Genomic DNA, 111,461 nt, shown 5'->3' on the forward strand with positions numbered 1-111,461 from the left:
GAGTAGGGGAGTAGGGGAGTAGGGGAGTAGGGGAGTAGGGACGGATGACCGAAAAAACAGGGTCCTACAAGGACTTGCTTGTTTGGGAGCAGGCGATGGATCTTGCGGTGGCGGTCTACGGTGCTACTAAATCCTGGCCCAAAGAAGAACTTTATGGGCTGACCAGCCAAGTGCGGCGCTCTGCAACGTCGGTGCCGGCAAACATAGCCGAGGGGTATGGCAGGGAAATTCGAGGCTCCTATCTGCAATTTCTCCGTATTGCCCAAGGATCATTGAAGGAGCTGGAAACTCAGCTTCTGATTGCTGAACGTATTGGCATCGCGCCGAAAGCGACGTCCGGCCCATTGTTGGCGAGTACCGAAAGTGTGGGAAAGCTTCTTCGGCTTCTCATCCGTAAACTTGCAGCCGAATAGCCTCCCCTATTCCCCTATTCCCCTATTCCCCTATTACCCTACAACCCAACCGCTTGGCGCTGCCGCGAACCCATCATAAGGGGGAAAACTGTTACCTATGTATCCGGTTCAAACTGTTACCCATCTATCGGCTGGACACCGGCAGGGCGATGAGGGGCGGCGCAGAACGACCAAGATTTGGGCCTACCATCCGAGCCAAGCTCTGAAACAAAACGCAGCGAAAATGAAACAATCCCGCCACGGGTACGGCATCGTGCCGACACAATCGCAAGAGATAAACGCGGGAAATGAGGGGTTCGCGGCCATGACCAGCACAGCAAGATTCCACGCCATCGACAGCGATGCCGAATTGCCCGCACGCCTGCGCCCGGCCGACATCAACGCCCCGAAAATGATCAGCCAGGCTGCCGGCCCGTTCGAAGTGCCCGGCGAGACCGGCAAGGGACCATCCATGCGCGACGCGTTGATGACCGGCCTGCTGGTGATCTATCCGACCGTGGCCACGGTGGTGGCGATCGTCGCCGGCCTGGTGCTGGCCAGCGCCAACGGCACCTGAGCCTATTTCGGCCGCCTGAAAGCCTTCCGCTGCTTCTCGACCTCTTTGCGGCAGACGCAGCCCTCGAGGTGGTCGTTGACCAGGCCCATGGCCTGCATGAAGGCGTAGACCGTGGTCGGGCCGACAAAGCTCCAGCCGCGTTTCTTCAGCTCCTTCGAAATCCGCACCGAGACGGCCGTTGTCGGGTTGGCGCGCAGATGGGCGAGGTCGACGATTTGCGGCCGCTCGTCCTTACCGGGTTCGAACTTCCAGAACCAGGCGGCCAGCGAGCCGAATTCGTCGGCCATTTCGCGGGCGCGCTTGGCGTTGTTGATGGTCGAGACAATCTTGCCGCGATGGCGGATGATGCCGGCATTGCCGAGCAGGCGTTCGACATCCTTGTCGGTGAAGGCGGCGACCTTGTCGAACTCGAAATTGGCGAAGGCTTCGCGAAAATTCTCCCGCTTGCGCAGGATGGTCAGCCACGACAGGCCCGACTGAAAGCCTTCGAGGCAGATCTTTTCGAACAGCCTGCGGTCGTCGGCCACAGGCCGGCCCCATTCATGATCGTGGTAGTGCAGATAGTCGGGCAGATTGCCGTGCCAGAAGCAGCGCGCGACACCGTCGGGACCGGCGAGCAGGCCGGTGTTTTCCTTGTCCATAAGCCAAAATCCGTTCGTTAACGCGCTTTTGCGCGGCATTTACTGCGGCTTTACCAGATTCCTGAACCCGGCGGTAACCACACCAAAAGGTTTACTGACAAAGCCGCATTTTATGCATTCCGATTCATTTTTCGGTTGCTGCTTGCGCGCCAATGATCGCCGAACCGGGAGGACGTTTCCACCCGTTTTGTATCAGACGATCAAGGTGCGTTACGATGAAGACAGTTCTGTTTCCCGTGCTCGGCGCCGTGGCTGTGTTTGCCGCCGGCGTCACACCGTCAATCGCCGGCGACCGCTATGCCGACAGGCCGCCGGTGATGGTTAGCCCCGACCTTTCCGCACCCTGGGTGCTGCAGCTTGGCCAGGCGCCCGGCGTCGTGCGCCAGAACCGCCAGGTGGTGCAGCAGCAGCAACAGAGACGCCTCCTGCGCCCGGCGCAGCCCGACCGGGTGCAGACTGCGGCGGTGCAGCCGCCGGCCAAGCGCATGGTCGCGCGTCCTCAGATCAACCCGATCTACCTGCCGCGGGAAGTCGACTATGACGGAGGCCAGAAGCCGGGCACGATCGTCATCGACACCACCCAGAACTTCCTCTACCTCGTCGAGAAGAACGGCAAGGCAAGGCGCTATGGCGTCGGCACCGGCAAGCCGGGCTTCGAATGGTCGGGTACGCACAAGATCACCAACAAGCGCGAGTGGCCGGACTGGCGCCCGCCGGCGCAGATGATCAAGCGCGAAGCCGCCAAGGGCCGCTATTTGCCGACCTATCTTGCCGGCGGCGCGGAGAACCCGCTTGGCGCCCGCGCGCTCTACCTCGGCACGACCGAATACCGCATCCACGGCACCAACCAGCCGTGGACGATTGGCGGCGCGGTGTCGTCGGGCTGCATCCGCATGCGCAACGAGGACGTCGTCGACCTTTATGAGCGGGTCAATGTCGGAACCACGGTCGAGGTGATATATTAACCTTTGCGAATCACCTGGCCGGCAAAGCAGTCCGCTTTTCGGGCCGGTTTAGGGATAACGGGGGACGGGCCGTATGGGGATGCGGCCGGTCAGGAAGGGCAGCACGGGAAACCGCGCTGCCCTTTCCGTTTTTGAGCAGAAATCGAGGGCAAAGGTCACCCACGCGTCGCGCAACGGGCATAGCGTTTCGCTTTCATGCTGCCCTTTACCGCATTCTTTTGCTATCTCGGTGGCTAGTTCCACAAAAGAGTTCACCCATGCCCCTGTCCGAAGACAGCCGTTATCTCAAGGGCGGCCCGGTCGCCCAGCGCATCATCGCCGCCGTTGCCGAGGACGCAGCGATCGCCAAAGCTGAGGGCTTTCCGCCCAAGCTGATCTCGATCACCGTCGGAGACACCGATGCGGTGGATGTTTATGTGCGCAACCAGCGCGCCAAGGCTGAGCTCGCCGGCATCGATTTCGAGGAGCGGCGCTTTCCCGCCACCATCACGGCAGGCGAGTTGGAAGCGGCCATTCACGGCCTGAATGCCGATCCGCGCGTCACCGGCATCATCATCCAGCGGCCGGTCCCGGTGCATATCCCGATCAGGACATTGCAGGCGGCGGTGCATCCGCTGAAGGATGTCGAAGGCATGCATCCGGCCTCGATCGGCAACATCGTCTACAACCAGCTCGATCTCGCGCCTTGCACGGCGGCGGCCTCGGTCGAACTGCTCAAGGAAACCGGCCTCGACCTCAAGGGACTGGAAGTCGTCATCGTCGGCCATTCGGAAATCGTCGGCAAGCCGATCGCCTTCCTGCTGATGAGCGAAGGCGCGACGGTGACGGTCTGCCACCACATGACGCGGTCGGTCGCCGCCCATGCAAGGCGCGCCGATGCGCTGTTCGTCGCCGTCGGCAAGCCGCGGCTGATCAAGGCCGACATGGTCAAGCCGGGTGCTGCCGTCATCGACATCGGCATCAATTCCGAAATCGGCCCCGACGGCTCCAGCCGCATCGTCGGCGACGTCGACACCGAAAGCGTCCGGGAGGTCGCCTCCTGGATTACCCCGGTGCCGGGCGGCGTCGGCCCGATCACGGTCGCCATCCTGCTGCGCAACACGATGGTCGCGCTCAGCCGCCAGCGCGCGCTTTATGAGGCGACCTACGGCACGGCTGACAGGCTCGCGGCGGAGTAAGGACAGGGCGACGCCAAAGGCCCCCTCACCCAGCCTCCGCTTCGCTCGGCTGACCTCTCCCCGAGGGGAGAGGAGGCTGTCACCGCCGGCGCAAATCTCTTCTCCTCAACGGGGAGAAGGTGGCCGCGAAGCGGCCGGATGAGGGGGATTTGCCGTAACTCAGACAGCGCGCCACGCTACTCAGCCGCAACCAGCCCTTCCTCCGGGGCACCTTCCGGCCTTGGTCCGCCATAAGCCCAGTCGAGCAGCTTGATCGTGTGCACCACCGGCAGCTTGGCGGCGGAAGCGATCTGGGTGATGCAGCCGATGTTGCCGGTGGCGACGATCGAAGCCCCCGTCGCCTCGATGTTTTTCACCTTGCGATCGCGCAGCTTGGCCGAGATCTCGGGCTGCAGGATGTTGTAGGTGCCGGCGGAGCCGCAGCAGAGATGTCCTTCACGCGGCTCGCGCACGATGAAGCCGGCCTTGGCCAGCAGTTCCTTCGGCTGGCGGGTGATCTTCTGGCCGTGCTGCATCGAACAGGCCGAGTGATAGGCGACAACCGTGCCCGGCTTGCGCACCGGTTCAGGCAGATCGAAGGTCGAGAGATATTCGGTGATGTCCTTGGCCAGCGCCGAAACGCGCGCGGCCTTGTCGGCATAGGCCGGATCCAGCCGCAGCATGAAACCGTAGTCCTTGATCGTCGTGCCGCAGCCGGATGCAGTGATGACGATGGCATCGAGCCCGCCTTGTTCGATGGCGCGCGTCCAGGCATCGACATTCTGCCTCGCCGAGGCAAGCGCGGCCTGCTCGCGCCCCATATGATGCACCAGCGCGCCGCAGCAGCCCTCGCCCGGCGGCACCACGACCTCGACGCCGAGCCGCGTCAGCAGCGAAATCGTGGCGTCGTTGATGGCGGGATCGAGCACCGATTGCGCGCAGCCAGTGAGGATAGCGACGCGGCCTCTTTTGCTCCCCTGCCCGGCATGGATGCCTGGCGAGCCCATCGGCGAAGCTGCCGGGATCGAGGCCGGCGCGAGCTTGAGCATCGCACTGAGCGGCTTCAGCGCCGGAACCTTGTCGAACAAGCCTATAAACGGCTTGCCCAGCTTCGCCAGCTTGAGCGCGGCGCGAAACCGCTGGGGATAAGGCAGCACGAAGGCCAGCATGGCGCGGGTCAGTCGATCGAGCAGCGGCCTCTTGTAGGTTTCCTGGATATGGGCGCGGGCATGGTCGACCAGATGCATGTAGTTGACGCCCGACGGGCAGGTGGTCATGCAGGCGAGGCACGACAGGCACCGATCGATATGGGTGACGATCTCCTTGTCGGCGGGACGGCCATTTTCCAGCATGTCCTTGATCAGGTAGATGCGCCCGCGCGGTGAATCGAGCTCGTTGCCAAGCGTCACATAGGTCGGGCAGGTGGCGGTGCAGAAGCCGCAATGCACGCATTTGCGCAGGATCTTTTCCGATTCCGCGACATGCGGATCGGCAAGCTGGGCAAGCGAAAAATTGGTCTGCATCGCTAATGTCCTAGGCCATTCGGCCGGGATTGAGGATGTGCTTCGGGTCGAATTCTTGCTTCAGCCGCTGGCTGAGTGCGGCAAGTGCGGGCGGCTGCGGCTCGAACACCGGCAGAGCGGCGCGATGCGAAGGTGCGGCACGCACCAGCGTCGCATGGCCGCCGCCATGTTTTCTCAACAGTCCGCGCAGCAGGGCGGCTTCCGGATCGCCCTGTTCCATGCGCAGCCACACCAGCCCGCCCTGCCAGTCATAGTAGGCGCTGACGGCGGCCTGCATGCGCAGCGTCAGGACCATCTGGTGGCACTGTCCCGGCGTCATCGAGACACGCCAGACCGGTTTCTCGCTGTTGTCGGCGAAGGGCCTGCAATCGCGTACATCGCGCCAGATCAGCCGTGAAGCGTCACCGGCAATCTCCTGCAGCGGCCCAGCCTTGCCGAGCAGCGTTTTCAGCGCGGCGATGCGGTAGGCGACGGACGGGCCGAAGCCTTCGACACGCAGCAGCGTCGCGGCCTCACTGCCGAGACTGCCGCCGGCGACACGCGCGGCGATCCGCTCGGGCAGATGGGCGGCACTCGACACTTCAGCACTCGAGCCAAGCGCCAGGGCCATGGCGCTTGCTGCCGCATCGTCGAGCAGGCCACGAATGGCGAGCGTGACTTCAGCCTCGGCTGCCGGCAGCACCTTGAAGGTGACGTCGGTGAATACGGCCAGCGTGCCCCAGCTGTTGGCCATCAGCTTCGACATGTCATAGCCGGTGACATTCTTGACCACGCGACCGCCCGACTTGAAGGCCTCGCCGCGACCGGACACCACATTGATGCCCAGGATATGATCGCGCGCAGCCCCTGCCTTGAGCCGGCGCGGCCCGGAGAGGTTCGCGGCGAGCACACCGCCGATGGTGCCTCTGCCAGGCTCGCCGCCAAGCAGCGGACCGTAATCCATCGGCTCGAAGCCAAGCTGCTGGCCGTTTTCCGCCAGCAGCTTTTCGATCTCGGCCAGCGGTGTGCCTGCCTTGGCCGACAGCACCAGTTCAGCCGGTTCATAGAGCGTGACGCCAGAGAGTTTCGACAGGTCGAGCGTGTGTTCGGTTTGCAGCGGCCGGCCGATGCCGCGCTTGGAGCCGTGGCCGAGGATTTCCAGCGGCGAGCCTTCCGCCGCTGCCCAGGCGACGGTGGAGAGAACTTCGGATGGGGTGGTCGGGGTGAAGGTGGTCATGTCTGTCTCTGGTTCCTCGCCCCCGCGAAGCGGGGGAGAGGTGGCTCGGGCGAAGCCCGAGACGGAGAGGGGGCCATCATAGGGCGCTGCCTCCGATCTTCTTGGCGGCGAAAACGAACCTCAGATCCGAGGCGACCACGTCTTCGGCTAATCGCCCATCCAATGCCGCAAGGATAGTCTCGCAAATACTTGTCCGGTTCTTCAGCACATCGACATTCCAGAAACGCAATACCGAGAACCCCTCACCGCGCATGAACTCATCCCGTCGTCTGTCGTAGGAATTCTCGGCATGCTGACTTCCGTCCAACTCGACAACCAACTTTTCTCCGCGACAGGCGAAGTCAGCGAAGTATGGCCCAATCGGCATCTGCCGAACGAATTTGTAGCCGCCTAGCCGTTTGGCCTTCAATTCGTTCCAGAGGGTTGCTTCCGACTGGTTGTCGCCATGGCGAAGCGCACGAGCACGGGCGATCTTTTCAGGCGAACGTCGGCTCGGCGTATCGGGCGTCCCTCTCTCCGTCTCGGGCTTCGCCCGAGCCACCTCTCCCCCGCTTCGCGGGGGCGCGGAACCCCCATTCTGAGACACCATCACCTCAAAACCTCGGAATGTCCGGAAACGGCAGCTTGCCGCCGGAAATGTGCATGCGGCCGAGCTCGGCGCATCGCCGCAGCTGCGGGAACACTTTTCCCGGGTTGAGCAGATGGTTGGGATCGAAGGCGCATTTGACGCGCATCTGCTGGTCGAGATCGATCTGCGTGAACATTTCCGGCATCAGGTCGCGTTTTTCCACGCCCACACCGTGTTCGCCGGTCAACACGCCGCCGACCTTGACGCAGAGCCGCAATATGTCGGCGCCGAAGCTTTCGGCCTTGTCGAGTTCGCCCGGTACGTTGGCATCGTAGAGGATCAGCGGATGCAGATTGCCGTCGCCGGCGTGAAAGACATTGGCGACGCCGAGACCGTATTTTTCCGACAGCTCGCGCATGCCCGCGAGCACGCGCGGCAGTTCCTTGCGCGGAATGGTGCCGTCCATGCAGTAGTAGTCGGGCGAGATACGGCCGACGGCCGGAAACGCCGCCTTGCGGCCGGCCCAGAAGCTCAGCCGTTCCTGTTCGGACTGCGAAATGCGGCAGGTGGTCGAGCCGTTCTTGTAGGCGATGGCCTCGACAAGGCCGATCAGATGATCGACCTCGACGCCCGGCCCGTCGAGCTCGACGATCAGCAGCGCTTCGACATCCAGGGGATAGCCGGCGTGGACGAAATCTTCCGCCGCGTGGATCGCCGGCCGGTCCATCATTTCCATGCCGCCCGGGATGATGCCGGCGCCGATGATGTCGGCAACGCACTGGCCGCCCTGCTCGCTGGTCGGGAAGCCGATCAGCAGTGCACGTGCCGTCTCCGGTTTCTTGAGGATGCGCACGGTGACCTCGGTGACGACGCCGAGCAGCCCTTCGGAGCCGGTCATGACGCCGAGCAGGTCGTAGCCTTCCGCATCGAGGTGACTGCCGCCCAGCCGCACCACCTCGCCATTCATCAGCACCATCTCGATGCCGAGCACATTGTTGGCGGTGAGGCCGTATTTCAGGCAGTGCACGCCGCCGGAATTCTCCGCGACATTGCCGCCGATCGAGCAGGCGATCTGGGAGGATGGATCGGGGGCGTAGTAAAAGCCCTCCTGCTCAACGGCGGTGGTGATGCCGAGATTGGTGACGCCCGGCTGGGCAACGACGACGCGATTGGGGAAATCGATCCCAAGGATACGGTTGAAGCGGCTCATGACCAAAAGCACCGCGTCCTCGAGCGGCAGCGCGCCGCCCGACAGCGAGGTGCCGGAGCCGCGCGGCACGACGCGGATGTTGCGATCGTTGCAGTATTTCAGCACGCGCGACACCTGCGCCACGGTTTGCGGCAGAACAACAACCAGCGGCAGCTGCCGATAGGCGGTCAGGCCGTCGCTCTCGAAGGCGCGCATGGAATTGGCGGCGTCGACGACGCCCTCACCCGGCACGATGATGCGCATGTCGGCGACGATCTCGTCGCGCCGGCGCATCGTGGCGTCGTCTGGTTTCGGCATGGCCAGGCCGGACATCAGCAGCCTCATTTCGCTTGACTGGTCAAAATCTTTTACCAGTGAAGCGCGTTGGGTGCAAATCCTGTGATAGCGGCGAATCCACTTCAAAGCAGAGACAGGCTTACGCAGCGGCAATCTGCCGCTGCTATTCGCCGGGCGGCTTGCCGGGTTCGGAGTGCATCTTGCGCACGCGGCGTACGCCCCACCAGACCAGCAGGATGGCGACAGGCACCGAAGCAGCGGTAATGATCTCCGGCGCGAAGGCATGGCCGAAGATCGAGGCACCCTTGGCGACATAGCCGACAAGGCCGACCACATAATAGGAAACTGCGGCGACCGAGAGCCCCTCGACGGTCTGCTGCAGGCGCAGTTGCAGGCGGGCGCGATTGTTCATCGAGGCAAGCAGATCGCGGTTCTGCTTCTCGACCTCGACATCGACCCAGGTGCGCAGCAACGTCGTGGCGCGGGTCAGTTTTCGCGATAGATTTTCCTGCCGCTCCTCGACCGAGCGGCAGGTGCGCATTGCGGGCGCCACCCGGCGCTGCAGGAACCCGCGCCATGTATCATAGCCGGGCACAGCCTCTTCCTCGAGCGCCTCCAGCCGTTCGCCGACGATGCCGTCATAGGCGCGGCTGGCGCCGAAACGGTAAAGGCTCGACGCCGCGTCCGCCTCCAGCTCCGCCGCAAGTTCGGTCAGATCGGCCAGCAAGGTCTGGCTGTCGCGTGTCCCGGCGACCTTCATCTCCAGCGTGGTCTGCGCCAGCCGGTCCTCGATGCGGCGGGCGCGGCCGGACAAGGTCAGCGCCAGCGGCAGGCCGAGCATGGCCAGCGTCCGATAGGTCTCGATGTCGATAAGCCGCTGCGACAACGCGCCGGTACGCGCCGGGGTCAAGCCGCGATCGAGCAGCAGCATGCGCGTCAGACCATCGCCGTCCTGGCGAAAATCGGTGATGATGGCCGCGTTTCCGCGCTCGACCAGCGAGTAGCACAAGCTGGTCGGATCGAAACCGGCTATCAGCTGCTCGCTCGCTTGCGTCCATTTGCGGATTTCGAGCCTGATGCCGGAGATGCAGGTTCCCGGCGGCGAAAACCCGTTGCCGAAGGGGGAGTCCTCCTGCGTCCTGCCGCTTTCGGAAAGCGGCCCTTCCCACAAATAGGTCGAGAACTCGGTGTGACGCTCCCAGCGCAGCGAGCCCTTGCCCCATTTCATGGCATGATGGCGGGCCTGGCGGTCGGGCGCGGCGATGCCGAGGCGCCGCGACAATTCGGAAAGCACCGCGTGGTCGACGCCCGAGCCACCCTCCGTCATGAAGGCGAGTTGCATCAGGACGCGTGGCTTTTCGATCAGCGGGTGCGGCCGGGCATGAACCTCGCCGAGTGCGCCGGGCCGGCCCTCATGCGCGGGAAAGCCCATGACGCTGCCCTTGGCGCGCGGCTGGAATTCGAGATCGGACGGGTCGTCTGACACGGCTTGTTCCCTGAGTTTCCTTGAACCTCTTGCACCCGCGTCCCTCTAGTGCCAATGGCCTGATGACGCAAACGGCAAAGGTAGCCGAAGATGATGGCATCGGGCGGAAAATCGGCCCGCTTTCGTCAATTGGATAAATAATTTGACCAGTTGGCGAGGCAGGCTCTATTCTGCGACACCGGTTCACCTTCCAGGCATTCTGTTGAGCGACATTTTTTCCAGGATCGAGCATTCGCGCACCGCCGACGAGGTGGTGCAGCAAATCGAGAGCCTCATCCTCGAAGGCGTGCTGCGCACCGGCGACCGGCTGCCGGGCGAGCGCGAGCTTGCACGCCAGTTCGACGTATCCCGGCCGATCCTGCGTGATGCGCTGAAGTCACTGGAAGGACGCGGCCTTTTGACGACAAGGCCCGGCGGCGGCACGCATGTCGCCGATGTCATCGGCCAGCTCTTCACCAAACCGGTGACGGACCTGATCTCGATGCACCGCAAGGCAGTGACCGATTATCTGGAATATCGCCGCGAGATCGAAGGGGTCGCGGCTGAATACGCGGCACGGCGCGCCACTGCGGACGACATGGCGCTGCTCGACAAGATCATGGCACGTATGGACGATGCGCACCGGACCGGCGACTTCGACGACGAGGCCGAGATCGATGTCGAGTTCCACCACGCGATCTGCGAATGCGCGCACAACATCATCCTTTTGCACACGTTGCGTTCCTGTTACCGGCTGTTGTCGGAGGGCGTGTTCCAGAACCGGCTGCTGGTGTTCAGCGTGCCCGGCGCGCGCGACGCCCTGCTGGCGCAGCACCGCGCGATCCATGCGGCGGTGAAGGCCGGCGATCCGGATGCTGCCCGGCAAGCGGCGATGGACCACATCACCTATGTCGAACGGTCGATGGCGGAAGCCGAGCGCAGCGGCGACTGGCAGCGCGTTTCGCGACTGAGGCTGAAGCAGCGGGTCGAAGCCACCGATACCGAACCTGCACGCAAACGCTCCTAGCTATCGAAACGGGAAGCCCATGAGCCAGATCCTGACCATCGCCGACCTCAAGGACCTCGCCCGCCGGCGCGTGCCGAAGATGTTCTTCGACTATGCCGATTCCGGTTCGTGGACCGAAAGCACGTATCGGGCCAACGAAGAGGACTTTCAGAAGATCAAGTTCCGCCAGCGCGTGCTCGTCGACATGGACAACCGTTCGCTGGCATCGACGATGATCGGCGAAAAAGTGTCGATGCCGGTGGCATTGGCGCCAACCGGCATGACCGGCATGCAGCACGCCAATGGCGAGATGGTGGCGGCTCAGGCGGCGGAGGAATTCGGCGTGCCGTTCACCTTGTCGACGATGAGCATCTGCTCCATCGAGGATGTCGCCTCGGTAACCACGAAGCCGTTCTGGTTTCAGCTCTATGTGCTGCGTGACAAGGAGTTCGTGCTCAACCTGATCGATAGGGCAAAGGCGGCGAAATGCTCGGCGCTCGTGCTGACGCTCGACCTGCAGATTCTCGGTCAGCGCCACAAGGACATCCGCAACGGGCTTTCGGCGCCACCCAAGCTGACGCTGACGAACATCGTCGACATGGCCATCCGCCCGCGCTGGTGCGCCGCCATGGCCGGCACGAAGCGGCGGACCTTCCGCAACATTGTCGGCCACGCCAAGGGCGTCGGCAACATGGCCTCGCTGGCATCGTGGACGACGGAGCAGTTCGACCCGCATCTGTCGTGGAAGGACGTCGCCTGGATCAAGGAGCGCTGGGGCGGCAAGCTGATCCTCAAGGGCATTCTCGACAAGGAGGACGCGCTGATGGCGGCCAAGACCGGCGCCGACGCGATCATCGTTTCCAACCATGGCGGGCGCCAGCTCGATGGTGCGTCGTCGTCGATCGGCGTTCTGGAAGAGATTGCCGACGCGGTCGGTGACACGATCGAAGTGCATATGGATGGCGGCATCCGCTCCGGCCAGGATGTCCTGAAGGCGCTTTGCCTAGGTGCCAAGGGAACCTATATCGGCCGGCCATTTCTTTACGGCCTGGGTGCGCTTGGCAAGGAAGGGGTTACCAAGGCGTTGGAAATCATCCGCAAGGAGATGGACATCACGCTGGCCCTGTGCGGAAAGCGTCTTGTCACCGACATGGGCAAGGACCAGCTCCGGCGCTAAGCCCGTGACCGCACGACCACGGAGACACCGAAAAATTGGCAGAACCCGGCATCCATTTTCTCGACGCGCATGGGCCGGAAGGTGTGCGTCTTTACGCGATCGGCGATGTCCACGGCCGGCTCGACCTGCTGGCCGCCATGCATCGGCGCATCAGGACCGAGATCGAGCAGGAGGCGCCTGCCGACTGGCGCGTCATCCATCTTGGCGACTATGTCGACCGCGGGCCGGACTCGAAGGGCGTCATCGATTTCCTGATCGAAGCGGAAGAGCGCGACCCTCGTCACCTGATGCTGGCCGGCAACCACGACATCGGTTTTCTCGACTTTCTCAAGACCCCTGACCCGGAAGGGCTTTTCATCCGGTTCGGCGGCATCCAGACGGCACAGTCTTACGGCGTGGCGATCAGTGAAGGCACAAGCGTGTGGTTCGGCAAGGCCGAATCGGCCGTGCGCAAAGGACATCAGGCCCTGGTCGAGGCCGTGCCGCAAAGCCACATCGACTTCCTGCGATCGCTGCCGTTCTCCGCGACTTTCGGGGACTTCTTCTTCTGTCATGCCGGCATCAGGCCGGGCAATCCTCTGGAGAAGCAAAGCCCGCAGGACCTGATCTGGATCCGCGACGTCTTCCACAACCACCCCGACCTCTATCCGAAGATCGTGGTGCACGGCCACACGCCGGTGCCGGAGGCGGAAGTGATGGCCAACCGCGTCAATGTCGACACGCTTGCCTGGCAATCAGGCATGCTGAGCGCGCTCGTCGTCGACGGCGCGGACAAACGCATCCTGACAATGACGATCAAGGAAGCTTGAGCGTCGCGCGTCGGAGGACGCGAAAGGCGCTTTCCGCCTTTAGCGCAGCGAGGCGGTGACGCCGTAACCGTCGACGGCGTTGTGGTTGTTGGCTGCGTCGGCGGCATAGATGCCGAGACCGCACAGCACGATGGCGGACAACATGGCAAAGGACAGAAGCGCTGCTTTCACGGAGGTCATCTCTTGTTGAGCTTTCTGCATCTGTGCACCAGGCGGTTACCAATGCGTTGAAACGGAGAATTCGCTTCAAAGTTTCGACGATTTTGCGCTTCTAGGCATGTTCTGTATCAACGGTGTGTCGCGCGGGTCACACAAAGGTTCATAGCCGTTGCACAGAAGATGCAGAGCGCGCGCCTTCTAGGATGGCGGGCGGACACAAGCCAAGAATGAAACGGTTTTCCCCAGGCGGTTTCACCGCTGCGTGCCAATTATGTCACGCTGGAGGGTACGGAGAGGCCAACACTCAGATGGTCGCTACCCAGGCACGGGCAATGGCGAGGCCAGCGGCATCCGCATCGGGCCCGTTGCGGGCCATTTCGCCATCGAGCTTGCCGGCCCAGTCGGGATGGCGAGCGGCGATGGTCGGGGCAAAGGACGTGCTCCAGTCCTCGACCATCGGCCGGTCGGCCTCGAAATGGAACTGGAAACCGTAGACGGCGCGTCCGACGCGAAATGCCTGGTTCTCGGCGACATCGTTGCCGGCAAGCCGCACGGCGGCCTCGGGCAGCACGAAGGTGTCGTCATGCCACTGGAAGATCGGGAATTTCTCCGGCAGCGCGCCCAGCACCGGATCGCCCTTGGCGTCCGCCGTCAGCGATACGCCGTGCCAGCCGAACTCATTGGCGCCGCCGATGCGGTTTTCGCCGCCGAAGGCACGGGCGACGAGTTGGCTGCCCAGGCAGATGCCGAGCACGGCGCGATCCTTGTCGGCAAAGTCGCGGGTCAGTTCGAGCAGTGCCGGGAAATAGGGGTACTCATCGTCGGCCAGCGCGTTCTGGCCGCCGCCGAGCACGATCATGGCATCATGCCCGGCCGCGTCATCCGGCAGGGGATCGCCCCTGTAAGGGAGACGCAGGTCGAGATCGGCACCCGCTTCCGCAAGTGCTGCGCCGACCTGGCCGAGGCCGGTATTATCGTAGTTCTGCACCACCAGCACCCGCATCACAAAACCCTGCTGACATGAAAAAGATGCGACGAGCGATATCATGCCGCTCGCATTGCAGCCAAGATGCGTGTCCGGAGAGAAAACTATGCCACTGCATAACCGGGTCGATCCGTTCGGTACCATCCACGCCGTGCCCGATCGCGGCCTGTTCACCGGCAATCGCGGCATCATCCACGATCCCGAGACCAAGACGCTGCTGAAAAAGCGCTGGGCGCTTCCGGCCTGGATCATCTGCGTCCGCCAATTCCGCGATGTGCGGCGCGAACCGATGGGCCGCAACCGGAAGGGCGGCAAAGCGGGCTGGACCGAGCTGTTCTTCCTCGACGAGGTGACGGCACTGGCTGGCGGGCATCGCCCCTGCTTCTTTTGCCAGCGCGAACGGGCCAGGGATTTCGTCGGCCGCTTCGGCGAAGCTTTCGGCATTGCCGAACCGCGCGCGCCGATGGTCGACAAGCGGCTGCACAAGGAGCGGCTGGCCTCGGGCGGCAGGCCGCCAGGGATTGCTGTTGAAGACCTTGCCGGCCTGCCGGACGGCGCCATGTTTGCGGATGGTCGCACTGTTTATGCCCTGCGTAGGGGCAAGACGCTGCGCTGGTCGTTTGCGGGATATGGCCCACCCGCAGATTACGGCCTGCTCAAAGGCAGGACGCTGTCGCTGCTGACGCCGGCCACGACGCTCGCCGTGCTGCGGCATGGCTTTCGGCCGGTGTGGCATCCTACCGCCTAGGCTTGACGCCGGCGGCCGGCTCGCTCATTCCTCGGCGATGCGCGCCAATTACAAGATGCAACGTCTGTTCGTGCCCGACGATCTCGCGCCGGATGTCGAGTTCGACGCTGGCCAACAGCAGAGCCACTATCTCCTGCATGTGCTGCGGCTTGGCGAAGGCGCCGAAATCCTGGTGTTCAATGGCCGCGACGGGGAGTGGTCAGCGGCCATATCAGCGAAGACGAAAAGGGCGGTGCGGCTGAAGGTGTCAGCGCTGCAGCGGCCGCAGCCGCCGCTGCCTGATCTCGTCTACTGCTTTGCGCCACTGAAGCAGGGCCGGCTCGACTATCTCGTGCAGAAGGCGGTCGAGATGGGCGCCGGCATCCTGCAGCCGGTCATCACCCAGCACACGCAAGTGGCCAAGCCGTCGATCGATCGCCTGCGCGCCAATGTCGTCGAAGCCGCCGAACAATGCGGCATCCTGGCGGTACCTCAGGTGCGCGAAGCCGAAAAATTCGACCGCCTGCTGACCGGTTGGGACACAGAGCGACGGCTGATCTTCTGCGATGAGGATGCTTCGACCAACAATCCGCTGGCCGCGCTGCAGGCGGTCAAGGAAAAGAAGCTTGGGCTGCTGGTCGGGCCGGAGGGCGGTTTTTCCGACGACGAGCGCAAGATGCTGCGCGCCCTGCCCTTCGTCACCGCCATTCCGCTCGGCCCGCGTATCCTGCGCGCCGACACCGCGGCGGTGGCCGCGCTCGCGGTGATGCAGGCAACTGTCGGAGACTGGTGAGACGTCATCCCTTGCAAGGGATGCAGAGTTCCAGCAACGTTCAATTCCTGTTGACCTGTGGCTCAGGATTTTTCGCTTGATCGTCTGCTGACATTTCGTCCATTTACCGCCGGCGGTCATCCGGCCGCCTCTGAGGGTACCATCATGGCGCGCGATACGACCGATTTCCGCCCGATCGAAGGTGTCGACGAACTCGTCGAGCATCTGGCCGAAGGCAACAAGCCGCGCGACAAATGGCGCATCGGCACCGAGCACGAGAAATTCCCCTTCTATGTCGACGGCAATGCACCGGTCCCCTATGGCGGCGAGCGCGGCATCCGCGCCATTCTCGAAGGCATGCAGTCAAAGCTCGGCTGGGATCCGATCGTCGATGACGGCCGCATCATCGGCCTGGTCGAGCCGACCGGTCAGGGTGCGATTTCGCTGGAACCCGGCGGCCAGTTCGAGCTTTCCGGCGCACCGCTGGAGACGATCCACCAGACCTGCCGGGAGGGCAACGCCCATCTGGCGCAGGTGCGCGAGATCGCCGAGCCGATGGGCATCCGCTTCCTCGGCCTCGGCGGCAGCCCGAAATGGTCGCTGGCCGAGACGCCGAAAATGCCGAAATCGCGCTATGAGATCATGACGCGCTACATGCCCAAGGTCGGCACCAAGGGCCTCGACATGATGTACCGCACGTGCACGATCCAGGTGAATCTCGACTTCGAGAGCGAGGCCGACATGCGCCGCAAGATGCAGGTGTCGTTGAAGCTGCAGCCGCTGTCGACGGCATTGTTCGCCAATTCGCCTTTCACCGAAAGCCACCCGAACGGCTTGCAGAGCTGGCGCGGCGATATCTGGCGCGACACCGACAACCAGCGCTCGGGCCTGCTCGAATTCTGCTTCTCGCCCGATTTCGGTTTCGCCGACTATGTCGAATGGGCGCTCGACGTGCCGATGTATTTCGTCATCCGCGACGGCCACTATCACGACATGACGCACATCACCTTCCGTCAGTTCATGGCCGGTGCCGCGCGCAATCAGGTGCCGGACGGGCTGCCGACAATGGGCGACTGGGCGAACCATCTGTCGACGCTGTTCCCGGACGTGCGGCTGAAGCGCTTCCTTGAGATGCGCGGCGCCGATGGCGGGCCATGGCGGCGCATCTGCGCGCTGCCTGCGTTCTGGGTCGGGCTGCTCTATGATGAAGCCGCACTCGATGCCGCCGAGGCGTTGACGTCGAGCTGGACGTATGAAGAAACGCTGGCGATGCGCAACGCCGTGCCGGAACAAGGCATTTCCGCACCGTTCCGCAACACCACGCTGCGCGAGATCGCGCGAGACGTGATGGTCATTTCCCGCATGGGCCTGAAGAACCGTGGCAAGAAGAACCGCGACGGCTACGACGAGACCTCGTTCCTCAACACGCTCGACGAAGTGGTGGCGCGCGGCACCACCAGCGCCGAGGAGATGCTGTCGGCCTATCACACGCGCTGGGGCGGTTCGATCGAGCCGGTGTTCATGGAATACGCCTATTAACCCTCGGATTTGACGCAGCCGATTGACCGGCAAAAGTCGCTTCAATCGGAAGTGGAAACAAACTAGGCTTCTTCGGCGAGGATTTCCGGAGGAGAGACCAATGCCTTCCTTGTTCGACATGCTGACACAGGCCCAGAACGGCAACGGCATGCAGGCGCTTGCCCAGCAATACGGGCTTTCGATGCAGCAGACGCAAGCCGCGGTTGCCGCATTGCTGCCGGCCTTTTCGCAGGGGCTGCAGCGCAACACAGCCGACCCTTACGGGCTCGGCGCCTTCATGACGGCGATGGCCAGCGGCCAGCACGCCAAGTATTTCGAGGACGCAACCCGGGCCTTCTCACCGCAAGGCGTCGATGAGGGCAACGGCATTCTCGGGCACCTGTTCGGCTCGAAAGACCTGTCGCGCGCCGTGGCCAGCCAGGCGGCGCAAGCCAGCGGCGTCAATCAGCAGATCCTGCAGCAGATGCTGCCGGCGATCGCCTCGATGGTCATGGGCGGGCTGTTCAAGCAGACGACAAATCAGATGCAGGCCGCCAGCGGTTTTGGCGGCGGCGGCAACAATCCGCTGGGCGAGATCATCGAGCAGATGATGCGGCAAGGCGGCGGCATGCAGGCCCCGGCGCCGCAGCCGCGCCAGGCGCCGGCACCCCAGAACCCGATGGACAACCCGCTCGGCAAGGTATTGCAGGACATGTTCGGCGGCGGTGCGCCTCAGCCACAGCCGCAAAGCCAGCCGCAGCCGCAGCCCAATCCCTACGGCGAAAATCCACTTGGCAAGGTGCTGCAGGACATGTTCGGCGGTGGCGCGCCTCAGCCGCAGCCGCAAGGGCGGGCGCAGCCGCAGCAGACACAAAGCCCCTACGGAGACAATCCGCTGGGGAAAATCTTCGAGGAGATGCTGCGGCAAGGTGGCGGTGGCTTAGGCGGCATCCCTGGCGGACAGCCGGCGCCGCAACAGCCTCAAGCGCCCCCACAGCAGCGTCAGGCACCGCAGCCACAGGCCGATCCGAGCGGCAGGCCGAAAAATCCGTTCGACGACCTGTTCGGCAAGATGTTCGAGACCGGCGCCCAGCAGCGTGACGACTACCAGAAGGGAGTCGAGACGATCTTCGACCAGTTCAAGCGGGATATGGACCGACGGTAGGCGACATCCGTGGGTAAGAGACTGGAGCAATGCGCCGCAATCCGCGCGGCGACTGGTCGATAGCCGATGTGAAGGCGGTTTGTGACGAAGCTGGTGTCCAATGCGTGCCGCCAAGGTCAGGCGGTTCACACTACAAGGTCTATCATTCGGCAATGACCGATATTTTGACTGTGCCTTTCAAACGGCCGATCAAACCCGTATATATCCGAAAGCTCGTGGCATTTATCGACGAGGCAAAGAGACATGATGGACAGACTTGAATATCCGGTCGTCATTGCGCCACTTTCTGCAGAGGATGGAGGCGGTTTTTCGGCTTTGGTGCCTGATCTGCCAGGTTGCGTGAGTGATGGCGACACTCCTGAAGAGGCCATCGCTAATGTCCAAGACGCCATAGCATCTTGGATAGAGGCCGCGCATGAGCTCGGCAGATCGATACCAAGGCCATCGCGAAAGCTGGCATTCGCCTGACAGCCAAAGGAAAAGCCCGGTCCTGGGAGGACCGGGCAGAGTGCAGGCGGGCCGGGGGGATCCGGCAGGGAGTGGGAGCCTGCATACTCGTCAGTCGCGTCGAACCCCGAAAAGGTTCGCGGCAACCTAAACAACAAGCATCAGATCAGGCCACCTTGCGAGCGATGTCCTCGATCGTTTCGATGCGATCGCTGGCGATTTCGCGCAGCATCGCCGTCGGGTCGCGGCCAAACGGCACGTCGATGGCGACGTGCAGGTCGCCGCGCGTCAGGCCGATATCGGCGAGTTCGGCGTCCGACATCTCGCCAAGACGGTAGAAGGCGCGGCGGTTTTTCCAGGCGCGGTAGACGTTGGAGACGGTGTTGGCCACGCGCGTCGCAACGGCCGGACGCGAGGTGATGCGCGAGGTCTCGGTGGCGAAATCGAACGTGGTCATGTCGGTCTCCTTCAGACTCGAACGGGCAAAACCAGGCGATCGGCGCTGGCGACAGCGGCCGTTCCGGCTTCGATTCACATGCCTTCATGTGGACAATGCCAATTTGCCATCGGCCGATTGATTAATCCAACGAATGTTTCTAATCTTTACCATCAACACCAGTGATGGATCATGTCGATGAAATCGCCGCTCGATCTCGATCAGTTGCAGACCTTCATCTCGATCGCCGATACCGGCAGCTTCACCAGGGCGGCCGAAGAGGTGCACCGGACCCAGTCGGCGGTTTCGATGCAGATGCGTCGGCTGGAGGAGCGGCTCGGCAAGCCGCTGTTCGAAAAAGACGGGCGCACCAACAGATTGACCGAGGAAGGCGACAAGCTGCTTTCCTATGCGCGGCGGCTGCTCTATCTCAACCGTGAGACGCTGGCTGCCTTCGACGACCGGCGGCTCGAAGGCACGATCCGCATCGGCACGCCCGACGACTATGCCGACCGTTTCCTGCCCGAGATCATGGCGCGGTTCACGCGCTCCAATCCGCGCGTCGAACTGACCGTCATCTGCGAGCCGACGCCGGGGCTGGTCGAGCATATCAAGCGCGGCAATCTCGACCTCGCGCTGGTGACGCACAACGACGTACGCGGCCAGTCGGAGGTGGTGCGGCGCGAACCGCTGCTGTGGGTCACCTCGGCCAACCATGCGACGCATGAGCAGGAAACGCTGCCTATGGCCTTCGGCCGGCCGAACTGCATCTGGCGGCGCGCCGCCGTCGATGTGCTCGACCAGCAGAACCGCGACTATCGTATCCTGTTCACCAGTTTCTCGGCCACCGTCATCACCGCCGCGGTGCTTTCCGGGCTGGCGATCTCGGTGCTGCCGGAATGCGCGCTGCGGCCCGGCATGCGGGTGCTGGGCGAAGCCGACGGCTTCGGCGCCCTGCCCGATTGCCGCATCGGCATCATGCGCGGCCAGACGTCGCGGCCGGAGATCGTCGATGCGCTCGCCCGCCATATTTCGGAAAGCCTGGACAACATCTCCGTGCCGGTCGGTGAAGATCCCGGGACATTCGATTTCGCGGCACTCGCCTTCACCAAGCTGCGGCGAACCAAGCCGAACCAGATTCTGCCCGGCTGGTAGGCGGGGTCAGGTATGCGGTTTATGAACGGCTGGCCCGACGCAACCGCCTTGACGCGGGCGCCCAACCGTTCCCCAATCGACCGATGAGCGAAGCAGCATCCGAATCACGCACCAACGCCGCCGAATATACGGTGAGCGAGATTTCCGGCGCGCTGAAGCGCACGGTCGAGGACGTTTTCGGCAATGTGCGGGTGCGTGGCGAAATATCAGGCTACCGAGGACCGCATTCGTCCGGTCATGCTTATTTCGCGCTGAAGGACGACCGTGCCCGCCTCGACGCCGTGGTCTGGAAAGGCACGATGAGCCGGCTGAAATTCCGTCCCGAAGAGGGGATGGAGGTGATCGCCACCGGCAAGCTCACCACCTATCCCGGCAAGTCCAACTACCAGATCGTCATCGACAATCTGGAGCCTGCCGGCGCCGGCGCCCTGATGGCGCTGCTGGAGGAGCGCAAGCGGCGGCTACAGGCCGACGGGCTGTTCGATGCCGGCCGCAAGCGGTTGCTGCCCTTCATGCCGCTCGTCATCGGCGTCGTCACCTCGCCGACGGGGTCCGTCATCCGAGACATCATCCACCGCATCAAGGACCGCTTTCCGCTGCACATCCTGGTCTGGCCGGTGCGTGTTCAGGGCGAGACGTCAGGCGCGGAAGTCGCCGCCGCGGTCAACGGCTTCAACGCGCTGGCATGGGATGGCGCCGTCCAGCGTCCCGATCTGTTGATCGTGGCGCGTGGCGGCGGCAGCCTCGAAGACCTCTGGGGGTTCAACGACGAGGCGCTCGCCCGCGCGGTTGCCGCCTCCGGCATTCCGGTGATCTCGGCTGTCGGCCACGAGACCGACTGGACGCTGATCGACCTCGTCGCGGATGTGCGGGCCCCGACGCCGACGGGTGCGGCCGAAATCGCCGTGCCGGTGAAGGCCGATCTCGAAGCAACGCTTGCCAGTCTCGGTGCGCGGCTGAAAGCGGCGGTCCTGCGCAATTTCGAACGCAAGCGGCAGGCCGCCCGTGCCGCCGCCCGGGCTCTGCCCTCGCCCGATCAATTGCTGGCGCTGCCGCGGCGACGCCTCGATGAGGCGACATCCAGGCTTGGCCGGGGCCTGTTGGTCTCCACCGAACGCAAGCGTGCAAGGTTTTTTGCCGTAAAGCTGACACCGGCAATGCTGTCACAGCGCATTGCCGAGGCGCGGCGAACCAACGAGCGCAATCTTATGCGAGCACAAGGCGCGCTACGCGCGTTGGCAAGAGCCCGGCGTGCGGAGCTTAACCGAGCGGCGGATCAATTGCCAAAATGTGCCAGGGCATCGCTGCAGCGGCACAAGCAGCAACTGGCTCTGCTGCAAGGCTGCATCACGATCGAGCCGACGGCACGGCGGCAACGCGTACAGAGGGATTTGCTGACAGCTTTGACAAGACGCGGCACGCAAGCAGTGGTGCTCAGGCTGGAGCGCCTGCGCGGCCGTGTCGTCCAGGCCGACAGGTTGATGGCGTCGCTGTCGCACAAGGCCGTCCTGGCGCGCGGCTTTGCGCTGGTGAGGGATGCGGATGGCGTGGTGATCAAGCAGGCTGCCGAGGTGGCGTCGGGAATGGCGCTTTCGCTCGAGTTCGCCGACGGCATCGCCGATGCGGTGGCGATCACCGGCACGGCAAAACCGAAAGCCGTGGCCAAGCCGGCGGCCAAGGCCAAAGAGCCCGGCAATCAGGGATCCCTGTTCTGAGACCATGACCGACAATCCGCATCATCTGACAACGCCCTCAGGCAAACCGCGCGCGCGAAATTTCGGCATCGGCTTCGATGGGCGGCCCGGACCGTTTAACGCGATCACCGATGTGCACGGCGTGACGGTCGGCTACGCGACGCTGATTTCGGGCGATGGCGCGCTCGTCGTCGGCCAGGGGCCGGTGCGCACCGGCGTGACCGCGATCCTGCCCAGGCCGCTCGCCGACCTCGCCACGCCGGTCTTCGCCGGCATTTTCAGCCAGAACGGAAACGGCGAACTGACCGGCTCGCACATCGTCGAGGAAACCGGCGCTTTCAACTTCCCGATCACCATCACCAACACCCATTCCTGCGGTGTCTCACGCGACGGCACGCTGCGCTGGATGCAAAGCGTGCTGCCGGCAGCGCTCGACAGCGGCTGGGGGCTGCCGGTGGCGGCGGAGACCTATGACGGCTTCCTCAACGACATCAACGGCCACCATTTGACGTCAGAGCATGTTGCGCAGGCTCTCGACGGTGCCGGCGGCGGGCCTATCGAGGAAGGCAGCGTCGGCGGCGGCACCGGCATGATCACCTTCGGCTTCAAGGCCGGCTCCGGCACGGCGTCGCGCATCGTCGAATGGCAAGGCCGTGCCTACACCGTCGGCGCCTTCGTGCAGTCTAATTTTGGAAAACGGCGCAATATCACCATTCGCGGCCTGTGCGCCGGGCCGGAGCTTCTCGAACCGGCGGTCCGCGAAGGCACACCGCGTGCTGAAAAGGGCTCGATCATTGCCGTCGTCGCCACCGACGCACCGTTCCTGCCGCATCAGATGAAGCGGCTGGCCCGCCGGGTACCGCTCGGCGTCGCCATGACCGGCGGCTTCGGCTATCACAGTTCAGGCGACATTTTTATCGCCTTCTCGACCGCCAATGCGAGCGCGGCGCTGGCGCCCTCCGGCCGCACCGCCAGCGCCGATTTTATTCCGGACACCGATATCGATCCGTTTTTCGAAGCGGTGATCCAGACCGTGGAGGAAGCAATCCTCAACGCGCTGGTTGCCAATGACGATATGACCGGACGCGACGGAAATTTCGTGCCGGCGCTGCCGAAGGCGTGGCTCAAGGAGAAGTTTGGCTGAAGACAAAAACGCGGGCCAGAAGCCCGCGCTGAAACAACGTCGCCGCTATGCGATCATTCCGCGGCTTTGATCATTCCGCGGCTTTTCCGGGGGCCTGCTGGCTTTCCTCGGCCTCGGCCGCTTCCTCAAGCCGGGATGCGATAAGTTCCTGGATATCGCCGACTTCTTCCTGGATGTCCTCCAGCGGGATGCCGACCTCGGCCGCCTCGGCGGCGCACTCCTTGGCCAGGGTTTCGGCCTGCTTGTCGATCCTTGCCTGGGAGGACTGGCAATGGACCTTTTCGCCGATCCATCCCCGCAAGAATTCGATGGCGTGTTCACTCATACTGCTGTTCCCTGGCGGCAAAGCCGGTTGGTAATCATAAACGTCGACATCCCGCAAAGGATGCATGTCCCCATTCCAGCCGAGTCGCGGTCGTCCGGCAAGCCAATGCTGTCCAAGGTCCACAGAGCCATAGGAAATCGAGGGGTCAAGAGCATTTTCTGATTCTGGAGGGGTCGGTACCGTTGGCTGGGTCACGCCCAGCGCTGCGCCACTGTTTCTATTTGCTTTTTTCCGGTTTCCGAGCCGATTTCCGTCACAATAGATGGCGCAACACACTACACATTCACAGTTGCTTCGAGGTGCTGCCCTCGGGCACGCAGGTCGAAGCCGCCGCTATATAGTGACATCCTCCTGCAATGTCGACTCCGCTCGCCATGCTGCTTCTTTCCGCCGCGCCGAAGGCTCCGCAACGGATCAAGAGCAAGTGACGATGGACGCGAACCGGGTGGAGCAAGCCTCGGCGGAATCGCTCAGACGTGCACAGCCACCACCGCCGCGCAGTCGCCGGCCTTGACCAGCCCGGGGAAATGCCGCGCCGCCAGCATGCCCGACATTTTTGCCCGGATTTCCTGCGGGGCGATGCCGGTGCGGCCGGTGGAATGGATGCGCGCCAGCACCGCGCCCTTTTCGACGGGTTCACCGAGATCGACCATGGTTTCGATCATGCCGTCATCTTCGGCGAAGGAGAAACAATCGCCCGACGGCATGTCGAGCCACTGGGTCGAGGTCTTCTCGACCGCACCATCTACAATGCCCGTATGGCGCAACACATTGAGGATGCCGTGCCGCGCGATCCGCACGGTTTGCGCGCGCGACGTGCCGCCGCCGCCAAGCTCGGTGCTGACGAAGACCTTGCCCATCTCCTCGGCTGCCGTGTCATACATGCCGACGGCGTCGATTTCGATCATGCGCATCGAAAACGGGGCGGCAAAGGCCGCGACCGCGTCGAAGGCTTTCTGTTCCAGCGCCTTGTCGGGCAAAGTATGCGCGGCGCAGAACGGCACGAAGTCCAGCGTCTTGCCGCCGGAATGGAAGTCGAACACGATGTCGGCGCGGGGGAGCAGCTCACGCTGGAAATAATCAGCGATCTTCTCGGTCACCGTTCCGTCCGGCCGGCCGGGAAAGCTGCGGTTCATGTTGCCCTTGTCGATCGGCGAGGTGCGCGTGCCAGCGCGAAAGGCCGGATAGTTCATGGCCGGCACGATGATCACCGTGCCGCTGACTTGCTTGGGATCTAGGGTCCTGGCGAGATCGTAGAGGGCCAGCGGCCCCTCATACTCGTCGCCATGGTTGCCCCCGGTCAGCAGCGCTGCCGGCCCGTTGCCGCTGCGGATGACGCAGATCGGGATCATCACCGAGCCCCACGCCGAATCGTCGCGGCTGTAGGGCAAGCGCAGGAAACCGTGCTGGATGCCGTCGCAGTCGAAATCGACGGTCGGCGCGACCGGTGATGGACGTAGATTCAACATCGGCATCAATCCTTCACCACCAGCTTGCGCGGCACATTGGCCAGGCACTCCACACCGGTTTCGGTGATCAGGATGGACTCGGTGATCTCCAGTCCCATCGTTTCCAGCCACAGGCCGGTCATGAAATGGAAGGTCATGCCGGGCTTGAGCTCGGTGCGGTCGCCGGGACGCAGGCTCATCGTGCGCTCGCCCCAGTCCGGCGGATAGGACAGCCCGATCGAATAGCCGGTGCGGTTGTCCTTGACGATGCCGTATCGCTTGAGGACACCGAAGAAGGCGTTGGCGATGTCCTCGCAGGCGTTGCCGGGTTTCGCGGCAGCCAGCCCGGCTTCCATACCTTCCAGCGTCGCCTTCTCGGCATCGAGGAATTCCTGCGTCGGCTTGCCTAGGAAGACGGTGCGCGACAGCGGGCAGTGATAGCGGTTGTAGCAGCCAGCAATCTCGAAGAAGGTGCCCTCGCCCCGCTTCATCGCTCTGTCATCCCAGGTCAGATGCGGCGCCGAGGCATCGGCACCCGACGGCAGCAGCGGCACGATCGCCGGATAGTCGCCGCCAATACCGTCGACGCCGCGCGTGCCGGCGTCATAGATTTCGGCGACGAGATCGCATTTGCGCATGCCGACCTCGATCTTGTCGAAGATGCGCTGATGCATGGCCTCGACGATGCGGGCCGCCTTGCGCATATAATCGATCTCGGTCGGGCTCTTCACCGCACGCTGCCAGTTGACCAGCGCGGTGGCATCGACAAAGCGGGCATTGGGCAAATGCTTCTGCAGCGACGCAAAGGCGGCCGCCGAGAACCAGTAATTGTCCATTTCGACGCCGACTGTCAGCTTGCCCCAGCCGCGCTCCGCAAGCACGCTGGCCAAAAAATCCATCGGGTGGCGCTCGGTCGACTGCACATAGTGATCGGCATAGCCGACGATATTGTCGTGCGCGAGATAGGCGGTGCGCTTGGCGCCGTTGGCGTCCTGGCCGCGGCCGTACCAGACCGGCTCGCCCGAAGGCGGCACGATAACCGCCTGATGCACATAGAACGACCAGCCGTCATAGCCGGTCAACCAGGCCATGTTGGAAGGATCGCTGACAACAAGAAGATCGACGCCCTTGGCCTCCATGGCCTTGCGTGTCTTGGCGAGGCGATCCGCATATTCGCCGCGCGAGAATCTCAGGTTCGGTTGCATTGTTCTTGGTCCTCGTTTGTTGGGCCCTGCGGCCGGTATCAGCTTTGAATCCAACTCGTCGTTCTTGTTTGAGCGTGATCTCTGGACAAACGGAAAACCGTTTGTCCGAGAAAACCGGTTCCCACTTTTCCGGATGCTCCTGCGGCCAGCATCAGCTTTCGAAGATGGCCCCGGAACCGGCCACCCGCGCACGGTCTCGAGCGAGCGTGGCGATCGCCGTGTCCTGGACGCCAGTGCCGGTGAGATCGGCGATGGTGATGTCGCTGGCCGAGCGCCGTCCGTGTTTCGCGCCGGCGATGATCTGGCCGAGTTCGGTCACCTCTCCCTCGGCGGCCATCACGCCCGCCGCGATTGCATGATGCAGCTCACCCAGCCGCTTTGTCTGGCGGCCACTGTCAGCGGCATAGAGATCGGCCATGCGCAGGATTGCCGGCGCGATCTCGTTCTTGTGCTCGGCGTCCGATCCCATCGCGGTGATGTGCTGCCCTGCGGAAACGAAGCCGGCCTTGATCAGCGGCTCGGTCGAAGGCGTCGTGGTGACGATGATGTCGGCGCCGGCGACCGCGTTTGCCGCGTCGGGCTCGGCATGCACGAGAATGCCGAGCTTTTCGCGCAGGGCTCCGGCGGTTGCCTCGGCCTTTGCCGCATCGCGTGCCCAGATGCGCGCCTCGGCAATCGGCCGCACCAGCATGAGTGCTTCCAATTGCAGCCCGGCCTGGACGCCAGCACCGAAGATCGCGGCAACGGACGAGTCCTGCCGCGACAGATGTTTGGCGGCGACGGCGCCGGCAGCAGCGGTTCGGATATCCGTGAGATAGCCGTTGTCGAGCAGCAGCGCTTCGACCAGGCCGGTCTTGGCTGACAGCAGCACCATCATGCCGTTGACGCTGGGCAGGCCGAGCTTCGGATTGTCGAAGAAGCCGGGGCTGATCTTGATGGCGAAACCGTCAATGCCGGGCACATAGGCGGTCTTAACGTCGACCTCGCCGCGATGCTCGGGAATGTCTAGCCGCAGGATCGGCGGCATCGCCACCGGCAGAGTGGCAAGCGCACGGAAGGCGTTTTCGACGCAGGCGACGGCATCGAGATCGAGTGTCACGATCGCCCGCAACTCTTTCTCTGTAAGGATGGTCATCCGGCTCATGCGGCACGCTCCTTGAGCGATGGCGCTACGCCGCAAACGATTGTGCGGTGCGCGTCCATATCGATGTTGCGACCGGACAGCAGAACAACCATCGGCCCGTCCGACCTGACCTTGCCGGCCAGCAGTGCGGCGATGCCGACAGCACCCGCGCCCTCGACGATTTCGCGCTCCTGCGCATAGGCGTGACGGATTCCGGCGGCGATCTCGTCTTCGCTGAGCAGGATGACATCATCGAGCAGGTCGCGGCACATGGCGAAGGTCAGCCGATTGTCGAGGCCGATGCCGCCACCGAGCGAATCCGCCAGCGTCGGCAATTCTTCCACCAGCACCGGCTGGCCCGCATCGAGGCTGGCCTTCATCGCCGCGCCACGCGCCATCGAGACACCGATGATTTTTGTGCCGGGGCTGACGCCTTTGATGGCCGTAGCAACCCCTGAGGCGAGCCCACCGCCGGAGAGCTGGACCAGAACGAGGGCGGCATCCGGGACCTGCTCGATCATCTCAAGCCCGACCGTGCCTTGCCCGGCGATAATGTCGGGATGGTCGAAGGGCGGCAGCATCACCAGCCCCTCTTGCGCCACCAGCCGATCGACCTCCTGCTGGGCATCGTCCTGGCTGTCGCCGATAATGCGGACCTCCGCGCCAAGCCGGCGGATCTCGTCGAGCTTGTTGCCGGGCACCAGGCGCGACATGCAGATTACGGCGCGCATGCCCTCAAGCTTCGCCGCATGCGCCAGCGCGCGGCCATGATTGCCGGTCGAGGCCGCGACCACGCCCCGCGCCTTCTGTTCGGCGTTCAACGAGGCGACGGCGTTCGAGGCGCCACGCAGCTTGAAGCTGCCGGTGGTCTGCCGGTGTTCGAGCTTGAGGTGAACGGGGACGCCGAACTGTTCCGAGAGGCTGTGGGACAAGACGGTTGGCGTGCGCTCGACTTTGCCGGCGATACGGTCACGGGCGATACGGATGTCCGCTAGGGCGACGGCGCGCGTCATGGGGCGACCCCCTCTGGCCTGCCGGCCATCTCCCCCTCGAGGGGGGAGATTGGCAGCTTCGACGCTGCCGTTCTTCCTGTCACGTCGGTGATTGGCGAAAGCCGGGCAGCAGCTAATCTCCCCCCTCGAGGGGGAGATGGCCGGCAGGCCAGAGGGGGTCGCTCGTGAATGTGGGACATCGTCTTACTGAACCAACGGCAACGTCATCAGCCGCCCGAACTCAGGATGCGGCGCCTCATCCCCGCACAATCTCAGACAATTCCAGGCGGTCGCCTGGTTGCTGGTCACCACGGGACGTCCAATAGAATTTTCCATGCCGGTGACCGCGAGGGCGCTACGCAGCGCCGTGCAGGACACGAACAGCGCATCGGCGCTGGCGTCGGTCGCTTCCCGCGCAAGATCGACAAGCGTTGCTGGTGCGATGCGCGCCATCTCGCGGTCATCCTCGAAACCGAGGCAGGTGAAGCTGACGATCTCGAAGCCGCGCGCCGCGAAATAGGCGGCCATCGGCCTGGATGTTTCGACCGTGTAGGGAGTGAGGATGCTGAGCTTGTTTGCGCCCAGCGCACGCAGCCCGCGCACGCCCGCCATCGGCGGTGTGACCACCGGCACGCCGGGCTTTGCGACCTGGATCGCCGCCTCGATCTCGGCATCGCCGATTACCACCGAGGCCGAAGTGCAGGAATAGCAGATGGCATCGAGCTTCTCGTCCGGCAGGATCAGGGCCGCGCCCGCCGTCAGCGCCGGCTGCATCTTGCGCAGGTTTTCAGGCGTCGTCGGGTTGGCATAGGGAATGCGCGCGACATAGACGCCGACCCGCTCGCTCGCCACCATGCGGCGGAAATCCGGTTCGCTGGTGTGGTCAGTGGCCAGGATGATCAGGCCGATGCGCATGTCGAGCGGGCGTGCATCCAGCGCCGGCCGTTTCGGGTAGATCTTGATCTCGGGCAAGGGTTTCATCGGCTATCTCTCGATCTTGCCGTAGCGGCGTTCCAGCCAGCGCAGCAGCACGACCGAAAACAGACTGATGACCAGGAAGAAAGCACCGACCAAGGTGATCGGCTCGATATAGCGATAGTAGGTGTTGGCGACGCTTTTGGCCTGGTTCATCAGTTCCAGCACGGTGATTGCCGACAGCAGCGGCGTTTCCTTGAACATGGCGATGAAATAATTGGCGAGCGCCGGAATCATCGGCGGGATGGCCTGCGGAATGATGATGTGGGTCCAGGTCTGACTGGCGCTCAAATTGCATGCCTTGGCGGCCTCCCATTGGCCGCGCGGCACATTGTCGATGCCGGCACGATAAACCTCGGCCGTGTAGGTGCCGTAATGCAGCCCGAGCCCGATGACACCGGCGACCAGCGGCGGCAACAGGATGCCGATGTCGGGCAGCACGTAGAAAATGAAATAGAGCTGCACCAGCAGCGGCGTGCCACGGATGAATTCAGCCGCCCAGCCGACCGTGCGCGACAGCGCTTTGTTGGGCGAGCGGCGCGCCAGCGCAATGCCCAGCCCGACGACCGCCGCCAGCACCGAGCCGAGCAGCGTCGCCAGGATGGTGATCTTCACCCCCTGGATCAGCGTCGGCATGATTTCCCAGACGAAATTCCAATCCCATTCCATCAGCAGGCCCAATTTATCAGAAGGAAATTGGCCATCAGGCACGCACCCCATCGAGGCCGCGCGCCATGCGTCGTTCCAGCGAGCGCACGCCCCACGAGATGAGCAGGGCGAGGATGAAATAGATGATCAGGATGGTGGTGAATGGCACCAGGGTGTTGCCGGTCTGGGCGCGCACCACCTGCGCCTGGAAGGTCAGGTCGGTGAGCGAGATCAGCGACACCACGGCGGTCGCCTTGAGCAATTCGATGGCGTTGTTGCCGAAAGTCGGCAGCATCACCAGCAGCGCCTGCGGCAGGATGATGTGGCGCATGCCTTGCCACCGCCCGAGATTGAGCGCGGTGCAGGCCTCATACTGTTCGCGGCCGATCGACTGGATGGCACCGCGCACGACTTCGGCGGCGTAGGCGCCGACATTGAGGCCGAGCGCCAGCACGCCGGCCTGCAACGGGGTCAACGAAATGCCGATGAAGGGCAGCACGAAATAGGCCCAGAACAACTGCACGAAGATCGAGGTGCCGCGGAAGAATTCGATGTAGGCGGTGGCCAGCGCGCGCAGCACGAAGAAACGCGACAGCCGCCCCATTCCGGCAAGAAAGGCCATGAACAGCGCAAGCACCGACCCCATCAGCGTCAGCTCGATGGTGACAATCGCTCCCTGCAATATCAGGCCGAAATAGCCGGACCACTGGGTCATTTACGTTCCAACGTTGGGTTTAGCTCCTTCTCCCCATTTACGGGGAGAAGATGCCGGCAGGCAGATGAGGGGCGGCACTAGAGTCTCAGAACTTGGCGCCGCCCCTCATCCGTCACTTCGTGACACCTTCTCCCCGTTGAACGGGGAGAAGGAAAAATCACTTCGCCGCGCAGAGCTTGTCGCGGCTGGTCGACATCGCCGCCGCCGCCGAGAAGCCGTAGGGTTCGATAATCTTGGCGAACTCGCCCGATTTCTTCATCTTGGCCAGTTCGACGTCGAAGGCGTCGCGCAGTGCCTCATCGCCCTTCTTGAAGGCGGCGCCGTCGCAATAGACCGGTGCGCCCTGCACCGGAGCGATGACTTCGAGGTTCGGATCGTTGGCCTTCTTGACCAGATCATTGATCGACAGGACGGGCAGCGAATAAGCGTCGATGCGGCCATCCTGGAGCATCTTCACGCCACTCTGGCCATCCGGCACGACGATGACGCGATCGCGCGGCACGCCGGCATTGAGCGCGAGCTTCTCTTCGGTGCCGCCGCCCGGCGCGCCGATGGTCGCAGTCGTATCCTTGGCGACATCCTCATAGCTCTTGAAGCCCTTCGGATTGCCCTTCTTCACCAACATCGCCTCTGCATCGCAAAGCACCGGCTCGGAATAGACGACGGCGGCGCAGCGTTCCGGCTTCATGAACAGGCCGGCGGTGACGACATCGAAGCGACCGGCCTGCAGGCCGGGGATCATGGCGCCATATTCGGAGATCGAAGCGGCGACGTCGGCGACGCCGAGCCGCTTGAATATCTCGCGGGCCACATCAGGCGCGGCACCCGAAACCTTGCCGTCGGCGGCGACCGCCGTATAGGGCGGCTCGTTGGCGATGGCGAGGCGGGCGAAACCTTGCGCCTTGAGCTGTTCGAGCTTGCTGTCGTCGGCCGAACCGGGGATCGAGGCGGCCAGCACCGCCGTCAGTGCTAGACCGGCAACGCCGGCCAGAATGCCAAGTTTGTTCATTGTTCCCAACTCCTTGTTTCTTGTCTTGCTTTGTTGCGAGGCGGCCCTCGCCACCTCGGGACGACTTCGTCGCCCTGGGCATTGCGGTCAGACGCGATGTCCGGCTGCGATGATCTTCTTCAGGAAGCCTTGCGTGCGCTCCTGCTTGGGATTGCGGAAAATCTCGTCCGGCTTGCCTTCCTCGACGATCCTGCCACGATCGAAGAACAGCACCCGGTCGGCGAAATCGTGGGCGAAACCCATCTCGTGGGTGACCAGCAGCATGGTCATGTCGGTCTCGGCGGCGAGTTTGCGCATGACGTTCATCACCTCCTCGACCAGCTCCGGATCGAGCGCCGACGTCACCTCGTCGAACAGCATGATCTTCGGCGACAGCGCCAGCGCCCGGGCGATCGCCACGCGCTGCTTCTGACCACCGGACAGCTGCGCCGGCATGGACATGGCCTTGTCGGCCATGCCGACCATTTCGAGCAGTTCCATCGCCCGCTTTTCGGCGGCCGCACGTGGCGTGCCCTTGGTCAGCATCGGAGCCAGCGTGACATTGTCCATGACGCATTTGTGCGGAAACAGGTTGAACAGCTGGAAGACCATGCCGATCTTCTGACGCATCCTTGTCAGATGCCGCTCATCGGCGGCCAGCAGCTGGCCATTGCGCTCCATGTGGTAGAGCTGCTCGCCGTCGATCTGGATATGACCGCCATCGATGCGCTCAAGCGTCATCAGGATGCGCAGGATCGTCGTCTTGCCCGAGCCCGACGGGCCGATCAGCGCCAGCTTCTCGCCGGGCATGACCTGCATCGACAGGCCGTCCAGCACCTTGAAGCTGCCGAAGCTCTTCGAGATGTCGTCGATCTTGATGATGGGCGCTGATGCGGACAAATAAATTCCCCGTGCTGGAGAAGCCTGTGCCCCTTAACGATGCGGAACGCGCCAAATCATGTCAATCGGGAAAATAATATCATGACAATATTTCCCATTCCGCACAATTCTTGAGCAACCAGTGCCGAAGAGTGCGCCGGGATTCGGGTCAGGCCGAGCCGAGAATGGGAGCCTCCGAGAACCGGAACGGAGCGTACTTTTCGTACGTGAGTACCGGAAGCGCAGGAGGCTGCCTTTCGCAGGCCGGCATCACCCGGATAGCGGCGCACTCGCTAGATAGCGAGCAGCAGGTGCTCGGGATCGCCGAGCAAAAGCTTGGTGACAACGCCGAGGCCGGCGCGCAGTTCCCCCTCGGTGGTCGAACCCAGCGAGATACGTACCGCCGGATGCCAGGGCGCAGCCGAAATACGGAAGGACGTGCCGGGTGCAATCGCCACGCCCTGCAGGCGAGCCTGGGCGACAAAGCTTTCCTCGGCCCGGTCGGCCGGCAGTTGCAGCCAGACATGCAACCCGTCGCGCCGGGCGCGATAGTCCACCCCCGCCAGCACTTGCGCTGCAATATCCTGCCGGCGCCGCAAAGCCGCGCGCTGCCAGTGGACAAGCTCCATCGCCGTGCCGTCGGTCACCCATTTGGTGGCGATCTCGGCCACCAGCGGCGTCGCCATCCAGTTCGAGACCAGATGCCGGTTGGCGACGGCGGCGACGTAGCGGTCGGGCGCGGCCAGATAGCCGATGCGCAGACCGGGCACGGTGATCTTGGTGAAGGAGGTGACGTAGAGCGTGCGCTCCGGCGCGAACGCGGCAACCGGCGGCGGCCGGTCTTCGACCAGCGGACCGAGCACATCGTTCTCGATGATGGCGATGTCGTGCTTGCGCGCGACCGCGGCGATCTCTTCTCGCCGCCGCGCATCCATCAGGGTCGCCGTCGGGTTGATCACCGAGGGCTGCACGAAGACCGCGCGGATGTCGGAAAGCCGGCAGGCCTCGTCCAGCGCTTCCGGGATCAGGCCGTTATCGTCGATCGGCAGGCCTTCCAGATTGAAGCCGAGATAGCGCGCCAGCGGCACCAGCGTGTGGTGGCCGATCGCCTCGGTGGCAACCGTCGAGCCCGGCGGCGCGACGCTCATCAGCGCCACGGTCATGCCGGCGGTGGCGCCGTTGGTCAGGCTGACGTTCTGCGGCGATGCATCGAGGCCACAAAGCCTCAGCCATTCGACCGCCACCGCGCGGTGGCGCGGAAACACCATGTTGGGCCGGAACGAAAGTGCTGAACTCGACGGCAGGTTCTCAGCCAGCCAGCCCAGTGCCTGTTTTAGCCGCTCCAGATGCATCGGCTCACAAACCGGTTTCAGGATCGACAGGTCGATGACTTCGCCGAGCCGCTCCGGCAGGTAGGGCGGCTCCGGCTCGCGGCGCTGCGTCTGGACGAAGCTGCCGCGGCCGATCTCGCCCGAAATCAGGCCGCGACGGATTAGCTCTTCATAGGCGCGACTGACCGTCTGCACCGAAAGTTTCAGATCGTCGGCCAGCCTGCGATGGGTCGGCAGCCGCGCGCCATTGGCAAGGCGCCCGTCATGGATGGCGCGCGCGAACTGGTCGGCCAGCGATTGATATGCCGGCCGCCTGATGAGTGCGGGATCGGGTTGCCACAATGTCATGACTTATTAGAGATCGAAATCAGTGCAATTGACAATCGAAATAATGCGCCGTCATGGTACTCGGACGAAAAGTGAGCTCTGATGACATCAGCGAAACTCGACCCGATCGACCTGAAAATCCTCGACGCCATCCAGCGCGACGGACGCATCACCAAGCTGGCGCTGGCCGATCAGGTCGGGCTGTCGCCGACGCCGTGCTGGATGCGGCTGCGCAAGCTGGAAAAGGCCGGCATCGTCTCGGGCTATCATGCCAGGATCGCCATGCGCGTCGTCGCACCCGTCGCCACCGTGCTGATGGAGGTGACGCTGGCCAACCACCGCCAGGCCGATTTCGACCGCTTCGAGCGCGTCATCCGAGACATCCCAGAGATCGTCGCCTGCTGGTCGGTGGGCGGCGGCGTCGACTATGTGCTGAAGGTGATGGCGCGCGACATCGACGCCTATCAGCGGCTGGTCGACGGCTTGCTCGACCGCGAAATCGGCATCGATCGGTACTTCACCTACATCGTCATCAAGACGGTGAAGGACGAGATCGCGCTGCCTATAGCCGACCTGCTGCCGGCGTCGGCTTAAGGCCGGAGAGATCGTCTGCCGAGGCGACGCAATAGAGAGAGTCTCTCTACTTCAAGGCATCCAAACAGCCTCTCTATCTGCATCGGGCGGATAGTCTTCCCGTATCAGTCCGAACCGGGAGGTCTCGACCATGTCCGCGCATTTCGCCCGCTCGCATCGCCATGAAGCGCTCGACCGCCTGACCGACCGCCGGCTGCTGCGTGAACTCGCCTATGTCGATGGCCACTGGACCGCGAGCGAGGCCGCCGAAAGCTTCGAAGTCACCGACCCGGCCACCGGCACCACAGTCGCTTTCGTCGCCGCGCTCGACGGCCGGCAGACGACGAAGGCGATCGATGTCGCCGCGCGCGCCTTCCCGGCGTGGCGGGCGCTGTTGCCGCAGGAGCGCTCGAAAATCCTGCGGAAATGGTTCGAGTTGATCATCGCTGCAAAGCAAGACCTCGCTCTGCTGATGACGCTGGAACAGGGCAAGCCGCTGCAGGAGTCGCTGGGCGAAATCGACTATGCCGCTTCCTTCGTCGAATGGTATGCCGAAGAAGCAAAACGCTTGAATGCCGAGAGCGTCACCAGCCATCTGCCGAACGCCGAAATGATGGTTCGGCGCGAGCCGCTCGGTGTCGTCGGCGTCGTCACGCCGTGGAATTTTCCGTCGGCGATGCTGACCCGCAAGGCGGCGGCAGCCCTTGCCGCCGGCTGCACCATCGTTGCGCATCCGTCCTCGGAAACGCCGCTGTCGGCGCTGGCGCTGGCCGAGCTCGGCGAACGCGCCGGCTTGCCCGCTGGCGTCTTCAACGTCATCACCGGCAAGGCTTCGACCATCGTCGGGCGGATGTGCGAAGACCCGCGCGTTCGCGCCATGAGCTTTACCGGCTCGACCGAGATCGGCCGGCTGATCGCCGCGCAAAGCGCGCCGACCATGAAACGGCTGGTGATGGAGCTTGGCGGCCATGCCCCGCTGATCGTCTTTGCCGATGCCGATCTGGACAAGGCGGTTGATATCGCCATCGACGCCAAATTCGCCACGTCGGGCCAGGACTGCCTCGCCGCCAACCGTATCTATGTTCAGCGTCCGATCTACGATCGCTTCTGCGCCGCGTTCACCGCGCGCATCGAGGCGCTGCGAACCGGCAATGGCCTTGCAGATGGCACCGACATCGGCCCGCTGATGCATGAGCGCGCGATCAAGAAGGTCGAAGAGCAGGTCACCGATGCGCTGACCCATGGCGCGCGCTGCCTCACCGGCGGCAAGCGGCACCAGGCTGGCCCCCTGTTCTATCAGCCGACGCTGCTGGCCGATGTCACCGATGAAGCGCTGATCATGCGCGAGGAGACTTTCGGTCCGGTCGCCGCCGTGACGGCTTTCGACAGCGAGGACGAGGTGATCGCCCGCGCCAACGCTACCGAATATGGCCTCGTTGCCTATGTCGTGACCGAGAATGGTGGCCGGCAGCAGCGTATGGGCCGCGCCCTCGATTACGGTATGGTCGCCATCAACCGCGTCAAGATCACCGGCGCGCCGATTCCGTTCGGCGGCGTCAAGCAATCGGGCATCGGGCGCGAAGGCTCGCGCCACGGACTCGAGGCTTTCACCGATCTCAAATATCTCTGCCTCGATGTAGCTTAAGCTGCGCCGGAATCACCGTTTTGTCAGGAGTCAAAAGAATGCTCGACCAGTCCAACGAACTCGCCGCCTGGGATCGCGACCACTTCTTCCACCCCTCGACCCATATGGGCACGCATGCACGGGGCGAGAGCCCGACGCGCATCATGGCCGGCGGTGAAGGCGTCACCGTCTGGGACAACAATGGCAGGAAGAGCCTCGATGCCTTTGCCGGGCTCTATTGCGTCAATGTCGGCTACGGCCGCCAGAAGATCGCTGACGCCATCGCCAACCAGGCGAAGAACCTCGCTTACTACCACGCCTATGTCGGCCACGGCACCGAGGCCTCGATCACGCTGGCCAAGATGATCATCGACCGCGCGCCGCAGGGCATGTCGCGGGTCTATTTCGGCCTCTCCGGTTCCGATGCCAACGAAACCAACATCAAGCTGATCTGGTACTACAACAACGTGCTCGGCCGGCCGGAGAAGAAGAAGATCATTTCGCGCTGGCGCGGCTATCACGGCTCGGGCGTGATGACTGGATCGCTGACCGGGCTCGACCTGTTCCACAACGCCTTCGACCTGCCGCGCGCGCCGATCCTGCACACCGAGGCACCCTACTACTTCCGCCATGCCGACCGCTCGATGAGCGAGGAGCAATTTTCTCAGCATTGCGCCGACAAGCTCGAGGAGATGATCCTGGCTGAGGGTCCGGAAACCGTCGCGGCCTTCATCGGCGAGCCGATCCTCGGCACCGGCGGCATCGTGCCGCCGCCGGCCTTCTACTGGGAAAAGATCCAGGCGGTGTTGAAGAAGTACGACGTGCTTCTGGTCGCCGACGAGGTGGTGACGGGCTTCGGCCGTCTGGGCACCATGTTCGGCTCCGACCATTACGGCATCAAGCCCGACCTGATCACCATCGCCAAGGGCCTGACCTCGGCCTATGCCCCGCTGTCGGGCGTCATCGTCGCCGACAAGATGTGGCAGGTGCTGGTTGAGGGTTCCGACAAGCTCGGTTCGCTCGGTCATGGCTGGACCTATTCGGCGCATCCGATCTGCGTCGCCGCCGGCGTCGCCAATCTCGAACTGATCGACGAGATGGACCTGGTGACAAATGCCAAGGAGACCGGCGCCTATTTCCGCGCCGAGTTGGCCAAGGCAGTCGGCGGCCACACGAATGTCGGGGACGTCCGCGGCGACGGCATGCTGGCGGCGGTGGAATTCGTTGCCGACAAGGACGACCGGGTGTTCTTCGACGCCTCGCTCAAGATCGGGCCGCAGGTGGCGACGGCACTTGCCGCAAGCGGCGTCATCGGCCGCGCCATGCCGCAGGGCGATATTCTCGGCTTCGCGCCGCCGCTCTGCCTGACCCGCGAGGAAACCGACATCGTCGTGTCGAAGACCGCCGATGCCGTGAAGAGCGTGTTTGCCAATCTCTGAGATCGACTATGAATGCCATGATCAGAACCCTCCCCGCCACCATGGCCGCCGTGCTGCTCACCGGGCACGGCGGACCGGAAAAACTCGTCTACCGCAGCGATGTGAAAGTGCCCGGGCCCGCTCCCGGTGAAGTGCTGGTCAAGGTCAGCGCTTGCGGGATGAACAACACCGATGTCTGGGTGCGCCAGGGCGCCTATGGCACGGAGGAGGACGCTGCCGCCGTATCGACATGGCGCCGCCAGGGCAACACGCTTGTTTTCCCGCGCATCCAGGGCACGGACACCGTCGGTATCGTCGCCGCCGTCGGCGAAGGCGTATCGCCGGACCGTATCGGCGAACGGGTGATGGTCGATTTCTCGATCTACAACCGCGACGATTCACTCGCCGACATCGATTATATGGGCCATGGCCGCGATGGCGGTTACGCCGAATACCAGGCCGTGCCGGCCGAGAACGCTCATGTCATCGACACCGACATGAGCGATATCGAACTCGCCACCTTCTGCTGCGCCTACCTGACCGGTGAACAGATGCTGGAGCGCGCGGCGCTCAAGGCCGGCGAGCGCGTGCTGGTCACCGGCGCTTCGGGCGGTGTCGGTTCCGGCATCGTGCAGTTGGCACGGGCGCGCGGTGCCATTCCCTATGCCGTCGTCGGCAAGGGCAAGGAACAGGCGGTGCTCGACATCGGCGCCGAGGCCGTCATCACCCGTGGTGTTGCCGACCTGCCGCAAGCCGTGAACGAGGCGACCGGAGGCCAGCCGATCGACGTGGTGGCCGACCTCGTCGGCGGCGCCATCTTCAACGACCTGTTGCGTATTCTCAGGCCCGAGGGCCGTTACACTACCGCAGGCGCGATTGCCGGCCCGGTCGTGCAGCTCGATCTCAGGACCATGTACCTGAAGCAATTGCAGCTGCACGGCTCGAGCCAGGGCACGCGTGCGGATTTCCGCCGCATCGTTGGGTACATCGAGGCGAAGAAAATCCGGCCGCTGGTTGGCGGCGTCTACAAGCTCTCCGATTTCCACCATGCGCAGGCGGATTTCATCGCCAAGGCTTTCGTCGGCAAGCTGGTGGTGGTGCCGGATGCCATGTGGGGCTCGGCTGGCTGAACAACGCTCATCTCAACCATGCTGGGCCGCCCTCAACAGCATGCCGAACAGGTCGCGCGGCTCGTCGGGGTCGGCCAGCATGTCGAGTTCCTGGTAGAGGCCAGTCGAGCGCAGCTGGTCCCTGACATAGCGCAGTGCCGAAAAGTCCTCGATGGCGAAGCCGACCGAATCGAACAGCGTGATCTGGGTGGCATCGCGCCGGCCTTGCACGGCGCCTGACATCACCTGCCACAGCTCGGTCACCCCATGATCCGGTGCAAGCTGCTGGATCTCGCCCTCGATGCGGGTCTGCGGCGGATATTCGACGAAGATGTCGGAGCGCAGCAGGATATCGCGGTGCAGTTCGGTCTTACCGGGGCAGTCGCCGCCGACCGCGTTGATGTGCACGCCGGAGCCGACCATGTTGTCGGTGAGGATGGTGGCGTACTGCTTGTCGGCGGTGACGGTGGTGATGATGTCGGCTCCCTCGACAGCCTCCTGCGCGGTGCCGCAGGCGATCATGTCGAAGCCGAGACCGGCGAGATTGCGGATGCATTTTTCGGTGGCAGTGCGGTCGATGTCGTAAAGCCTCAGCCTGTCGACGCCGAGCAGCGCCTTGAAGGCCACCGCCTGGAATTCGGCCTGGGCGCCGTTGCCGATCAGCGCCATGCAGCTGGAGCCGGCCGGCGCCAGGTATTTGGCGGCCAGAGCCGACATCGCCGCCGTGCGCAGCGCGGTCAGGATGGTCATTTCGGATAGCAAGACAGGATAGCCATTGTGGACATCGGCGAGCATGCCGAAAGCCGTCACCGTCTGGCGCCCCTCGCGCATGTTCTTGGGATGGCCGTTGACGTATTTGAAGCCGTACACCTCGCCGTCGCTGGTCGGCATCAGTTCGATGACACCTTCGGCGCTGTGCGAGGCCACGCGCGGGGTCTTGTCGAACAGCTCCCAGCGGCGGAAATCATCCTCGATGTAGCTGGCGAGTTCGACGAGGAAGCGCTCGACGCCGATCTTCAGCACCAGCTTCATCATATGATCGACGCTGACGAAGGGCACGATGTTGAGATTGGGGATCATTTTTTCTTATCCTTGCCGCATGCAGGCGGTCAGTCCTGGCGATACGCGTTGTGCGCCTTCATCATCGCCGCCAGCGCCGGATCGTTTTGCTCCAGCGCCCTGATGGCTCCGCCTGTGTCATAGAGGCGCTCATCCTGCCCCATCTTGAACTTGGCTTCGAGCCGCCCGATCGGCAGGTCAAACCCCATGATACCAGGTATACGCCGCTCCATGCCGCCAGGTCCCAGCTCGCGCATGCGCCAGCGGTCATCGCGATCTTTTTCCAGCACCTCGACAAGCTGCAGGAGATGCCGGGCGGTGGCGTGCTCGTCGAGCGGCACCGGATGCCCATGACAATGCACGACAGCAAAATTCCAGGTCGGCGCGCTGTCGCGCACCGGATTGCGCGGATACCAGGACGGCGAGATATAGCCATGCGGGCCGTGGAAGATGGCGACGGTCTCCCTGCCTTCGCTGATCAAGGTGCTGTGCGGATTGGCCCTGGCGAGATGCGAGACCAGAGTTCCGTTTTCACCCCGCGCGCGATCGAGCACGAAGGGAAGATGCGAGACGACGAGCCCTTGCGGTCCCGCTGTCACCACCGCGGCGAAGGCCGCGGCCTCGATCAGGCCGAACACCTCGTCGTGCGACAGCGGCGCAAATTCAGGCTTGCTGTACATAGATCAGCTTCGCTGGGCGCGGACCGCCGGGATCAGGCCTTGCGGGCGAACCAGCAGCACGGCGATGACGCCCGACAGCACGATGGCGTCGCGATAGGGGGCGATCGCTCCCGGCAATGTCGCCTGCAACAGCACCTCGATGATGCCGAGCAGAAAACCGCCGGCGACAGCACCTGGCAAGCTGCCGAGCCCGCCGACGACGGCGGCGATGAACGCCTTCAACACCGGCGTAAAGCCCATCAGCGGATCGACCGAGGCGCGCTGCGCCACCCACAGCATAGCCGCCAGCCCGGCCAGCAGGCCGGAGAGCAGGAAGGCGGTGGCGATGATGCGGCTGGCCGGAATGCCCATCAGGCGCACGACGTCGAAATCTTCCGCCGCGGCGCGCATCGCCGTGCCGGTCACCGAGCGGCGCAGGAAGACTTCCAGCGCAATCAGCGCCAGTGCGGAGACGACGATGGAGATGCTGGGACCGACGCCTATGGTGAAATCGCCGAAGGAGAAGGCGCCGGTCATCCAACCGGGCATTGCGACAGCTTGCGGCCGCGCCGAAATGCCGTTCTGGAAGACGACTTTCAACAGGCTGGAGACGGCAAAGCTGGTCAACAGCAGGCTGGTGACGCTGGCGCCGCGCATCGGCCTGAACGCGATACGCTCCATGATGACCGCGGCGAGCGCGCCGCAGGAGACGGCGACAAGCACCGCCACCGGGAAGGGAAAACCCAGCACCAGCGAGGCCAGAAGCGCATAGCCCGACAGCGTCATCAGCTCGCCATGGGCGAAGTTGATGAGGCCGACGATGGAAAAGACGATCGCCAGCCCGAGCGCCAGCAGCGCATAGACGCCGCCGAGGCTCACCGCATTGATGATCTGCTGCGCGATCATGCTTCTTAAGCTCCCAGATAGGCTTGGCGGACGAGGTCCGATGAAGCGAGTTCTTTTGCCGTGCCCGACAGCACCACCTCGCCATTGGCGAGCACAACGGCGCGGTCGGCGATTTCGAGCGCCAGCGCCACATTCTGTTCGACCAGCAGGATGGTCAGGCCCTTGCGGCGCAGTTCGGCGATCAGGTCGAAGACGGTGTCGATCAGTTGCGGGGCAAGGCCGAGCGAAGGTTCGTCGAGCAGGATCATGCGCGGCTTGCCCATCAGCGCGCGGGCGATGGCCAGCATCTGCTGTTCGCCGCCCGACAGATTGCCGCCCTTGACGCGGTGGTAGCGGCGCAGGATCGGGAACAGCTCCAGCATCTCCTCTTCGCGCAGCCTTGCCTCGGCCGCCGGCTGATGCACTGCGCCGCCGAGACGCAGATTATCGGCCACCGTCAGGCTGGCGAAGATACGGCGGCCTTCGGGAACCAGCGCGACGCCCTTGCGGGCAATCGCCTCCGGCGCCAGGCCGGTGATGTCGACACCGTCGAAGACCACCTTGCCCGATGCCGCCGGCACCAGCCCGGCGACGGCGCCGAGCGTCGAACTCTTGCCGGCGCCGTTGGCGCCGACCAGCGCGATGATCTCGCCGCTGCCGACGGTGAGGTCAACGCGGCGTACCGCCTCGACCTCGCCGTACCGGATTTTCAGGGCTTCGACGCTCAGCATGACATCACGGCGCGGGAACGTCGGCAGCGTCGGGGATCAGGGTCTGGACATGCTTGCCCTCGCCGCCCTCGTAGCGCATCAGCGCCACCGGCCGCAGCGGCATGCGGTCCGTGCCGGCATAGGTGATCTTGCCGGTGATGCCTTCGAAATCCTTGAGGCCGGCGATGGCGTCGCGGATCGCCTTAGGGTCGTCGGAGCCCGCCGTCTTGACCGCCTGGTCGAGGATCAGGCCGATCTCGTAGCCATTGACTTCATAGGTCGATTCCGGTGCGTGGCCGGCATATTTGGTGAAGGCTGCGTTGAAGGCCTCGAGCTTGCTGCCCGGCTCGGCATAGCCGGCCGCGGTGTAGACGACGCCATCGACCAATTTGCCGAGCGCCTTGATGGTCGGCGTGCCGATGGCATCGGCGCCATAGACCGGGATGGTGACGCCGGCGCCGCGCAATTGCTGGATGAAGGCCGGGAAATCCGGCTCGTAGGCCGCCGTCATGATCAGGTCGGGCTTGTCGGCCAGGCCCTTGATGTTGGTGATCTCGGCGGAAAAGTCGGGCTGGCCCATGCTGAAGGTGCCGCGGCCGACAATGGCGCCGCCCTTCTTCTCGAACACCTTGCCGAAATATTCCGGCAGATTGGCGGTGTAGGTGGAGTCCGGCGAAGTCAGCAGGAACACCTTCTTCTTGCCTTCCGAGACGGCGAAGTCGGTGACCGCCGTCGCCTGCACATTGTCGGCCGGATAGGTGCCGAACATGACGTCGCCGACCGCGCCGGTGAGCACGGGGGCGGAGCCGCACAGCGTCAGGGTCGGAATACCAAGCGGCTGGGTCAGCTGGCCGGCGGAAATCGAGGGATCGGCATCGCACGGCGTGATCATGATCTTGGCGCCGGCGTCGATCAACTCCTGGGCGACGGTTGCGGTCTGCGCGGTGTCGGAGCGGGTGTCCTTGATCAGCAGCTTGACGGTGTATTTGCCAGCGAGGCCACCCTTGGCGTTGAGCTCGTCGAGCGACATGCGCAAGCCGGCAAGTGCCGGCTGGTCGTAGGGAGCGAGGCCACCGGTCTGCGCGGTCGCGGCACCGATGATGATCTCCTCGGCGCTGGCCGTCGAAATGGCGGCGATGCCGAACACGGCCGCGCACAGGGCGGCGCGATGGAGGCGATAGAGGCTTGGCATGTCGGTTCTCCTTCTGGATTTCTTATGGTTGGCTGTCGTTGCGGGTCATGCGGTCTGGTTTTCAGGCGTTGCGGTCTTGGCGCGCGACGTGCGGCTGCCGAGATAGGCTGCGATCACGGCGGGGTTCTTCTGGACATCGCCCGGCGTGCCGTCGGCGATGACGCGGCCATGATCGATGACGACGATGCGCTCGCACAGGTTCATCACCAGCCGCATGTCGTGTTCGATCAGGACGACGCCGATGCGGCGCTCGGTGCGGACTGTCGAGAGGATCGAAACCAGTTCGGCGGTCTCGACGGCGTTCATGCCGGCGGCCGGCTCGTCGAGCAGCAGGAAGCGCGGCTTCAACGCCAGTGCACGTGCCACTTCGAGCCGACGGCGCTGGCCGTAGGCAAGCCTGGCGGCCGGTTGATCGGCAAATCTCTCCAGCCCCATGCGCGCAAGTTCACCCATTGCCGCCGCCTCGGCATGGCCAAGATCCGGCTCCACCTGGCGGGCGGCGACGACGACATTTTCGAGCACGGTCATGTGCGGGAAGACGCGGATGTTCTGGAAGGTGCGGGCAACGCCGGAGCGGGCGAAGCGGAAGGCCGAAGCCTGCCGGACCACGCCACCCACCGACACGGTGCCGGCACTCGGCTTGATATCACCAGCCAGCATGTTGAGCAGCGTCGTCTTGCCGGCGCCATTGGGGCCGATGATGCCGGTGATGCTGTCGGTCTCGAAATCCAGGCTGACGTCGTCGACGGCGACGACGCCGGCATAGCGGCGCGACAGATGGACGGCGGTGAGCCGGTCACTCTCGACATGCCGCGGTGGCGCCGTTGAAGCCATCACGGCCTGGCGTCCGGGTCGGCGCAGCAGGTTCAGTTCACGCTCGCCGAACAGACCGGTCGGCCGCCGCCAGATAACCAGGATCATGGCGATGGCAAGCACGCCCTGGGTCAGGCCGAACAGGACGGGCAGATGCAGGCCGAGCACCTCGCCGCCGCCTTCGAAGCGGCGCACCACTTCGACCAAAACGATGGTGACGATGACGCCGGCGAAAGCGCCGAGCGACGAGGTCATGCCGCCGACGATCAGCATGGCGAGCATGGTGAAGCCGAGGTCGAAATAGAAATCGCGTGGCGAGAACGCACCCAGAAACTGCGCCATCATGGCGCCGGCGGCCATGGCGGCGACGACACCCGCCACCCAAGCGGCCAAACGCGCCGTGCGCTGGTCGACGCCGACGGCGGCGGCACCGCGCTCGTCATTGGCGGCGGCGCGGGCGGCAAGGCCGAAGGAGGTTTCGCGAAACAGCCTCGCCGCCACCAGCGCCATCGAAGCGACAGCGGCAGCCGTCCACAGCCCTACCTCGCGCGGCACGCCATAGAATGGCTGACTGCCGCGCGTGATCTCGCGCCCGGCCACCAGCAGCGTGTAGACGATGATCAGCATGGCAAGCGTTGCGATCGAAGCGCTCGATCCGGAAAGCCTGAGCAGCGGCGTGCCGGTCAACAGGCCGACGATGACCGCGAGAGCAAGGACGACGGCCAGCGCCGCGAAGAAGGAGAGTTGATACCCGGCGAGGAATTGCGGCAGGTCGCGCAGCGCCGTTCGCTGCAATGCGGTCGGCATGGTGAGGATGCCGGTGGCGTAGGCGCCAAGGCCGACAAAGGCGGCCTGACCGAACGAGACGATGCCGCTGTTGCCAGAGAATATCTGCAGGCCGAGCACCGCCGTCAGCATGATCGCGGCATAGGTGACCACACGTTGCATGGCGGCGCTGCCAAAGATGAAGGCGGCAAGCGCCACCAGCAGCAGCACCGCGACCATGCACAGGGCATCGGCAGTGGCGTTGCGAAACGCGGCCGGCATGAAGCCACTGGGCTTGCTCTCGCTCATCGTCACCGACGCCATTACGCGGCCCTGAAGCGATCGGGTGAAAACGGCGCCAGGATCGGTTGCGCGCCTTCGGTGACCAGCCTGGCCACCGCCTCGCCGACTGCCGGCCCGGTCTTGAAGCCGTGGCCGGAGGATCCCGCCGAAACGACCAGCCCTTCGACGTCAGGCATGGCGCCGATGACCGGCAGATCGTCGGGGCTCATGTCGTAGAGTCCGGCATAGCCGGGCCGGATGCCAAGCTCGGCCATGGCAGGGACTCTGTCAACGAAGGTCTCCAGAATCTCGACCGATTCCTGCTCCTCGACACCTTCCATGTAGTTGTCGGGATTTTCGACAAAACGCGGGCGGGCCCGCATGTTCGTGGCGCAGGCCGGTGCCACCGCCGGCCCACGTGCCGGCCAGGATGACACCGTCATTGTCGGGCCGAGCATAGTTGCAGTAAATGTCGTCGCACCAGGCGAACGGCATGACCTGCCTTGCCTTGCCGGCAGCGTCGAGCACGGCCATCGGATGGCGCTCGACATGCAGCGGCAGATCGAGGCCGACCGTCGCCAGCAGGCGGCGCGTCCACGGCCCGGCGGCCAGGACGACGGTACCGGCTTCCAGCACCGTTCCATCAGTCAGAGTGACGCCGGTGATGCGGTCGCCCTGCCGCTGGAGGCTCTCGACCAACGTGTTCTGCATGATCCTGGCACCGTTGGCGCGGGCGGCACGGGCGATAGCGTTGGTGGCGCCGAAGGCATCGGCGTAGCCATATTCCGGCTCCCACAGCGCCATTGCGACATTGTCCAAGGCAAAGCCGGGTGCCGCGTCGGCAAAGGCCTGCGGTGACAATGTCTCGATGCGCGCGCCCTCGCCGCGGATGCGTTCGGCTGCCGCCGTCCAACTCACCTTGTTGTCGTTGCCGCAGACCCACATCATGCCGATTTCGGTGACGAAAGAGCCTTCGCCCGCGATTTCCGGCAGCGACACCAGGATCTCGCGGCCACGTATGGAAAGCTGCGACAATTCCGGCATCAGGTAGAAGGCGTGCAGCAGCGCCGACGATTTTCCCGACGGGCCGCCGGCGGGATGGGTCTGCTCGACCAATGTGACCTTCACACCGGCCTTGGCCAGATGATAGGCGGCGCTCGATCCGACAATGCCGGCACCGACGACGATGACGTCGCTTCCGTTTCGCATGGCTGTTCCCCACAGTCTCTTGGCTGCTTTCCGACAAGGTAGGGCCAGCGATCACGCAATGTCAACATCTCTTCATTGTTGACCAAGATTTAAATCTCTGTAATAAACTCGACAAAACAAGAGAACACGGATTTCGGGGAGGCCCATGGCGATACGCGATGTTCTGATGCGCGGGGATCTTGCGCTGACGCCGTCGGAAGAGAAGATCGTCCGACTGCTGTTGACGGACTATCCGACCTCCGGCCTCGGCACCGCCTCATCGCTCGCCCGGCGCGCTGGCGTCAGCGATCCGACCGTGGTGAGACTGGTCGTCAAGCTCGGCTATGAAGGGTTTCCGGATTTCCAGGCGAAGCTTCTGGCCGAAGTCGAGGCAAGACTGCACTCGCCGCTGCTGATGATGGAGGCCAAGCGGCAGAGCGGCTCCAACGACAGCGCCGTGCTGGCCTATCTCGACAGCGTCACCACGGCCTTGCAGAAAGCCACCGCCGCGACACCTGTCCAGACATACGAGCGGGCGGCCCGCCTGCTGATGGAGGTCAAGGGCGAGATTGTCATGGTAGGCGGCCGTTTCAGCCGTCACATCGCCGGCATGCTGGCCGGCTATCTCGTACAGTTTCGCTCCGGGGTTCGCGATCTCGGCGTGCTTTCTCCGCAGACCTTCGACACGCTCGCCGACCTCGACCGCCGCGACGTGCTCGTCGTGTTCGACTATCGCCGCTATCAGCTCGATGTGATGGCCTATGCGAGCCAAGCGGCAGCGCTCGATGTGCGCATCGTGCTGTTCACCGACCAATGGCTGTCGCCGATATCAGATCTCGCCGAAGTCACCATCGTCAGCCCGCTCGAAGTCGCCTCGCCCTACGACACGCTGGCGCCGGCGATCGCCCAGATGGAGGCGCTGGTCGCCCATATCGTTTCGACGCTGGGCGACGACGCGCGCGCCCGCATCGAGCGGCTCGAAAGGGTGCGACATGCCAATGCCGTGACACTCGACAGCGACCCGCAAGAGAACGGCGCGCGCAAGATACCCGGACCCCGCAAGACGCCGGGACCCAAATCAGCAAAGCAGGACGACAAAGCATGACCCAGGCCCTACCCAAACGAGACGACGCCTTCCGTGCCGGCGAAACGGCCCTGCTGCTCGTCGACATGCAGCGCATCTGGCTGGAGCCGGGCGCAGATCCGTCGCATCCGGAGCGTGGGCCCGATCACTATTTCTACCGGCAGACAACGTCACAGACGATCCCCAACCAGGAGCGCCTGCTGGCCGCTGCGCGGGCCAATGGCGTCGAGGTGCTGCACACCATCATCCAGAGCCTGACCGAAGACGGCCGTGACCGCTCGCTCGACCACAAGCTGACGCCGATCCATGTCGCACCCAGCCTCCCGGAGGGTCTGCCGGTGCCGGCGCTGGCGCCGGTCGGCGACGAGATCATGCTGCCGAAGACGTCGTCGGGCATCTTCAACTCGACCAATGTCGACTATCTCCTCAAGAACCTCGGCATCCGCTATCTCGTCGTGGTCGGCGTGCTGACCGATCAATGCGTCGACATGACGGTGCGCGACGGCGCCGACCGCGGCTATCTTGTCACCTGCGTATCGGATGCCTGCGCCACCATTACGCAGGAACGCCACGACATCGCGCTCAAGGCCTTCGGCGGCTACTGCTGGGTGGCCGATACCGACACGGTCGTCGGCCGCTTCAACGCTTTGGGAAAACCGGCATGACATCGACTGTCGAGCCTCTGGTTGCCGTCGTCACCACGGATCTCTCCGCCGTCACGCGGGGCCGCTTCGTTGCCGAAAGCAAGTTGCAGAAGACCGCCACGACCGGCGTCGGTTGGCTGCAGGCCAATCTGTCGCTGACGCCGTTCAACTCGATCGTCGATCCCAACCCCTGGGGCTCGTCGGGCGACCTGCGGCTGATCCCCGATCTCAAGGCGCGCTTTCGCACGACACGTACCGGATCGGCGACGCCGTTCGACATGGTCGCCGGCGACATCGTCGAGCTCGATGGCAGCCCATGGCTCGGCTGCACCCGCACGATGCTGAAAGAGGCGTTGGCCGATTTGAAAGCCGCAACCGGCCTGTCGGTCATCGCCGCCTTCGAGCATGAATTCAATGTCGCCGACGGCGGCTTCGCGCCGGCGCATTCGATGTCTTTCGCCGCATTGCGCCGCACGGACCCCTTCGCGCCCAACCTGATGGCGGCGCTGGAGGAGGCCGGCGTTGCACCCGAAGTGATCATCGCCGAATTCGGCGACGAGCAGTTCGAGGTGACACACGAGCCGGCGGACGCGCTGAGGGCGGCGGACCGCGCCGTCGCCATCCGCGAAATCACGCGCGAATTGGCGCGCAATGCCGGCTGGCGTGCGAGCTTCGCGCCCAAAACCGCGCCAACTGCCGTCGGCAACGGCGTCCACATCCATTTCAGCTTCGTCGACGAGGCCGGCAAGCCGGTGACATACGATCCAACGCAGCCCGGAGGTCTTTCCGCCAAAGCCGGCGCCTTCTGTGCCGGCGTGCTGCGCCATCTGCCTGGAATGACCGCGATGACGGCGTCGAGCGTGTCGTCCTTCTACCGGCTGAAGCCGCACAGCTGGAGTTCGTCCTATACCTGGCTTGCCGACCGCGACCGCGAGGCGTCGCTGCGCATCTGCCCGACTGTGACGATCGGCGGACGCGATCCGGCGCGGCAATACAACATCGAATACCGGGCCGCTGACGCCACCGGCAATCCCTATCTGTCGCTGGCGGCGATCATCCGCGCCGGGCTGGAAGGGCTGAAGGCGGGCCTGCCGTCGCCGCCTTTGGTCACCGGCGACCCGACACTGATGAGCGAGGCTGAGCGGGCGAGTCTCGGTCTGGTGCGCCTGCCCGAAACCCTGCCGGCGGCACTGGACGCGTTGCTGGCCGACGGCATCGTGACGGGATGGTTCGCGCCTGTCTTCATCGAAACCTTCGTCGGCCTCAAGCGACATGAAGCCGAGCGTCTTGCCGGTCTCGATCCGGCCTCCATCTGCGATCTCTACCGGACGCTCTATTGATGACCGCGCAGGCCGGAAAAGATTGGCCCGAGGCCGTCGAGGTCCTCAACGAGCACGGCCGCTCCGATATCGTGCTGTTGTGCGAGCATGCGTCCAACCACATGCCGGCCGAGTATCGACAGCTCGGCCTCGATGCCAGCCATCTGCAGCGCCACATCGCCTGGGATATCGGCGCCGCCGAAGTGACCCGCCTGCTGTCGTCGAAGCTCGATGCACCGGCCTTCCTCAGCGGTTACTCGCGGCTGCTGATCGACCTCAACCGGCCACTGGGCACGTCAGGCAGCATTCCGGTGCTGTCGGAAGATACCGACATTCCCGGCAATGTCGGCATCGATGCGACGGAGCGGACCCGACGCGCCGAGATCATCTTTTCGCCGTTTCATGACCGGGTGACCGCGTATCTTGACCACCGGGCGCAAGCAGGCCGGCAGACGCGGATCGTGACGATCCATTCCTTCACGCCGGTCTTCCTCGGTGTCAGCAGACCCTGGCATGCCGGCGTGTTGCACGACCAAGCGAGAGATCTCGCCGAAACGATCCTTTCGGGCCTGCGCACCGACGCCGGGCTCAATGTCGCGGCCAACGTGCCCTATGTGATCAGCCGCGACGCCGATTACGCCGTGCCCATTCATGGCGACGATCGCGGCATCCCCGCCGTCCTCGTCGAGATCCGGCAGGATTTGCTGTCGACGCGGTCCGGCATCGAAGAATGGGCGGACCGGCTGGCGGCGGCACTGCCGGCGCTCGAAACGGAACCCGTGTCGTGAGCAATCTCAGCCTGCGCGAACGTGATGCCGCGACCATCGCCCAGATCGGCAAGCTGCGTTTCTCCCCGCTCAGCGTCATCGGCGGCCGGGGCAACCGGCTGATCGAGGAAGGCGGCCGCTCCTTGCTCGACCTGTCGGGATCGGCCGGTCCGGCGGTGCTCGGCTACGGCCATCCGGCAATCGTCGAAGCGGTCGAGACGTCGATCCGCGACATGGCGGGCGCCAGCCTGCTGCTCTACCCGAACGAGCCGGCTGTATCGCTGGCGGAGCGGCTGCTGGCGATTACGCCCGGAGAAGGCGAACGGCGCGTCTGGTTCGGCCATTCCGGGTCGGATGCCAACGACTGCGCGGTGCGCGTGCTGCAGGCAGCCACTGGCCGCTCGCGCTTCATCTCGTTCATCGGTTCCTATCACGGCAATCTCTCCGGCTCGATGGGCATCAGCGGCCATACCGCCATGACCCACACGCTGCCCCGGCCGGGCGTGCTTCTGCTGCCCTATCCCGATCCGTTCCGACCGAATTTCAGCAGCGAGGACGTGCTGGCCCTGCTCGACTACCAGTTCGAGACCACCTGCCCGCCCCATCAGGTCGCGGCGGTGTTCATCGAGCCGTTGATGTCGGATGGCGGGCTGATCGTGCCGCCGCCCGGCTTTCTCAAGGCATTGCAGCAGCGTTGCCGCAAGCACGGCATCAAGATTGTCGTTGACGAGGTCAAGGTCGGGCTCGCCCGCAGCGGCATGATGCACTGCTTCCAGCATGAAGGACTGACGCCCGACCTCGTCGTCTTTGGCAAAGGCATCGGCGGTGGCTTGCCGTTGTCGGCCGTGATCGGCCCTAAGGAGATCATGGACCATGCGCCGGCCTTCGCGCTGCAGACAACCGCGGGCAATCCGGTGGCGACATCGGCCGGCAACGCGGTGCTGAAGACGATCGAGACGGACGGCCTGGTCGAGCGCTCGGCGCGAATCGGCATGCTGTTTTCCGACGCGCTGCGAGCCCTTGCCGCCAGACACGAGATCATCGGCGACGTGCGCGGGCGCGGCCTTGCCATCGGCGTCGACCTGGTCAAGGACCGCACGACACGTGAGCCGGTTGCGGCGGCGACCACGGCCAAGATCATCTATCGCGGCTATGAGTTGGGTGCAGCCTTCACCTATGTCGGGTTGAAGGCCAATGTGCTGGAGTTCATGCCATCGCTGACGCTGACGGAAGACGAGATGACCGAGGGCGTCGCGATCGTCGACCAGGCAATCGCTGACGTGAATGCCGGCAAGGTCTCGGATGCGGACGTCGCCTCCTTCATGATGTGGTGAACAAAAAAGGCGCCGCGCCGGGCTGCGACAGCGATTGTCTCGGCAGCCCCGGCTCATCGTTGTGCAACAATTATTCCGCGATACGCACGATCAGCTTGCCGAAATTCCTGCCTTCGAGAAGGCCGAGAAAGGCCTGAGGCGCATTTTCGATGCCATCCACGATATCTTCCCTGTAGCGGACGCGGCCGGACGCTATCCATTCGGCCATCTCACGATAGAAGGCCGGGCGCTGGTCGACAAATTCGCGCTGGATAAAACCCCTGATCGTCAGGCTGCGGTGCAGCACTTGCTGCATCAATGTCGGCAACCGGTCGGTGCCGGCATCCGCGATGACGTTGTACTGCGCGATCAGCCCGCAGACCGGCACACGCGCAAATTCGTTCAGCAGCGGAAACACCGCGTCCCAGACAGGACCGCCGACATTTTCGAAATAGATGTCGATGCCGCCGGGGCAAGCTGCCTTCAACTGCTCTGCAAAATCGTCGGCCCGGTGATCGACGACCGCGTCAAAACCGAGCTCTTCTCGCACGAAGGCGCACTTTTCGGCACCGCCGGCAATGCCGACGGCACGCGCACCCTTGATGCGCGCGATCTGGCCAACGGCCGACCCGACCGCGCCGCTGGCGGCCGCGACGACGACCGTCTCGCCAGGCTTCGGCTGCCCGATGGTGAGCAGACCGGCATAGGCCGTGAAGCCCGGCATGCCGAGCACGCCGAGCGCGGTTGTTATGGGTGCAGCCGCGGGATCGAGCTTGCGCAGCCCGGCACCGTCGGACAGGGCGAAACTCTGCCATCCGGAGTGGGACAGGACGATGTCGCCTTCAGCAAATTCCGGATGGCGAGAGATCATCACACGCGCGACGGTGCCGCCTTCCATCACGCCGTCGACATCGACCGGCTTGGCATAGGATTTGGTGGCGTTCATACGACCGCGCATATAGGGATCGAGCGACAGATAAAGGATCTGCAACAGCAGTTCGCCCTCTCCCGGCTGGACAAGGTCCACTGTTTCGATGCGGAAATCGCTTGGCTTCGGCCGGCCTTGCGGTCGCGCCGCGAGCACGATGCGGGTGTTGGTCTGGGTCGACATTGGAGACCTCTCTGCGACGAACGCTCTAATCGAAAAACCGGTTGGGCGGCCGCTTCAGGCCGAGATTCTCGCGCAGCGTCGATCCCTCATACTGTCGCCGGAAGATCCCTCGCCGCTGCAGTTCGGGCACGACTTTCTCGGCAAAATCATCGAGCCCGGCGGGCAGATAGGGAAACATGATGTTGAACCCGTCGGAACCCTCGCCGACCAGCCATTCCTCCATCTCGTCGGCGATTGTTTCAGGTGTGCCGACAAAGGCAAGGCCGGAATAGCCGCCCAGCCTTTGCGCGAGCTGCCTAACCGTCAGGTTTTCTTGGCGCGCCAATTCGATGACGCGCTCGCGGCTGCTCTTGCTCGCATTGGTCTCGGGGATTTCCGGCAAGGGCGCATCCAGGTCAAAACCGGATGCGTCATGCCCGATCGTGATCGACAGCGAGGCAATGCCGCTCTCGTAATAGACGAGGCTGTCGAGCTTCGCCCGCCTGGCCTGCGCGTCCTCGACGCTGTCGCCGACAACGACAAAGGCGCCCGGCAGGATCTTGATGTCGTCGCGTGACCGGCCAAGTCTCTCCGCACGGCCTTTGACGTCGGGGAAGAAGCGCTGCCCCGAGGCGAGATCGGCATGGGCGGCAAAAATGACCTCAGCTGTTTCGGCCGCCAGCTGGCGGCCTGCCTCCGAGGCGCCGGCCTGGACGATGACCGGCCAACCCTGCACCGGGCGCGCGATGTTGAGAGGACCGCGCACCGAGAGATGCTCGCCCTTGTGATCGAGCACATGCAGCCTGGCCGGATCGAAATAGAGCCCGCTTTCGGCATCGCGGATGAAGGCATCGTCGGCAAAGCTGTCCCACAAGCCGGTGACGACATCGTAGAATTCCCGCGCCCGCCGGTAGCGCTCGTCATGTTCGACATGCTCGTCGAGGCCGAAGTTGAGCGCGGCATCCGGATTGGACGTGGTGACGATGTTCCAGCCGGCGCGCCCGCCGCTGATATGATCGAGCGAGGCGAAGCGGCGGGCGATATGATAGGGCGCATCGAAGGTGGTCGATGCGGTGGCGACCAGACCGATGTGGTCGGTGACGGCGGCGAGCGCCGACAAAAGCGTGAACGGCTCGAACGAGGTGACCGTGTGACTGCGCCGCAGCGCCTCGATCGGCATGTTGAGGACGGCCAGATGGTCGGCCATGAAGAAGGCGTCGAACTTCGCCGCCTCCAGGGTCTGAGCGAAGCGCTTCAGATGCGCGAAATTGAAATTGGCATCGAGATAAGCGCCCGGGTAACGCCAGGCGCCGGTGTGCAGGCTGACGGGGCGCATGAAGGCGCCGAGGCGCAATTGTTTCCGTGTCATGAAAGTCGTTCCGAGCGATCGATACAGTCGAGCAGCAGTGCTCGAATCCTTACCTCAGGATCGGACGGTCCGCCCAACTCGGGAAGGTATTCTGTTCCGCAATGCCGGGCTTTTGCAGCATTTCAGTTTTGTGCCCGAGACCCGAGATAAAAAATGGCCGGGCTCGAATACGGCCCGGCCAAAAGAAGGTTAAAACCTTCAGAGGGGAACACCGCTCGGCGGAATGGGAGGAAACCACCGAACGATTTTACCTGTTTGGGCTTATTTCGAAGCCTTGGCGACGAATGGCATTCCAAAAAACACCCAAAACGGCAAAAATTCGTGCGCCATATTGTAGAATCCTTACGAGCCCGCGGCTCCGGTCTCGAGAAGATCGGCGTAGTGGCGGCGTGCCACGTCGGGATGGGAACGCAGCCGGCTTTTGAGCACATTGGTGCCGACATCGCGGAACAATGGGTTGTCGGGATCGCTTGCCGGTCCCCGTGCCTGCGCCGCCAGTTCCTCGGAAAGGCCGAGAAGCGGAATGGTCGCATCGAGCCGGGCGCTGAAGAAGAAGGGAACGGAAATCCGCTCAACGCCGGCAGGCGGCGTCACGACGCGGTGCACGGTGGCGCGCAGATATCCATTCGATGCCAGTTCGAGCAGTTCGCCGATGTTGACGACCAGCGTTCCAGGCAGCGGATCCACATTCACCCAGCTTCCGTCATATTCGACCTGCAGCCCCTTGTTGTCGTCCTGCAGCAGCAGGGTCAGGAAACCGCCATCCTTGTGCGCGCCGACGCCCTGGTCGCCTTCGGTCGCGTCACGGCCGGGATAACGCACGATCTTCATGCGATGGTTGGGCGAGTCGCGGTAGATCGCGTCGAAGGCATCCTCGGGTTGATCGAGCGACAGCGCGAAGGCCTTCAGCAGCCGGATCGCCACCGCTGTCGCCTTGGTCTGCCATGCAAGCAACGCCGGCTTGAGTTCAGGCAGTGCAGACGGCCACTGGTTCGGCCCTTGCAGCCGTGTCCACGGTGCAATTCCAGGCCCTTGCGCTATGGGCTGGCGCTCGACACCAATGTCGAGTTGCTCACGCCAGTCGGCCGCGCCCTTTGTCAGTTCGCCACCAGCGCGGGTGTAGCCGCGGAACTGCTGGGATTTGACCATTTCGATCGCCAGCTTGTCGGACTGAGGCAGCGCGAAGAACCGGCGTGAGGCATCGAGCACGTCGTTGATCTCCGAGGTCGAAATTCCGTGGCCGCTGAGGTAGAAGAAGCCGACGTCCCGCGCCGCCGTGCGCAGGTCCAGGAGAAAGGTACGATATTCGGACGCACCTTGTTCGAGACGGCTCAGATCGAGCACCGGCACAATTCTGGGCATGGTCAGGTTCCTTCTTTTCTCTGCCTTGGCTTAGGAGAAGTAGAAGCGACCACCGGCAAGAGCTTCGAGAATGAATGCATCTCAAAGTGACACGCAAGGCGTGCCGATCAAAGCAACAAGAAGTCCAATCTGGCCCGAATGGAAGAACGTCAGCGCTGCATATTGTGAACTGCCGGCAAATAATTTCCCGACACGTGCTTTACCCGCCATGCCTCTCGTAGGCCGCACTTTCCAGTGCGACATCGTATAAGTCACAGCGGAAGCGCAACCGCGCGTGATCGCCTGTAAATCCGCCAGCCGACCGGCCGGAGCGCATTCAAGCCAGCTCGAACCGCTCGATGGCGCGCATGATGCCACGCAGCTCGGCGAGGCCTTTCAGCCGGCCGATCAGCGAATAGCCAGGATTGAGCCTGGTCTTGCCGATATCGTCGGCGAGCAGATGGCCATGGTCGGGCCGCATAGGAATGCGCCAGTCGGCGCGGCCTTCCCGACGGCGGCGCGCCTCTTCCTGCATCAGAGCCAGGATAACATGCGCCATGTCGGTGCCGCCCTCGAGATGCTCGGCCTCGTGGAACGAGCCGTCATCCTCGATGGTGATGTTGCGCAGATGGGCGAAATGGATGCGGTCGGCGAACTCCTTGATCATGGCGACGATGTCGTTGTCGGCGCGCGTGCCATAGGAGCCGGTGCAGAACGTCAGGCCGTTGGCGGGGCTGTCGACGGCGTTGAGGATGAAACGCGCATCCTCGGCGGTCGAAACGATGCGCGGCAGGCCATAGAGCGAGAAGGGCGGGTCGTCGGGATGGATGCACATGCGCACCCCCTCCTCTTCGGCCACCGGAATGATCTCGCGCAGGAACCAGGCAAGGTTGTCGCGCAGCTCCTTCGGTCCGATCGCATCATAGTCCGCCAGGGCCTCGCGAAAACTGTCCCTGTCATAGCTGCGCTCGGTCGCAGGCAGGCCGGCGATCAGGTTGCGCTCGATCCTGTCGATCGCTTCGCTGCTCAATTCCTTCAGCCGCGCTTCCGCCTCGGCAATGCGGGCGGGGGTATAGCCGGCCTCGGCATTGACGCGCTTCAGCACAAACAAATCGTAGGCCGCGAAATCGATCGCGTCGAAACGCAACGCATAACCTGTCGTTGGCAGCCGATAGGCGAGATCCGTGCGCGTCCAGTCGACCACCGGCATGAAATTGTAGCAGACCGTCGCAATGCCGGCCTTGGCGAGCGCGCGAATTGAGTCACGATAATAGCCGGCATAGCGCTCGCGTTCCGGCGCGCCGATCTTGAATGAATTGTGGACCGGAATGCTCTCGACCACCGACCATGTCAGGCCGGCGGCCTCGATGACACGCTTGCGCTCCAGAATGCTCTCGAGCGGCCAGGCGCGCCCGTCATAGATATCGTGCAAGGCGCTCACCACGCCGGTCGCACCGGCCTGCCTGACATGATCGAGCGTTACCGGATCGTTCGGTCCATACCAGCGCCAGCACTGTTCCATTGCCGCTTCCTTCTGCGAGAGAACGGCAACCTATTGTTGGACCACAATGGGTGTCAAACTAGGAACGGTTTCGGACAGCGAATGAAGGAGTTTTCCCAATGAAGGATTTCGACGGCAAGGTGGCTTTGGTGACGGGGACGACCGGGATTGGCCTCGCAACCGCCAGACGCCTCGCTGCAGGGGGTGCTGCGATCGTCGCCTGCGGCATCGACCGCGCGGCCAACGCTGCGCTGAAAGCGGAACTGGAAAGCTCCGGAGCCGGGGCGCTGGTCATAGACGCCGACGTCTCCGTGCCCGATCAGGTTCGCGACGCGGTCGCGGCCGGCGTGGAGCGGTTCGGCGGCCTCGATATCATCGTCAATTCGGCGGCGGTGCATCCGTACGGAACCGCGACCAGCACCGATTTCGAGACCTGGAACAGGGCGATGTCGGTCAATGTCGGGTCCATCTATCTGACCGCGCATTTCGGCATTCCGGAAATGGTCCGCAGGGGCGGCGGCGCCATCGTCAACGTCGCTTCGGTGCAGGGCTTTGCCTGCCAGCAAAACGTCGCCGCCTATGCCACCACCAAGGGCGCCATCCACACGCTGACGCGTGCCCTGGCCCTCGACCATGCGCGCTCCGGCATCCGCGTCAATTCCGTCAGCCCCGGCTCGATCCGCACCCCGATCCTGGAGAAGGCCGCCCGCGGCGAGAACGGCACGGATGCCGATGTCGAGGCCGCCTACAAGCGCTTCGGCGAAGCGCACCCCATCGGGCGCATCGGCGAGCCGGAGGAAGTGGCCGAACTCATCGCTTTCCTGTGTTCGTCGAAGGCCGGCTTCTGCACTGGCGCGGACTACAAGATCGATGGCGGCCTGACCGCCGGCATCGGCGTGAAGTAGATCGCGAAGATTGGGGCTTGTCCGTTACCGGGAGCAGCCAGCATCCGACCATTGGTTTGCCGATCTTCTTGCAGATCAATGCCCAAGCAAATTGAACACCGCACGGGCCACGCCGACATGAAAGGGGCGTTCGATCGATGAATTAATAGGCATTCTTGCCGATTGACAAAAACATCAACAGGCGACCAAGATCATATGACCATCAACGATATTGGTCCCGAGGTTGCCCCTCGGCATTGGCGTAAAGGAGAGCCAGATGCCCCTTCAGCAGAGAGTGACCCACCGTCCGAAACAATGTCCCGCCGCTCCCATCCTTGCCACCGCACTGCTAGGCCTCGGCCTGATTACACTGCCCGGCATCGGCCACGCCGAAGGGATCACGCTCAAGATTTTCGGCGGCTCGGCGCTCGACGAACTCGCGCCGCGTCAACCGCCGGACGAGCAGAAGAAAATCCAGCAGCAGGTCATCGACGGTTTCCTCAAGGCCAACCCCGACGTCGCCGCCGTCGAGTGGGATGCCCAGGGGCCGCAAACCGATTCCATTCAACGCGTGATGACAGCCAAGCTTGCAAACCAGGAAATGGATCTGATCGCCTGCCCGGCCTTCTACACCAATGGCGCCTATGTCAGGCGCAAACTGGTGATGCCGATTACCGACAAGATCAAGCCGTTCCAGGACAGGATCGACGCCGCTGCACTTGGCGCCTTCACGGTCAACGGCCAAGTCTACGGGGTGCCGATCTCGACGCTGTCGACATCGACGATCTTCTACAATGTCGATCTCTTTCAGAAGCTCGCCATTCCTGTCCCGCCAACCTATGACGATCTGAAGGCAGCCGTGCCGAAGTTCAAGGCCGCGGGCGTGATCCCTCTGCTGCATCAGGGCTCGAACACCGTGATGTGGCCGATGTGGTACTTCGAGACCTTTTCGCAGGCATCGGGCGACCCGGTCGGCAAGACGCAGAAGAACCTCGAAGGCACGGCGAAATTCACCGACGCGCCCGATGTCGAGGGATTCAAGCTGATCAAGCAGTGGGTCGATGACGGCATCCTTTCCAAGGATTCGCTTTCCGTCGACCAGGACGGCATGCGTGCGGCGTTCGCCGCCGGCAAGAGCGCCATGTATTATGGCGGCACCTGGGAAATCCCGTCGCTCCAGTCGAGCGTCAAGGACTTCAAATGGGGCGTCTTCGCCTTTCCGAAAATGGACGGAACGCCGGGCGCGCCTGGCCATGGCGGCGGCGCCGACAACGGCATGTGCGTCGCCTCCTCGATCCCGCCCGAGAAGCTCGATGCCGCGGTCAAATTCATCGAATATCTGACACGGCCTGAAGTCGCGACGCTCTACCTCGCGCCGGAACAGCCGATCGCGGCCTCGATCAAGGGCGTGCCGCAGGTGGACGATGCCTATGCCGTCGAATTGCGCAAGCAAGCCTTCCCGAACACGATCAAGTTCCTCGACTGGATCTGGCCATCCGAGGTCGCGAGCGCCACGTCTTCGGCAATCGCCGGCATCGTCGGCGGCACCACGACGCCCGAAGACGCCGCCGCATCGATCCAGACCATCTTCGATGACCTCAAGGCCCAGGGCAACTGGCCGCCCAAATGAGGCCCTGAAGTAGCGCCTGCAAGCGAGCGCCCATCCAGCCGGGCTGATGTGCCAGGCAAGAAAAACAGAGGCTGCCTGCTTCGGGCAGCCTCGCCCATCGGAGAAAACACATGATGACACATCGCGCCGAACGGCAGCGCTTCTCGATCGGCTATCATCTGAACAGCTGGGACCTGACCGGCCTTCCGCTCAGGCCGGCCATCAAGTTTCTCGCCGACCAGGGCTTCGGCTGGTTCGAAATCCTCGCCTTCACCAGCCTGTCGGACCAGTACGCTCGCAAGTACATGCAGCTCGGCAACCAGGCGCCGATGGGAGTGACCACCGACACCGACATCTTGCGGCGCTATGCGCTGCTGTCGGAAGGCCAGAGCGAGTATGGCATCAAGCTCTCCTCCTTCTACGTCAATGCGATTTTCACCAACCCTGTCGCCTGGACCTATGAACGGGACGTTCTCGTCGCGCTGGCCAGGCTGCTGAAGGGGTTCGGCTCACCGGTGCTGGTTCTCGGCGGCGGTCCATCGGAAGCCGCTGCCGGGGCGCACACGGCCGACGACTACCGGGCCTTTTGCCGGGCGCTCGAGGATATCGGCAAGCGGACGAAGGACCTTGGCATCGAGACGGTCTATCACCCGCATCTCGACACCTTCATCGAGCGTCGCGACCAGCTCGATCGCATGATGGATGAACTGGATACCGGTCTGGCCGGCCTGTGCATCGATCCGGCGCATCTTGCCCACACCAATTCCGATCCGGTCGACGCGGTCAAGACCTACATTTCAGCCGTGCGCTACATGCATTTCAAGGACACCAGGGTCGATCCGGCGCTGAAGGGCTATGACCGCTATGGCGCCTTTTGCGAGCTCGGCGCCGGGGTCGTCGATCTCGCTGGCATCGTCGACGTCCTGCTGGATGCAAACTACGATGGCCTCGCCATCATCGAGCTGGATGCGTCCAAGAAAACGGCAGAGCAAAGCACGCTCGAGAGCATCGCCTATGTCAGGGACACGCTCGGGCTGGTGCTGACCCCGCAAGGCGCGAAGGCCACATGAGCACGCGACCGCAAGAGGCGGCTCCTGTTTCGAGCCGATCCGGCACCTGGCGCTTCAATGCCGGGGACGGGGCGGTCGCATTCGTCATGATCCTGCCCGCCGCGATCCTCTTCGGTCTTTTCTACCTCTGGCCGTTCGTCAACGGCTTCTGGCTCAGCCTGCACAATTGGGACGGGTTTTCCGACCCGACCTGGGCAGGTATTTCCAACTACAAGCGGCTCGTGCACGATCGGATCTTCCTCGGTGCGCTGCGCAACAATTTGATTTTCGTCTTTGCCGTCGTCGTCCTGAAGAACGTGCTCGGCCTCGGGCTGGCGCTGCTTCTGAACCGGGCGCTGCTTGGCCGCACCTTCTTCCGCGCCGCCGCCTTCGTCCCGGTGACGATGTCCTTCGTCGCCGTCGGCCTGCTCTGGTCCTGGATCTACAATCCGGTCTTCGGCCTGCTCAACAGCGGGCTCGATCTCATTGGCCTCGCCGGGCTGAAACGATCATGGCTTGGCGACGCCGACATCGCGCTCTACTCGATCATCGTCGTCGATGTCTGGAAATGGCTTGGCTTCCATGCCGTCATCTATCTGGCCGGGCTGCAGACGATTCCCTCGGAGCTTTATGAATCGGCGAAGATGGACGGCGCCGGCCCCTTGCAGCGCTTCCGGCACGTCACCGTTCCGATGATGATGCCGATCATCTTCATCAACACCATCCTCGGCCTCTCCGGCGCCTTCGTGCGCAATTTCGACATCGTCTATGTCCTGACCAAGGGCGGCCCGAACCACGCCACCGAAGTGGTGCTCACCTACATGATGAGCAAGGCCTTCCAGGACGGCGCCATGAGCTACGCCGCGGCGATCGGCTATGTGCTGTTCATGATCGTCGGGCTGGCCAGTGTCGGCCTGCTGGCCCTGATGCAGCGGCAAAGGCTCGACGTCTGATGAGAGCCGCCAACCTTTCGCTGAACGATGGCGCCGCCGGCTCTCGCCGTCGCGGGCTCATGCAGCGCCTCGGCATGCGCGGCATCCTCGAAATTGGCGGCATCTATGCCGCGCTCATTCTCGTGCTCTTCGAGACCCTTTATCCGCTGCTTTGGGTGCTGTTCGGTTCGCTCAAAACCAAGCAGGAAATGCTCAGCAATGTCTGGGGTCCGCCATCGAGCCTGGTGCTGCAGAACTATGCCGATGCCTGGCGGATCGCCGGCATGGGATCGCGCATCGTCAACAGCATCTTCGTCACCGGCTCGGCATTGATCATCCTGGTGGCCGTCGCGACGCCGTGCGCCTATGCGGTGGCGCGTCTTCGTTTCCCCGGACGCGGTCTTGTGATCGCAGTCGCGGTTGCGGCCATGCTGGTGCCGCCGCAGGTGATGGCCATTCCGCTGTTCCTGGTGGCGCGCGATCTCGGCCTGATAAACAGCCGGCTCGGCATTGCCTTCATCTATGCCGCGACGTCGCTGCCGCTTTCGGTCTTCATCCTGCGCAGCTTCTTCATCACATTGCCGGCCGACCTCGAAGATGCCGCGCGCATCGATGGCGCCAGCCGGCTCGAGATCCTGATCCACATCATGCTGCCCCTGGTGCGGCCGGGCGTGGCGCTGATCCTCATCTTCGGCTTCATCGAGATCTGGAACGATTTCTTCCTGGCCTTCCTGCTGTTGCGCGACCCTTTGGTGCAGACCATCCCGCTAGGACTGGTCAGCTTCTTCCAGCAATACGACTCGCTCTGGACGCTCTATTTCGCCGCGTTGACGATCACGACACTGCCGGTGATCGTCGTCTTTGTCGCCATGCAACGGCAGTTCATCGCCGGCCTGACAGCCGGCGCCGTGAAGGGTTGACATGCAGGATCGCGTTATTGGCGTCGGCGTCATCGGCTGCGGCGAGATCGCCCAGCTGATGCACTTGCCCTATCTCATGGAATTACCGGCGTTTCGCATCGCCGCCTTGTGCGACATCTCTCCCGGCACGGTCGACAAGGTCGCGGAACATTATGGCGTCACTGCCAGATATACCGACCATCGCGCGCTGCTTGCCGACCCGAATGTCGATGCGGTCGTGATCTGCACCTACGATCATGGCGAGATGGTCGCCGATGCAATCCGAGCCGGCAAACACCTGATCGTCGAGAAGCCGCTTGCCTTCACGCCGCAGGAGGCGCGCCCGCTTGTCGAGCAGGCCGAGCGGAGCGGCCTCGTCGCCCTTGTCGGCTACATGAAATTCTATGATCCCGGCTATGAGACCGGGCTGGAGCGCATCGCCGCTATCGGCCGGCCGAAGTCGATCCATGTCCACGATTTCGCGGGCCGCTTCGACCGTTATGGCCAACTCTACACCCAGACCAGGGTCACCGACGTGCCGGCCGATGTGTTGGCGGCGGGGCGCGAAACGGTCGCTCGGCGCATCGAGGCGGCGCTCGGTGTGGACCATGCCGGCTATCGCGATCTCTATCTTGTACTGCTCAGCCTCGCCAGCCACGACCTTGCCGTCATGCGCGGTGCTTTCGGCACGCCCGACCGCGTCGTCCATGCGCAACAGACCGGCCCGAACCAGTTGCTGGCCGTGCTCGACTATGGCGGCGTCCCTTGCCTCTTCGACATGGCACTTGCCCAGTATGAATGGTGGGACGAGTGGATCCATGTGCATGGCGAGCGCGACGAGGTGCGGATCGAATTCCAGAACCCCTATTTCCGCAATGCCTCGGCGACTGTCCGGCTACGTGAAACGACAGGCGAGGCTGCATCCGAACGCGTTCTGCCTGGCGTTCCTGATACGTCGTTCCGCCGCGAGTGGCTGCATTTCGCCGATTGCATCCTTGCCGGTGTTAAGCCGCGCACGCCGCTTTCGGGCGGGCTCGCCGATCTCGATCTTGCCGTCCGGATCATCCAGGCAATGCCGCCGAAAAGACTTTAGCGAAATTTCGGAAACGCGCCGCCGGCCGGCGCGTTGGCCCAGCTCTGCAAGGTCTGGCCGCCGTCGATCAGCCAATCCACGCCTGTGACGTGCTTCGCCTCGTCGGAGGCCAGGAAAGCCAGGGCGGCCGCGACATCGTCCGGCTGGCCGATGCGGCGCAACGGAATGCGGTCGGCGAAATGCTGGACGCTGCTCTTGAATTCGCCGTCGCCGGAAGCCGGCACGCCAAGCGTCGTCTCGATCACGCCGGGGCAGATGGCATTGACGCGTATGCCATAGGGCGCGGCATCGAGCGCCGCGACCCGCGTCAGGCCGACCACGCCGTGTTTGGAAGCGACATAGCCAGCTCCCCCCGAAAGGACGTCCCAACCGGCCATGGACGAGCCCATGTTGACGATCGAGCCACCGGTCCCGGCCTTGATCATCGCCCGAAGCGAAGCCTGCAGCACGAGGAAGATGCCGCGCAGATTGATGCGGATGGTCGTATCCCAGTCCTCGACCGGCAGGTCGTGAACGGGAGCGACGACGCCGGAAATGCCGGCATTGTTGAACACCACGTCGAGGCCGCCGAACGTCTCAACGATCGCCTCGACGGCGCGCCGCACATCCGCTTCGTCGGTGACGTCGGCTTCGATGGCAATGGCGTTTTCACCCAGTGAGCGAGCCAGTTGCTGCGCCGCCGCGCCATTGCGGTCGACAATGGCGACCCGTGCGCCTTCGTCAAGGAAACGCCGCACCGCTGCGCTGCCGATCGCGCCCGCGCCGCCGGTGACGAGAACATTCTGTTTGTCGAACCGTTTCATTGTCCGGCCTCCGGCTTCGGATAGGAACGCCACGAATGGCTTGGCTCGAAGCCGATCGTTTCGCGCGCATGGATCGTGTCGAGCACGGCGCCGAAACCGGCGATCGGCCGTGACAGGGGGACATCAGGGTAGACCCGGCGCAAAAGCGCTTCGGTTTCCTCTTCCATGAATGTGTCGGCGGCGCTGAGGAGGACGCGCAGATGGCCGTCGCCTTGCCATTCAAGCGCCCGCAGGAAGCCCTGACCGGCGTCGCGCCCATCAAGATAGGCCCACAGGTCACGGGCACTGTCGGCAGTGGCGCGGCGCGGCGCGACGCCCTCGAAAAAAGAACCCGGCGTCTGGATCCACGGCATGCGGATACTGACCGCCGAAAAGGCGCCGCGGCGCACCGCCGCGTCGACGATTTCCTCGCCCAGCCATTTCGACAGGCCGTACGGGTCCTGCGCGCCGACCGGATGGTTCAGGTCGACCGGCAGATAGGGCGGTCGAACAGGTTTCTCGAAAAAGGGATAGCCGAAAACGCTGAAGGACGAGGCATAGACGAAGCGCCTGGCGCCGGCCATGGCAGCTGCCTCGACCACATTGTAGGCGGTCGCGATGTTGGTCTTGAACACCTCGCCGCCGGCCCGGCCGGTCGGCCGCGGAATGGCCGCGACATGCACAACCGCATCGCAATCGCGCACCAGCTGCAGCGTCGACCCCAGATCGGTCAAATCGGCGGTTGCGTGGCGCCATGCGACCTCACCCGGCACTACGGCATCGACACCAAGCACATCGTGGCCGGCCGCAACCAGAGCCTCGGCCACATGGCGGCCAAGCAGGCCACTGGCTCCGGTGACGATGGTTTTCATATCTCGACCTCGGCTCCGCAATTAAGCGGCTTGAATATCATTGATGGTCATACAAATCGAGCACATGCCTGACAAGCGTTGTCAAGGCCATTTCGCGATGGACAAATAGCGCATACGCTTGTCGGAGCGCGGTGCGCAAGGCCGACCAGCACGCTTTGCGTCGAACGGGATTGACTTGGCATCCACTAGGGTTTTTTGTATGAGCATCAACGATCGGTCAAAGGAGCTCGCCATGTCCGTGGACAGTTTTTCCTCACATCGGCACGATGACGCGGTGCGTCTCGATTCACGCCGTGCAGCCGTTGTCGTCATCGATATGATCAATGAATTCTGCAAGCCCGGCGGGGCCATGGTCCTGCCTGGGTACGAGACGCTGGTCGGGCCGCAACTGGCCGTGATCGAGGCCGCGCGCGCCGCCGGCGTGCCGGTGATCTGGGTCCATGACAGCCACCGGCCGGGCATGCGACGCGAGCGCGAATGGCTGAAGCGCACGCCGCATTGCCTGGACGGAAGCTGGGGGCCGGAGATCATCGAGGATCTCGGCGCCCGCGATGATGAGATCCATGTGATCAAGCGGCGCTACTCGGCCTTCTTCCAAACCGACCTCGACCTGACGCTGAAAGACATGCAGATCGATCAGTTGATCATCTTCGGCGTGGTCACCAATATCTGTGTGCGCTCGACCGTCCACGATGCCTTTTTCGAGGGCTATGAGGTGGTAGTGCCAAGCGATTGCTGCGCGGCAACGGGACCACGCGAGCAGGAAAGCTCGCTGTATGACATAGCGACCCATTTCGGCGTGATCAGCGATTCGGCTGATGTCGTCGCAGCCCTCCGCGACGGGACATCGCTTCAACCAGCGAGGGTTGCGGCTTGAGCTTTTTCCGGCCGGCGACATCCAAGACAGCGGCGATAGGAGTCCGGTGTGACGACTGAAAAGAAACCGCAATCCAAAAAAGGCGAAACGCCGGGAGGCGATGCACCCCTGAGCCGCGAGCAGGTGCTGCAGCAGTACGCCGGGACCGGCTATGAACTGGACCGCCACCCGGCGCACGTCATCCGCCGGGCGCATCAGCGCGCGACGTTGCGCTTCCAGCAGGTCATGGCCGGCGAAGACCTTTCGCCAACGCAATTCGCGGCGCTCGCCACGATCCTCAAGCATGGCGAAGTTTCGCAGAACCATCTCGGCCGGCTGACGGCGATGGACCCATCGACCATCAGCATCGTCATGCGCAAACTGCTCAAACACGGGCTGATCACGCGCAGCGCCTCCGAAACCGACCAACGCCTGACGATGATCGCGCTGACCAGCAAAGGGACCGACTATACGCTGGAGCGGCTCGAACGCAGCGTCGAGGTCGGGCGGCGGTTCCTGTCGCCGCTCTCACCGGCCGAGCAGGCGACGCTGCTTCGCCTGCTCCAGCGCATCAACGACGACGACCCATCGAATGGCGACGGCGGCAAATAAGCTGCGTCCAGTCCTTTTTTCCATAACAGCAAAAGTGAGAACCGATGTCGTCCGACCTCCAGTCGTCTGCCAACACGCTCGTCGTCCGCAATATCGGTCTCATGCTGAGTGGCGATCTAGCACAACCGATCATCGACGCCGACACCATCGTCGTGACCGATGGACGTATCACCGGCATTGGCAAGGCAGGCGACATTGATGGCGGCAGCGCGGCGACGGTCATCGATGCGATGGGCTGCGCGGTCGCGCCGGGTCTTATCGACAACCACGCCCATCCGGTGGCCGGCGACTGGACGCCTCGGCAGAACCAGATCGGCTGGATGGATTCGACCGTGCATGGCGGCGTCACCACCATGATCTCGGCGGGGGAAGTCCACACGCCGGGCCGACCGCGCGACCTGGTCGGGCTGAAGGCGCTGGCGATCGCTGCCCAACGCACCTTCTCCAACTTCCGTCCGAACGGCATGAAGATCCTGGCCGGGGCACCGATCCTGGAACCCGGCCTTACCGAGGAAGACTTCCGCAGTCTCGCCGAGGCCGGCGTGACGCTTGTCGGCGAGGTCGGGCTTGGCGGCGTCAAGGATGGGCCGACCGGCCGGCAGATGATCGCCTGGGCGCGCAAATACGGCATGACCTCGATGACCCACACGGGCGGCCCGTCGCTGCCCGGCTCCGGCCGCATCGGCGCGGATGTCGTGCTGGAGGTCGACGCCGACATTGTCGCCCACGTCAATGGCGGGCCAACCGCCCTGCCCGACGCGGAAATACGGCAGATCTGCGAGAAGGGCTCGAGGGCGCTTGAAATCGTCCATAACGGCAATTTGCGCACCGGACTGTTCGTGCTCGACCTGGCACGGCAGCGCGGCGAACTTTCGCGCGTCATCCTCGGCACCGACAGCCCGGCCGGATCCGGCGTGCAGCCGCTCGGCATCCTGCGGACGCTCACCATGCTGGCTTCGCTGGGCGGCATCGCGCCGGAAGTGGCGTTCTGTCTTGCCAGCGGCAACACGGCGCGCGTGCGCAGACTGGACGATCGCGGTTTGATCGAGGTCGGTCGCGCCGCCGACCTGATCTTCATGGACCAGGCGATCGGCGGCGCCGGCGACGGGCTGCTCGACAGCGTGGCGCTCGGCAATCTTCCAGGCATTGGAATGGTCGTCATCGACGGCGTGGTGCGGACCGGCCGGAGCAGAAATACGCCTCCGGCGCTCCGGGTGCCGGAAATCCTGGCGGCCTGACGGTCAGCCGACGCCGTCAATCCCGACAATCTTGTCCTTGGTCAGCCCGCCGACGCGCGGGTGCGGCCTGCCGGAATCGGTGACGGCGATAGCGACGACGATCTCGTCGGCACGCGGTGCGTCGGGAACACGAACCTCCATGCCGTCGAAATGGCTGCGCACCCGCGCCGCATCCTTGTGACCGAGCGGAATATCGAGCGACACGCCGAGGCCGCCGCGCTTCTTCGATGAAGGAATGAGCGCGGCGCCCTTGCCAAGCACATCGCGGAACGGGGCGCCGAGCTTTGGATGAAGGATGGCGGCGGCATGTTCGAGCTCGCCATCGGCGCCGACGGCGGCGGCCTTGCCGAAGCTCTCGACCCGGTCGCCGGCAATGCCCAGAGCAGCGACCGCGCGCCTGGGCAAGATATCGCCCAAGGCTTCGCCTATGGCGCTCAGTGCCGACAGGTCCTCGACATAGGTACCCGCATAGGGGTTGCGGATCACCGCAATGGCTGCGGCACGCCGCGTCGGCGGATCGACGGGCCGTCCGCCTTCGATCCGGGTTTCCTCGACGATGGTGATGATGCGGCGAATTTCCGGGCTCATCGCAATCCGTCCTCGCCCTTGATGTCGGCGGCAGCAAGGCCGCCGACCCGTGCATGGACGCGTGCGCCGGTGGTCATCGCCAGGATGACCGCCATTTCGTCGCCGCGCGGCGCATCGGCAATGCCTATCTCGATCGCATCGAAATGGCTGCGCACATAGGAGGCGTTTATGTGCGTGATCGGGATGTCGATGCGCGTTCCGGGGCCGCCGACCTTCTTGGTCGAAGGCACGATCGCCTTGGCATTGCCGAGCAGTTCGCGCATCGCATAGCCGCCCGGATTGTGCCAGAGCGCGCCATGTTCAAGCTCGCCGGCGGCGCCGACTATGGCACCCTTGCCATAGCCTTCGATGGCCTGGCCGCCTTCACCAATGGCGTCGATCAGGCGCCGGGCCATATCGAGACCGAGCGGCTTCAGGTCTTCCATGAAGCCGGTGATCTCCTCGACATAGCGTCCGGCAAAAGGGTTGGCGATGACCGCGACGACCGCGCCTCGCTTGAGCGGGCGTGCCGCGTGGGGTCCGCCCTCATGGAATATCTCTTCGACCTGAACCAGAAATTTCCTGACCACCACAGCAGGCATTGTTTCGCTTCCTTCATCCCGTCGTTCATGAAAACTCATTAGAGTATCAACAATTATGCCCGTCGACATTTGTCAAGCGCAGACGTCGAGCACGTGGGCGAAGGGCCAAGAAAACTGCATCGGATGACGATTGACAGCCTGTTAAGCCGCTCCTAAACTCATATGACCATCAACGAACTCGCCGTTATTACGGCGACATGTGGGGGATGGTCAAAGCGTGGCTTCAAAAGCTGAAAAAAGCTGAAGGGGAATGACATGAAAAGGGCGCTCAAGAGTTTATTTCTGGCCGGCACGATGCTTGCCATTTCGTTCGGACCGGCCGCCGCACAGGCCAAGGTTTCCGTGGCCGCCATCTCGGGATATTTTGCACAGGGTTTTGGCGTTTCGATCGTCAACGGCCTCAACAAGGCCAAGACCGATTTCGGCATCGACCTCAAGCTTGTCGACACCGGCAATCGCGCGCTCGACTACCAGCAGCAGTTCGAGAATCTTGCCAAGGGCAAGCAGTACGACCTCATCTTCGTGATGGGCTGGGAGCTGGTGGACTCGCTGCAAAAGGTCAGCGCCGAATATCCCGACCAGCGCTTCGTGTTCATCGATGGCGTCCTCGACAACCCCAAGATGATCTACGCCAATTTCGCCGAGGAGCAGGGATCCTTCGTGGCCGGTGCACTTGCCGGCATGATCGAAGCCAAGGGCACCGCCTTCGACAAGATCGGCGACGGCAAGGCGATCGGCTTTGTCGGCGGCCGCGATATTCCGGTGATCCGCAACTTCCTGGGCGGCTACGAGCAAGGCGCCAAATATGCCGCGCCCGACGTCAAGGTAAACTCCGTCTTCGCCGGAACCTTCGACGACCCGGCCAAGGGAAGCGAACTTGCCCAGGCGCTTTACGGCCAGGGCTCGGACATTGTCTACAACGTCGCCGGCCCGACGGGTGAAGGCGTGATGCAGGCAAGTGCCGCAGTCGACAAATATTCGATCGGCGTCGATATCGACATGTGCGGCTCGGCTCCCGGAAATGTCCTCGCCAGCATGCTGAAGCGCGGCGACATCGCCGTCTACACGCTGATCAAGGACGAGGTCGAGGGCCGCAAGATCACCGCCGGCACCCGCACTTTCGACCTCGCCTCGGGCGGTGTCGAGGTCAAGGTCTGCGATGATATTGCCCCAAAGATCCCCGCTGACGTGACCGCCAAGCTGGACGAGATCAAAAAGGGCATCGTCGACGGCAAGATCGTGATCGCCAAGGCAAAGTAAGCCAACAACAGCGCCTCCCTCCCAAGAAAGCGCTACACTGATCCGCCGCGGCTTGCCGCGGCGGATCAGTGTCCAATCTGCGAGAGCCACGTTGTCGAACACGCCGGGGTCGCCGACCCTCCACAGCAATGCCGCGATGGCCGTCGAGTTGACTGGCATCACCAAGCGTTTTGGCGCATTCGTCGCCAATGACGGCATCGACCTTGCGGTCCGCCGCGGCGAGATCCACGCCATCATCGGCGAGAACGGTGCCGGCAAGACGACGCTGATGAACATCCTGTTCGGCCTCTTGCAACCGGACGAAGGCTCGATCCGGCTGAACGGTGAAGAGATCGTGATCGCCGACCCGTCCGTGGCGATAAAGGCCGGCCTCGGCATGGTTCACCAGCATTTCAAGCTGGTTCCCTCGCTCTCGGTTGCCGACAACGTCTTTCTCGGTATGGAAATCCGTCGCCATGGGCTGATCGACCACGCCGCACAAATTGCGCGCACGCGCGACCTGTCGAAGCGCTTCGGCCTGCAGGTCGATCCGACCGAGCGCGTCGGGCTGCTCTCGGTCGGCATAGAGCAACGCATCGAAATCCTTAAGGTCCTGGTGCGCGGCGCGCGCACCATCATCCTCGATGAACCGACCGCCGTGCTGACGCCGCAGGAAAGCCGTGAATTGTTCCAGACACTGCGCAGCTTCGTGGCCGAGGGCATGACGGTGATCTTCATTTCGCACCACCTGGAAGAGGTGATGGAAGTGTCCGACACGGTGACGGTGCTGCGCAACGGCAGGAAGGTGGCGACCCGACCGACGGCCGAGCTCAGCAAGGACGAGTTGGTGCACATGATGGTCGGCCGCGAGGTGAGCTTCGACCGCCGGCCGCGCGCTTCGCTGCACGGCGACGTGGTGCTCGAAGTCAAGGATCTGTGGGCGCGCGACGATCGCCTGTTGCCGGCTCTTCGCGATGCCAGTTTCACCGTCCGCTCCGGCGAGGTGGTGGGGATCGCGGGTGTGGCCGGCAATGGACAGACGGAGCTGGCGGAAGTGCTTTCGGGCTTGCGACCGGCAAGCCATGGCGGGGCGTGGCTGAAGGGCCGGAATCTCACCGCGCTCTCCCCCGCCGCGATCCGCCAGGCAGGCCTCGCCCATGTTCCAGGCGACCGCATGGTGCGCGGGGTCGATCGCAACGCTTCGATAGCAGCCAACACCCTGATGGGCCGCCAGCACCGCGCCCCATGGAGCCGCGCCGGCATGCTCAACTGGAATGCCATAAATCAAAACGCCGAAACGCTGATCAAGAGCTTCGATATTCGCGCGCGCGGACCGGGCGATGCGGTCAAGCGGCTTTCGGGGGGAAACATCCAGAAGGTCGTTCTGGCGCGCGAATTCACCAACGGCGCCGATTTCCTGCTGATCGACCAGCCGACGCGCGGCGTCGACATCGGCGCCCAGGAGGCCATTCATGACGAGATCATGCGCCAGCGCGCCGCCGGCCGCGCAATCCTGCTGATTTCCGTGCAGCTCGACGAACTGGCCGCCCTTGCCGACCGCATCCTGGTGATGTTCAACGGGCGGATCATGGGCGAGGTCGCCGGCGACGAGGCCGACGAGGAGCGCATCGGCATGATGATGGCAGGCGTGGCCACGCCGGAATTCGCCGCGGAGACCGCATCATGACAGACCATTTGCGTGCCGTTTCCGGCCAGGTGATCGCCATCGGCGTGGCGCTGCTGATGGGCGCGATCATCATCCTCATGGTCGGCGAAAGCCCGGTGCGTGTGTTCATGACGCTGTTGCGCGGCGCCTTCGGCGATCAGGAGAAGATCGCCGGGACCTTGCTGCAGACGACGCCGATCCTGATCTGCGGTGTCGCCGCCTGCATCGGCCTGCGCGGCGGCATGTTCAACGTCGGCATCGAGGGCCAGCTGTTCCTCGGCGGCTTCGCCGCCGCGTGGGTCGGCTTTGCCATGCCCCTGCCCGCAGGCATCCACACGCTGGCGGCACTTGCGCTCGCGGTGGTGGCAGGCGCGGCCTGGGTCGCCATCCCCGCCTACTTCCGCGCCCGCTACAACACCAACGAAGTCGTCTCGACGATCCTGTCGAACTACGTGGCGGTGCTGCTCACGTCCTATTTCACCATCTTCCTGTTCAAGCGGCCGGGTGGCTGGTCGGAGACACCGCCGATCCTGGCGACATCCTACCTGCCGGAGATCTTCACCTTTTCGCGGTTGAACTGGGGTCTGGTCATTGGCCTGGTGCTGGCGGTCGGCGCAGCCCTTGTCTTCCGCTACACCAAATGGGGTTACGGCGTCACGATGGTCGGTTCGGCGCCGAAATTCGCCGAATATGGCGGCGTCAGCGTGAAACGGCAGGGTTTCCTGGTCCTGCTGCTTTCGGGGGCCGTCGGCGGGCTGGCCGGCGGCGTCGAGACGCTCGGCGTCCATCACCGCTTCATGGAAGGATTTGCCCCCGGTTTCGGCTTCGACGGGTTGATCGCCGCCCTGCTTGCCAATGGCTCGCCTGTCGCCACCATCTTCACCGCACTGTTCTTCGGCGCCCTGCGCAACGGATCGCTGCTGCTCGAGGTCGACACCAGCGCGTCGCGCGAAATCATCACCGTGATCCAGGCGCTGATCATCCTCAGCGTGTCGGCCCAGGTGCTGGTGAGAAAGCGTGGCGACAGCCAGGCAGGGGAGCGGCGATGGAAATTCTAGACAAGCTCATCAACGTCGCGCTGATCGCGGCGACGCTTCGCACCACCGCGCCCATCCTTCTGGTCGCGCTTGGCGGCTCGTTCACCACCAAGGCCGGCATCTTCAACATCGGCCTCGAAGGGCAGATGCTGGTCGGCGCCTTCTTCGCCGTCCTCGGGTCGATCTGGACCGGTTCCGCGCTGGCGGGGGTCGCCTGCGGCGTCGCGGCGGCGCTCGTCTTCGCCCTGGTCTTTGCTGTCCTGGTGGTGAGCTTCAAGGCCAATGAAGTGGTCGTCGGGCTGGCGCTCAACATCCTGGCCGGCGGCATGACAATCTCGCTGATGAAAGCGATCTTCGGCACGCGCGGTTCGATCGTCGGTCACGGCATCGTCGGCCTGCCGAAAGTCCAGCTGCCCGGTGCCCGCGACCTTCTCGGCTCGTGGGCGCCGCTGATCTCCGGCTTCACGCCGCTCGTCTATGTCGCCTTCATCGCGGTGCCGCTGCTGGTCGTCTGCTATACCAGGACGCGGCTCGGCCTCTATATCCGCGTCGTCGGCGAAAAACCGGAAGCCGCCGAGGCGCTTGGCATCTCGATCACCCGCGTCCGCTATATCGCGTCCCTGCTGTGCGGACTGCTGGCGGGCCTCGCCGGCGCTCACCTGTCACTCGGCTACATCACCATGTTCACGGAAAACATGTCGTCGGGCCGTGGTTTCATGGCGGTGGCAATCCTGATCTTCTCCAATGGCGATCCGCTGAAAGTGCTGGCCGGCTGCCTGCTGTTCGGCTTCGCCGATGCTTTTTCGCTGCGCCTGCAGACGTTCGGCTATCCCTCCTACCTGGTTCTCACGGTTCCTTATGTCGTCGCGCTGATCGCATTGTTCGCGCTGTCCTACCGGGCGCGTCCGAGGATCATCGCCGAGACGCTGGAATCGATGCGCAAGCTGCTGTCGGTCGACAAGAACACTGAAGCCGGCGGCAAAAATCCCCAGTGAAGGAAGCCTCTATGGAACGCATAATCCTCGACGTGGATTCGGCCGGCGACGATATTCTCGCCGTGCTGTTTGCGGCGGTCAATCCGAAGCTGCGGCTCGAGGGCGTGACCACCGTGACCGGTGCGGCCGGCCCGATCGAACAGGTCACCAACGTCGTCCTCAACACACTGACGCTCGCCGGGCGTGACGATATCCCGGTTCACGCCGGCGCGTGGCGGCCGATCGTCGGCAACGCCAAGGCCGACATGGAGGCGCCGGTGCATTTCGAAAAGCGGCTCGTTGCCCGTTTCGGCGATCGCCTGAAGAAGTTCAACCCGCCGGCGCCGACGCCGGTGCGGCAGGCCACGTCGGGACATGCGGTCGATTTCATCATCGGCACGGTCATGGCCAATCCGGGCGAGATCACGCTGGTGACGACCGGCCCGCTGACCAACGCGGCGATGGCGCTGTTGCAGGAGCCGGGATTGACCGGTGCACTCAAGCGGCTGATCGTGCTCGGCGGCAATTTCCAGACGCCGGGCAACATCACACCCCTGTCGGAGTACAACATCTGGGCCGATCCGGAGGCTTCGCGCATCGTGCTCAACGCCGATGTCGAGAAGATCCTCGTGCCGCTCGACATCTGCGAGGACAACCGCGTCGCCGATTCGATGCTGACGCGCGACGACATCGCCGACATGCAGGCCGTCGCGAGGGACAATCCCGTCCTTGAGATGATCGCCGACAGCTTCCCGATCTACATCGACATCTGGCGCGAATTCTTCGACCTCGTCGGGTTCCCGATGGACGACGTGATCACCGTGGCGCTGGCTTTCGATCCCGGCCTGGCGACGATGACCGAGCCGCTGTTCGCCGACGTCGTGCTCGACGGCAGGCTGGCGCGCGGCCAGACCGTCGCCTATCGCGGCCGGCAATTGCTGCCCGGCGGCGGGCCCAAGACCACCCGCATCTGCACCGGCCTGGACGGCCGGCGTTTCCTCGACGGCTTCAAGAAAACCATAGCGCGCTACGAGCGGGCGGCGTGAAAGACGACATGATGACCAAGCCAACTCCTATCCTGTTCGACTGCGACCCCGGCCACGACGACGCCATCGCGCTGGTCATGGCGCACCGCTCGCCGGCCATCGAACTCATCGGCGTCACCACGACCTGCGGCAATGCGGAAGTCGAGAAGACGACCGCCAATGCCTTGCGCATCCTGGAGTATATCGGCGCCGGCGACGTGCCTGTCGCGCGGGGCTGTCACCGTCCGTTGGCGCGCCCGCTGGTGCTCGGCACCGCCGACGGCCCAAGCGGCCTCGAGGGCTCGCCCTACCTGCCGCAGGCGACGATCAAGCCGGTTGACCAGCACGCCGTCGATTTCCTGGCCGACAGACTGCGCGCCGCGCCCGAACCGATCCTGGTCGTTGCCACCGGCCCGCTCAGCAATATCGGCCTGATGATCCTCAAGCATCGCGACGTGCTGCCCAAGATCAAGGAGCTGATCTGGATGGGCGGCGTGTTCTATCGCAAGAGCGAGATCATCACGCCGACCGAGTTCAACGCGTTCTGCGACCCCGAAGCGCTGAAGATCGTTTTGGACAGCGGCGTGCCGATCCTGATGGTCGGCCTCGACGTCACCATGCAGGTGCTGATCGAGGCGCCGCAATATGCCGAACTCGCCACCATCGACACGCCGCTCGGACGGCTCGTCAACGACTGGCTGCTGTTCTACGAGAAGCTGCACCGCAACTCGATGGGCGTCGGCGGCGCCATGCACGATCCGCTGGCGCTGGCGCTGGCCATCGACCCGACATTGGTGCGCACGCGCCCTGCCCATATCGGTGTCGATCTGTCCGGCACCTACGCCTTCGGCGCGACCATCGCCGATTACTGGGGCGAGCGCGGTGAAAAGGACAATGCCCGCATCGCCCATGAGGTCGACGCGGACCGCTTCTTCAAGCTGATGTTCGACCTGCTGCGGGACTGAACGGAGCGCGAGCTGCGCAAGGCAGCTTTTCACGATAGGAATTTTTTCTTGACTCCCTGCACTCAGCTATGGTACATTTTTGGCTATGGTGCTGATTTGCGCCAGTGACCCGCCGCACAGGCGGGTTTTTCGTTTGATGCTCCGTCAAATCTCCCGCGCGACAATTCAGCCGCGTGAGATGACAGGGTCAGTTGAGCTGGTTGAGGATTCCAGAGCTGCTCGCGACCGTCAAACTCCTGTAGATCAGGAACGCCAGCGTACAGATCGCGGCGAGCGAGATCGGCACGCCGAACGGCACCACGCCCTTGCGGTCCAGATGCTGGACGATGAGCCGAAAAGCACCGGCGGGCAGCAGGAAGGGGTTTTTCACGATCGCCGCGGTGGCCAAGGCGAAAACCAGGAGCAGCACCGAAAACACCGCGAGAGCGCCGCCGCTGATCAGGAATGGCACGACTGCCAGCAGCTTGACGTCGCCGGCGCCGATCTTGCGCAAGACCCAGAAGGGCAAGAACGCGACGAACAGCAGAAGCCCTGCACCGGCGCTCAGCCCCATGTCCCACCACGAGCCGGACTGGAGCGACAGCAGCAGCAGGCCCCCGGCACCCAGGCAGAGCAGCAGCAGCACGTCGCGATTGGAAATCTTCTGGGTGGTGAAATCGACCCAGCCAATCCTTGCCAGCAGAGGGATGGCGAGCACTTTCAGCAGCAGCGCTTCGACGAGCAGCATGCTAGCGCTCGACGTTCTGCACGCTTGACGACAAAAGCTTCAGATTGTTGGCGACGGTCGGGTCGTTGGGCGCCAGTTCGTAAGCCTTGAGGAAGTTCGAGCGGGCATCCTGCAGCTTGCCGCGCAGCAGGTAGGAATAGCCCACATTGTTGTAATATTCGGGCGTCGCGCCGACCAGCTTGAAGGCCCTGGCATAGGCCTTGTCGGACAGGTCGAAGCGGTGGATCCGGTCGGTGCAGGCGGCCAGCCCCATCCAGGCGTTGCCGTCATTGGGCGCCAGTTGCGTCGCCTTGAAGAACAGCGCGCCGGCATTGCCGTAATTCTCGGCGCGGAACTGGTTCTTCGCTTCGGCAACGGCCTGGTCCGAGGCGTAATATTCGACGTCGCTGACCGTCTTCAGCCCATCGAAAGCATCGCCAAAAGACGTCACGTCGCCCTTCGACGGCTCGTTGGTGCGAACGACACCGTCAGTGGCGTCCGTCTGGCAGCCGGCAAGCAAAACCGTCAACAGGCAGAACGCCGCCGCGATAGCCCTCTTCATACAGATTCCCCCAAGGGTCCCGGACCTCATATTAGAATCAGATCATACACGCAATTAGAAGATAATGCCCCTCATGCGGATGATCACCGGTAGCATGATAACCATCATAACCACAGGGAAGATACAAAGCCCCAACGGAATCATCATCTTTACCGGTAGAGAATTGGCGCGTTCCTCCGCGCTCAGAATTCTCTGGCCACGCATCTCGGCGCTATAAACACGCAAGGCATCGGTGAGGCTGGTGCCGAGTTCTTCCGATTGACGGAACAGGACAGCCAATGCCCGCGCCTCGTCAAGTCCGATGCGATCCGAGAGTTCGCGCAGCGCTTCCCGCAACGGCTTGCCAGCACGCAACTGCAGATTCATGATCGACAGCTGTATTCCCAGCCATTTGTGGGTGGCGGCCATTTCATGGCTGACGCGTTCGACTGCCCCCTCCAGGCTCATGCCGGCATCGGCGCAGGTGATCATCATGTCCATGAAATCGGGGAAAGCCCGGCGATAGATCTGTTTCTGGCTGCTCTCGAAACGGTCGAGCAGAATGGCGGGAAGCACGATGCAGGCGAGGCCGAACACGGCAGAACCAGCAAAGGTGATGAAGCCTGGCAGGTGCGGCGGCAGAACCCGTGACAGGAGTGCATACATCGCCAGAAAACCGACGCAGACCGCGGCAAGGCGGCACAGCGTATAAATCAGCGGTGCGCTTGATTGATAAAAGCCGGCGCGAAACAGCTTCGCTTCCAAGGCGTTTGGCTCATCCCGCTCCTTCTCGATCGACTTGAAGTAGGCATCGACCGGCCGTTGCGCCGCAAGCTTGGCAAGCTGGTCTTGTCCGAGCATCGATCGGCGGTCTGTAATTCCTTCGCCCATCAGGCTCTGCGCGACTAGCTTTCGTGTCTGCAGAGCCGGGAGAAAGATAAGCGCACCGAACAGGAAGAGGGACACCGCCGCCACAAAGACGGCAATGGATACCAAGAAGCCCAGGTCCTGAATGTTCGAAAACAATTTCTTTCGTCGCTCCCGGTCAAAAATCGAACGTAACCATCCGGTACATGATGAAGTCGCCAAGCAGCGCCCACAACCCAAAAATCAGGAATATCGGGAAGATGAGCGGGTTGCTCCAGACGGCTCCGTAGTAGGCCGGGGCAAGGATTTGAAGTGCGAAGAACATCACAACAGGAAACAAGGAGATGATCCACGCGGAGACGCGACCTTCGGCCGAAAGCGCCCTGATTTTCATTCGTAGTTTCTGTCGTTCACGCAGAACCGAGGAAAGATTGGCCAGAATTTCGGTCAAATTGCCGCCCGTCTTGGCCTGGATCGACAGCGATACCGATAGCAGTTGAAGGCCCTCGAAGCCGACCCGCTGCGAAAGCTTTCGCACGGCCTGCTCGATGCTGAGACCAAAGGTGATCTCATCGGAGACGATGCCGAACTCGGTGCCGAGCGGATCGGGCATTTCGCGCGCGACCAGACCGATCGCGATCGAAGCCGGATGTCCGGCGCGCAGCGAACGAACGATCATGTCGAGCGCATCCGGAAGCTGTTTGGCAAATTTCCGAATTCGCTTGTTGCGGGCGCGCCGGAGGACGAGAAGCGGCAGGACAAGCCCTACGACCAGAAAGATAAGAAGCGACGCCAAGGCCGAAAAATTGAAGAATACCAGCAGCAGCGCCATCGCCAGCCCTGCGAGCAGAAATGTTGCGGCGAAGGTCAGGGGATTCCCGGTGATGCCGGACTGGGTATAGAGCCTGTTCAGCCAGACCATACCGAAAAGAAAATCGCCGGAGTCCGTGAGCCCGCGCTCTCGCAGCAATCCCTGTAACGTTTGTTCGGCCGGGACGTCGCCAGCGAGCCGCTTCAATCGGCGATTGACTGCTAGAGACCGGGAGCGGCGGCCGGCAAAGGAAAGATAAAAGGCTTCGCCGGCGAGAATGACCGAGGCTGCCGCCAGCATGTAGATGAAGTAGAGCAGAGCTTGACCCGTCGGCATCAGAGGGCAACCTGCGGGTTGAAGGCGTCCTTGGCAAAATGATGGCCCAGCGTCGCGGCCTCCGGAGCGAAGCGCGGACGAACGCCGGTGGCGCGAAAATCTCCGATGACCTTGCCCTCGGCTGTCACCTCACGGCGGACGAAATGATAGATTTCCTGGAGCTGGACGACATTGCCCTCCATGCCGGTCAGTTCCGATATGGAGGTGACACGCCGGCCGCCGTCCGAAAGACGCTGTGTCTGGACGATGATGTCGATGGCGGAGGCGATCTGCGCGCGGATTGACTCATGCGTCATCGGCATGCCGGCCATGCCGACCATCTGCTCCAGCCGCGAGATCGCATCGCGCGGCGTGTTGGCATGGATTGTCGTCATTGAGCCTTCGTGGCCGGTGTTCATCGCCTGCAGCATGTCGAAGGCTTCCTCGCCGCGCACCTCGCCGACGATGATGCGGTCCGGCCGCATGCGCAGCGCGTTCTTCAGCAATTCGCGCTGGCGCACCTCCCCCCTGCCCTCGACATTGGGCGGGCGTGTCTCCAGCCGGCCGACATGCGGCTGCTGCAATTGCAGTTCGGCCGCGTCCTCGATGGTGATCAGCCGCTCCTTCGAGGGAATGTAACTCGACAATGCATTGAGCAAGGTGGTTTTGCCGCTGCCGGTGCCGCCTGAAACCAGGATCGATTTGCGCGCCTGCACGGCGATCCGCAGCAGCTCGATCATCGGCGGCCGGATGGAATTGAAAGCCATCAAACGTTCGAGCGAATAGGGATTCTTGGAGAATTTGCGGATTGACACCAGAGGGCCGTCGACCGAGACCGGCCGCACCGCAATGTTGACGCGCGAACCGTCTTCCAGCCGCGCATCGACCATCGGCGAAGATTCATCGACACGCCTGCCGATGGCCGAAACGATCTTGTTGATGACCCGCAACAGATGCGCCTCGTCGCGGAAACGGATTGCCGTCTCTTCAATCATGCCGCGCCGCTCGATGAAGACGCGCCTGTGGGTGTTGATCATGATGTCGGTGATCGAATCGTCCTTGAGCAGCGGTTCGATCGGCCCGAGACCCAGCATCTCGTCTGCGGTGTCGCTGGTCAGTTGGTCGAGTTCGCGCGCGTTAAGGGGAACGGTGCGACCGCGCACGAACTCCCGCACGATGGGGCGGATCTCATTCAGAATCTCATCCTTGGAAGCATTTTCAAGCGCGGTCAGATTGAACCGATCGATCAAATGGCGATGCAGCTCGACCTTGAGCGTCAAGAAATCGTCGCCATGCGATTCAATATCAGCGGCTGGCGAAAGAGCCGGAGCAACAGGCTGCACCGCCAGCTGATCGGTCTTTGCCGTTACCTGCTGTTCGCCAGGCCCCTTGATGAACCGCCCCAACATAGTCGCTTATACTCCCCCTAGTCCCTCATTAGCGGAAACTAACTGTTAACCACGGGAGGCACAAGCGCCCAGGTGGCTGTCGTACCCTCAATACTTTCTACATAGTTAAGATCAGAAGCCTGTAATAACGGCCTTATTTGGTGCAGCTGCCGGTTCGTGGTCAGAGCGTCGGCATCGCTTTCCAGCCTCTTCCGGTTTTGGGGCCAAAACCGCCCGGAAGACACCGATAAACCCTTAGATATAAAGGAATATGCATTATTACTAATGCTTCCTCCATCCTGCCACATCCGCGGCCAAATTGTGAACGAATGGTTAAGGCGCTTGAAAAATGAAAGGAATCAAGCTGTTGATTACATCTGGAACTGTAATATTCTTTCCGAATCATGTACATGAAAGTTAAGGAACCCTTAATCTCGTTTGACTCTGCGTTTTCTCGGGACCTAGGATCGAGATGACGGGGGATGCTTGGGTATGGATTTCATCCTTTGCTCTGTCTCGTCGGGTTCCAACCTCCAAAGGGAGAAATTGACATGAACAAGCTCATGACGATGACCCGGCAGTTCCGCGACGATGAGAACGGCGCTGCCATGGTCGAATATTCCATCCTTATCGGCATCATTGCCGTCGCCTCGATCATGACTGTCCTCGCCATCGGCGGATGGGTGAACGGCAGGTTCGCAGGCCTCTGCACCGCGCTGGAAGCCAGCAGCGTCGGCAGCTGCGTTGCCGCGACTGGGGTAGGCACCTGATTAGCTAGCGGATCTCAGGCCCGGATCAGATCCGGGCCTGAGATCACTCAGGTCACTTCGGTCGTTCTGCTGCCTTTTTGGGGTTTGGGCTATGCGCGCCAACACACTTATCATGATCGTGCTCGCCGGCGTGTTCGGGGTCCTGGCCGTGGTTCTGGTCAATATCTGGCTGGCTGGCCAGCGAAGCGCCATGGCCCAATCGGGCGCCATCCAGAGCAGCACAGTCGTCGTTGCGGCAATGCCGCTGAAGTTCGGCGATGCGCTGAGCGCGGATAAATTACGCGAAGTCGCTTGGCCTGCGGGTGCGGTTCCGGCCGGGGCGTTCAAGACAACGAAAGACCTGTTAGCTGGCGACGGCGCCAAGCAGGCACTGCAAGCGATAGGTGTCAATGAGCCGATTCTTGCTACCAAGATTACCGGCCCCGGCCAGCGCGCCACGCTTTCGGCGGTGCTCGGCGAAGGCATGAAGGCCGTGTCCATTCGCGTCAACGATGTGCTCGGTGTCGCCGGCTTCGTCTTCCCCGGCGACCGTGTCGATGTGCTGCTGACACGCACGGTGCGGGGTGATGATGGACAAGACAGGAGTTTTGTCGACGTGCTGCTGCAGAGCATGAAGGTGCTCGCCGTCGACCAGGTGGCCGACGAAAGCAAGGACAGCCCGACGGTGGTGAAGTCCGTGACGCTGGAGGCCAGCACCAGGGACGCGCAGAAGCTGACGCTGGCGGCCGGCGCCGGCCAATTGTCACTGGCGCTGCGCCAGGCCGCAGCCAGCAAGGGCGAGACGACCGAGCGGGTGACGCTTTCCGACCTGACAGGCGAAACGCCGGCAGATGTCGCCGCAAGGCAGGCCGAACTCGACAAGAAGGCTGCAGCGGAAGCTGAGGCCGCGGCCGAGCGCAAGCGAGCCGAAGACAAGCTCGCGGGATTGGCACAGGCCGTGGACCGGGTGGGAAGTCAGCTCGACCAGTTGAGCAAGGTCAAGCCGGCTCCGGCCGTCGCGGCGCCGGAAGTCGTTAAGGAAGTGGTCAAATATGTCACACCCGAACCACCGGCGCGTGCTACTGTGGGCGTTTTTCGGGGCGTGAAGCTTGAAACATACGACGTGCCGCGACAACAATAACAGAGTGCGGCGAAACGGAACGAACTGCCGCCGGCAGCAAGTGGGGGACGGGGATGCGGGGATCTTGGTTAGAGATAGCGACGGCCGCGTTGTCGTGCATGGCGGCGCTGTTGCTGTCGAGCCTGGCGGCCGGTGCGGCCGACCGCTTCATCGACGTGTCGACCCCTGCCGTCCATCGTATTTTCCTGCCGATGTCGCAATCGGTAACGATCCAGGTCAGTGCCAATCTGGGTGACATCGTCGTCGGCGACGAGAAGATAGCCGACGCGCAGCCAATGACCGACCGCACGCTTTATGTCATTGGCAAGGGCGCCGGCACCACCACCGTCAACCTCTTTTCGACGGACAAGCGCTCGCTCGGCGCACTTCAGATCGAGGTCGGCGTCGATGTCAGCGACATGGCGCAGGCGATCCGCCAGGTGGCGCCCAAGTCGCGCATCGAAGTCGGCTCGGTCAATGGCAGGGTGAGGCTTGGCGGTCATGTCAAGGACGGCGCCACACTGGCGGCTATCATGGCGGTTGCGCAGCAATATGGCCCCGACGCCGTCATCAACTCCGTCATCGTCGACGACAGCCAGCAGGTCAATCTGGAAGTGCGCGTGCTGGAAGCCAAGCGCAACACCGGCCGCGACCTCGGCGTGTCGATCAAGAGCACGAACGGCAGTGGCACGACCCGTACCGGTACCGGTGTTGCTGCCGTCGACGAGGACGGACTGGTGCTCGGGCCGGGTGGCCTGCTCAGCGGCCTCCTGTCCAACTCCGCGCCCTTCGGAGCGCTGATCACGCGCGTCATCGACAGCAACATCAAGGTCGATCTGATCATCGAGGCGCTCGAGTCCAAAGGCGCGGTGCGTATGCTCGCGAACCCCAACCTCACCACGCTTTCCGGCGAGCAGGCCAGCTTCAACGCCGGCGGCGAAGTGCCTATCCGCACCCTCGACAAAGACGGCGAGATAAGCATCGTGTACAAGCAATTCGGCGTCAATCTGCTGTTCACGCCAGTCGTACTCGACGACGGCAAGATCCATATGAGGCTGGCGCCGGAAGTCAGCGACCTGACCGGCTTCACCACCGCCGGCGACCCGATCTTCACCAACCGCAAGCTGGAAACCGTCGTCGAACTGCGCGACGGCCAGAGCTTCGCCGTCGGCGGGCTTCTTTCGAGCAAGACGACCAAGCTCCAGGACCAGGTGCCGTGGCTCGGCCAGGTGCCTGTCATCGGCACGCTGTTTCGCAGTTCGAGCAACCAGAAGGAAGAAACCGAGCTGGTGGTGATCGTCACGCCGCATATCGTGCGACCGGTGAAGCCCGGCGAGCAGCTGGCGACACCGTTCGACAAGACACGGCCCGCCAACGATCCGGAATTCTTCGTGCTCGGCCAGCTTGAAGTGACCAAGGACATGGTCCGCAAATATGAACTGGGCGAAGGCGTCACCGGCCCCTATGGCCACATGCTCGACTTCAAATCGAAGGACAAGATGCTCTATGTCAAGAAATAGCGCCTTGATCCTCATTGTGTGCGCCGGCGCGCTGTCGGGCTGCGCCGCGGACTATCTGAACCACTACGATTCGGTGACCCTGGCTGCCGGCGACACGCAGAAATTCAATTCGATGCTGCAGACGGTCGATCCGCTCAATCCGGCGTCCCGGAACACACATATCGAAGGCGACGGCTCGCGCGCTGCAGCTGTTGCCCAAGCCTACAAATATCCACCACCACCACCGCCGCCGCCGGCGATCACGGTCAATGTCGGCGGTGCAAAAACGCAGTGAACTGAATGGAAGGATGCGGAGGGCGCCGGGCATACGAGGGGTCCAGGCGCAGGAAAGCAGAGAGTAGGGTCATGTTGGGGACCATTCGTGCCTTCTGGAACGATCAGAGAGGAATAGCGCTCATCCTCGTCAGCATCACGCTGCCGGCGATCATCGGCTTTTCGCTGCTGGCGATCGACATGAGCCGGGTCAACAATTTGCACAATGATTTGCAGAAGGGCGCCGACAGCTTTGCACTTGCAGCGGCAGCAGAACTGGACGGAAGCAGCGGAGCCTGGGGGCGGGCCGAACGCGCCATGGACGTGCTTGTTCGCAATGAGAGCCAGTTCTCTACAGCAGGCCCAAGAATCCTATTGGCCGGCCAACCGGGAGGCACACAGCGATGCAATAGTGCCGAAAGTATCTCCTGGTGCTTTCTGAAAGCTATCCCTGCCGCGGACGGCACTCAGATAACAGTCGCCAACCAGGCGACTTATCTCGCGGACGCCGATCCCGCCGTGGGGGAAGGGCAAACGCGGTTCATCCAGGTGACTGTCACGCCGACTGGCTTTGATGCAATCTTCCCGGCTTCCTTTTTGTCGTCCGGCGCCAGCAACAGCTTCAACGTGGGGGCAGTCGCCGTCGCGGGCTTCACCTCTGGGGTCTGCGATTTCACGCCTGTCTTTATGTGCAACCCTTATGAGATGGTGAACGGGACCAATTCGGCGGGCGGATTTACATTGGCGCAGGCCGTTTCTGACCCGGTCGTGCATCGTCGGTTGATCGAACTGAGGAAAGTCGGTAGCGGGGCCGCCGCCGGGCCAGGTAACTTCGGCTTTTTAGAGCCCCCGTCAGGTGTGGGAAACGGCGCCCAAGCTCTTGCGCAAACCATCGCCACATCGAAGCCAATTGGCTGTTACAGTTCTGCGAGCGTCTCGACCAAGACGGGTCAGAACGCTGGCCCTGTGCAAGACGCCTTCAACGTCCGTTTTGGGATTGGAGCCGGAGGCACCTTCAATAGCCCCGAATACGGTCCTTCCGCGAATGTCCGAAAAGGGGCAAAACAGGTCAAAGGCAGCGTAAACCAATGCCCTGCCATGAACCAGCTTTCGTTCACGGAGGCTGGAACAAAGGGCCTTCCGCGCGATGCGACAACTCCCTATCAGGGGGGCCGTATGGGCGACGGAAATTGGGATTTCGCCGGCTATTGGAGCACCAACTTCGGTTCAGCTGCCTATCCATCTTCATGGGATACGACCAAACCGACGCGCTATGAGGTTTACCGTTACGAGATATCAGCCGGGTTAGTGGGCACCGCGTCGACAGGTGGAGAGCTCGGAACACCGTCGGCTGGTTGCCAACCACCTGTCACGTCGGTGGACCGGCGTCTGCTCTATGGTGCAATCCTGAACTGCAATGCACTCGAAGCTGCAGGCAAGGATTTGTCCGGGCATAGTACCGATCTGCCGGTCGAAGCCTTCGGCAGCTTCTTCCTTACGGAACCGGTCATGTCAGCGTCGGATGATGCTTCCGTGATGGTTGAACTGGTCGACATCACCGGTCACGATGGTCAGAATACGCTTGATAATTTCCTCCGCGACGAAGCCCAGCTTTACCGGTGAGGATGATGATCGCAACGCTAGGCCATCATCTCAATAGATTTCAACGCGATGGGCGCGGCACAGCGCTCGTCGAAATGGCGCTGATCGCGCCGCTGATGCTCATGTTGTCGGCAGGCGTGTTCGAGTTCGGAAATCTTATCCACGAAAAGCTGCTAATGGAGGCCGGGCTTACGGATGGTGCCCGTTTCGCCGCACGCTGCAACAGCAAGTTGTATACCGATGCCGGGCTGGCGGCAATCGACTGTGCGGGCGTTGCAACAAACATCGCGGTATTCGGCAACGCGACTGGAACGCCACCCGCGCGTCTCATCGGCTGGAAGAAATCGGATGTCACGGTGACCTTGAACAACAAATGCCAAGAGGCCGTGGTGGCCGGCGTGACCAAGTATCGCTCCACGACGACACAAGTCTGCGTCGTCCGCGCGGTCGGCACCTACCCATACACCGGGATCGGGATGCTCTCGATCATCGACGTCGGCCCGATTATCCTCGGCGGCCTTCACGAGGAGCGGCTAATCCGGTTCTGATCATGATGAGGAGCTTCGCAAAATCCGAGGACGGCGCGGCGATGGTGGAGATGGCGATCGTAACGACTCTGCTGTTTACGCTTGTGCTCGGCTTCGTCGATTTCGGTTATGCGCTGTATCAATGGAACGCGGCGACAAAAGCCGTTCAGCTCGGCGCCCGTCTGGCGTCGATCTCCGATCCGGTTGCAACCGCGCTTGCGACAGCCGGGCCGACGACGACACCGGGCGCTCCGGTGGTGGCGGCCGCCTATGGCCCATTCGTCTGTACATATACCTCTGGGACCGGAGGTTGCACCAACGGCGGCGCCTTCAACGCCGCCAATTTCAGCCGGATCTTTCGCGGCGACACAGCGGTTACCAACGACGACGCCTGTCCTGCTTTGGCGGCAAATCAGCGGCCCGGCATGTGCCATTTCTTTCCGCGCCTGCACCGCGACAACATAGTGGTCACCTACAGCGCCACAGGCCTTGGCTATCAGACCCGGTTGGGGGGGCCGGTGCCGACAATCACCGTTAGCCTGAAGACTATCGACTTCGAGTTCTTCTTTCTGGGCGGACTGCTTGGGTTCGACAATCTCACAATGCCCTCCATGCTGAGCACGGTCACGGGCGAAGATCTGAAGAGTACCGCGTCATGAATGCCATCGACACCAAGGTTACGCCGACCAAGCGCAAGCAGGTGGCGCTGTTTTCGTCGGATCCGAATTTCAAGCGCGATGTGGCGACGCGGCTCGATGCGCTGGCGATCTATGACGTCAGGGTTTCCGAGACGAGCGACTTTCTCAAGGGGCCGCCGGCGGATACGCGGCCAGGCATCGTCATCCTCGATCTCGGCAATGGCGAGTTGCTCGGCAGGCCCGGCATCGTCGAGGCGCGCGCGCTGTGGGCCAGCGTGCCGCTGATCGCGGTTTCCGACGAGCTGAGCTCGGAGCAGACGCGTGTGCTGGTGCGCATGAACGCCTCGGACTGGCTGCACAAGCCGCTCGACGGCAAGGAGCTGCTCAATGCGGTGACCTTCCACGACACCGGCAACCAGGGAACGAAGAGCCGGATCATCACCTTCATCAGCGCCAGCGGCGGCGCCGGCGCGACGACGCTGGCGTTGTCGGCGGCCGAATTCCTGGCGTCGAAATCGGCCGAGCGCGCAGCGTCCACCTGCCTCGTCGACCTCGATTTCCAGAGCGCCAATTGCGGCGCCTATCTCAATTTGTTCAACCAGTTCGACCTTGCCGGCATCATCGGCCAGCCGGAACGGCTCGATGTCGAATTGATGGATGTCATCAAGCTTTCGCGCCCGTCCGGCCTCACCCTCTACGCGTTCGAGCGGCCGCAACTGCCGTTCGAGCCGCATGGCAGCGATTTCGTCTTCCGGCTGCTCGACCTCGTCGCCTACCGCTTCGACGACATCGTCATCGACCTGCCCAATCTGGAAACGCCCTGGCACGATTCCGTGCTGTCGACGAGCGACGAGATCTTCATCGTGTTCGAACTCAATGTCGCGTCGCTGCGGCAGGGCAAGCGGCTCTACAAGAAGATCCGCGAGCTGCGCGGCAATGCGGTCAGCATCACGCTGGTCGCCAACAAGCACAAGCGCAAATGGTTCGGGAACCATTTTTCGCGCAGCGAGCTCGAAAAGATCTTCAAGGCGCCGCACATCAAGTCGGTGGCGCTCGACAACGCGCTTCTGACCGATGCGCTGAACAGGGCCATCCCGCCTTCCGAGGTGGATGGGCGGGCGCGCTTCAACAAGGATCTGAAGCGGATGTTCAAAGAGCGGCTCGATGACGCTGCCCGATAGATATCGGATCGCCCCGAAGCTCGCCGGCGCCTGCGCGCTCGGCATGGCGCTGGCGCTGTCCGTCCACGATTTCGCCGAGGCGCGATCGGCGCTTTCGGAGCGGCCGCCGCTGCCGGCGATGGGGCCCAGCCTGCGCAAAGCCGTTGCCTTCGCGACCGCCGAGCAGCCGGGCACGATCGTCATCCGCAAGGACGAGAAGGCGCTTTACCTGGTGACCCGCCAGGGCCAGGCGCTGCGCTACCAGATCAGCGTGGGGCGCGACGGGTTCGGCTGGACCGGCACCGTCAAGGTCGGGGCGAAGACCGAATGGCCGGAGTGGCGCCCGCCGCAGGAAATGCGGGCCCGCCAGCCGGAGCTGCCGAAAATGGTGCCCGCCGGCCCCTACAACCCGCTCGGCGCAAGGGCGCTCTACCTGTCGCGGGACGGGCGCGACACGCTCTACCGCATACACGGCACCAACGACCCGTCGGGTGTCGGCTTCGACGGGACATCGGGCTGTTTTCGTCTCACCAACACGGATGTGATCGATCTCTTCAAACGCGTCGCGGTCGGCGCAAAGGTGGTGGTCCAATGACGATGATCAGCGAACCGGACATGCCGGCGATCGATATCGGAAACCAGGAACAGCGCGAACCGGTTGCCACCGAGAAATTCAGCAAGGCAAAGACGATCGGCGTCATCGTCGCCGGTGGCGCGCTTCTGATCACCGGCATCAACATGGCGGCCGCGGTCTATCTCTATCGGGGCATGAGCGACCTGCGCTTCGTCGAGGCGCGGCTGGAGCAGCTCGGCGCGTTCGAGCAGCGGATCGCGGCCCGGCTCGACACGGTCAACAACGGTTTTCAGAGCCGGTTCGAGAAACTGGACAGCCAGCTGCAAGGCAGCTTCAACGAGATCGATGCCGGCATTGCCCGGCTGGGGCAGAGTATGCCGGTCGCCGGCGGCGAGGGCATGCCGGGTGCGGAAGAACCGTCCGAATTCGCCACCAGCACGCTGGCGCAAGCGCCCGAAGCGCTCGACGGCGAGAGCGCGAGCGAGCCAGGCGTCATCGAAGCGCCCGCACCCAGGAAGAGAATCGCGTCGGCGTCGCCCCCTGCCCCAAGCTCCAACTACCAGCGCATCCAGCAGCCCGACGGCAAGGTCTATTACCGCCGGATCAACTAGACGCGATATATGCTCTAGAGATCGCGCTGCAGCGCCAGGATGCGGATGGCCCGGACGGAGCGCTCCCGCGCCTCAGTGAGGAAGGCGATGTGGCAGTAGGCACAGGCCACGATGCCCAAAAGCAGCACCAGGCTGTTCTTCAAGGTGAAATCGACGGCCAGCGAATACGGAAGACCCTTGGGCGAGGTGAATTCGGCAATCGTGCTGGCCGTTTCCGAATGGCTGCCGACGGCGATCATCAGGCCAGCGAAAATCAGGGCGACATGGTTGGCGAGGAACGAGGATGCCGATCTTTTGGCGTGGCACGCCACCCAGCAGACGATCGCTGCGGCGGCAAGAATGACGGCGTCGATAGCCATGGAGCCGCCCAGCCAGACATCGACCTGCTGCCAAAGCACCGTCGACAGTGGGCGCAGTTCAAGCCATAGCCACCATGCGGTGGGGCTGGCTGGATAGGTGCCCAGCAACAAGGTCGCCATGCGCTCCCCTGCCAGGACCGCCAGAATGAGAAACGGAAAGGCGAAAAGCAGAAGCGGCTTGCGTTTCATGTTCCCTCGACAATCTGCAAGCCAGGATAGGCCGTATAGATTGCTCAAGGCTTAACAGCCTACTTCCGGCCCTCTCCCGATTGCGAGCGTTCGAGGACGGCAAAGAAGATCACGGTGAGCAGAAGGACGATCAGCAGCAGCACGAAGGCGGCGGCCGCGCCTTCGTTGAGCGAAAGGCCGAGAAAGGCACGGCGATAGGCAAAGAAGCTCAGCACTTCTGTCGCGTTGCCAGGCCCGCCCTTGGTCAGGACATAGGGCAGATCGTAGGTCCGGAACTCGTTGATCAGCTGGATGATGATGGTGATCGCCGCGACCGGCCGCAGCATCGGCAGGGTGATGTAGAAGAATTGCTGCCAGCCGCGTGCGCCGTCCACTTCAGCCGCCTCATAGGGATCTCGCGGCAAAGCTGCGAGCCCCGCGGCGAGGATCAGCACGACGAAGGACATTTGCTGCCAGATGTCGATCGCCGCCATCGTCCAGAGCGCCATGCCTGGCGTGCCTAGCCAGTCGAGGCGCGGCAGGCCGAACGTTTCCATCAGATGATTGGCGATGCCGAGATTGGGCTGGAGCAGCATGCGCCAGATCAGGGCGACACTGATCGGCGACATCGCCATGGGAATGGTCAGAACCGCGAAATAGACCGGCTTCATCCGGACCGTCCGGTTGAGCATCAGGGCGATGCCGAGCCCGATCACGAATTCGCCGACCACCGTCACCGCCGAATAGCGCACGGTGAGCCAGAGCGCGTTCCAGAACAGATCATCGCCGATCATCGAGGCGAAATTCTTGAACCCGACAAGCGGCAGAAGCTGCGGCTTGATCAAGGTCATCGAGGAGATCGACAGGATGCAGGCATAGGCCAGCGGAAAGCCCATCACGATCGCCAGCAGCAGCAGGCCGGGCAAGGCAAAGGCCCAGCCGGTCCGCCACTCGCGGCCACGGGCAGCCAATCCTTTTTTGATCGCATTGTGCATCGTGGCCGAGCCTTGGTCGGTTGCTGATCTCGTCAAGATCCGGGGTCTGACAAGATCCGGCGCGGCTGGCACCGCCGCGCCGGATCTCCTTGCCGAGCCGGACCGCTATTTGTCGAGGAGCCCCTGCAAGCCGTCGGAAGCCGCCTTCAGCGCCGCGTCCGATGTCGCCTGGCCGCCAGCCGCCAGCGAGAGCTGGGTACCGAGCAGATCTTCGTATTGCGCCGAATAGGTGAAGATCGGAAACGACTTGCCGGTCGCCACCACATCCTCGGCGGTCTTGTAGAAGGGATATTTCGCCAGCACCGCCGCATCGGCATAGACATCGCTGCGCACCGGCGCGTGGCCCTCGAGCGCGCGCTTCACCGAAACACCCTTGCTCTGCACCCACTGGATGAAGGTCCATGCGGCTTCCTGCTCTTCCGGCGACGTGTTCTTGGGAATGCCCCAGCCCCAACCGCCGCTTTCGCCATGGCCACCCGGCATCACCGACAGGCCGACCTTGCCGGCGACCGTCGGACACTTCACGGCATCGTCCATCTGCGGCAGCATCCACCAATAGGTGACCATGCTGAAGGCGGAACCGCTGCACATCAGGCGCATGGTGTCATCGAGCGTCGCCGATATGGCACCCTGCTGGGCGCCATGCTGGATGTTGTCGACATAGAGATCGAGCGCCTTCTTGGCCTCTGCCGTGTCGAGGCTCGCCTTGCCGTCGGCATTGAGATAGCTGCCGCCGGCGGAGAACAGGTAATTGGAGAATTCCATGCTGTTGGGGTCGCCGCGCTGGCCCTGCATCGCGGCTCCGGCGACGCCGGCATTGGCCTTCATGAATTTGGAAATCGCCACATAGTCTTCGAGGGTCGTCGGCAAAGCGAGTTCCTTGCCGGTTGCCGTCTTGTAGGCGGCCTTGAGCTTCTCGTCGCCGATCAGGTCCGTGCGGTAGAGGAGGCCCATCGAGTAGTTGTACATGGGCACCAGGAACAGCTGATCCTTGGTCCGGCCGAGCAGGTCAAGCGTCGAAGGAATGAAGGGGCTCAGATCGTATTTGGATTTCTCGACGAAGGGTTTCAGATCGGCCAACCAGCCGGCCGCCGGAAATTCGCCGGCCCACAGGAAGTCGACCTCGAGCACATTGTAGTAGCTCTGCGGCGCGGTCAGCTGGGACACCAGTTTGTCGTGCATGTCGGGATAGCCGATCTTCTCGAACTCGACCTTGATGCCGGTCTGCTTCTCGAATTCGGGCAACAGCGCTTCGATGATCTTGGTTTCCGGCACGTCCTCCATCAAGGCGTGCAAGGTGATGGGCTCAGCCGCCCTGGCCGGAAGCGATGCGCTGACAACCGCTGCCCCGCTCACCGCCGTCATCAGCATTTTGATCAAGGTCTGCTTGTTCCAAGTCATAACTCTCTACTCCTCTTTCCCTCTGGACGCGGCGGTGATCCCGTCACGATTTCATAACCGGCTAGCGAGCCATGTCGGCTCTCGGAGCGGCCGGCCTATTTCACGCTGCCGAACGTCAAGCCCTGGACGATGAAACGCTGGATGAAGCGGGAAGCCACGACCAGCGGCAGGATGGCAAGGACGACGCCGGCAGAGACCTTGGCGATCTGGACGCCGTTCGAGGTCTGCAACGCGGCGAGCGCAACCGGTATGGTCGCCGTCTTCGGCCCGCTCAAAACCAGGGCAAACAAAAACTCATTCCACGCCAGGATGAAGCCGAGGACGCCGGCGGCCGCGATACCGGGCATCGACACCGGCAGCACAATGCGCCAGAAGGCGCCCCAGGCGGTCGCGCCGTCGGTCATCGCCGCCCACTCCAGATCGACTGGAATGCCTTCGAAGAAGCCCATCAGGATCCAGGTCAGGAAAGGCAGGTTGAGCGCGGCATAGACGATGATCAGCCCGGTCAGCGAATTGCTGAGCTCCAGGCTTCGGAACAGCGTGAAGGTCGGCAGCACCAGCGCCACGGGCGGCAGCATTTGCGTCGCCAAAACGGCAAAACGCGCCCACCGACCGCCCGTACGGAAGCGGGCGAAGGCATAACCGGTGGTGGCGGCAAAAGGCAATGCGAGCAGAACCGAGCCGAGCGCGACGATCAGGCTGTTGAGGTAGGACTGACCGAAGCGGCTCGACAGGAGCGCCGAATAATTGTCCGTCGTAAAGGCCGGCATCAGCTCGTTGCTGTAGGATAGCTGCTCGGGCACGAAGCTCGTCCGCAGCACCCAGAGCGGCGGCAGCAGCACGATGGCGCAAACGACAATCAGCCCGAAATGCAGGCCGAAGCGGCGGCGAAAGGCAGGCCGTTCGTTTCTGTCCATGCTGGTCATTGAGCGGCCCTCATGAGGCTCGGCCGCGCGATGACCAGTTCGGTTTCGGGATCAAAGAGGTGCATCGGCAGCGGGTCGATGTAGAGTTCGACGATCGAGCCGACGGGCGCCGTGAAATAACGGCTCAGGCGGGCGGCGATCTCCAACGGCTTGTCGCCTCCGGCGGGGTGGGCATCGTCCGTGCCGGTGGCCTGACCGGCAATCTGGCCGATCAGGACGTTCTCGGCGCCGAGGGCCTCGACGGCCACGACCCGTACGGCAATCTTCTGCCAGTCCGGCTTGTCGGGGCTTTCATGGAAATCCTCGGCCCGCACGCCCAGAATGGCGCGGCGCCCGACACGCTCGCCATAGGCGTTGCGGTGGCGGGCGGGGACGGCAAGCACGGCACCACTATCGGTCAGGACGGAGAGCCCTTCGCCAGGTGCGGCCTGAAGCGTGGCCGGAATGAGGTTCATCGGCGGCGTCGCCAGGAAGCGCGCGACGAAGGTGTTGACCGGGTCGGCATAGACTTCAAGCGGCCGGCCGGCCTGGACCAGGCGACCATCGCGCATGATGCATATGCGATCGCCCATGGTCATGGCCTCGACCTGGTCGTGCGTGACATGGACGATGGTGCGGCCGAGGCGCCGGTGCAGCTTGACGAGTTCGAGCCGCATCTCGGCACGCAGCTGCGCATCGAGGTTGGACAGCGGTTCGTCAAGCAGGAAGGCCGCCGGTTCGCGAACGATCGCCCGGCCGAGCGCGACACGCTGACGCTGGCCGCCCGAAAGCGCTGCCGGCTTGCGGCCGAGAAGATTCTGCAAACCGAGCAGGTTCGCGGCGTCGGCAATCTTGGCATCGATCACTGCTGCGTCGGTGCCGCGCATCTTCAGCCCGAAAGCCATGTTCTGCCGCACCGACATATGCGGATAGAGCGCGTAGCTCTGGAAAACCACCGCGACGTTGCGGTCGCGCGGCGCGACATTGGCGACGCTCTTGCCGCCGATGCGAAGATCGCCGGAGGAGATACTCTCCAGGCCGGCAATCATCCGCAACGTCGTCGACTTGCCGCATCCCGACGGGCCGAGAAAGATCACGAATTCACCATCGGGAATGGTGAGATCGACCTCATGCACCCCGTAATTGCCATTGCCGTAGAGCTTGGAAACGCGATCGAGCTCGATAGACGCCATAGACTTTCCTCATGAACCCGTCTGACCCGGCTGAACGCCGAAGGCCGAAGTCGAGCGAACGGTCATCTTAGAGAACAAAATGTAACATTGAAAGCCTGCCTTCTGATCATATGTGTTCACTTTTTTGGATGGCGCGTGCCAGCATCAGGATCCGGTTACAGCCGCCAAAAGCCGTCAGGTCATGTAGACGCCGCCGGTCACGTTGACGCCCTGGCCAGTCATGAAGCGGGCTTGATCCGAGCAGAGGAACACGACGACGTCGGCGACATCCTCCGGCAACTCGAGCCGGCCGAGCGGCGTCTGCGCGATATAGTCGGCGACCACCCGTTCGGGCGTGACCTGCCGCAGATGCGCCTCCCATTCGACTTCGCGCGATTGCATGCCGGTCTTGACGAACCCCGGGCAGACGGCATTGACGCGGATTCCCTTGGGCGCGAGCTCGCGGGCAAAGGCCTGCGTCCAGCCGAGCACGGCGAACTTGGATGCCGAATAATGCGCCAGGAGCGGCGCACCGACCTTCGCGGCAAGCGAGGCGGTGTTGACGATGCAGCCCGTGCCTTGCTTGACAAAATGCCGTCCAGCGATCTGATTTGCGAGGAATACCCCGCGCGCATTGACCGAGAAGTTGAAGTCCCACTCCTCGTCGGTCAGATCGAGCGCGTGCTGCATGGTGGACACGCCGGCATTGGCAATCAGGATATCGCAGCCGCCTAGCGCTTCCAGCACAGTGGCAAAGGCCGCCTCGACGGAATCGCGACGGCGAACATCGACCGTGACGGCGGCGGCACCGCCGCCAATCTCCTCGGCCGCCTTGCGCGCGGCGTCGGGATCCAGATCGCCGATCGCCACGGCGACACCCTGCCGCGTCAGGGCGGCCGCGATCGCGCGACCGATCCCCGCGCCGCCACCCGTCACAAAGGCACGCTTGCCCGCGAGTTCGGCAAGCACTGGAGGAATGACGGAGGCAGCCGGCATGGTCGTATTCTCTCTGCTTGGTGGCGGAACGCGTTCTGTTGATATCGAGATGCATACCAATAAATTCGAACACTGCAAACATATTTTTGTTTGAAAATGTTTGATCATGCGGTAGAGTCGAAGTTGCAGACCGCTTCGTCAGCGGCTTACCCACCGGATACATCGATGGCCGACGACACCGCCTCTCCCCTATCGTCCACGCATGGCGCACCGCGCGATGCCGATCGTCAGCGCCTTCTCGCGCACGATCGACAGGCACGCATCCTGGCTTTCCTGCGCCGCACGGGGTCGCTCACCGTCGCTGCGGCAGCGGCCGAACTCGCCGTTTCCGACATGACGATCCGCCGCGATCTGGTCGAATTGGAGCGCGAGGGCAGGCTTGTACGAATCCACGGAGGTGCGATCGAGGCGGACAACCCGCCGCTGGTCGCCATGGACAGTGAGGAGCCGAGTTTCGATTCGCGCTTGCGCCAGCGCCGTGACCCGAAGGCCGCGATTGCCGCCGCCGCGGCCGCCTTGGTTTCGGGATACCGCACGATCGCATTGGATGTCGGCACCACCACCTATCTGATGGCCGAGCACCTCAAGGACCTTCCGCACGCCAAGGTGTTCACCAACAGCCTCAGGATCGCGGCGGCGCTGAACGGCGGCGTGCCCGAAGTCTATGTTGCCGGCGGCCGTGTACGGGCCGACGAGATGTCGACCGGCGGGCCCGCGGCCATCGCCCAGTTCGAGGCGCTGTGGTTCGATGTCGCCGTGATCGGCGTCTCCGGCATCACGGCGGACGGCCTCTTCGACTATTCCTTCGATGATACCGATATGAAGCGCGCCTATCTGAGACGCTCAGGCACCAAGATCGTGCTCTGCGATTCCGCCAAATTCCTGCGCATGTCGCTGGTGCGGATAGCGCCACTGTCGGACATCGACATCCTCATCACCGATGCCGAGCCGCCGGCCAAGATCGCCGCGGCGCTCGCCGCGGCCAAGGTCGACCTGCGCATCGCGCCGCCGCTGACGCGCGACTGAGGCGCAACATTTTCACTTTATCCCCAAGGAGACGACTCGATGGTATTTGAATTTTTCGGCGACAAGAAGAAGGCTGTCATCTCGATGGCACATATCGGTGCCCTGCCGGGAACGCCCCTTTATGATGCCGATGGCGGCCTCGACAAGCTGATCGATGGCGTACTCTCCGACATCCGCAAGCTGCAGAGCGGCGGCGTCGATGCCATCATGTTCGGCAACGAGAACGACCGCCCCTATGTCTTCAAGGCGCCGCCCGAAGGTATTGCCGCCATGACTGCGATCGTCCAGGCGGTGAAACCCGAGCTGAAGGTGCCGTTTGGCGTCAATTATCTCTGGGATCCGACTGCCAGCGTCGCGATCGGGGCTGCCACCGGAGCCCGTTTCGTGCGCGAGATCTTCACCGGCCTGTTTGCTTCCGACATGGGCCTGTGGGAGCCCGATTGCGCCGCCGCCTCGCGCCTGCGGCACAATCTTGGCCGCGACGACATGAAGCTTCTCTTCAACATCAATGCAGAGTTCGCACACTCGCTCGACCAGCGTCCTATTGAATTGCGCGCCAAGAGCGCGGTGTTCTCGTCGATGGCCGACGCCATCCTCGTTTCCGGTCCGATCACTGGCCAGCCGGCCGACCAGTCCCACCTGCGCAGCGTCTGCGAGACGATCAAGGACGTGCCGGTCTTCGCCAACACCGGCGTGAACATCGACAATGTCCGCGATGTCCTTTCGCTGGCGAGCGGCGTCGTGATCGGGACCCATTTCAAGATCGATGGCAATACCTGGAACGCCGTCGACGGCGATCGGGTCAAACGCTTCATGGACGTTGTCGCCACTTTGCGCTGAGAACGGCTTCCACGGCGATGCCGGCCATCGCGCCGGCTCGCGGTGATCATATCGATCGTTGCGGGCCGGCGTCCGGAATGATCGACTGGTATCGAGCAGCGGGACACGACGAGGCAGACAGGTTCGCCCGCCTGCCCTTCCCGGCATTTCAATGGATTCGACATGGCGTTCGTTCTCGGTCTCGATATCGGCACCACCTCGACGATGGGCATTCTGATCCGGCTTCCCGATCAGGTGCTGGGCCTCGCCTCGCGCCCCGTCACGCTGCATTCCGAGCATGCGGGCTGGGCCGAGGAAGATCCCGCGCAATGGTGGACCAATGTCCGCGACATCGTGCAGGAGTTGCTGAGGACCAGCGGCATCAAGGCCGAAGAGATCGTGGCGATCGGCACCACCGGCATGCTGCCGGCGGTCGTTCTTCTGGACGACCAGGGCGAGGTGCTGCGACCGAGCATCCAGCAGAGCGACGGCCGCTGTGGCGCCGAAGTTGCCGAACTGCGGACCGAATGCGATGAGGCGGCTTTCATCGCCAAGGCCGGCAACGGCATCAACCAACAGCTGGTCACCGCAAAGCTGCGCTGGATAGAGCGTCACGAGCCGAAGGTGTTCAGCCGCATCGCCACCGTTTTCGGCTCCTATGACTATATCAACTGGCGCCTCACCGGTGAACGTGCGGTCGAGCAGAACTGGGCGCTGGAGGCCGGCTTCGTCGATGTTTCGACGCACCGGATCGACGACGACCTGGTGGCGCTCGCCCACATACCGCGCTCGGCCGTGCCACGAAAGATCGCCTCGCATGAGATCCTCGGCTCCGTCTCGGCGAAGGCCGCGGATGAGACCGGCCTGATGGCGGGAACACCTGTCGTCGGTGGTGCGGCCGACATGATCGCTTCCGCGCTCGGCGCCGGAGTTGCCAAAGCAGGCGATGTCCTCCTGAAATTCGGCGGCTCGGTCGATATCCTGATCGCCACCGATCAGATCAAGCCAGATCCCCGCATGTATCTCGATTACCACCTGGTGCCGGGCCTGTTCATGCCCAATGGCTGTATGTCGACCGGCGGCTCGGGCCTCAACTGGTTCGTACGCAATTTCGCCGGCGGCGAGATGGTCACGGCACAGGCCGATGGCATTTCGGTACACCAGCGGCTCGATGCGCTGGCGGCAGAGCGTCCCGCCGGTGCCGACGGCCTCACCGTCCTGCCCTACTTCCTCGGCGAGAAGACGCCGATCCATGATCCAGCGGCTCGTGGCGTGATCGATGGGCTGACGCTGTCGCACGATATCGGCCATGTCTGGCGCGCTTTGCTCGAGGCCTATGCCTTCGCCATCGCGCATCATATCGAGGTGCTCAACGACATGGGCCACCGGACCGAGCGCTATCTCGCCTCCGACGGCGGCTCAAGCAGCAAGGTCTGGATGCAGATTGTCGCGGATGTCCTGCAAAAGCCGGTCCAACGCCTGACCGGGCACCCCGGCTCTTGTATCGGCGCTGCCTGGACGGCGGCGATCGGCGTCGGCCTGACCGACGACTGGTCGGGCGTTTCCGGTTTCGTCAGCTTCGCCGACCGGCTCGATCCCGACCCACGCAAGGCTGACATCTACCGCGACGGCTATCGCCGCTATCGCGATCTTTATGCGCGCCTGTCGGCTCCTGGCGCGACCAGAGCGGGATCGTCATCGTGATGTATCGCGCCGTCGCCTGGGACATCGACGGAACGCTGATCGACAGCGAGCCGTTGCATCATCAATCCCTCCTCGCCGGCTGCCGCAACTGGAACGTCGATCTTGACGACCTGCCCGACCAAGCCTTTCGCGGCATCCATATGGGCGACGTCTGGACAACGCTGCGTCCGCGTCTCCCGGTCGGGCTCGACCAGGCGGAGTGGCTCGCCGCTATCAATGCCCACTACGTCGCGAACCGGGCGAACGCCGTCCCGATCCCCGAGGCGGTCGAGACGATTCGGACCCTGGCTGACCGCGGCGTCCCGCAGGTCTGCGTCTCGAATTCCGGCCGGCAAGTCGTCAATGCCAATCTCGATGCGCTCGGCGTGCTCGACCATATGAGTCTCACAATCAGCCTCGACGACGTGTCGGTCGGCAAACCCGACCCAACGCCCTATCGCGAGGCCTGCCGGCAGCTCGCCATAGCTCCAGGGTCCGTAGTGGCCGTGGAAGATAGCCGCACCGGTACCAAGGCAGCACGGGCCGCTGGTCTGTTCGTGGTCGGCTATCTCCCCAGCGGCGTCCTGCTCGGCGACGTCGATCTCAGCACCAACCGCCTGTCGTCGATCCTGGACCTGTTTCCCAGCTGAGGGTTTGCGCGTCGTTCCAAGTGTGCGCTTGACCATGCATGCAGGTTTGTAGCGTGATGGCAGCTGATCGATTCACATCGATCCGGTAGGAATCCTCTTGCGCCTCGGCGTCGTGAAACCGCGAACGACACCACACCCAGGATTGGACGCTTGATGAACGACCTCCCCCAAACACTTGCAGCGGACTCGCTCGGGCCAACCGTGACGATTGGAGAAATCCTGGTAGAGATCGTCGCGAGGCAGACCGGCACCGGTTTCCGGGAACCGATCGACCTCATTGGCCCCTTTCCGAGCGGCGCGCCCGCCATCTTCATCGATCAATGCGCGCGTATGGGCGGAGCGGCGGCAATGGTGGGCGTGGTGGGCGACGACGATTTCGGCGTGGTCAACATGGAGCGCCTGAAGCGGGACGGCGTAGACATTTCCGCCATCGCTGTTTCCGCGGATTATCCGACCGGCAGCGCCTTCGTTCGCTACCGCACGGACGGGAGCCGCGATTTTGTCTACAACATCGCCAAATCCGCCGCCGCCCGGCTGGAATGGACCCCGCAGGTCGAGGCGCTGATCGCGCGTTGCGGGCATATCCACGTCATGGGAACGGTGTTCGCAAGTCCCGCAGCCTGGGCGATCACCGAACGCGCGATCCCGCTGATCAAGGCACGCGGCGGCACGATGTCGCTCGATCCGAACCTGCGCAAGGAATTGCTGGCGCACGGCCAGACCGAGGAGAAATTCGCCGGCCTGGTGGACGAAGCGGACCTGCTGCTGCCGTCGGGCAATGAATTGTTCCTGGCCGCCGGCATGGACGGCGAGGAACGCGCAATCGAGGCGCTGTTCAGACGAGGGGTCAAGGAGATCGCCGTGAAGCGCGGCGAACATGGCGCGTCAGCCCGTCAAAGCACCGGAGCCCGCGCCGATTGCCCCGGCCTCATCGTCGAGGAAACGGACCCCACCGGCGCCGGCGACTGTTTCGGGGGAGCCTATGTCGCATGCCGGCGGCTGGGGATGGCGCTGCAGACGGCGCTCGAATTCGCCAACGCGGCAGGGGCGCGCAACGTCACACGCCTCGGTCCCATGGAGGGAGCCGGCACGCCGGCCGAGCTGGAAGATTTCATGGCAAGAACGGCGAGAAGAAATTGATGCGTGTGGCGATCGACGATTTGCCGGACCTGCACAGGGACGGGAAGAAAATCGGGGTGACCTCGGTGTGTTCGGCGCACCCATTGGTGCTGAAAGCCGCACTGCGCCACGGGCGGGAAACCGGCACCACCGTCCTGATCGAGGCGACGTGTAATCAGGTCAATCATCTGGGTGGTTATACGGGCATGACGCCGGCCGATTTCGCGGCGATGGTGGAAGCGCTCGCGGCAGCCGAGCAGTGCCCGCAAGAGCTGATCGTGCTTGGCGGGGATCATCTCGGCCCCAATCCCTGGAGAGACCGGCCCGCCGAGGAGGCGATGGCGCAGGCCGGGACGATGATCGATGCCTATGTCCGCGCCGGCTTCCGCAAGATCCACCTCGATGCCTCGATGGGCTGCGCGGGTGAACCGGCGGCGCTAGACGACCACACGGTGGCCGGGCGCGCGGTCAGGCTGGCGGGCGTCGCGGAGCAGGCGGCAGCGCAGAGCGGCGGGGCCAACCCGGTCTACATCATCGGCACGGAGGTGCCGCCGCCCGGCGGCGCCGATCACGCTTTGGATGCGATCACCCCGACCAGTCCGGAGGCCGCTCGCCAGACACATGCCATTCACGCCCAGGCATTCCAAACCGCCGGGCTTGAAAGCGCATTTTCCCGCGTCATCGGGCTTGTCGTGCAGCCGGGCGTGGAGTTCGGCAACCAGAATGTGATTTTCTACGATCGGACCAAGGCCAGCGACCTGGCGGCAACTCTGAGCACATTGCCGTCGCTCATTTTCGAAGCTCATTCGACGGACTATCAGGGCGAGAGGCCGCTGCGTGAACTCGTCGAGGACGGCTTCGCCATCCTCAAGGTCGGCCCCGAGCTGACCTTCAAACTGCGCGAGGCGCTGTACGCGCTCGACCTGATCGCTTCCGACCTGGTGCCTGGCTATGGCGAGCGGCCGCTTTACCACGCCATGGAAGAGCAGATGCAAGCCACCCCCAAGAATTGGGCAAGCCACTATCATGGAAGCGATGCCGACAAGCGGACGCTGCGCCACTACTCCTATTCCGATCGCATCCGATATTATTGGGCGATCCCGCAAGCCCGTGCCGCCTGCAACCGTCTCTTCGATACGTTGAACGGCCGCAAGGTGCCGGTGACGCTGTTTCTCCAGCACCTGCCTTCTGCAGTCACATGGGCTGACCGCGCCTGCGACGTCGAGGAGATCGCGATCGGTCACGTCCGGCGGAGCATCGAGGCCTACGCCGGGGCATGCGGCACCTGAACCCTTCGTCCGGTTGTTCAAGGCCAGAGCGGATGGGCTGGCGGGCGGCAGGAACGCTTACAGCGATGGCCCCAATCGGATCGGACTGCCGTCGCTGAAACGGGATTGACGGAACCTGTAGAGATTGTGCCCGGTCTCGTTGCCTTGGACGAGGTCGGACAGCACACGGCCAATGCCGGGTCCGATGCCGAAGCCGTGACCACTCATCCCGGTCGCTATGACGAGACCTGGGATCGCAGCGGCGCGATCGACGATGGGCACGACATCAGGCATCGCATCGATCATGCCCGCCCAGCTCGCCTTGATCGGCACAGTCGTGAACTGAGGGAAAAGCTCCCTGAACCCGCGGTCGATGGCGCGAAGCGCCGACGTCTCGGGAGCGGGATTGAGGACCCGCATCCGTTCGAAAGGGCTTTCTTCATCCGCGTTCCATCTGCGCGGCGTCGACCAGCCATCCGGGTATCCTCGCGGCGCGGCCGGCAGGTAGCGCGTGCCGAAGGGATTGGCCATCAGGGCGCTGAAATATTTGCCCGCATGGCGAAATGCGTCCGGCCCTATGTAGAGTTGGCTACTGCCTCCCGATGCGAGCGTATACCCGCCATCCTGCCTGCGCCGGAAAGCGATGCATTCATCCGCGGCGGCACCGGTGTGGATTTCCGGCATCGGTGCTGTCGCGGCGACGGTCGCCCTGACGCTGAGCTGCGGAATCGAGATGCCGTGGGCGCGCAGAAAGAGCGACGTCCACGCGCCGCTGGCGACGACGACGCTCGAGGTCGCGATGTGCCCTTTCTCGGTCCAGACGCCACTGATGCGTCCCGCGGAGATGTCGAGCATACGTGCCGCGCAATTCTCGATGATCGTCACACCTTCGCGGGCCGCCAGGCGAGCAAGCGCGGGCACCGCGACCCAAGGTTCCGCCCGCATGTCCGATGGGGTGATCATTGCCCCTTTGAACGGTCGCGACATGGCAGGGATCAGGCTTGCCAACTCACCTTGGTCGAGGAGACACGTGTCGACGCCATGAGCCTGGGCAATATCGAGAAACTTGGCGAAACCGGCCATCTCCTTGTCTGTCCGCGCAAGATAGGTAACGCCCGTCTGCTTCAGTCCTATGTCCTCGCCACATTCCTGCGCCAGTTGCCGCCAGAGGCGCTGCGCTTCGATGACGATCGGCAGTTCGTCGGCATCGCGGCCTTGCTGCCGGATCCAGCCCCAATTGCGCGAGGATTGCTCGGCGGCGATGCGGCCCTTTTCCAGCAGCGTCACCGAGACGTTCCGTCGCGCCAGGAACAGTGCCGTGCTCACGCCAATGACCCCGCCGCCGATGATCACGACGTCCGAAGTCTTCGGCAGGGGCTGCTGGAACTGGATCGGGGTGGCTTCGGTGAAGGGGAAGATTGTCAAAGAGCACCGTCCTTCTTGGTATGCTGCGGCGACATCCGGTCCACGCTGGCAGCGAGATCTGGGCAGCGATATCTGGCCGCCGTGAAATGTCGATACCACGCGAGGAGATTGATCGTCAGCTAGTGCTTGCCGACAAGGACGGCGGCAGATCGCGGGTTTGGAAGAGCCCTGGACAATGAGTCCTGAAACCGCCGGCCTGGCGAGTGTTGCAAGCAGTTCCCGAGAAATCGTTGGCGAGCATGCTTATTCGCAGGCCGGCCCAACTGGTCTGAACCTTGAGCGCGAAGGCCGGAATGCAATAGGTATCACAAAACCGCCAAAATGGCTCAAGGGCCAGAGCAATTCCGTAAATTCGTCCAACCAATCAATTACTTACAGGAAAAACCCGATGGTACCGTTGGCTGGGATCACTCAGCCCGTCACTAGCTGTTTTTGTTACATTTTCCATCTTGCCGGGTGTCGTTTGTATCACAATACGTATCACAATAGGTAACACGATCTCGGCAGCGGATATTCCGCCGGCGACACGGACAGACGCACCTTGCATCGCGTACGAGGCTGCGCAATTTTTGCAAAAGCAGGAACATAGCTGCATCGCCCAAGTTAAATACCGACGGCATTGGACCACGAATTCATTTTCGCATTTTCCAGGCTGCCAGAATGCTCCGGGATTTTTGATGCTCGAACGAATGGGCAGGACAATGTATCGCTGTCACAATGGCACGCTCGATTTTGGAACGGAGCTTTTGACGAACCCTACACGATCGACTAGTTGGCCGAGAAGGTCCGAATGGTGCTCGATCGAAAGTAACGACTGGCCAGAGGCGATGTACTCAAGTGGCCTACCCATAAGCCACTGTAGGCACGGCGGGGCGGTATGATGCCTCATGGGAACCAGGGGCACTGCCGCGAGTTCTTTGGAATGGCAAACCATACGGTCACAAGCGTGCTTACCTCAATTGGCACATTGACCTCTCGTCCCGCTGCGTTCCTGATCTTGTTGGCTTACGCAATTCTTTGGATGATCTTCGAGCGACAGAGCTTGGATTGGCACGGAGCCGCAATCACGCGGATCGATGATGAAGAGCCCGAGGAGATCGAAAAGCATCGCCATCGCCAGCAGCGGGGCGATTGACGTGCAGCCTTTCGGTTCCGTCGCGTCAGGCGCCCGCAAGAAGACCTCCGGCATTGAGCTTTGGCGAAAGGTGCTCATCTATCTGGCCATCGCCACCATGGCCAGCCTGCTCACGGTGTTGATCATAAATCTTACTCCAGAGCCGCGCGTTCTACGATCAATCGTCCCCCATCGGTTCGACGCTACGGATCCCCAATTTTCCGAGACGATGAGCAGCTATTCGCAAGGGCAGATGTTCGATTCCAATGCGGTCCAAACTCTCATCAACGGAGACGAAATATTTCCGTCTATGCTGCAAGCAATCGGGACGGCTCGATCCAGCGTCGACATGGAGACATATATTTATTGGTCAGGAGCCATCGGCTACGAGTTCGCGATCGCATTGGCGGCGAAGGCCAGCGAAGGCGTCGAAGTCCGTGTGAACGTCGACTGGGTTGGCAGCCTTCCCTTCGACGAGGACTTGATCCACATCATGACCACTGCCGGTGTGAAGTTCGAACGCTATCGGCCTTTACGCTGGTATACGTTGGACCGTGTAAACAACCGAACTCATCGCAAGCTGCTGATCGTCGATGGCCGGATAGCATTCACTGGCGGCGCCGGCATTGCCGATAATTGGCGCGGGAACGCACGCAACTCAAATGAATGGCGCGACACGCACTACCGGATCGAAGGACCCGCCGTGTCCGCATTCCAAGCGGCGTTCGCGGAAAACTGGCTTGAGACGACCGGCGAGACATTGCAGGGCGGAAAGTTCTACCCTGCAGTTGCGCCCGCTGGTGGGCTCGATGCCCAGTTGATACTTTCTTCGCAGCCAAACGGCTCGGAGAACATGGAGTTGATGATGTTGGCAGCACTAGCCGCGGCCAAGGATCATCTGCGCATCGGCATGGCCTACTTCGTGCCCGACGACATAGCCCTGCAGCAGATTCTTGATGCAAGGAAGCGAGGCGTCTCGGTCGATGTCATCGTTCCCAATTGGCTGACGGATGTGCCCATAGTGCGAAAGGGTTCACGTTATTTCTGGGGCGAATTGCTCAAAGCCGGTGTGCGCATTTTTGAGTTTCAACCCACAATGTACCACCCCAAGCTTTTGATCGTCGACGATGTCTGGGTGAGCGTTGGCTCGGCCAATCTGGATGAGCGTTCCTTGCGCCTCAACGATGAGGCCAGTCTGAACGTCTACGGCATGGAATTCGCGCGAACGCAAATAGACATCTTCAACGAGGACCTGAAACGATCAAGGCAAGTCAGGCTGGAAGAGTGGCAAGCACGTCCGGTGAGCGAAAAGGTCACCGACTACTTTGCCAGCAGGCTACGCTCCCAGCTCTAATAGTGTGGAGATGCAAAGTCCCCGCGATTGCTCGCCAGATAGGCCTTTTGCCGCCAATAGGGCGCCCCCGAAACGGCCCGCGCAGACTAGTAGGCAGGGACAAGCCTGGTGTCCCGAAGGGGCAAGTCCATTGCAAATCTTAACCCCTTGGGGTGGTATTGCAGCTCAACCTTTGCGTCGCACTGCACGGCGACAACCCTCTCTAGCAAGGTTGTGCCAAAACCACTTCGCTGGGGCGGGTGCACCTCAGGGCCATCGCGTTCACGCCAGTCAAGATGAACCACTTGAGCATTTTTGAATTGCGCCACCGACCAGCGTACCTCAAGCCGTCCCCGAGGCCAGGACAACGCTCCGAATTTCGACGAATTCGACGCCAGCTCATGGAAAGCCATGCCCACGGGTATTGCGAGATCCGCGACAAGCGCGACATCAGGCCCTTCCAAGAGAATGCGTGACCTGTCCGTCGTGTCGTAATGCCGAAGCTCGGTTTCCAGCAATTTGTGCAGAAATGCGGTCTGCCAATAATCATCTGTCAGCATCGAATGGGTGTCAGCCAGAGATACCAGCCTGGCCGAGAAATTGCGCACGAAATCATCCACATTGCTGCTTGAGCGGGCTGTTGCCCCCATCATCGCTCTCACATTAGCGAGAGTATTCTTGACGCGGTGATGAAGCTCCCGGATCAACAGCTTCTGACGATGCGCCACTTCCTCTTTGTGCTCGAGCAAGGATTTGACTTCGAGCTGCCGCGTGCGGGCGCGCAGCGCGGAACGCACGGAGTTGGCTAGACTTGATGCCAGAAACGGCCGCTCCAGAACGATGAGATAGCGGTCGAGAAATCTCAGCCGCTCGTCGAACTCAGCGCCACGCATCGTGAGCAGAACGATCGGAAAATCAGACCAGGCCGGCTGGCTTTCAAGCCAGGCGGCGAATGGATTGCGATCCGAAGTGAGCAATGCTTCTTCTGCAACGACTAGGCACTGTGCCATATCCAGCAGCGGCAACGTCTCAGCAAGAGTGCTGCAGATATGCGTTACAATGCCCTTCGACGCGAGGATTGATGCCGCGATTTTTGCATCACGGCCGGTCGGTGAGAGGATGAGCACTCCGGGATCCGTTGCCATCACGATGATTTATCTTTGAGAAGATCGCCCTGCTTGCCCTGATAGGAGGGCACCCCCGTCAGGATGCCTCGGAACTGTTCAAGAGGTTCCCCCACGGCGAGGCCGGCGGGGCTGATCTTGAATTCGCGAATGGTGTCTTCATGGGCGCCGACGCGCTTTTTCACTACTGAGATCGCGCGCCTCAACCTCCCGTCATTCTCAAAGAAGCGCAACAACATGACCGAATCGCAGAGGTATGTCATGTCCACGGGCGCCACCATTTGCCCGAGCAATCCGTGGTTGGCGAGCAGAAGGATTGTGACGACGCCTTTTTGATTGAGGTAGGTAAGGATCTCGTGCATTTGCAACACCAGATGCTGTTCCTCGGACATCGCATTCAAGTAGCCGGTTAGGCTGTCGATCACCACAAGCCGCGCATTCGAATGGTCCACGGCGGCTTGGATCCGAGACGACAGCTCTCCGGGTGACAGTTCAGCAGGCTCGACTTTCTCCAGGAGAAGCATGTCACTCTTGATGAACGGTTCCAGGTCCAATCCAAGCCCGGCTGCGCGCGCCAGGAAGATACGCTTCGTTTCATCGAAAAGAAGCACCAGCACCGTCTCGCCGCGCAAAAGCGCGGCGTGGCAGAATGTTGAAGCAATCGTAGACTTGCCTACACCTGATGGCCCGATCAACAAGGTGCTGGTGCCTCGTGACAGCCCGCCGCCCAATAGATTGTCGAGGGAAGTGCCACTTATGGCTGGCGGGCCCTGCTTCCCTTCGTCGTGTTCGCCGGCCACGAGCCGGGGGAAGACCGATACCCCACCTGGCCGGATGACAAAGTCATGGTATCCGCCACGAATTTCCACACCTCTCATCTTGATGACCCGCAAGCGGCGGCGTTCCCCCCCATACACGGGTGACAGCTGCTCCATGCGAATGACCCCATGGCTGATAGAATGCAGGTTCAAATCGTCAAATTCGGCGGTCAGGTCGTCAAGGAGCAGAACCGTTGCGTCGTTAAGAAGGAAGAAGCTCTTCAACGCCAGCACCTGCCGCCGGTAGCGCAAGGAGCCCTGGGATAGGAGGCGTATCTCCGACAGGGAGTCGAAAACGACACGATCCGGCTTAAGACGGCCTATTTCATCCAGTGCGGATTGGACCGTTTCACCCAGTTCAAGGTCGGAGGAGTGCACCAGTGTCTGGCGTTGAGACGGATCGAGGCTGAGCTCCGGGGGTACCAGTTCCAGAATGTCTACGCCGTCTAGTGACATCCCATGACGATTGGCGACCGACAGAAGTTCACGCTTGCTCTCGGAAAGTGTGATGTAAAGGCACCTGTCTCCGTTCTGTGCGCCGTTGATCAGAAACTGCAGCCCGAGCGTCGTCTTGCCGGATCCAGGCCTGCCCTCGATCAGGTGTGACCGGTATTTGGCATAACCACCTCTCAGGATGTAATCGAGACCCTCGACGCCAGAAGTGATCGGTGATGCATCATCTGTTTCCAAAGTGCCCTCTCGCGCGGACCAGGACCACCGTAACGGCCAGGATTTTCAATGGTTCCCCGGCTGACTTGCAAGGCATCGGCAACACTGTGGGTACGCAAAATCCGGCGCCTACCGCATCGATATTGTTGAGCAGCTTGGTGATTGGCATTGAGGCTAGCAAAGCGTCCGACGTCAGCGTCGCGCTGGCAGACACGATCCGCAAGGATCGGCGGCACCCGCGCGCTGCTGGTTGAGGAAAGGCACGGGCCGTTCGTCCAGCGCATCCACGCAGCTTTTTTCTGGAAGTTTAATGCTTCAGTATCTGGCTGAGGAACAACTTGGTTCGATCATGGCGCGGGTGGCCGAAAAACCCGTCGGGCGTGCCCTCCTCGACAATCTGCCCAGCGTCCATGAAGATCACCCGGTCGGCAACCGCACGCGCAAAACCCATCTCATGCGTCACACACACCATGGTCATGCCGTCCCGAGCCAATCCCGTCATCGTCTCTAGCACCTCGGAGACCATTTCCGGATCGAGGGCGGAGGTCGGCTCATCGAACAGCATGACAGCCGGTTCCATGCACAGGCTGCGGGCAATCGCCACGCGCTGCTGCTGTCCGCCGGACAGCTGGATGGGGAACTTGTTCGCCTGCTCGGGAATGCGGACCCGCTCAAGGAACTTCAGTGCGGTCTTGCGCGCCTGCTTTTCCGATACGCCCTTCACCCACATTGGGCCGGCCATGCAGTTCATCAGCACCGTCATGTGCGGAAACAGGTTGAAGTGCTGGAAGACCATGCCGACGTTGGAGCGCACGGCGGCAACGTTGGTCATCTTGCCATGTAAGGCAACGCCGTTGACGACGATGTCGCCCTCTTGATGCGCCTCCAGGCGATTGAAGCAGCGGATGAGCGTTGATTTGCCGGAACCCGAGGGCCCGCAGATCACGATCCGCTCGCCCTTGTGGACGATCAGGTTGATGTTCTTCAGCGCCTGGAATTTGCCGTACCATTTGGAAACGGACTTGGCTTCAATGATGGCCGGAGCGCTCATCGCACCTTGCTCCTGTGGTAATGCCGTTCGATCCGCGATTGGACCAGTTCGAGGCAGATCGACAGCATCCAGTAGATCATGGCTGCCGAGATCAGCATCTCCATGTGCTGGAAGGTCTTCTGTCCGAGGGTGCGCGCCAGGAACATCAGCTCCCACACGCCGATGACCGAGACCAGCGAGGAATCCTTCAGCATCGAGATGAACTGGTTGCCCGTTGGCGGAATGATGACCGGCAATGCCTGCGGCAGGATGATGCGACGCATGGTCAGCGTGAAGCCGAAGCCCATGGAGCGCGACGCCTCCCACTGGCCGCGATCGATGCTCTGTATGCCGGAGCGGAAGATCTCGGTCATGTAGGCGCCGTAGCAGAGCGATAGCGCCAGGATGCCGGCCGGAACCGCATCAATGACAAAGCCGAGCTGCGGCAGCCCGAGATAGATCAGATAGACCTGCATGAGTAGCGGCAGGCCGCGGAAGAAGGAGGTGTAGAAGCTGGCGATGGCGTAGGCGAAGCCATTGCTGGAAAGCTTGGCCACCGCACCGGCGACGGCGATGACGGAAGCGATAACGATCGAAATGGCCGAGACGTAGAGTGTGGTGACAACGCCCTGGCTAATCAGGAACGGCAGCTTCTCCCTGATAAAGGGCAGGCTGAGATGGAACGTTTCGAAGAAGGCGATGAACAGGAGCAGCAGTTCGAGCCAGACGATGCCGATCTGGAACTTGAGCGGCGCGAAGCCGATCAGCACGACGTTCAAGGTGAAGATCACCGCTATGGCGAAAGCAATGGCAAAGCGGCCGTAGAAGCCACTCACCGACGGTTCGCCGATCACGGGGCGCATTAGTTCGGCAAAGCTGGTGCTCGACATGTTGAAAGCCATGAAGAGAAGCAGAACGACGCCGAACATCGTAGCCACGAACCAGGGTTTGTGGACGAGGATTTCGGCTTCGACGGTATCGGGATAGAGCATCTTTGAGCACCGGCTGTTCGGCGGCCTGCCGGGGGGCAGGCCGCCTTTGAAAGGGGCTAGTTGGTCTTCGAATAATCCTGCCCGTACCACTTTTCGGAGAGCTTGCTCAGCGTGCCATCCTCCTTCATCGCTTTCACGGCGTCGCCGATCTTGGCGGAGAGTTCGGGATCGCCGCGTTCGATGGCAATCGCCAGCGGCTCGTAAAACACCGGATCGCCTAGTTGCTTGATCGGGTAGCCGGCCTTCTCGGCGTCGAGGATCGACGGTAGCGAAGAGACCACCGCGTCCAGGCGCACGCCGTCGCCGAGGCGGAGGTCGTCAAAGGCGGTCGTCGAATTCTCGTAGGAGCGGACCTCCTTCGGGTTGAGCTTGTACTCGAATGGCGGCGCGCCGGCGGCGTCGAGCGTCAGATCCTTCTTGGCATAGGCCTCGAAGGTGGAGGTACTGGTGGCGCCGACCACCTTGCCGTCGAGATCTGCCAGCGTCTTGGCCTTGCTGTCCTTGTGCACGGCAACGGCCGCCGGCGTGTAATAGTAGACCGCCGGAAAATCGAAGATCTCGGCGCGTTTCTTGGTCGGCGTCATCGAGCCGGCATGCATGTCCCAGCGCCCCGCCCAATGGCCGGCGGTGATGATGTCCCAGCCGGGCGTGATGAACTCGACCTTGACGCCGAGGTGCTTGCCGATGGCCTTGGCGACGTCGACATCGAAGCCGTCCAGCTCGTTGCTGGAATTCACGAAGGACTGCGGCGCCCAGTTGGCATCGGTCGCCACCTTGAGCGTGCCGGCCGCCAAAACGCGGTCGAGCACCGCGCCTGCGTGAGCAGGATATGCGCCAAGCGCAAGCGCCATCGCGGCCAACGTCAGCTGTGGTCTGTTCCAGAATGTCATATCCGTATTCCCCTGTTGTTGTTCAGTTCCTTGCAGTCACTTCCGTTCAGCCGGTCATGACGTCCCAATTTCGTGCCGACCTGGTCGGCGTCCTCTCCCAAAGGCCCGCCGATTTAGCGACGTCGTGGCCGGTCCGGTCTTCCGATGTCGCGGAGGATGTTTGCCGTCGCCATTCCCCCGATCACAGGGAAGGTCTCGGCCCGCTCCCTGCGAGGTGTCGTGCAGCCAGTGATGTCCGGCGTTCGCTTTCGCATCGCGAAGGCTGCTATTCATCGGCGCCGCCCCCTTTCCCGCGGTCAGCGTCCATCAGGAAATCGCCCATCAGGGTGGCAACCCGAGCCGGCGCCTCGATCAGGATCGAATGACGAAGTCCGGGCA

At 63.0% G+C, this 111,461-nt stretch carries 111 protein-coding genes (1 of these 111 cut by a window edge); 57 read left to right on the top strand and 54 right to left on the bottom strand.

Going from position 1 to position 111,461, the window contains the following annotated elements; genetic code table 11:
* Nucleotides 1–44: 44 nt before the first annotated feature.
* Complete coding sequence (locus EJ079_RS00445) at nucleotides 45–413, top strand: four helix bundle protein (RefSeq protein WP_013530241.1); 369 nt, start codon at nucleotides 45–47, stop codon at nucleotides 411–413.
* A 304-nt stretch (nucleotides 414–717) separates the two neighbouring features.
* Nucleotides 718–969: a hypothetical protein gene (locus EJ079_RS00450; protein ID WP_127268833.1), complete on the top strand. Its 252-nt coding sequence runs from the start codon at nucleotides 718–720 to the stop codon at nucleotides 967–969.
* 2 nt (nucleotides 970–971) lie between these two features.
* Here EJ079_RS00450 and EJ079_RS00455 read toward each other — a convergent pair whose 3' ends face one another.
* Nucleotides 972–1,610: a DNA-3-methyladenine glycosylase I gene (locus EJ079_RS00455; protein WP_127268832.1), complete on the bottom strand. Its 639-nt coding sequence runs from the start codon at nucleotides 1,608–1,610 to the stop codon at nucleotides 972–974.
* 215 nt (nucleotides 1,611–1,825) lie between these two features.
* On the opposite strand from EJ079_RS00455, the gene EJ079_RS00460 reads away from it, so the two are divergent.
* Complete coding sequence (locus tag EJ079_RS00460) at nucleotides 1,826–2,575, top strand: L,D-transpeptidase (RefSeq protein ID WP_127807759.1); 750 nt, start codon at nucleotides 1,826–1,828, stop codon at nucleotides 2,573–2,575.
* A gap of 257 nt (nucleotides 2,576–2,832) precedes the next feature.
* Nucleotides 2,833–3,753, top strand: coding sequence for a bifunctional 5,10-methylenetetrahydrofolate dehydrogenase/5,10-methenyltetrahydrofolate cyclohydrolase (locus EJ079_RS00465; RefSeq protein WP_127807760.1), 921 nt, complete (start codon nucleotides 2,833–2,835; stop codon nucleotides 3,751–3,753).
* A gap of 176 nt (nucleotides 3,754–3,929) precedes the next feature.
* On the opposite strand, the gene glcF is transcribed toward EJ079_RS00465, so the two are convergent.
* The 5 genes from glcF to EJ079_RS00490 all read right to left on the bottom strand — a co-directional run bounded on the left by glcF (nucleotide 3,930) and on the right by EJ079_RS00490 (nucleotide 10,011).
* Nucleotides 3,930–5,255, bottom strand: coding sequence for a glycolate oxidase subunit GlcF (glcF, locus tag EJ079_RS00470; RefSeq protein ID WP_127807761.1), 1,326 nt, complete (start codon nucleotides 5,253–5,255; stop codon nucleotides 3,930–3,932).
* A gap of 10 nt (nucleotides 5,256–5,265) precedes the next feature.
* On the bottom strand, nucleotides 5,266–6,471 hold the full coding sequence (gene glcE / locus EJ079_RS00475; protein ID WP_127807762.1) for a glycolate oxidase subunit GlcE: 1,206 nt from the start codon (nucleotides 6,469–6,471) through the stop codon (nucleotides 5,266–5,268).
* 76 nt (nucleotides 6,472–6,547) lie between these two features.
* Nucleotides 6,548–7,012: a DUF559 domain-containing protein gene (locus tag EJ079_RS00480; protein ID WP_245481780.1), complete on the bottom strand. Its 465-nt coding sequence runs from the start codon at nucleotides 7,010–7,012 to the stop codon at nucleotides 6,548–6,550.
* Nucleotides 7,013–7,064: 52 nt separating this feature from the next.
* Nucleotides 7,065–8,561, bottom strand: coding sequence for an FAD-linked oxidase C-terminal domain-containing protein (locus tag EJ079_RS00485; RefSeq protein WP_023809027.1), 1,497 nt, complete (start codon nucleotides 8,559–8,561; stop codon nucleotides 7,065–7,067).
* A 127-nt stretch (nucleotides 8,562–8,688) separates the two neighbouring features.
* A complete protein-coding gene (locus tag EJ079_RS00490) occupies nucleotides 8,689–10,011 on the bottom strand; it encodes a DUF3422 family protein (protein WP_127807764.1) in 1,323 nt (440 codons plus the stop codon).
* A gap of 202 nt (nucleotides 10,012–10,213) precedes the next feature.
* Here EJ079_RS00490 and EJ079_RS00495 point away from each other — a divergent pair, with 202 nt between their 5' ends.
* The 3 genes from EJ079_RS00495 to EJ079_RS00505 are packed head-to-tail and all read left to right on the top strand — an operon-like array spanning nucleotide 10,214 to nucleotide 12,982.
* Entirely contained in the window at nucleotides 10,214–11,017 is an 804-nt protein-coding gene (locus EJ079_RS00495) for an FCD domain-containing protein (RefSeq protein WP_127397229.1), read from the top strand.
* 19 nt (nucleotides 11,018–11,036) lie between these two features.
* Nucleotides 11,037–12,173 (top strand): alpha-hydroxy acid oxidase, encoded by a 1,137-nt coding sequence (locus EJ079_RS00500; protein ID WP_127397228.1) that lies wholly within the window; start codon nucleotides 11,037–11,039, stop codon nucleotides 12,171–12,173.
* A 35-nt stretch (nucleotides 12,174–12,208) separates the two neighbouring features.
* Nucleotides 12,209–12,982 (top strand): metallophosphoesterase, encoded by a 774-nt coding sequence (locus tag EJ079_RS00505; RefSeq protein ID WP_127807765.1) that lies wholly within the window; start codon nucleotides 12,209–12,211, stop codon nucleotides 12,980–12,982.
* Between the two features lie 39 nt (nucleotides 12,983–13,021).
* On the opposite strand, the gene EJ079_RS34105 is transcribed toward EJ079_RS00505, so the two are convergent.
* Both EJ079_RS34105 and EJ079_RS00515 read right to left on the bottom strand, forming a co-directional pair.
* On the bottom strand, nucleotides 13,022–13,153 hold the full coding sequence (locus tag EJ079_RS34105) for a hypothetical protein (protein ID WP_013893872.1): 132 nt from the start codon (nucleotides 13,151–13,153) through the stop codon (nucleotides 13,022–13,024).
* Nucleotides 13,154–13,445: 292 nt separating this feature from the next.
* Entirely contained in the window at nucleotides 13,446–14,144 is a 699-nt protein-coding gene (locus EJ079_RS00515; RefSeq protein ID WP_127807766.1) for a type 1 glutamine amidotransferase, read from the bottom strand.
* Nucleotides 14,145–14,232: 88 nt separating this feature from the next.
* Between EJ079_RS00515 and EJ079_RS00520 the strand changes: the two genes are divergently transcribed.
* The 6 genes from EJ079_RS00520 to EJ079_RS00545 all read left to right on the top strand — a co-directional run bounded on the left by EJ079_RS00520 (nucleotide 14,233) and on the right by EJ079_RS00545 (nucleotide 18,776).
* Nucleotides 14,233–14,874, top strand: a complete 642-nt coding sequence (locus EJ079_RS00520; RefSeq protein WP_127807767.1) for a hypothetical protein — start codon at nucleotides 14,233–14,235, stop codon at nucleotides 14,872–14,874.
* 37 nt (nucleotides 14,875–14,911) lie between these two features.
* Nucleotides 14,912–15,646 (top strand): 16S rRNA (uracil(1498)-N(3))-methyltransferase, encoded by a 735-nt coding sequence (locus EJ079_RS00525; protein WP_127382521.1) that lies wholly within the window; start codon nucleotides 14,912–14,914, stop codon nucleotides 15,644–15,646.
* Nucleotides 15,647–15,790: 144 nt separating this feature from the next.
* Entirely contained in the window at nucleotides 15,791–17,164 is a 1,374-nt protein-coding gene (locus tag EJ079_RS00530) for a glutamate--cysteine ligase (RefSeq protein WP_127330045.1), read from the top strand.
* Nucleotides 17,165–17,264: 100 nt separating this feature from the next.
* Nucleotides 17,265–18,308, top strand: coding sequence for a DUF937 domain-containing protein (locus EJ079_RS00535; protein ID WP_127807768.1), 1,044 nt, complete (start codon nucleotides 17,265–17,267; stop codon nucleotides 18,306–18,308).
* A gap of 29 nt (nucleotides 18,309–18,337) precedes the next feature.
* Nucleotides 18,338–18,568: a type II toxin-antitoxin system HicA family toxin gene (locus tag EJ079_RS00540; protein WP_127807769.1), complete on the top strand. Its 231-nt coding sequence runs from the start codon at nucleotides 18,338–18,340 to the stop codon at nucleotides 18,566–18,568.
* Nucleotides 18,555–18,776 carry a type II toxin-antitoxin system HicB family antitoxin gene (locus EJ079_RS00545; protein WP_050589468.1) on the top strand — a complete coding sequence of 74 codons (222 nt, stop codon included), beginning with the start codon at nucleotides 18,555–18,557 and terminating at the stop codon, nucleotides 18,774–18,776. Before EJ079_RS00540 ends, EJ079_RS00545 begins: the two co-directional genes overlap by 14 nt.
* Before the next feature lie 145 nt (nucleotides 18,777–18,921).
* On the opposite strand, the gene EJ079_RS00550 is transcribed toward EJ079_RS00545, so the two are convergent.
* Nucleotides 18,922–19,212, bottom strand: coding sequence for a DUF1127 domain-containing protein (locus tag EJ079_RS00550; RefSeq protein WP_127382518.1), 291 nt, complete (start codon nucleotides 19,210–19,212; stop codon nucleotides 18,922–18,924).
* A 177-nt stretch (nucleotides 19,213–19,389) separates the two neighbouring features.
* Between EJ079_RS00550 and EJ079_RS00555 the strand changes: the two genes are divergently transcribed.
* From EJ079_RS00555 to EJ079_RS00565, 3 genes are all read left to right on the top strand, one after another.
* Entirely contained in the window at nucleotides 19,390–20,346 is a 957-nt protein-coding gene (locus EJ079_RS00555; RefSeq protein WP_063170125.1) for a LysR substrate-binding domain-containing protein, read from the top strand.
* 83 nt (nucleotides 20,347–20,429) lie between these two features.
* On the top strand, nucleotides 20,430–22,061 hold the full coding sequence (gene xseA, locus EJ079_RS00560; protein ID WP_127807770.1) for an exodeoxyribonuclease VII large subunit: 1,632 nt from the start codon (nucleotides 20,430–20,432) through the stop codon (nucleotides 22,059–22,061).
* 4 nt (nucleotides 22,062–22,065) lie between these two features.
* The gene (locus tag EJ079_RS00565; protein WP_127396494.1) at nucleotides 22,066–23,184 is read left to right on the top strand and encodes a P1 family peptidase; all 1,119 of its coding nucleotides are present in this window, start codon (nucleotides 22,066–22,068) and stop codon (nucleotides 23,182–23,184) included.
* A gap of 70 nt (nucleotides 23,185–23,254) precedes the next feature.
* On the opposite strand, the gene EJ079_RS00570 is transcribed toward EJ079_RS00565, so the two are convergent.
* From EJ079_RS00570 to EJ079_RS00625, 11 genes are all read right to left on the bottom strand, one after another.
* Nucleotides 23,255–23,509, bottom strand: coding sequence for a DUF768 domain-containing protein (locus tag EJ079_RS00570; protein WP_127271474.1), 255 nt, complete (start codon nucleotides 23,507–23,509; stop codon nucleotides 23,255–23,257).
* 470 nt (nucleotides 23,510–23,979) lie between these two features.
* Complete coding sequence (gene doeB, locus EJ079_RS00575) at nucleotides 23,980–24,978, bottom strand: N(2)-acetyl-L-2,4-diaminobutanoate deacetylase DoeB (RefSeq protein ID WP_127807771.1); 999 nt, start codon at nucleotides 24,976–24,978, stop codon at nucleotides 23,980–23,982.
* A gap of 5 nt (nucleotides 24,979–24,983) precedes the next feature.
* The gene (gene doeA, locus EJ079_RS00580) at nucleotides 24,984–26,162 is read right to left on the bottom strand and encodes an ectoine hydrolase DoeA (protein WP_127396496.1); all 1,179 of its coding nucleotides are present in this window, start codon (nucleotides 26,160–26,162) and stop codon (nucleotides 24,984–24,986) included.
* A gap of 151 nt (nucleotides 26,163–26,313) precedes the next feature.
* On the bottom strand, nucleotides 26,314–27,306 hold the full coding sequence (eutC, locus tag EJ079_RS00585) for an ectoine utilization protein EutC (RefSeq protein ID WP_127396497.1): 993 nt from the start codon (nucleotides 27,304–27,306) through the stop codon (nucleotides 26,314–26,316).
* Nucleotides 27,303–28,298, bottom strand: coding sequence for a hydroxyectoine utilization dehydratase EutB (eutB, locus tag EJ079_RS00590; RefSeq protein ID WP_127807772.1), 996 nt, complete (start codon nucleotides 28,296–28,298; stop codon nucleotides 27,303–27,305). The genes eutC and eutB overlap by 4 nt, the downstream gene beginning before the upstream one ends.
* 183 nt (nucleotides 28,299–28,481) lie before the next feature.
* Nucleotides 28,482–29,258 carry an ectoine utilization protein EutA gene (gene eutA / locus EJ079_RS00600; protein ID WP_127807773.1) on the bottom strand — a complete coding sequence of 259 codons (777 nt, stop codon included), beginning with the start codon at nucleotides 29,256–29,258 and terminating at the stop codon, nucleotides 28,482–28,484.
* A 3-nt stretch (nucleotides 29,259–29,261) separates the two neighbouring features.
* Nucleotides 29,262–29,921, bottom strand: a complete 660-nt coding sequence (gene ehuD, locus EJ079_RS00605) for an ectoine/hydroxyectoine ABC transporter permease subunit EhuD (protein WP_127270574.1) — start codon at nucleotides 29,919–29,921, stop codon at nucleotides 29,262–29,264.
* Nucleotides 29,922–29,955: 34 nt separating this feature from the next.
* Nucleotides 29,956–30,615 carry an ectoine/hydroxyectoine ABC transporter permease subunit EhuC gene (gene ehuC, locus EJ079_RS00610; protein ID WP_127807774.1) on the bottom strand — a complete coding sequence of 220 codons (660 nt, stop codon included), beginning with the start codon at nucleotides 30,613–30,615 and terminating at the stop codon, nucleotides 29,956–29,958.
* Nucleotides 30,616–30,772: 157 nt separating this feature from the next.
* Nucleotides 30,773–31,624: an ectoine/hydroxyectoine ABC transporter substrate-binding protein EhuB gene (gene ehuB, locus EJ079_RS00615; protein ID WP_127272429.1), complete on the bottom strand. Its 852-nt coding sequence runs from the start codon at nucleotides 31,622–31,624 to the stop codon at nucleotides 30,773–30,775.
* Nucleotides 31,625–31,711: 87 nt separating this feature from the next.
* Nucleotides 31,712–32,503 (bottom strand): ectoine/hydroxyectoine ABC transporter ATP-binding protein EhuA, encoded by a 792-nt coding sequence (gene ehuA, locus EJ079_RS00620; protein ID WP_127807775.1) that lies wholly within the window; start codon nucleotides 32,501–32,503, stop codon nucleotides 31,712–31,714.
* A 272-nt stretch (nucleotides 32,504–32,775) separates the two neighbouring features.
* Nucleotides 32,776–34,161 carry a PLP-dependent aminotransferase family protein gene (locus EJ079_RS00625; RefSeq protein ID WP_127272428.1) on the bottom strand — a complete coding sequence of 462 codons (1,386 nt, stop codon included), beginning with the start codon at nucleotides 34,159–34,161 and terminating at the stop codon, nucleotides 32,776–32,778.
* Between the two features lie 81 nt (nucleotides 34,162–34,242).
* Between EJ079_RS00625 and EJ079_RS00630 the strand changes: the two genes are divergently transcribed.
* From EJ079_RS00630 to EJ079_RS00645, 4 genes are all read left to right on the top strand, one after another.
* Nucleotides 34,243–34,734 carry an Lrp/AsnC family transcriptional regulator gene (locus tag EJ079_RS00630; RefSeq protein ID WP_127807776.1) on the top strand — a complete coding sequence of 164 codons (492 nt, stop codon included), beginning with the start codon at nucleotides 34,243–34,245 and terminating at the stop codon, nucleotides 34,732–34,734.
* 130 nt (nucleotides 34,735–34,864) lie between these two features.
* On the top strand, nucleotides 34,865–36,358 hold the full coding sequence (locus EJ079_RS00635) for an NAD-dependent succinate-semialdehyde dehydrogenase (protein ID WP_127807777.1): 1,494 nt from the start codon (nucleotides 34,865–34,867) through the stop codon (nucleotides 36,356–36,358).
* A 38-nt stretch (nucleotides 36,359–36,396) separates the two neighbouring features.
* Nucleotides 36,397–37,776, top strand: a complete 1,380-nt coding sequence (locus EJ079_RS00640; RefSeq protein ID WP_127807778.1) for an aspartate aminotransferase family protein — start codon at nucleotides 36,397–36,399, stop codon at nucleotides 37,774–37,776.
* An 8-nt stretch (nucleotides 37,777–37,784) separates the two neighbouring features.
* Nucleotides 37,785–38,885: an alcohol dehydrogenase family protein gene (locus EJ079_RS00645; protein ID WP_127807779.1), complete on the top strand. Its 1,101-nt coding sequence runs from the start codon at nucleotides 37,785–37,787 to the stop codon at nucleotides 38,883–38,885.
* 12 nt (nucleotides 38,886–38,897) lie between these two features.
* Here the strand turns inward: EJ079_RS00645 and EJ079_RS00650 are convergent, their stop codons facing one another.
* From EJ079_RS00650 to EJ079_RS00680, 8 genes are read right to left on the bottom strand one after another with little or no spacing between them, the layout of a single operon-like run.
* Entirely contained in the window at nucleotides 38,898–39,944 is a 1,047-nt protein-coding gene (locus EJ079_RS00650) for an ornithine cyclodeaminase (protein WP_127398933.1), read from the bottom strand.
* 29 nt (nucleotides 39,945–39,973) lie between these two features.
* Nucleotides 39,974–40,603, bottom strand: a complete 630-nt coding sequence (locus tag EJ079_RS00655; RefSeq protein WP_127807780.1) for an FMN-binding negative transcriptional regulator — start codon at nucleotides 40,601–40,603, stop codon at nucleotides 39,974–39,976.
* 3 nt (nucleotides 40,604–40,606) lie between these two features.
* Nucleotides 40,607–41,488 carry a branched-chain amino acid ABC transporter permease gene (locus EJ079_RS00660; protein ID WP_127807781.1) on the bottom strand — a complete coding sequence of 294 codons (882 nt, stop codon included), beginning with the start codon at nucleotides 41,486–41,488 and terminating at the stop codon, nucleotides 40,607–40,609.
* Nucleotides 41,489–41,493: 5 nt separating this feature from the next.
* A complete protein-coding gene (locus tag EJ079_RS00665) occupies nucleotides 41,494–42,198 on the bottom strand; it encodes an ABC transporter ATP-binding protein (protein WP_027035601.1) in 705 nt (234 codons plus the stop codon).
* Between the two features lie 4 nt (nucleotides 42,199–42,202).
* The gene (locus tag EJ079_RS00670) at nucleotides 42,203–43,369 is read right to left on the bottom strand and encodes an ABC transporter substrate-binding protein (protein WP_127807782.1); all 1,167 of its coding nucleotides are present in this window, start codon (nucleotides 43,367–43,369) and stop codon (nucleotides 42,203–42,205) included.
* Nucleotides 43,370–43,414: 45 nt separating this feature from the next.
* Entirely contained in the window at nucleotides 43,415–45,256 is a 1,842-nt protein-coding gene (locus EJ079_RS00675; protein WP_245481781.1) for a branched-chain amino acid ABC transporter ATP-binding protein/permease, read from the bottom strand.
* A gap of 14 nt (nucleotides 45,257–45,270) precedes the next feature.
* A complete protein-coding gene (locus EJ079_RS33645; protein ID WP_245481782.1) occupies nucleotides 45,271–45,612 on the bottom strand; it encodes an FAD-binding oxidoreductase in 342 nt (113 codons plus the stop codon).
* Nucleotides 45,518–46,438: an FAD-dependent oxidoreductase gene (locus EJ079_RS00680; RefSeq protein WP_245481783.1), complete on the bottom strand. Its 921-nt coding sequence runs from the start codon at nucleotides 46,436–46,438 to the stop codon at nucleotides 45,518–45,520. The genes EJ079_RS33645 and EJ079_RS00680 overlap by 95 nt, the downstream gene beginning before the upstream one ends.
* Nucleotides 46,439–46,583: 145 nt before the next feature.
* Between EJ079_RS00680 and EJ079_RS00685 the strand changes: the two genes are divergently transcribed.
* From EJ079_RS00685 to EJ079_RS00705, 5 genes are read left to right on the top strand one after another with little or no spacing between them, the layout of a single operon-like run.
* Nucleotides 46,584–47,522, top strand: a complete 939-nt coding sequence (locus EJ079_RS00685; RefSeq protein WP_127807784.1) for a MurR/RpiR family transcriptional regulator — start codon at nucleotides 46,584–46,586, stop codon at nucleotides 47,520–47,522.
* Nucleotides 47,519–48,166, top strand: a complete 648-nt coding sequence (locus EJ079_RS00690) for an isochorismatase family cysteine hydrolase (protein ID WP_127398956.1) — start codon at nucleotides 47,519–47,521, stop codon at nucleotides 48,164–48,166. Before EJ079_RS00685 ends, EJ079_RS00690 begins: the two co-directional genes overlap by 4 nt.
* Nucleotides 48,163–49,485, top strand: a complete 1,323-nt coding sequence (locus EJ079_RS00695; RefSeq protein ID WP_127807785.1) for a glutamine synthetase — start codon at nucleotides 48,163–48,165, stop codon at nucleotides 49,483–49,485. The genes EJ079_RS00690 and EJ079_RS00695 overlap by 4 nt, the downstream gene beginning before the upstream one ends.
* Complete coding sequence (locus tag EJ079_RS00700) at nucleotides 49,485–50,252, top strand: N-formylglutamate amidohydrolase (protein WP_127807786.1); 768 nt, start codon at nucleotides 49,485–49,487, stop codon at nucleotides 50,250–50,252. Before EJ079_RS00695 ends, EJ079_RS00700 begins: the two co-directional genes overlap by 1 nt.
* The gene (locus EJ079_RS00705) at nucleotides 50,249–51,565 is read left to right on the top strand and encodes an aspartate aminotransferase family protein (protein WP_127807787.1); all 1,317 of its coding nucleotides are present in this window, start codon (nucleotides 50,249–50,251) and stop codon (nucleotides 51,563–51,565) included. Before EJ079_RS00700 ends, EJ079_RS00705 begins: the two co-directional genes overlap by 4 nt.
* 70 nt (nucleotides 51,566–51,635) lie before the next feature.
* Here the strand turns inward: EJ079_RS00705 and EJ079_RS00710 are convergent, their stop codons facing one another.
* The 4 genes from EJ079_RS00710 to uxuA all read right to left on the bottom strand — a co-directional run bounded on the left by EJ079_RS00710 (nucleotide 51,636) and on the right by uxuA (nucleotide 56,866).
* Entirely contained in the window at nucleotides 51,636–52,655 is a 1,020-nt protein-coding gene (locus EJ079_RS00710) for an NADP-dependent oxidoreductase (RefSeq protein ID WP_127807788.1), read from the bottom strand.
* A gap of 25 nt (nucleotides 52,656–52,680) precedes the next feature.
* Nucleotides 52,681–54,003 (bottom strand): LLM class flavin-dependent oxidoreductase, encoded by a 1,323-nt coding sequence (locus EJ079_RS00715; RefSeq protein WP_127807789.1) that lies wholly within the window; start codon nucleotides 54,001–54,003, stop codon nucleotides 52,681–52,683.
* 342 nt (nucleotides 54,004–54,345) lie between these two features.
* Complete coding sequence (locus tag EJ079_RS00720) at nucleotides 54,346–55,365, bottom strand: isopenicillin N synthase family oxygenase (protein ID WP_127807790.1); 1,020 nt, start codon at nucleotides 55,363–55,365, stop codon at nucleotides 54,346–54,348.
* Between the two features lie 316 nt (nucleotides 55,366–55,681).
* Entirely contained in the window at nucleotides 55,682–56,866 is a 1,185-nt protein-coding gene (uxuA, locus tag EJ079_RS00725; protein ID WP_127807791.1) for a mannonate dehydratase, read from the bottom strand.
* A 98-nt stretch (nucleotides 56,867–56,964) separates the two neighbouring features.
* On the opposite strand from uxuA, the gene EJ079_RS00730 reads away from it, so the two are divergent.
* The 6 genes from EJ079_RS00730 (at nucleotide 56,965) to EJ079_RS00755 (ending at nucleotide 63,311) form a co-directional block, all read left to right on the top strand.
* The gene (locus tag EJ079_RS00730) at nucleotides 56,965–57,750 is read left to right on the top strand and encodes an SDR family oxidoreductase (RefSeq protein WP_127807792.1); all 786 of its coding nucleotides are present in this window, start codon (nucleotides 56,965–56,967) and stop codon (nucleotides 57,748–57,750) included.
* 256 nt (nucleotides 57,751–58,006) lie between these two features.
* Nucleotides 58,007–59,359, top strand: coding sequence for an extracellular solute-binding protein (locus EJ079_RS00735; RefSeq protein ID WP_127807793.1), 1,353 nt, complete (start codon nucleotides 58,007–58,009; stop codon nucleotides 59,357–59,359).
* 110 nt (nucleotides 59,360–59,469) lie between these two features.
* Nucleotides 59,470–60,408: a sugar phosphate isomerase/epimerase gene (locus tag EJ079_RS00740; RefSeq protein ID WP_127807794.1), complete on the top strand. Its 939-nt coding sequence runs from the start codon at nucleotides 59,470–59,472 to the stop codon at nucleotides 60,406–60,408.
* On the top strand, nucleotides 60,405–61,340 hold the full coding sequence (locus tag EJ079_RS00745; RefSeq protein ID WP_127807795.1) for a sugar ABC transporter permease: 936 nt from the start codon (nucleotides 60,405–60,407) through the stop codon (nucleotides 61,338–61,340). Before EJ079_RS00740 ends, EJ079_RS00745 begins: the two co-directional genes overlap by 4 nt.
* On the top strand, nucleotides 61,340–62,239 hold the full coding sequence (locus tag EJ079_RS00750) for a carbohydrate ABC transporter permease (RefSeq protein WP_127397089.1): 900 nt from the start codon (nucleotides 61,340–61,342) through the stop codon (nucleotides 62,237–62,239). Before EJ079_RS00745 ends, EJ079_RS00750 begins: the two co-directional genes overlap by 1 nt.
* 1 nt (nucleotide 62,240) lies before the next feature.
* Nucleotides 62,241–63,311, top strand: a complete 1,071-nt coding sequence (locus EJ079_RS00755) for a Gfo/Idh/MocA family oxidoreductase (RefSeq protein WP_127807796.1) — start codon at nucleotides 62,241–62,243, stop codon at nucleotides 63,309–63,311.
* On the opposite strand, the gene EJ079_RS00760 is transcribed toward EJ079_RS00755, so the two are convergent.
* Together EJ079_RS00760 and EJ079_RS00765 are read right to left on the bottom strand one after the other, a co-directional pair.
* Nucleotides 63,308–64,114, bottom strand: coding sequence for an SDR family NAD(P)-dependent oxidoreductase (locus EJ079_RS00760; protein ID WP_127397087.1), 807 nt, complete (start codon nucleotides 64,112–64,114; stop codon nucleotides 63,308–63,310). The genes EJ079_RS00755 and EJ079_RS00760 overlap by 4 nt on opposite strands.
* Nucleotides 64,111–64,965, bottom strand: a complete 855-nt coding sequence (locus EJ079_RS00765) for an NAD(P)-dependent oxidoreductase (protein ID WP_127807797.1) — start codon at nucleotides 64,963–64,965, stop codon at nucleotides 64,111–64,113. Before EJ079_RS00765 ends, EJ079_RS00760 begins: the two co-directional genes overlap by 4 nt.
* A gap of 232 nt (nucleotides 64,966–65,197) precedes the next feature.
* Between EJ079_RS00765 and EJ079_RS00770 the strand changes: the two genes are divergently transcribed.
* The 3 genes from EJ079_RS00770 to EJ079_RS00780 are packed head-to-tail and all read left to right on the top strand — an operon-like array spanning nucleotide 65,198 to nucleotide 67,671.
* Nucleotides 65,198–65,842, top strand: a complete 645-nt coding sequence (locus EJ079_RS00770) for an isochorismatase family cysteine hydrolase (RefSeq protein ID WP_127399136.1) — start codon at nucleotides 65,198–65,200, stop codon at nucleotides 65,840–65,842.
* Nucleotides 65,843–65,890: 48 nt separating this feature from the next.
* Entirely contained in the window at nucleotides 65,891–66,433 is a 543-nt protein-coding gene (locus EJ079_RS00775) for a MarR family winged helix-turn-helix transcriptional regulator (RefSeq protein ID WP_127807798.1), read from the top strand.
* A 44-nt stretch (nucleotides 66,434–66,477) separates the two neighbouring features.
* A complete protein-coding gene (locus EJ079_RS00780; protein WP_127399212.1) occupies nucleotides 66,478–67,671 on the top strand; it encodes an amidohydrolase family protein in 1,194 nt (397 codons plus the stop codon).
* Nucleotides 67,672–67,674: 3 nt separating this feature from the next.
* Here the strand turns inward: EJ079_RS00780 and EJ079_RS00785 are convergent, their stop codons facing one another.
* Entirely contained in the window at nucleotides 67,675–68,259 is a 585-nt protein-coding gene (locus tag EJ079_RS00785; RefSeq protein WP_127329177.1) for an amino acid synthesis family protein, read from the bottom strand.
* A complete protein-coding gene (locus tag EJ079_RS00790; protein ID WP_023809103.1) occupies nucleotides 68,256–68,840 on the bottom strand; it encodes an amino acid synthesis family protein in 585 nt (194 codons plus the stop codon). Before EJ079_RS00790 ends, EJ079_RS00785 begins: the two co-directional genes overlap by 4 nt.
* 255 nt (nucleotides 68,841–69,095) lie before the next feature.
* Here EJ079_RS00790 and EJ079_RS00795 point away from each other — a divergent pair, with 255 nt between their 5' ends.
* The 6 genes from EJ079_RS00795 (at nucleotide 69,096) to EJ079_RS00820 (ending at nucleotide 75,746) form a co-directional block, all read left to right on the top strand.
* Entirely contained in the window at nucleotides 69,096–70,100 is a 1,005-nt protein-coding gene (locus EJ079_RS00795; RefSeq protein WP_127267638.1) for a BMP family ABC transporter substrate-binding protein, read from the top strand.
* 91 nt (nucleotides 70,101–70,191) lie between these two features.
* Nucleotides 70,192–71,766, top strand: coding sequence for an ABC transporter ATP-binding protein (locus EJ079_RS00800; protein WP_164873698.1), 1,575 nt, complete (start codon nucleotides 70,192–70,194; stop codon nucleotides 71,764–71,766).
* Nucleotides 71,763–72,803 (top strand): ABC transporter permease, encoded by a 1,041-nt coding sequence (locus EJ079_RS00805; protein WP_127807799.1) that lies wholly within the window; start codon nucleotides 71,763–71,765, stop codon nucleotides 72,801–72,803. Before EJ079_RS00800 ends, EJ079_RS00805 begins: the two co-directional genes overlap by 4 nt.
* Nucleotides 72,791–73,777 (top strand): ABC transporter permease, encoded by a 987-nt coding sequence (locus EJ079_RS00810; RefSeq protein WP_127271624.1) that lies wholly within the window; start codon nucleotides 72,791–72,793, stop codon nucleotides 73,775–73,777. The genes EJ079_RS00805 and EJ079_RS00810 overlap by 13 nt, the downstream gene beginning before the upstream one ends.
* Before the next feature lie 11 nt (nucleotides 73,778–73,788).
* Nucleotides 73,789–74,802 carry a nucleoside hydrolase gene (locus tag EJ079_RS00815; RefSeq protein WP_127292944.1) on the top strand — a complete coding sequence of 338 codons (1,014 nt, stop codon included), beginning with the start codon at nucleotides 73,789–73,791 and terminating at the stop codon, nucleotides 74,800–74,802.
* Nucleotides 74,799–75,746, top strand: a complete 948-nt coding sequence (locus EJ079_RS00820; RefSeq protein ID WP_164873699.1) for a nucleoside hydrolase — start codon at nucleotides 74,799–74,801, stop codon at nucleotides 75,744–75,746. The genes EJ079_RS00815 and EJ079_RS00820 overlap by 4 nt, the downstream gene beginning before the upstream one ends.
* 187 nt (nucleotides 75,747–75,933) lie before the next feature.
* On the opposite strand, the gene EJ079_RS00825 is transcribed toward EJ079_RS00820, so the two are convergent.
* From EJ079_RS00825 to EJ079_RS00845, 5 genes are read right to left on the bottom strand one after another with little or no spacing between them, the layout of a single operon-like run.
* Nucleotides 75,934–76,473, bottom strand: a complete 540-nt coding sequence (locus tag EJ079_RS00825; protein WP_127807800.1) for a prepilin peptidase — start codon at nucleotides 76,471–76,473, stop codon at nucleotides 75,934–75,936.
* Between the two features lies 1 nt (nucleotide 76,474).
* The gene (locus tag EJ079_RS00830) at nucleotides 76,475–77,014 is read right to left on the bottom strand and encodes a tetratricopeptide repeat protein (RefSeq protein ID WP_127807801.1); all 540 of its coding nucleotides are present in this window, start codon (nucleotides 77,012–77,014) and stop codon (nucleotides 76,475–76,477) included.
* A gap of 54 nt (nucleotides 77,015–77,068) precedes the next feature.
* Nucleotides 77,069–78,019: a type II secretion system F family protein gene (locus tag EJ079_RS00835; RefSeq protein ID WP_127807802.1), complete on the bottom strand. Its 951-nt coding sequence runs from the start codon at nucleotides 78,017–78,019 to the stop codon at nucleotides 77,069–77,071.
* A gap of 19 nt (nucleotides 78,020–78,038) precedes the next feature.
* Complete coding sequence (locus tag EJ079_RS00840) at nucleotides 78,039–79,007, bottom strand: type II secretion system F family protein (protein ID WP_127807803.1); 969 nt, start codon at nucleotides 79,005–79,007, stop codon at nucleotides 78,039–78,041.
* Nucleotides 79,007–80,395 (bottom strand): CpaF family protein, encoded by a 1,389-nt coding sequence (locus EJ079_RS00845; protein ID WP_127807804.1) that lies wholly within the window; start codon nucleotides 80,393–80,395, stop codon nucleotides 79,007–79,009. Before EJ079_RS00845 ends, EJ079_RS00840 begins: the two co-directional genes overlap by 1 nt.
* A 530-nt stretch (nucleotides 80,396–80,925) precedes the next feature.
* On the opposite strand from EJ079_RS00845, the gene EJ079_RS00850 reads away from it, so the two are divergent.
* The 10 genes from EJ079_RS00850 (at nucleotide 80,926) to EJ079_RS00895 (ending at nucleotide 89,127) form a co-directional block, all read left to right on the top strand.
* A complete protein-coding gene (locus EJ079_RS00850) occupies nucleotides 80,926–81,144 on the top strand; it encodes a Flp family type IVb pilin (protein WP_127807805.1) in 219 nt (72 codons plus the stop codon).
* A 91-nt stretch (nucleotides 81,145–81,235) separates the two neighbouring features.
* Nucleotides 81,236–82,264 carry a Flp pilus assembly protein CpaB gene (gene cpaB, locus EJ079_RS00855; RefSeq protein ID WP_127807806.1) on the top strand — a complete coding sequence of 343 codons (1,029 nt, stop codon included), beginning with the start codon at nucleotides 81,236–81,238 and terminating at the stop codon, nucleotides 82,262–82,264.
* Nucleotides 82,265–82,317: 53 nt separating this feature from the next.
* Nucleotides 82,318–83,763, top strand: coding sequence for a type II and III secretion system protein family protein (locus EJ079_RS00860; protein ID WP_127807807.1), 1,446 nt, complete (start codon nucleotides 82,318–82,320; stop codon nucleotides 83,761–83,763).
* Between the two features lie 4 nt (nucleotides 83,764–83,767).
* Nucleotides 83,768–84,037: a hypothetical protein gene (locus EJ079_RS00865; protein ID WP_245481786.1), complete on the top strand. Its 270-nt coding sequence runs from the start codon at nucleotides 83,768–83,770 to the stop codon at nucleotides 84,035–84,037.
* Nucleotides 84,038–84,108: 71 nt separating this feature from the next.
* A complete protein-coding gene (locus tag EJ079_RS00870) occupies nucleotides 84,109–85,638 on the top strand; it encodes a pilus assembly protein TadG-related protein (RefSeq protein WP_127807809.1) in 1,530 nt (509 codons plus the stop codon).
* 2 nt (nucleotides 85,639–85,640) lie between these two features.
* A complete protein-coding gene (locus EJ079_RS00875; protein ID WP_127807810.1) occupies nucleotides 85,641–86,165 on the top strand; it encodes a TadE/TadG family type IV pilus assembly protein in 525 nt (174 codons plus the stop codon).
* 2 nt (nucleotides 86,166–86,167) lie between these two features.
* Nucleotides 86,168–86,803: a TadE/TadG family type IV pilus assembly protein gene (locus EJ079_RS00880; RefSeq protein WP_127807811.1), complete on the top strand. Its 636-nt coding sequence runs from the start codon at nucleotides 86,168–86,170 to the stop codon at nucleotides 86,801–86,803.
* On the top strand, nucleotides 86,800–87,963 hold the full coding sequence (locus EJ079_RS00885; RefSeq protein WP_127807812.1) for an AAA family ATPase: 1,164 nt from the start codon (nucleotides 86,800–86,802) through the stop codon (nucleotides 87,961–87,963). The genes EJ079_RS00880 and EJ079_RS00885 overlap by 4 nt, the downstream gene beginning before the upstream one ends.
* Nucleotides 87,947–88,537, top strand: coding sequence for a L,D-transpeptidase (locus EJ079_RS00890; RefSeq protein ID WP_127807813.1), 591 nt, complete (start codon nucleotides 87,947–87,949; stop codon nucleotides 88,535–88,537). Before EJ079_RS00885 ends, EJ079_RS00890 begins: the two co-directional genes overlap by 17 nt.
* Nucleotides 88,534–89,127 carry a hypothetical protein gene (locus tag EJ079_RS00895; RefSeq protein WP_127807814.1) on the top strand — a complete coding sequence of 198 codons (594 nt, stop codon included), beginning with the start codon at nucleotides 88,534–88,536 and terminating at the stop codon, nucleotides 89,125–89,127. The genes EJ079_RS00890 and EJ079_RS00895 overlap by 4 nt, the downstream gene beginning before the upstream one ends.
* A gap of 14 nt (nucleotides 89,128–89,141) precedes the next feature.
* Here the strand turns inward: EJ079_RS00895 and EJ079_RS00900 are convergent, their stop codons facing one another.
* The 6 genes from EJ079_RS00900 to EJ079_RS00925 all read right to left on the bottom strand — a co-directional run bounded on the left by EJ079_RS00900 (nucleotide 89,142) and on the right by EJ079_RS00925 (nucleotide 95,123).
* Complete coding sequence (locus EJ079_RS00900; protein ID WP_127807815.1) at nucleotides 89,142–89,675, bottom strand: hypothetical protein; 534 nt, start codon at nucleotides 89,673–89,675, stop codon at nucleotides 89,142–89,144.
* 59 nt (nucleotides 89,676–89,734) lie between these two features.
* Nucleotides 89,735–90,685, bottom strand: a complete 951-nt coding sequence (locus EJ079_RS00905) for a sugar ABC transporter permease (RefSeq protein ID WP_245481787.1) — start codon at nucleotides 90,683–90,685, stop codon at nucleotides 89,735–89,737.
* 69 nt (nucleotides 90,686–90,754) lie between these two features.
* On the bottom strand, nucleotides 90,755–92,050 hold the full coding sequence (locus tag EJ079_RS00910; RefSeq protein ID WP_127807816.1) for a sugar ABC transporter substrate-binding protein: 1,296 nt from the start codon (nucleotides 92,048–92,050) through the stop codon (nucleotides 90,755–90,757).
* Nucleotides 92,051–92,145: 95 nt separating this feature from the next.
* Nucleotides 92,146–92,976, bottom strand: a complete 831-nt coding sequence (locus tag EJ079_RS00915) for a carbohydrate ABC transporter permease (RefSeq protein ID WP_013530271.1) — start codon at nucleotides 92,974–92,976, stop codon at nucleotides 92,146–92,148.
* Complete coding sequence (locus tag EJ079_RS00920) at nucleotides 92,973–94,148, bottom strand: ATP-binding cassette domain-containing protein (protein ID WP_127807817.1); 1,176 nt, start codon at nucleotides 94,146–94,148, stop codon at nucleotides 92,973–92,975. The genes EJ079_RS00915 and EJ079_RS00920 overlap by 4 nt, the downstream gene beginning before the upstream one ends.
* 174 nt (nucleotides 94,149–94,322) lie before the next feature.
* The gene (locus tag EJ079_RS00925) at nucleotides 94,323–95,123 is read right to left on the bottom strand and encodes an SDR family NAD(P)-dependent oxidoreductase (protein WP_127271331.1); all 801 of its coding nucleotides are present in this window, start codon (nucleotides 95,121–95,123) and stop codon (nucleotides 94,323–94,325) included.
* 165 nt (nucleotides 95,124–95,288) lie between these two features.
* On the opposite strand from EJ079_RS00925, the gene EJ079_RS00930 reads away from it, so the two are divergent.
* The 6 genes from EJ079_RS00930 to EJ079_RS00955 all read left to right on the top strand — a co-directional run bounded on the left by EJ079_RS00930 (nucleotide 95,289) and on the right by EJ079_RS00955 (nucleotide 101,709).
* A complete protein-coding gene (locus tag EJ079_RS00930) occupies nucleotides 95,289–96,149 on the top strand; it encodes a DeoR/GlpR family DNA-binding transcription regulator (protein WP_127271648.1) in 861 nt (286 codons plus the stop codon).
* A 39-nt stretch (nucleotides 96,150–96,188) separates the two neighbouring features.
* On the top strand, nucleotides 96,189–96,989 hold the full coding sequence (locus EJ079_RS00935) for a BtpA/SgcQ family protein (RefSeq protein WP_023809131.1): 801 nt from the start codon (nucleotides 96,189–96,191) through the stop codon (nucleotides 96,987–96,989).
* A 162-nt stretch (nucleotides 96,990–97,151) separates the two neighbouring features.
* Complete coding sequence (locus tag EJ079_RS00940) at nucleotides 97,152–98,672, top strand: FGGY-family carbohydrate kinase (protein WP_127807818.1); 1,521 nt, start codon at nucleotides 97,152–97,154, stop codon at nucleotides 98,670–98,672.
* On the top strand, nucleotides 98,672–99,301 hold the full coding sequence (locus EJ079_RS00945; protein ID WP_127807819.1) for an HAD family phosphatase: 630 nt from the start codon (nucleotides 98,672–98,674) through the stop codon (nucleotides 99,299–99,301). The genes EJ079_RS00940 and EJ079_RS00945 overlap by 1 nt, the downstream gene beginning before the upstream one ends.
* A 153-nt stretch (nucleotides 99,302–99,454) precedes the next feature.
* On the top strand, nucleotides 99,455–100,441 hold the full coding sequence (locus tag EJ079_RS00950; protein WP_127807820.1) for a sugar kinase: 987 nt from the start codon (nucleotides 99,455–99,457) through the stop codon (nucleotides 100,439–100,441).
* Nucleotides 100,441–101,709 carry a D-tagatose-bisphosphate aldolase, class II, non-catalytic subunit gene (locus tag EJ079_RS00955; protein WP_127807821.1) on the top strand — a complete coding sequence of 423 codons (1,269 nt, stop codon included), beginning with the start codon at nucleotides 100,441–100,443 and terminating at the stop codon, nucleotides 101,707–101,709. The genes EJ079_RS00950 and EJ079_RS00955 overlap by 1 nt, the downstream gene beginning before the upstream one ends.
* A gap of 57 nt (nucleotides 101,710–101,766) precedes the next feature.
* On the opposite strand, the gene EJ079_RS00960 is transcribed toward EJ079_RS00955, so the two are convergent.
* Nucleotides 101,767–103,113 (bottom strand): FAD-binding oxidoreductase, encoded by a 1,347-nt coding sequence (locus EJ079_RS00960; RefSeq protein WP_127807822.1) that lies wholly within the window; start codon nucleotides 103,111–103,113, stop codon nucleotides 101,767–101,769.
* A gap of 1,076 nt (nucleotides 103,114–104,189) precedes the next feature.
* Here EJ079_RS00960 and EJ079_RS00970 point away from each other — a divergent pair.
* Entirely contained in the window at nucleotides 104,190–105,581 is a 1,392-nt protein-coding gene (locus EJ079_RS00970; protein WP_245481788.1) for a phospholipase D-like domain-containing protein, read from the top strand.
* 86 nt (nucleotides 105,582–105,667) lie between these two features.
* Here the strand turns inward: EJ079_RS00970 and EJ079_RS00975 are convergent, their stop codons facing one another.
* The 6 genes from EJ079_RS00975 to EJ079_RS01000 form a co-directional block, all read right to left on the bottom strand.
* A complete protein-coding gene (locus tag EJ079_RS00975; RefSeq protein WP_127329069.1) occupies nucleotides 105,668–106,708 on the bottom strand; it encodes a sensor histidine kinase in 1,041 nt (346 codons plus the stop codon).
* Nucleotides 106,705–108,192, bottom strand: a complete 1,488-nt coding sequence (locus EJ079_RS00980) for an ATPase domain-containing protein (RefSeq protein ID WP_127396836.1) — start codon at nucleotides 108,190–108,192, stop codon at nucleotides 106,705–106,707. Before EJ079_RS00980 ends, EJ079_RS00975 begins: the two co-directional genes overlap by 4 nt.
* A 286-nt stretch (nucleotides 108,193–108,478) precedes the next feature.
* Nucleotides 108,479–109,222, bottom strand: coding sequence for an amino acid ABC transporter ATP-binding protein (locus EJ079_RS00985; protein WP_127807823.1), 744 nt, complete (start codon nucleotides 109,220–109,222; stop codon nucleotides 108,479–108,481).
* Nucleotides 109,219–110,193 (bottom strand): amino acid ABC transporter permease, encoded by a 975-nt coding sequence (locus EJ079_RS00990; protein ID WP_127332355.1) that lies wholly within the window; start codon nucleotides 110,191–110,193, stop codon nucleotides 109,219–109,221. The genes EJ079_RS00985 and EJ079_RS00990 overlap by 4 nt, the downstream gene beginning before the upstream one ends.
* A 56-nt stretch (nucleotides 110,194–110,249) precedes the next feature.
* Nucleotides 110,250–111,083, bottom strand: coding sequence for a transporter substrate-binding domain-containing protein (locus tag EJ079_RS00995; RefSeq protein ID WP_127332357.1), 834 nt, complete (start codon nucleotides 111,081–111,083; stop codon nucleotides 110,250–110,252).
* A 265-nt stretch (nucleotides 111,084–111,348) separates the two neighbouring features.
* Nucleotides 111,349–111,461, bottom strand: the 3' end of a protein-coding gene (locus EJ079_RS01000) for an alpha/beta hydrolase (protein WP_127811247.1). It continues 715 nt past the right edge of the window; the window shows 113 of its 828 coding nt (coding positions 716–828); its start codon lies off the right edge, out of view — the gene reads right to left on this strand; its stop codon occupies nucleotides 111,349–111,351.

Source organism: Mesorhizobium sp. M7A.F.Ce.TU.012.03.2.1, assembly GCF_004006095.1.
Classification (GTDB): domain Bacteria; phylum Pseudomonadota; class Alphaproteobacteria; order Rhizobiales; family Rhizobiaceae; genus Mesorhizobium.

What these genes read in the sequence shown, in the direction of transcription:
- EJ079_RS33645 (WP_245481782.1), bottom strand. Translation starts at nt 45,612, where the DNA reads ATGCGGGCCCGCCCGCGTTTTGTCGAAAATCCCGACAACTACATGGAA.
- EJ079_RS00850 (WP_127807805.1), top strand. Translation starts at nt 80,926, where the DNA reads ATGAACAAGCTCATGACGATGACCCGGCAGTTCCGCGACGATGAGAAC.
- xseA (WP_127807770.1), top strand. Translation starts at nt 20,430, where the DNA reads ATGAGCGAAGCAGCATCCGAATCACGCACCAACGCCGCCGAATATACG.
- EJ079_RS00880 (WP_127807811.1), top strand. Translation starts at nt 86,168, where the DNA reads ATGATGAGGAGCTTCGCAAAATCCGAGGACGGCGCGGCGATGGTGGAG.
- EJ079_RS00460 (WP_127807759.1), top strand. Translation starts at nt 1,826, where the DNA reads ATGAAGACAGTTCTGTTTCCCGTGCTCGGCGCCGTGGCTGTGTTTGCC.
- EJ079_RS00715 (WP_127807789.1), bottom strand. Translation starts at nt 54,003, where the DNA reads ATGACACGGAAACAATTGCGCCTCGGCGCCTTCATGCGCCCCGTCAGC.
- EJ079_RS00450 (WP_127268833.1), top strand. Translation starts at nt 718, where the DNA reads ATGACCAGCACAGCAAGATTCCACGCCATCGACAGCGATGCCGAATTG.
- EJ079_RS00695 (WP_127807785.1), top strand. Translation starts at nt 48,163, where the DNA reads ATGACATCGACTGTCGAGCCTCTGGTTGCCGTCGTCACCACGGATCTC.
- EJ079_RS00945 (WP_127807819.1), top strand. Translation starts at nt 98,672, where the DNA reads ATGTATCGCGCCGTCGCCTGGGACATCGACGGAACGCTGATCGACAGC.
- EJ079_RS00690 (WP_127398956.1), top strand. Translation starts at nt 47,519, where the DNA reads ATGACCCAGGCCCTACCCAAACGAGACGACGCCTTCCGTGCCGGCGAA.
- EJ079_RS00840 (WP_127807803.1), bottom strand. Translation starts at nt 79,007, where the DNA reads ATGCCGACGGGTCAAGCTCTGCTCTACTTCATCTACATGCTGGCGGCA.
- EJ079_RS00895 (WP_127807814.1), top strand. Translation starts at nt 88,534, where the DNA reads ATGACGATGATCAGCGAACCGGACATGCCGGCGATCGATATCGGAAAC.
- EJ079_RS00650 (WP_127398933.1), bottom strand. Translation starts at nt 39,944, where the DNA reads ATGATCCCCAATCTCAACATCGTGCCCTTCGTCAGCGTCGATCATATG.
- EJ079_RS00745 (WP_127807795.1), top strand. Translation starts at nt 60,405, where the DNA reads ATGAGCACGCGACCGCAAGAGGCGGCTCCTGTTTCGAGCCGATCCGGC.
- EJ079_RS00665 (WP_027035601.1), bottom strand. Translation starts at nt 42,198, where the DNA reads ATGCTGAGCGTCGAAGCCCTGAAAATCCGGTACGGCGAGGTCGAGGCG.
- EJ079_RS00675 (WP_245481781.1), bottom strand. Translation starts at nt 45,256, where the DNA reads ATGAGCGAGAGCAAGCCCAGTGGCTTCATGCCGGCCGCGTTTCGCAAC.
- EJ079_RS00765 (WP_127807797.1), bottom strand. Translation starts at nt 64,965, where the DNA reads ATGAAAACCATCGTCACCGGAGCCAGTGGCCTGCTTGGCCGCCATGTG.
- EJ079_RS00550 (WP_127382518.1), bottom strand. Translation starts at nt 19,212, where the DNA reads ATGACCACGTTCGATTTCGCCACCGAGACCTCGCGCATCACCTCGCGT.
- eutA (WP_127807773.1), bottom strand. Translation starts at nt 29,258, where the DNA reads ATGAAACCCTTGCCCGAGATCAAGATCTACCCGAAACGGCCGGCGCTG.
- EJ079_RS00710 (WP_127807788.1), bottom strand. Translation starts at nt 52,655, where the DNA reads ATGTCGACCCAGACCAACACCCGCATCGTGCTCGCGGCGCGACCGCAA.
- EJ079_RS00870 (WP_127807809.1), top strand. Translation starts at nt 84,109, where the DNA reads ATGTTGGGGACCATTCGTGCCTTCTGGAACGATCAGAGAGGAATAGCG.
- EJ079_RS00720 (WP_127807790.1), bottom strand. Translation starts at nt 55,365, where the DNA reads ATGCCCAGAATTGTGCCGGTGCTCGATCTGAGCCGTCTCGAACAAGGT.
- EJ079_RS00830 (WP_127807801.1), bottom strand. Translation starts at nt 77,014, where the DNA reads ATGAAGAGGGCTATCGCGGCGGCGTTCTGCCTGTTGACGGTTTTGCTT.
- EJ079_RS00750 (WP_127397089.1), top strand. Translation starts at nt 61,340, where the DNA reads ATGAGAGCCGCCAACCTTTCGCTGAACGATGGCGCCGCCGGCTCTCGC.
- EJ079_RS00565 (WP_127396494.1), top strand. Translation starts at nt 22,066, where the DNA reads ATGACCGACAATCCGCATCATCTGACAACGCCCTCAGGCAAACCGCGC.
- uxuA (WP_127807791.1), bottom strand. Translation starts at nt 56,866, where the DNA reads ATGGAACAGTGCTGGCGCTGGTATGGACCGAACGATCCGGTAACGCTC.
- EJ079_RS00500 (WP_127397228.1), top strand. Translation starts at nt 11,037, where the DNA reads ATGAGCCAGATCCTGACCATCGCCGACCTCAAGGACCTCGCCCGCCGG.
- EJ079_RS00920 (WP_127807817.1), bottom strand. Translation starts at nt 94,148, where the DNA reads ATGGCGTCTATCGAGCTCGATCGCGTTTCCAAGCTCTACGGCAATGGC.
- EJ079_RS00535 (WP_127807768.1), top strand. Translation starts at nt 17,265, where the DNA reads ATGCCTTCCTTGTTCGACATGCTGACACAGGCCCAGAACGGCAACGGC.
- EJ079_RS00970 (WP_245481788.1), top strand. Translation starts at nt 104,190, where the DNA reads ATGATGAAGAGCCCGAGGAGATCGAAAAGCATCGCCATCGCCAGCAGC.
- EJ079_RS00915 (WP_013530271.1), bottom strand. Translation starts at nt 92,976, where the DNA reads ATGACCAGCATGGACAGAAACGAACGGCCTGCCTTTCGCCGCCGCTTC.
- EJ079_RS00660 (WP_127807781.1), bottom strand. Translation starts at nt 41,488, where the DNA reads ATGATCGCGCAGCAGATCATCAATGCGGTGAGCCTCGGCGGCGTCTAT.
- EJ079_RS00815 (WP_127292944.1), top strand. Translation starts at nt 73,789, where the DNA reads ATGGAACGCATAATCCTCGACGTGGATTCGGCCGGCGACGATATTCTC.
- EJ079_RS00770 (WP_127399136.1), top strand. Translation starts at nt 65,198, where the DNA reads ATGTCCGTGGACAGTTTTTCCTCACATCGGCACGATGACGCGGTGCGT.
- EJ079_RS00700 (WP_127807786.1), top strand. Translation starts at nt 49,485, where the DNA reads ATGACCGCGCAGGCCGGAAAAGATTGGCCCGAGGCCGTCGAGGTCCTC.
- EJ079_RS00655 (WP_127807780.1), bottom strand. Translation starts at nt 40,603, where the DNA reads ATGTACAGCAAGCCTGAATTTGCGCCGCTGTCGCACGACGAGGTGTTC.
- EJ079_RS00790 (WP_023809103.1), bottom strand. Translation starts at nt 68,840, where the DNA reads ATGCCTGCTGTGGTGGTCAGGAAATTTCTGGTTCAGGTCGAAGAGATA.
- EJ079_RS00730 (WP_127807792.1), top strand. Translation starts at nt 56,965, where the DNA reads ATGAAGGATTTCGACGGCAAGGTGGCTTTGGTGACGGGGACGACCGGG.
- cpaB (WP_127807806.1), top strand. Translation starts at nt 81,236, where the DNA reads ATGCGCGCCAACACACTTATCATGATCGTGCTCGCCGGCGTGTTCGGG.
- EJ079_RS00875 (WP_127807810.1), top strand. Translation starts at nt 85,641, where the DNA reads ATGATGATCGCAACGCTAGGCCATCATCTCAATAGATTTCAACGCGAT.
- EJ079_RS00935 (WP_023809131.1), top strand. Translation starts at nt 96,189, where the DNA reads ATGGTATTTGAATTTTTCGGCGACAAGAAGAAGGCTGTCATCTCGATG.
- EJ079_RS00845 (WP_127807804.1), bottom strand. Translation starts at nt 80,395, where the DNA reads ATGTTGGGGCGGTTCATCAAGGGGCCTGGCGAACAGCAGGTAACGGCA.
- EJ079_RS00685 (WP_127807784.1), top strand. Translation starts at nt 46,584, where the DNA reads ATGGCGATACGCGATGTTCTGATGCGCGGGGATCTTGCGCTGACGCCG.
- eutC (WP_127396497.1), bottom strand. Translation starts at nt 27,306, where the DNA reads ATGAGCCGGATGACCATCCTTACAGAGAAAGAGTTGCGGGCGATCGTG.
- EJ079_RS00925 (WP_127271331.1), bottom strand. Translation starts at nt 95,123, where the DNA reads ATGCCGGCTGCCTCCGTCATTCCTCCAGTGCTTGCCGAACTCGCGGGC.
- EJ079_RS00985 (WP_127807823.1), bottom strand. Translation starts at nt 109,222, where the DNA reads ATGAGCGCTCCGGCCATCATTGAAGCCAAGTCCGTTTCCAAATGGTAC.
- EJ079_RS00795 (WP_127267638.1), top strand. Translation starts at nt 69,096, where the DNA reads ATGAAAAGGGCGCTCAAGAGTTTATTTCTGGCCGGCACGATGCTTGCC.
- ehuB (WP_127272429.1), bottom strand. Translation starts at nt 31,624, where the DNA reads ATGAACAAACTTGGCATTCTGGCCGGCGTTGCCGGTCTAGCACTGACG.
- doeB (WP_127807771.1), bottom strand. Translation starts at nt 24,978, where the DNA reads ATGTTGAATCTACGTCCATCACCGGTCGCGCCGACCGTCGATTTCGAC.
- EJ079_RS00545 (WP_050589468.1), top strand. Translation starts at nt 18,555, where the DNA reads ATGGACAGACTTGAATATCCGGTCGTCATTGCGCCACTTTCTGCAGAG.
- EJ079_RS00570 (WP_127271474.1), bottom strand. Translation starts at nt 23,509, where the DNA reads ATGAGTGAACACGCCATCGAATTCTTGCGGGGATGGATCGGCGAAAAG.
- EJ079_RS00930 (WP_127271648.1), top strand. Translation starts at nt 95,289, where the DNA reads ATGGCCGACGACACCGCCTCTCCCCTATCGTCCACGCATGGCGCACCG.
- EJ079_RS00955 (WP_127807821.1), top strand. Translation starts at nt 100,441, where the DNA reads ATGCGTGTGGCGATCGACGATTTGCCGGACCTGCACAGGGACGGGAAG.
- EJ079_RS00625 (WP_127272428.1), bottom strand. Translation starts at nt 34,161, where the DNA reads ATGACATTGTGGCAACCCGATCCCGCACTCATCAGGCGGCCGGCATAT.
- EJ079_RS00890 (WP_127807813.1), top strand. Translation starts at nt 87,947, where the DNA reads ATGACGCTGCCCGATAGATATCGGATCGCCCCGAAGCTCGCCGGCGCC.
- eutB (WP_127807772.1), bottom strand. Translation starts at nt 28,298, where the DNA reads ATGACGCGCGCCGTCGCCCTAGCGGACATCCGTATCGCCCGTGACCGT.
- EJ079_RS00780 (WP_127399212.1), top strand. Translation starts at nt 66,478, where the DNA reads ATGTCGTCCGACCTCCAGTCGTCTGCCAACACGCTCGTCGTCCGCAAT.
- EJ079_RS00995 (WP_127332357.1), bottom strand. Translation starts at nt 111,083, where the DNA reads ATGACATTCTGGAACAGACCACAGCTGACGTTGGCCGCGATGGCGCTT.
- EJ079_RS00755 (WP_127807796.1), top strand. Translation starts at nt 62,241, where the DNA reads ATGCAGGATCGCGTTATTGGCGTCGGCGTCATCGGCTGCGGCGAGATC.
- EJ079_RS00810 (WP_127271624.1), top strand. Translation starts at nt 72,791, where the DNA reads ATGGAAATTCTAGACAAGCTCATCAACGTCGCGCTGATCGCGGCGACG.
- EJ079_RS00445 (WP_013530241.1), top strand. Translation starts at nt 45, where the DNA reads ATGACCGAAAAAACAGGGTCCTACAAGGACTTGCTTGTTTGGGAGCAG.
- EJ079_RS00455 (WP_127268832.1), bottom strand. Translation starts at nt 1,610, where the DNA reads ATGGACAAGGAAAACACCGGCCTGCTCGCCGGTCCCGACGGTGTCGCG.
- EJ079_RS00910 (WP_127807816.1), bottom strand. Translation starts at nt 92,050, where the DNA reads ATGACTTGGAACAAGCAGACCTTGATCAAAATGCTGATGACGGCGGTG.
- EJ079_RS00555 (WP_063170125.1), top strand. Translation starts at nt 19,390, where the DNA reads ATGAAATCGCCGCTCGATCTCGATCAGTTGCAGACCTTCATCTCGATC.
- EJ079_RS00525 (WP_127382521.1), top strand. Translation starts at nt 14,912, where the DNA reads ATGCGCGCCAATTACAAGATGCAACGTCTGTTCGTGCCCGACGATCTC.
- EJ079_RS00520 (WP_127807767.1), top strand. Translation starts at nt 14,233, where the DNA reads ATGCCACTGCATAACCGGGTCGATCCGTTCGGTACCATCCACGCCGTG.
- EJ079_RS00735 (WP_127807793.1), top strand. Translation starts at nt 58,007, where the DNA reads ATGCCCCTTCAGCAGAGAGTGACCCACCGTCCGAAACAATGTCCCGCC.
- EJ079_RS00630 (WP_127807776.1), top strand. Translation starts at nt 34,243, where the DNA reads ATGACATCAGCGAAACTCGACCCGATCGACCTGAAAATCCTCGACGCC.
- EJ079_RS00825 (WP_127807800.1), bottom strand. Translation starts at nt 76,473, where the DNA reads ATGCTGCTCGTCGAAGCGCTGCTGCTGAAAGTGCTCGCCATCCCTCTG.
- EJ079_RS00950 (WP_127807820.1), top strand. Translation starts at nt 99,455, where the DNA reads ATGAACGACCTCCCCCAAACACTTGCAGCGGACTCGCTCGGGCCAACC.
- EJ079_RS00940 (WP_127807818.1), top strand. Translation starts at nt 97,152, where the DNA reads ATGGCGTTCGTTCTCGGTCTCGATATCGGCACCACCTCGACGATGGGC.
- ehuD (WP_127270574.1), bottom strand. Translation starts at nt 29,921, where the DNA reads ATGGAATGGGATTGGAATTTCGTCTGGGAAATCATGCCGACGCTGATC.
- EJ079_RS00485 (WP_023809027.1), bottom strand. Translation starts at nt 8,561, where the DNA reads ATGTCCGGCCTGGCCATGCCGAAACCAGACGACGCCACGATGCGCCGG.
- doeA (WP_127396496.1), bottom strand. Translation starts at nt 26,162, where the DNA reads ATGCAACCGAACCTGAGATTCTCGCGCGGCGAATATGCGGATCGCCTC.
- EJ079_RS00680 (WP_245481783.1), bottom strand. Translation starts at nt 46,438, where the DNA reads ATGCGAAACGGAAGCGACGTCATCGTCGTCGGTGCCGGCATTGTCGGA.
- EJ079_RS00740 (WP_127807794.1), top strand. Translation starts at nt 59,470, where the DNA reads ATGATGACACATCGCGCCGAACGGCAGCGCTTCTCGATCGGCTATCAT.
- EJ079_RS00990 (WP_127332355.1), bottom strand. Translation starts at nt 110,193, where the DNA reads ATGCTCTATCCCGATACCGTCGAAGCCGAAATCCTCGTCCACAAACCC.
- EJ079_RS00805 (WP_127807799.1), top strand. Translation starts at nt 71,763, where the DNA reads ATGACAGACCATTTGCGTGCCGTTTCCGGCCAGGTGATCGCCATCGGC.
- EJ079_RS00885 (WP_127807812.1), top strand. Translation starts at nt 86,800, where the DNA reads ATGAATGCCATCGACACCAAGGTTACGCCGACCAAGCGCAAGCAGGTG.
- EJ079_RS00860 (WP_127807807.1), top strand. Translation starts at nt 82,318, where the DNA reads ATGCGGGGATCTTGGTTAGAGATAGCGACGGCCGCGTTGTCGTGCATG.
- EJ079_RS00540 (WP_127807769.1), top strand. Translation starts at nt 18,338, where the DNA reads ATGCGCCGCAATCCGCGCGGCGACTGGTCGATAGCCGATGTGAAGGCG.
- EJ079_RS00760 (WP_127397087.1), bottom strand. Translation starts at nt 64,114, where the DNA reads ATGAAACGGTTCGACAAACAGAATGTTCTCGTCACCGGCGGCGCGGGC.
- EJ079_RS00670 (WP_127807782.1), bottom strand. Translation starts at nt 43,369, where the DNA reads ATGCCAAGCCTCTATCGCCTCCATCGCGCCGCCCTGTGCGCGGCCGTG.
- EJ079_RS00645 (WP_127807779.1), top strand. Translation starts at nt 37,785, where the DNA reads ATGAATGCCATGATCAGAACCCTCCCCGCCACCATGGCCGCCGTGCTG.
- EJ079_RS00515 (WP_127807766.1), bottom strand. Translation starts at nt 14,144, where the DNA reads ATGCGGGTGCTGGTGGTGCAGAACTACGATAATACCGGCCTCGGCCAG.
- EJ079_RS00640 (WP_127807778.1), top strand. Translation starts at nt 36,397, where the DNA reads ATGCTCGACCAGTCCAACGAACTCGCCGCCTGGGATCGCGACCACTTC.
- EJ079_RS00530 (WP_127330045.1), top strand. Translation starts at nt 15,791, where the DNA reads ATGGCGCGCGATACGACCGATTTCCGCCCGATCGAAGGTGTCGACGAA.
- glcE (WP_127807762.1), bottom strand. Translation starts at nt 6,471, where the DNA reads ATGACCACCTTCACCCCGACCACCCCATCCGAAGTTCTCTCCACCGTC.
- EJ079_RS00635 (WP_127807777.1), top strand. Translation starts at nt 34,865, where the DNA reads ATGTCCGCGCATTTCGCCCGCTCGCATCGCCATGAAGCGCTCGACCGC.
- EJ079_RS00465 (WP_127807760.1), top strand. Translation starts at nt 2,833, where the DNA reads ATGCCCCTGTCCGAAGACAGCCGTTATCTCAAGGGCGGCCCGGTCGCC.
- EJ079_RS00900 (WP_127807815.1), bottom strand. Translation starts at nt 89,675, where the DNA reads ATGAAACGCAAGCCGCTTCTGCTTTTCGCCTTTCCGTTTCTCATTCTG.
- ehuC (WP_127807774.1), bottom strand. Translation starts at nt 30,615, where the DNA reads ATGACCCAGTGGTCCGGCTATTTCGGCCTGATATTGCAGGGAGCGATT.
- EJ079_RS00785 (WP_127329177.1), bottom strand. Translation starts at nt 68,259, where the DNA reads ATGAGCCCGGAAATTCGCCGCATCATCACCATCGTCGAGGAAACCCGG.
- glcF (WP_127807761.1), bottom strand. Translation starts at nt 5,255, where the DNA reads ATGCAGACCAATTTTTCGCTTGCCCAGCTTGCCGATCCGCATGTCGCG.